Below are 112,847 nucleotides of genomic sequence, written 5' to 3' on the forward strand. Positions count from 1 at the left end.
GCGGTCCTGCTGATCCATCCGGGCCTTCGGTCGCTGGGTCGGAGTGCGGCGACCGGTCCGCCGGCCGGTGCGGCGGAGCGGATCGGGTGGGCGTGCGGTGCCGCGCTGAGTGCCGCGCTGCTGCACATCGGGGGTCAGCAGCGCGGCACCTCCGCCATCGTGTTGATCGTCATCGCCGTGGTCGGCCTGCTGGTCTGCGCCCCGCGCCTGCTGCCGGCCGGCTTCCTCACGGCGGCGCGCGGGCTGCCGACAGTCGTCGGTCTGCGCGGTCTGGCGTCGGCGGCGTTCGTCGGCGCCGAGGTCGTCATCCCGTTGATGCTCTCCCGGGAGCGGGGCTTCTCGCCGACTGCGGCCGGGCTGGTCCTCACGGTCGGCGCGTTGGCCTGGTCGGTGGGCTCCTGGTTGCAGGGTCGGATTCCGGTGCCGATCTCCCGGGCCAGCCTGCCGCGCGCCGGGCTGACCTGCATCACCGTCGGCACCGCCGCGGTGGCGCTGGCCGTCCGGCCGGAGCTGCCGGTGAGTGTCGCCGTGGTCGGCTGGGCGGTCGCCGGCCTCGGCATGGGCTTGCTCTACCCGTCGTTGTCGGTGCTCACCCTGGAGCTGTCCGCCCCGGGTGAGCAGGGTCGTAACAGTTCCTCGCTGCAACTGGGCGACTCTCTCTTCGCGGCGACCGTGCTGGCGCTGACCGGGGCCGTGCTGGCGGCGGGCGGCGCGCCCGGCCCGGCGAGTTACACGCTGACTCTGGTGGTGGCGGCGGCTCTCGCGCTGCTCGGGGCGTTGCTGGCCGGCCGGGTCGTGGTGGGTGGGAGCACGCGACCGCTCGGGTGATCCGGGGAAACGGCCGCATCCGAACCGGTCGGGACGGGAGGATGACGGGCGATGAACTTCCTGACCATCCTGCCGCTCGCCGTGGTGATGGTCGCCGGGTCCCAACTGGTCGTGGCGGTCTTCCTCGCCTCGTCGAACCGGCCCCGGGCGGCGTCGCTGGGCTTCCTCGTCGGCGCCGGGCTGGTGGTCGGGGCCGGAGTGACGGTGAGCTGGCTGTTGACCCGTTGGGTGGGCGGCCTGGCCGCCGACGCCAGTGCCGTCGCCGGCAAGGTCGATCGCGGTCCCGCCATCGACCTGGTGGTTCTCGCACTGCTGGTCAGTCTGGCCGTGGTGGTGTGGGTCAGGCGCAACCGGTCCGGGCCACCGAGATGGCTGGGAAGCATCGAACGTGCCGAACCCCGTCAGGCGGTGCGACTGGGCGCGTTGCTCTTCGTGGTGACACCGACGGACGACCTGACCATGGCCGCCGTCGGCGCGAGCGTGGCCCGGCACAACCTGCCGTGGTGGCACCTGGTGCCGTTCGTGCTGCTCACCGTTCTTCTGCTCGCGCTGCCCCTGCTCGCGTTGCTGCTGCTCGGGGACAGGGCGGCGCGGGCGCTGACCCGGATGCGGGAATGGGCCGAGGGGCACGCCTGGATCGTCAACGAGATCGTGATCGCGTTCTTCGCGTTGCTGACCGTGCTGGACCTGATCCGTTCCGGGTGAGCCGCCGCACTCCCGGTCACGGGGGCGCCGCCTGTGCCGTCGACACCGGTGGGCCCGACGGCTCATCGAACGGGCAGGTGTGCCGCGGTTCGCGGCCGGAGCAGGAGGATGGGATGAGGGTTCTGGTCACCGGAGCGGGCGGTCGCCTGGGGCGTGCAATGCTCGCCCGGCTGCGCGACGACGGTGTCACAGTCCGGGCCACCAGCCGACAGTGGCGTACCGACTCCGAGGTCGAGTGGGTGGTGGCGGACCTCGCGACGGGCGATGGGCTGGACGAGGCGGTGGCCGGGGTGGACGCCGTGCTGCACCTGGCGTCCGCCCCGCAGGGCGGGCAGACCTACCAGGTGGACGTGCTGGGTACCCGCCGGCTGGTGGTGGCCGCCGGTGCCGCCGGGGTGGGACACCTCGTCTACATCTCGATCGTCGGGGTGGACCGGGTGCCGATCCCGTACTACCGGCACAAGCTCTCCGCCGAACAGGTGGTGGCGGCCGGACCGGTGCCGTGGTCGGTGCTGCGGGCCACCCAGTTCCCGCAGTTCCTCGACGACCTGCTCACCACCAGCTCGCGGTTGGGGCCGGTGATCGGGGACCGGGCGGTGCTCGCCCAACCGGTCGATCCGGGCGAGGTGGCGGCGCGGTTGGCGGCTCGGCTGGTCGCTGGTCCGCTGGGCGGCATCGAGGAGTTCGGCGGGCCGCAGGTGCTCCGCTTCGACGAGGCGGTACGGGCGTGGCGGGAGGCCCGAGGCTCGCGCCGACCGCTGCTGCCGGTGCGGATCCCCGGCCGACTCGGTCGTGAGTTGCGCGCCGGGGGTCTCGTCACCGAGGCAGTGCCCCGGGGCGTCCGTACCTGGGCCGACCACCTCGCTGACACGTACGGGGGAACCGACCGGAGATGAGAGCAACAACGGTTCACGTTCGTCTTACGGTGGCGCCATGTTCGCTGTCGTCACCACGGTGATCCTCTACGTCTTCGGATTCGTCTTCCTCTATGGCGTGATCCGGCTGGGTGTCCGCCACGCGCTGGAGGACCTGGAGTTGCAACGGGCCAAGGCCAGGCGTGAGGAGGAGTTGGCGGCTGCCCGCGACCGCTCCTTCATGCGCGACAACGCGTTCCTCGCCGGCAGTTGAGTACTGGCGCGGTCCGGCCCGGGCCGGTGGTGTCGCGGGACGGCTCGGGAGCCGCCGGGCGATTCGGCAGCACGGATGCGAGGATCGCACCCGTGATGGGAACGCTGAAGACCGAACCGGCCCGCGCACGCCTCGACCTGCTCGCCCCGCCCGTGGCGGAGGCCATCGCGCAGTGGCCCGCCGACGCGCCGGTGGACGTCAACGACGTGCTGGTGGCGCCGATCGACGCCGACCTCGCCGACACGGCCGCATTCTGCGAGGCGTACGAGGTGGGGTTGGACGTGTCGGCCAACTGCGTCGTGGTGGCCGGCAAGCGGGACGGTGTGGTGCGTTACGCGGCCTGCATCGTCCTGGCCACCACTCGGGCCGACGTGAACGGGGTGGCCCGCCGGACGTTGGACGTCCGTAAGGCGAGCTTCGCGCCGATGGCCGACGCGGTCGAGCTGACCGGCATGGAGTACGGCGGCATCACCCCGATCGGGCTGCCGGCGCAGTGGCCGATCCTGGTCGACTCGCGGGTGATCGCCACCCCGCACGTGATCGTCGGATCGGGCGTACGGCACAGCAAGATCGCACTGCCGGGGCCGGCGTTGGGAGCGCTGCCCGGCGCTCAGGTGGTGGAAGGCCTGGCCAAGCCGGCCTGACCAGCAACCGACATCGATGTTGTTGCACGTGAAACATCGTGATCATCGATGTCGGTTGCCGTGTCGGCTCAGTGGGCCGCGGCTTCGCGTTGCTCGACCTCGGCGAACGCGGCGAGCAGCGTCTGCACCTCCTGCGCGCCGGATACCGCGTACTTTCCGGCCAGGACGAACGTCGGCACGCTGGTGATGCCGAGGCCCCGAGCGGTGGCGAGCTGGGCCTCGACGTCGGCGACGCGCTCGTCGGAGTCGAGGAATCGTCGTGCGTCGGCCGGATCGAGGCCGATGTCACCGGCCAGCGCGGCCAGCGCCTCCCGGGAGCCGACGTCGACGCCGTGGTTGAAGTGCGCCTGGTAGAGCGCCTCCACCATCTCGGCCGCCCGACCGTGGTCGGTGGCGTAGGAGACCAGCCGGTGCGCGTCGAAGGTGTTCGCGATCACCGCGCGGTCGTAGTCCAGTCGGAGACCGTCAGCCGCCGCGACCTGGGTCACGTGGTCGACCATCTGCCGGGCGCGCTCCGGGCCGCCGAACTTGCCAGCCAGCGCCTCCACCAGCGGAAGAGGCTCGGGGACCGGCGACGGGTCGAGCTGGAACGGCCGGTAGTGGACCGTCACCTCACCCTCGTAGCTGGCGAGGGCCTCGTCCAGGCGGCGCTTGCCGATGTAGCACCACGGGCAGATCACGTCCGCGTAGATCTCGATCTCCATGATCGTTGGCAACCTCGCGGTCAGTCGAGTTGTTCCCGGATCTGCCGCTTGAGACGCCCCAGGATCGCCGTGCCGCCGCGAATCCGCAGAGGGCTGATCGCCTGCGCCAGCCCCATCCGCTGATAGAGGTCGTCCGGCACGGCGAGCACCTGCTCGGCGCTCGCGCCCGCGAGCCCTTCGGCGAGGATCCCGGCGAACGCCCGGGTGGTCGGCGCTTCCGGTGGGCAGTCGAAGAGCGTCGCCACGGTGCCGTCCGGGGTCACCTTGGCACGCAGGAAGAACGATGTCTGACACTCGGGCACCTGCTCCATGCCCTCGCGTTCGACGGTGCCCTCCGGCAGCACCGGGATGACGTCCGCGTACTCCAGGAGCATCTCCAGCACCAAATCGCGCGGCGCGGCGGCGAACTCGTCAACGATCTCGGCCAGTCGGGCCGGCATGTCAGCCATGCGTCGAGGCTACCGCCGTCGTGCCGGGGCCCCGGTCACACGGTGGGTGACTGCTCGCTGATCTCGCTGAGCGCGCTGGTGGGGTCGAGCTGCATGGCCAGATCGCCGAGCGAGACGATCCCCACCAGCTTGCGATCGGTGTCACAGACCAGCACCCGCCGGATGCCCCGGTCCCGCATGAGCGCCGCCGCCTCACTCGCCGTGCAGTGCTGCTCGATCATGACGACCTCGCGGGTGACGATCGAGCCGATGGTGGTGGCCGCAGGGGAGCTGTTCTCCGCCACGGCCCGCACCACGATGTCCCGGTCGGTGAGCATGCCGGCGAGGCTGGCACCTTCGGTGACCACCACGTCGCCGATGTCGGCCTCCTTCATCACCCTGGCCGCCTCGTCCAGGGTGGTTTCGGCCGGCAGGTACACGACCTGTTTGGTCATCACGTCACTGACCCGGTACTCGGTCATGAGAGCCTCTCCGAAGATGTTTCCACCGATCCGACAGCACTACCCCGTGACGCGGTAGTTACACCAGGTTTCCCCGCTCCCGGCGCACCTCCTGGACGAGCCGCTCCACCAGACCTTCCAGCGGTAACTCGGAGCGCCCGTCGCCGGCCCGCTCGCGCAGCTCGACGTACCCGTCGGCGAGTCGGCGGCCGACCACGACGGCCCGGGGGATGCCGATCAGCTCGGCGTCGGTGAACTTCACCCCGGCCGAGACGTGCGTGCGGTCGTCGACCAGCACCCGCAGGCCGGCGGTGGCGAGACGCCCGCCGAGCTCCAGCGCCGCGTCGAGCTGCGGGCCCTTGCCCGCGACCACCAGGTGTACGTCGCACGGCGCGATCGCCGCCGGCCAGACCAGCCCGCGGTCGTCGTGGTGCTGCTCGGCGACCGCCGCCACCGCCCGGGACACCCCGATGCCGTAGCAACCCATGGTCGGCCGGACCGGCTTACCGGCGGGCCCGAGCACGTCGACCGCGAAGGCGTCGGTGAACCGGCGGCCGAGCTGGAAGATGTGCCCGATCTCGATGCCCCGCCGGATGGTCAGCTCACCGTCGCCGCAGTCCGGGCAGGGGTCACCGGCCCGCACCTCGGCCGCCTCGATCGTGCCGTCCGGGGTGAAGTCCCGCCCGCAGACCACAGCGGTCGCGTGGCGGCCCGGCTCGTTCGCCCCGGTCAACCAGGCCGAGCCGATCACCACCCGAGGATCGACCAGGTAACGGATGCCCAGCTTGTCGAGCAGTTGCGGCCCGATGTAGCCGCGGATCAACTCGGGATGCTCGGCCCACTCCTCGAAGACGGCCACCTGGGCGGGGTGCAGGGCGGCGCCGACCCGCTTGAGGTCGACCTCCCGGTCACCGGGCAGCCCGATCACCAGAGGCTCGGCCCGGTCCGCGCCCGGCTGACGGACGGACAACACGACGTTCTTCAGGGTGTCGGCGGCGGTCCAGCCGTCCCGACCGCCCAACCGGCGGGCGTTCGCCAGCTCCACCAGGCTGGCGATCGTCGGTGTCTCCGGTGTGTCGTGCACCTCGACGGGAGGCTGCCCGGTCGGGTCTCCGGCAGCCGGTGCCCGGGTGACCACCGCTTCGGTGTTGGCCGCGTAGTCGCAGGCGGTGCAGCCGACGTAGGTGTCCTCGCCGACCGGTGTCGCCGCCAGGAACTCCTCCGACGCGGAGCCACCCATCGCGCCGGACATCGCGTGCACCACCGTGTAGTCGAGACCCAACCGGTCGAAGATCCGCCGGTACGCCGCACGATGCCGCGCGTACGCGTCCCGCAGCCCCGCCTCGTCCAGGTCGAAGGAGTACGCGTCCTTCATCAGGAACTCCCGGCCGCGCAGCAGCCCGGCCCGGGGCCGCGCCTCGTCCCGGAACTTCGTCTGCACCTGGAACAGCGTCACCGGGAAGTCCCGGTACGACGTGAACAGGTCCTTGACCAGCAGCGCCGCCATCTCCTCGTGGGTGGGCGCCAACAGGTGCTCGGCACCGCGCCGGTCGGCGAGGGTGAAGATGTCGTCGCCGTACTCCGTCCACCGGCCGCTGGTCCGGTAGGGCTCGGCGGGCAGCAGCGCCGGGAAGTGCACCTCCTGGTCGCCGATCGCGATCAGCTCGTCGCGGACCACCTCGGTGATCCGGTCCAGCACCAACGTGCCCAGCGGCAGCCAGGTGTAGCCGCCCGGTGCGGCGCGTCGGACGTAGCCGGCACGCAGCAGCAGCCGATGGCTCGGCACCTCCGCGTCGGCCGGATCCTCGCGCAGGGTCCGCAGCAACAGGGTCGACATGCGTAGCAGCATGGGCGCAGCCTAGGACCGTGCCGGCCGACCGGGCGACCCAATTCGGGTGATTCCGGAGACGTGGGGCGGTGGATGCTGTGCGGGCATCGCGGCGGCAACCATCGCCGCGGCCGCTCGCGTCTGGGAAGGCAGCACCTCACCCCCCCCGCCTCACTACCCGAAGGATCGGCCCGTGTGGACCCTCTGCTGAGTGAGTTCGACTCGTTCGTCCGTACCCGCACGCCGGCGTTGCTGCGCTCGGCCTACCTGCTCACCGGTGACCAGCACCTGGCCGAGGACCTCGTCCAGTCGGCCCTGGCCCGAACCCACCGGTCCTGGAACCGGCTGCACCACAGCGGCAACGCCGAGGCGTACACCCGCAAGACCATGTACCACCTGCAGGTGTCCTGGTGGCGACGACGCCGGATACCCGAGTCGATGCCGGGCGACCTGCCCGAGCCACGCGGAGGCGGCTCGGCCCCGGACCACGCCCACCAGACCAGCCTGCGGCTCACTCTCCGGGCCGCGTTGGCGAAGCTCTCCCCGAAACAGCGTGCCGTGCTGGTGCTGCGGTTCTTCGAGGACCGCACCGAGGTGGAGACCGCCGACCTGCTCGGGGTCACCGTGGGCACGGTGAAGAGCCAGACGGCGAAGTCGCTGGCCAAGCTGCGCGTTGTCGCGCCCGAACTCGCCGAGCTGTACGTCCTGGAAGGAAGCGCCCGATGAACGACCAGCGCCTCCGGCTCGATCTGACCGAGCTGGCCGAGGAGGTCACCGTGGTCGACCTGCGGGACCGGACCCTGCGTACGTCCCGAAGGCTCGGTATCCAACGGGCGGTGGCCACGTCGGCCGCCGCGCTGGTGCTGATCGCGGCGGCGGCCGGCACCGCCCTGGCCGTTCGGCCCGATCAGTCCCCGCCCCCACTGCCCGCCGACACCCCGTCGGTCACGGCGACGCCGACGCCGTCAGCCGACCCGACGCCCTCCACCAGCACCAGCGGTGCACCCGGCTCGCCGCCCAGTAGCGGGTCCAGCACGAGCACGTCGACGGTGAACGTCGGCAAGCTTTTCTACGGGCCCGCCGGAATCACCGGCGCCCAGAAGGTGAACCTGCGGTCCTGGCGCCCCGGCGACAACCCGGTACGACTGCTGGCGCTGCCCGAACTCGCGTTGAAGGGCAATGTGAGCGTCTCACCGGACGGCGGCCGGGTGGCCTGGGTGGAGAGCGACGACAGCAGCGAACAGACTCTCTTCGTCGCCGACGTCGACGGCTCCGACAAGCAGCAGATGCGGCCGTACGTTGATGATCAGTGCCTCACCCCGGTGTGGTCACCGGACGGACGTCACCTGCTGTTCCGTGCGGTCGAGGCGATGGGTGGGGGCGGCCGGTCCGGCGTGCTGGACACCCGCAGCGCCAAGAAGACGGTCACCTGGTGGACCGAGCAGCCGGGCGGCTGCCACGCCCTCTGGTCGGCGGACGGTCGGACCATCGCCCTGACCAGCGACGGCGGCGTCACGCTCTATGGCACGGACGGCACGAAGAAACGAGTCGTTCCGGGCTTCTCCGCCGACGGCTGGCGTAGCAACGACATCGCCAGCCTGTCCCCGGACGGCTCCCGGATGGCGCTGCTCCGCAGGACGCCAGGCGAGGACGCCGGTGACGTCGGTCGTGAGCTGTGGGCCAACGCCGTAGTGGACACCCGCAGCGGGAAGGAGGTCGTGTTGCCGTTGGGTGGACGCGAGCTGCGGCAGGTGTACTTCCAGTCCGACGGGTCGATGGTCGTCCGGGTCAAGGCCGGCAGCGGGTACGCCGTCCTGTTGGTGGACGAGGACGGCAAGAAGCTCTCCGAGACCGCCGAGCCGGCGGCCCTGAAGGACATGCAGATCCTGGCCGTCGTGTCCTGACGACCAGCACGGCGAAGGGCGGGTCACCTCCGGGTGGCCCGCCCTTCCGCGGTCTCCGAACCGTCGTTGATCACGGTCGGTCACCTGCGGAAATGGTTGCCGGTGCGGCCGGATCTCACTGTCGGATAGCGGCATCCGGCGGCGGCAACTCACCGCGACCGGGGGCTCGTCTTGGGTGGTGTCCCGCTCGGCAGCGAACTCCATGAAGGAGTAACACCATGAACCTCGGCCCGTTCACCCAGCCCGCCCGTCTCACCGCCCCGGCCCGTCGCTACGGCGTCCTCGCCGGCACGGCAGCCCTGCTGTTCCTGACGGTCGGTGTCGCGGCCTGCGGCTCCGGCAGCCCGGACAGCGCGTCCGCTCCCGCCACGACCGGTGGTGCCTCCCCGACGGTCAGCAGCACCTCGGAGGCCGGGTCCGGCGGTTCCGGGTCCGGCGGGCAGCCGGTGGATGCGGCACCCGCCGTCGCGTCGGCCGGTCCGGCCGTCGGCTCGTCCCAGTGGCCGCAGCTGACCTGGTACACCGCCCAGGAGCACGGCGCGGCGAAGAACGCTCCGGCGCGGATCTCGCGGCGTACCTCGGATGGAAGCTGGCAGGTGGTGCGTGAGGGTCGCCCGGGCAACGGCACGGCCGCCGGGCAGATCGCCGTCGCGCCGGACGGCCGGCGGGCCGCGTGGGTCGAGGCGTCCGCCAAGCGGCTGGTGATCAGCGACTTCGCCGGCACGAACCAGCGTGCCGTCCCGACACAGGGCCAGCAGACCTGCGACCCGAGCTGGCTCGACTCTGACCGGGTGCTGTTCGGCCTGGGCCGGGAGAAGGACTGGACCGTGATCGTCGTCAATGCCGACGGCACCGGCCGGAAGGTGGTCGCCACCCGGCAGGCGAGCTGCCCGACGGTGTCCGGTGGGTGGATCGCCCAGTTCACCGACCGGGCGGTGGACGTCCGCGACGAGCGGGGCGGCCTGCGCACGATCAGTCCCCGTATCCCCTCCGACCTCGTCGTCGACGGGGTGGCCGGGGTTTCCCGTGACGGTCGGTCCCTGGTGATCAGCACCCACGTGCCCAACGCCGGTGAATGCGGATGCGGTTGGCGGTTCCGCACCTACCGGGTGGACGCCACCAGCGGGAAGGCCACCGAACTGACTCCGCTCGAGCGGGCCTGGAGCGAGCCGACCGGCCACGGCCAGGCCGTCGAGGCGGTCGCCCTGGCCGACGGCGGCCTGGTGGTCCAGGTCAACACCGCGACGCCGGCGGACGACGCCCCGGCGTACCGGTTGGTCCGCTACGGCGTGGACGGCCGGGTGCAGGCCAGCGCGACGGTTCCGGCTGGTCAGCCGTGGGGCGGCCTGCTGGGTTGAGCCATCAGGTGGACGTCCACCGGTACGACGAGGGACCGGCTGCTCACGGGGGCGGCCGGTCCCTCCTGTCGATCCGGCCGCCAACCGGCTCCGGTGAAGTCGCGTTCCCGTGCGGCGCGGTGGGGGCCGCGTGGCTGACCCATGACGTCCGCCACGTCCGCCGTTCGGGGCGGTGCCGGTGGTGCCTCCGGTGACAGACTGGTCGCCGCAGGCAACGAGTGGCGTAAGGGGGCGCAGGTGCGCTGGCGCAGTTTTGTCGCGGTCGGGGACAGCTTCACCGAGGGCATGGACGACGCCTACCCGGACGGCAGCTACCGGGGCTGGTCCGACCTGGTGGCGACCCGGCTGGCCGCCGAGGCGGGCCCGGACTTCCGGTACGCGAACCTGGCCATCCGGGGTCGGCTCTTCCCCTCGGTGGTCGCCGAGCAGGTGCCGGCGGCGGTGGCGATGAAGCCCGACCTGATCAGCTTCGCGGCCGGCGGCAACGACGTGCTGCGCCGCACCTTCGACCCGGACACGCTGGTCGCCCGCTTCGACGAGGTGGTCCGGCAACTGCGTTCGGGCGGCGCGGACGTGCTGCTGTTCCGGTTCGCCGACGTGATGGCCCGGCTGCCCGGCCAGCGGCTCGTCGCTCCCCGGGTGCAGTTGCTCAACCAGGCGGTCGGCGAGACCGCCGAGCGGCACGGCGCGATCATGGTCGACCTGTACGCCGACGACACCTTCCTCAACCCGATGCTCTGGAGCACCGACCGGCTGCACCTCTCCGCGGCCGGGCACCGGCGGGTCGCGGGGCAGGTGTTGAACGCACTGGGGGTGGGTTGCGACGAGGAGTGGCTGATGGTCCCGCCGCACCCGGCGCCGTCGCCGTGGCTGGCCGCTCGCGCCGCCGACCTGCGGTGGGCCGGTCAGCACCTCGCGCCGTGGGTGAAGCGGCGGCTCACCGGCCGGTCGTCCGGCGACACGGTGACGGCGAAGCGCCCGCTACTCGGGCCCATCGTCGACTGAGCATGCTCACCCTGCACACCGCGACGCTGCTGTGGCGCGACCGGGCCGGCGAGGCGGTGCCGGAGCACGCCGTACTCGTGAGCGGTGACCGGATCGAGGCCGTTGGGCCGCTGGCCGAGCTGACTGCGGCGTACCCGGGCGTTCGGCTGCGCCGTTGGCCCGGCACCTTGGGGCCGGGTCTGCGGCACGACGGCCCGCTGCCGGCGGCGCCCACCCCGCGCGAGCGGGTGCACGCGCTGTTGCGCAACGGGGTGACGGCGGTGCTGGCCGAGCACCTGACCGACCTGCCGCTGCGCGCCGCCGTCGACAGGAGCGACGTACTGGTGCTGCCCGGCGCGGTGTCGGCGGTGCTGCTTCCGGGCCGGCGCGCCGACTTCGCGGTCCACGGTGTCGACGGTGTCTGCCTGGTGACCGTGGTCGCCGGTCGGATCGTCCACCGCCGCGCCTGAACGGCACCGCCAACGTTCCCCGCGCCACATGTGTCGTTCCCGATGCTCGATGGCGGGCCGTCCGGCCGCGTTGCGGCGTAGTTTGGGGATCATGTCTGTGCCGAGCGATCCCGATCCCCGCCTCCAGTCGTACGCGGACCCGCAACGGCTGGTCACCACCGAGTGGCTGGCCGAGCACCTGGGCGACGAGGGCCTCGTCGTCGTCGAGTCCGACGAGGACGTGCTGCTCTACGAATCCGGTCACATCCCCGGTGCCGTGAAGGTCGACTGGCACCTGGAGCTGAACGACCAGGTGACCCGGGACTACCTGGACGCGAAGAGCTTCGCCGAGCTGTGTGCCGCGAAGGGCATCGGCCGGGGCGACACCGTCGTCTTCTACGGCGACAACTTCAACTGGTGGGCCGCGTACGCCCTCTGGGTGTTCTCGCTCTTCGGCCACGCCGACGTGCGGCTGCTCGACGGCGGTCGGCAGAAGTGGATCGCCGAGGGTCGCGAGGTGACCCGCGACAAGCCGACTCGACCGCGTGCCGACTACCCGGTGCCGCTGCGCGACGACGCGCCGCTGCGCGCCTACCGCGAGCAGGTCATGGCGCACATCGCCGCCGGCCGCCCGCTGGTCGACGTCCGATCGCCGGGTGAGTACACCGGCGAGACGCTGCACATGCCGGACTACCCGCAGGAGGGCGCGCTGCGTGGCGGGCACATCCCGGGTGCGGTGAGCAAGCCGTGGAAGTCCGCCGCCAACGACGACGGCACCTTCAAGTCCGCCGACGAGCTGAAGGCGATCTACGCCGACCAGCTCGGGCTCAGCCCGGACGACGACGTGATCGCGTACTGCCGGATCGGTGAGCGGTCCAGCCACACCTGGTTCGTGCTGCGGCACCTGCTGGGCTACCCGCAGGTGCGCAACTACGACGGGTCGTGGACCGAGTGGGGCAACCTGGTCCGGGCACCCGTGGTGAAGGGCGACCAGCCCGGCGGCCTCGCCGCCTGACTGGCACTGCGGCCTCGCCGCCTGAGCAGTTGTTCCCGTTCCCGCGCGACCTTGACGGGCCGCGCGGGGACGGTGTTCAGCCGGCCAGCGCCACCACGCCGGGCAGATCGCGGAGCACGCCGGTGACCTCGCCGGTCTCCGGGTGCCAACGTGCCACGCCGTTCGGTTGCAGGCGGAGCAGCACGGCACCCTTGTTGTCCCAACCCAGCACTTCGCAGCAACCCTTCCACCGGTCCCGGCCGACGTCGAGTACGTGCGCCACGGCACCGGTCCGGGCGTCCAGCACGACCACCCCCTCGGCGCCCTGCATCTCGCTGCTGGTGATCCACGCCGCGCGGGCGAGTCGCTCGCCGTGCAGCCAGCCCCGGCCGTAGAACTCGTGGACCTGGTACGGCACCGGCAGCGCGTCTCCGCTGATCCGCTGTTCGGAGCGGATCGTTCCCTCGCGGGCGGTCCGGCTGCGCAGCGTCAGGCCCCCCTGCTCGCCGATCACCTCGATCAGCGCCGCCTCTCGCCCGGCGGCCGGATCGGGTGCGATCATGTCCCAGGGCGACACGTCGATCTCGTTGGCCTTGCCGGTGTCCCGGTCCACCGCGTAGGTCCGGCGGTCACCGCCGACGAGTACCCGGTCACTCGCCCAGACCACCAGCTCCAGGTAGCCGTCGAGCGGAACCCGGCGCACGGCCGCCGTGGTGAGGTCGACCATGATCAGCTCGTTGGGCTGCGCGAACGCGGCCGACCTGCCGTCCGGCGACAGCACGCCCGGCTTCACGGCGGGCGCCTGGTTGCCGCCCACGTCCCGGGTGGGCGCGAGCGTCACCACGTCGAGACTGCGCACCACGCCGTCATTGCCGAGCACCCGGACCGGACCGTCCTCGTGATACTCCTCGTCCAAGGGCTGGAACAGCGCCAGCGCCCGCTGGACCGGTCGCTCGGAGAGCCGCACGGTCGCCGGGTTGGTGAGTCGGGCCAGCGGATCGGGTGGGAAGGGCAGGTCGGTGGGGACTCGCGCCACCGGCCCCGCGTGGGTGGGTTCGACGGTCGGCGCCACCGACTGGTCCGGTGGCGGATCTCCAGGCGGTCGTAGGGCGGCGACCGTGCCGCCGCCGACCAGTGCGACGGCCAGGGCGACAGCACCGACGGCCCGTCGGGTACGCCGGGTGCGCCGCGCGCGGTCCCAGCTGGCCGTCGCGGGCTGGCTGGGCAGCACGTCCTCGACACTGACGGTCAGCAGTCGACGCAGCTCCTGCTCGTTCACGGGTTCACCTCCACACCTGTGGTCGCCGCTCCGTCGCCCGGTCGGGTGTCCAGGGCGAGGTCCGGGGCCACTTCACGGAGCCGGCGCAGGGCGGCGTGGCACTGGCTCTTCACGGTGCCGACCGTCACTCCGAGCGCTTCCGCGGTGGCGACCTCGGTCAGGTCCTCGTAGTAGCGCAGCACCAGGACGGCCCGCTGCCGGGCCGGCAGCAGACCCAGCGCGTCGTGCAGCGTGAGTCGCAACGCGCCGTCCCGGTCGAGTGCCACCTGTTCCGGCGGGGCGGCGCTGAGCCATTCGCGGCGACGGCGACGCCACCACGACACCGAGTCCCGGTAGAGGATCGTCCGGACGTACGCGGAGGGGTCGGCGTTGCGGACCGAAGCCCATCGCAGCGCCAGCTTCAGCAGGGCGTCCTGGAGCAGGTCTTCGGCCTGGTGGCGGTTGCCGCAGATCAGGTACGCCGCGCGGAGCAGCCGGTGTTGGTGGCTCTCCACGAAGGCGAGGTAGCCGTCGCGCCCGTCGTCACCCTTGGGTGCCATCCGCCCTCCTCCCGGCCGTCCCGATGCGCGTCACCTGGCAGACGCACGGGAGTGGCGAAAAGGTTGGGTCAGCTTCCCGGCGTGCCGGTCAGGTAGCGCTGGAGGGTCGGTGCGATCCAGGAGACCAGGTCGTCGGCCGGCATGTCCACCATGGGTGGCAGGCGGACGACGTACCTGGTGAAGGCGAGGCCGAGGATCTGACTGGCCACCAGCCCCGCACGGCGGGCGGTCGTCGTCGGGTCGGTGCCGAAGGTGGCCACCGCCGCGGTGAGCTGGTTGGCGAAGATGTCGCGCATGCGTTCGGCGGCACCGGGGTTGGTGCTGGCGGCCCGCAGCAGCGCCACGAGCGTCTCGTCACCGCCCCACCGGTTGAGGAAGTGCCGGACGAGGGTCTCACCGAGGTGCTCGGGCGGGATCGGCGTCAGGTCGGGCAGGCGCAGGTCGAACTCGGCCGCCGCCGCGAAAAGACCCTCCTTGCTGCCGTAGTAGCGCATGACCATCGACGGGTCGATCCGGGCGTCGGCGGCGATGGCCCGGATGGTGGCGCGTTCGTACCCGTCCGCCGCGAACCGTTCACGGGCCGCTCGCAGGATCGCCGCCCGGGTGGCGTCCGAGCGGCGGGGTTGGGTCGGCGGGGCGGGCACTGTCATGTCAACGACCGTATGCCAACACCTGTTGACACACAATCGGCGCCCTCCTACTGTTGCCAACAAACGTTTGCCAACAGATGTTGGCAACGGTCGTTCCGGAGGTGGCCATGCTGCCCACGAGTACCGACGTCCTGGTGGTGGGCGCCGGCCCCACCGGCCTCGCCACCGCGCTGACACTGGCCCGGCGCGGGGCGGAGGTGACCGTCCTCGACCAGGTCGCCGACCCGCCGGTGACCTCCCGCGCCGCGGTCGTGCACGCGTACACCCTGGAGGTGCTGGACCGGATCGGCGTCGCGGCGCTGCTGGTCGCCCAGGGGGTGCGGGCGCCGCGCTTCACGGTCCGCGACCGGGACCGGGTGCTGCTGTCGGTGCCGTTCCACGAACTGCCGTCCCGCTTCCCCTACGCGCTGCTGGTCTCCCAGGCCGTTACCGAGAAGGTGCTCACCGACCAGTTGGCCGACCTGGGGGTGCGAGTGCGGCGGCCATGCCGCCTGAACGGCCTGAGCCGCACCGCCGACGGGGTGCGCGCCCAGGTCGACGGCACGGACCTGCGCGCCCGGTACGTGGTCGGCGCGGACGGCCTGCACAGCACCGTCCGGCAGTCGGCTGGCATCGGCTTCACCGGACCCGCCGACGAGGAGTCCTTCGTGCTCGCCGACGTCCGCGTGCGCAGCGCGCTGCCCCGCGACGAGGCGGCGCTCTTCCTCGCCCGCCCCGGGCCGCTGGTCTGGGCGCCGCTGCCGGACGGTGTGGTCCGGCTGGTCGCCGCCGTGGCGACGGCACCGGCCGAGCCGGACGCGGCGCACCTCCAGGCGCTGCTCGACGAGCGTGGCCCGACGCGGCGACCCGACCGGGTGATCGAGGTGCTCTGGGGGTCCCGGTTCCGGGTACGCCACCGGATCGCCGACACCTTCCGGTCCGGGCCGGTGCTGCTCGCCGGGGACGCCGGCCACGTGCACAGCCCCGCCGGCGGTCAGGGCATGAACCTCGGCATCTGCGACGCGGTGGCCCTCGGCACCGCCCTCGCCGACGTGCTGGACGGCGGCCCGGAGACGGCGCTCGACGACTACAACGCCCGGCAGCGGCCGATGGCCGAGGACGTGCTCAGCTTCGCCGCCGGGCTGACCCGGCTCGCCACCACTCCGCCGGCCCGCCGGCCGGCCCGCGACGTGCTGCTCCGGCTGCTCGGTGCCGTACCACCGGCCCGGCGGCGGATCGCGCTACGCCTGTCCGGGCTGTCCCACCGGGAACGGACCCCGGGCTAGGCTGCGCCGACCGTGCGGGAAGCAGGCCGCGCGGCCGGGCGCAGTGTCCGCCACGCCGCCACGGTGACCAGCGCGAACGTGCCCGCCGCCGCGCCCGTCACCGGCACCGTGCCGTACGCCGCGGCGGCCAGCCCGGCGAGCACCGCCCCGACCGGTGCGGTGAGCAGACCGACCATCCGCTGGGCCGCGCCCACCCGACCGAGCAGCCCGGCCGGCACGTGCCGCTGCCCGTACGACGCCCACAGGCTGTTCCACATCACAGTGCCGCCAGCGAAGACGGCAAGCGCGATTGCACCCGGCACCGGATGTCGGGCCAGCGCGAATCCGGTCAGCGCCACCGTCTGCGCGGTGAGCACCGCGCACAACGCGGGCACCGTACCGAGCCGGACGGCGAGACGACCCGCACCGAGCGCCCCGGCCACGCCGCCGAGGATCGCAGCCGCAGCGAACAGCCCGTACCCGGCCGGCGGCACCCGCAGGACGTCCAGCGCGTAGAGCACCTGCACCGCAATGATGCCGCTGATCGCCAGGTTGCTCGCGGCGGAGAGCAGCGTGACCCTCCACAGTGTTTTGTGCCCGCGCAACCACCGCACCCCCTCGACGATCTCGGCCCACACCGCGCCGCGCCGTGCTCCGGCTCCGGAATCCGCCCGCGCGGCGGGAGCCGGGGCGAGCGCCAGCACCAGTACGGCGGCCACGGCGAAGGTGACGGCGTCCACGGCGAACGGAAGGGCCGGGGCGGTGGCGAAGAGGACGCCGGCGGCGGGAGCGCCGATGAAACCACCGGCCACGGCCGTACCCGCCTGAAGTCGGCCGTTCGCCCGGGGCAACGCGTCCGGCGGCACCAGCGCGGGAAGCAGTGCGAACGAGGCGGAGTCGAACAGGGTGCCCAGCGCGGCGAGGAGGAACGCCGCCGCCAGCAGCACCAGCACGCTGGCCCGATGGAGGGCGACCGCCGCGGCCAGTGCCGCAACCACGACGGCGCGTACCCCGTCGACCATTGCCATCGTCCGACGACGGTCCCAGCGGTCCGCGTACACGCCGCCGAGCAGGCCGAAGAGCAGCGGTGGCAACTGACCCACCACGGTGACCGCCGCGATGACCCGGGGGTCGCGGGTAACGGTCGCGGCCAGCAGGGCCAGGGCGGGGGTACGCAGCGCGTCCCCGAACCGCGACGAGACGGCGGCGGACCAGAGCAGCCGGAAGTCCCGGCCCAGAGCTGTGGAGGTCATCCGGTGACCGTGCGGGATCGACCGGGTCGAGGGTCAAGCCGCCGGGCGAAAGGGGGACGCGCCTGTCGGTGATCATCGGTACGGTGGGCGCCGGCATGTCGGGACCGGGGGAGAAACACACGTGGACCACACCTTCCAGGTCGACCTCCGTGGCGTGGTCGACCTGCTCAGCCACCACCTCTACGGCAGTCCGCGGGTCTACGTGCGCGAGCTGCTGCAGAACGCTGTGGACGCGATCACCGCGCGGCGCTCGACCGAGCCGGACGCGCCGGCCCTGGTCCGCATCGAGACTCCGGAGACCACCGGTGACGGCACGCTGCGGGTGCACGACACCGGCATCGGCCTGACCGAGGCGCAGGTGCACGAGCTGCTGGCCACCATCGGCCGCAGCTCCAAGAGGGACGAACTCGGCTTCTCCCGGCACGAGTTCCTCGGCCAGTTCGGCATCGGCCTGCTCTCCTGCTTCCTGGTCGCCGACGAGATCCAGGTGTTCACCCGCAACGGCGAGAACCCCACGGTGCGTTGGACCGGGTACGCCGACGGCCGGTACGCGGTCAGCCTGGCGCCACCGGAAGCTTCCCGCGCCGAACCGGGCACCACCGTCACGCTGGTGCCCCGCCGCGACGCCGACCAGTGGTTCGCCACCCCGACCGTCACCGACCTGGCCCGGCTCTTCGGGTCACTGCTGCCGGTCACCGTCCGGGTCGGCGACGTGGTCACCACCACCGGCGAACCGCCCTGGCCGACAGTGCCCGGCGCGCCGGTCGACCGGGCGGCGCTGATCGCGTACGCCCGGGAGACGCTCGGCGTCGACCCGTTCGACGTGCTGCCGCTGAGCGTGCCGGAGGCCGGGCTGACCGGTGTCGCCGTCATCCTGCCCACCCCGGTGAACCCGGCGGCCCGTGCCGGGCACCGGGTCTACCTCAAGCGCATGCTGCTCACCGAGAACGCCGACGGGCTGCTGCCGGACTGGGCGTTCTTCGCGCACTGCGTGGTGGACGCCAGCGAGCTGCGCCCCACCGCCAGCCGGGAAGCCCTCTACGAGGACACCCTGCTGACCACGACCCGCGAGGCGCTCGGCGACCAGGTACGCGGCTGGCTGGTCCGGCTGGCCCGGCACGACCCGCACCGGCTGGCCGAGTTCCTCCAAGTGCACCACCTGGGCGTGAAGGCGTTGGCGCTGCACGACGACGAGATGCTCCGGCTGGTCGACCGGTGGTGGCCGATGGACACCAACGTCGGCACGCTCACTCTCGCCGAGTTCCGGGAGCGCCACGGCGTGCTCCGCTACGCGGCGAGCCTGGACGAGTTCCGTCAACTCGCCGCGGTGGCCGCCGCGCAGGACCTGGCGGTGGTCAACGGCGGCTACACGTACGACACCGAGCTGATCGAGCGGCTGCCGGCGGTGGACCGCTCGGTGCTGATCGAACGGCTGGAGCCGAGCGACCTGACCACCCGCTTCGAGGCGCTCGACCCGCAGGCGGAGTTGGCGCTGCGACCGTTCCTCGCCGCCGCGCAGCGGGCCGTCGAACGCTCCGGCTGCGAGGTGGTGATCCGGGCGTACGACCCGGTGTCGCTGCCCGCGCTCTACCTGGTCAGCAGGTCGGCGGCGTTCAACGACCAGCTGGCGGCAAGCCGGGAGCGTGCCGACGAGCTGTGGGGCGGGGTCCTCGACGCGCTCGCCGCCACCGCGCCGCCGGACCGCCCGCAGTTGGTGCTCAACCACCGCAACCCGTTGGTCCGCCGGGTCACCGCGCTGGCCGACCCGGAGCTGGTGGGGCTCGCCGTCGAGGCGCTGTACGGCCAGGCGCTGCTGCTCGGTCACCATCCGATCCGCGCCGCCGACGCGGCGCTGCTGAACGATTCCTTCCTCGGCCTGCTCGGCCGGGCCGTGCCGGGACAGGAGCGAGCATGAGTGACGAGGATCTGTGGCGGGTGCTGCGCGGCATCTCCGACATGCCGTACGGGGCGGGGCAGATCGCCGCGCTCGAGCAGTTGTTGCGCCGAGTGGACGCCGCCGACGACCGGCACCTGGCCTTCGTCACCCGGATGCAGGCCACCACCGGGTACATCTACGGTGGTGAGCCGGCGAAGTCCTTCGTGACCTTCTCCTGGTGCCTGTCCGAGTTCGACAGTGACCCGCAGCCCTATCACCAACGTCACCAGCACAACCTGCTGTGGCACTTCAAGTACATGGTCACCGGTCTGCTGAACTTCCCGGAGGTGCCGCTCGACCGCACCTACGCGGTGTTGGACGACATGGAACGCCGCTACCGGGCCGCCGGGCACAGCCTGCAGACCGTCCACAAGCACCGGTTCCGGGTCGCCGACCACGTGGGTGACGCCGAGGCGGCCGCGCACTGGTACCGGCTCTGGCAGACCACCCCGCGCGACGACCTCTCCGACTGCGCCGGCTGCGACCCCACCAGCCAGGTGAACTACCTCGCCGACACCGGGCGGGACGCGGAGGCGGTGGCGCTGTCCGAGCCGGTGCTGGCCGGCCGGCTCACCTGCACCGAGCAGCCGCAGGCGATCCTCACCGCACTGCTCCTGCCGTACCTGCGCACCGGGCGGGACGAGTCGGCGCGCGACGCGCACCGGGAGGCGTACCGCCGGTTGCGCGGCAACCTCGCCGACCTGTGGGACATCGGCGACCACGTCGAGTTCTGCACGTTGACCGGGAACGACGCACGGGCGGTGGAGCTGGTCGAACGGCACCTGGACTGGCTGGACCGGGCGCCGTCGCCGGCCGCCGCGATGCACTTCGCGGCGACGGCCGCCGCCGCGCTGCGCCAGGCCGGGCAGAGTGGCGCGGCGACCGTTTACCGCCGCGCTGGCGAGGGCCGACCGGCCGGCGAGGTGTCGGTGTCGGTGCTCGCCGACGAGCTGACGCGGACCGCGACCGGGCTGGCGGAGCGCTTCGACGCCCGCAACGGGAGCAGCCACCAGTCGGAGTGGATCGCCCGCCGGCTCGCGGTGCAGCCGCGCGGTGAGCACCTGCCGCTGTCCGCGAGCGTCCGCCGTCGCCCGCCACGCCGAAGCGGTGACGAGTCGACAACTCCGGTCCGTGAGGGCTCTCCGGCCGGTGGCGCGACGCGCGCCGCTGTCGTCGAGGCACCCGCACCGGCGGTGCCCGCCGACGCCGGGCCGGACGAACTGCTGGACCTCGCCGAGCAGAGCTGGGGTCGGCACGACCAGGTCACGTTCCGGGCGGCGCTGGCCGCCTACGACGAGCGGTTCGGCTCGGCCGACCTGCCCGCGCGTACGGTCGCCCACCGGACGGCGTTGCGGGCGGCCGAGCACGGCGACCAGGACGACCTGCCGGGCGCGATCGAGTCGAACCGAGCGGCACTGGACCTGTACCGGGCGGAGGGCGACGAGGTGTCCGCCCAGGTGGTCGCCGGGCGGCTCGGCGTGCTGCTGGCCCGGTCCGACGACGACGCCGACGAGGGGTTGGCGTTGGTCCGCCAGGCCGCTGAGCTGCTGGACCGGGACGGCGACGCCCGGCAGCGGGCCGCCGCCCACCATCGGGTGGCGTTGGCGCTGCTCCACCGGGAACGTCGGGCCGACGCGCTCGCGGCACTGGACCGGGTGCCGGCCGACGCGGGTGGCGACCCTTACCTGGCGGCCCGGATCGCGCTGCACCGGGCGCACCTGCTGGAGCAGTCGGAACGTGTCGACGAGGCGCGGGCCGCCGCCGCCGAGTCCCGCCGGATCGGTCGGGAAGTGGGCGTCGGCGAGCTGGTCACGGCGGCCTCCCTGGCGTACGCCAGGACGGTGGACGACCCCGCCGACGCGGTGGCCGCCTGTGACGAGGCGCTGGCGTCGGCATCGACGGACGCGGAGTTGCCGGTTCGCGTGGCCCGGGCCCGTGCGTTGCTCGCGGCCGGCCGGGCCGTCGACGCGGTGGACGACTTCGTCGAGGCGGTGACGCTCTGCGTGGAGCGGGGTGCCGAGGGGGACGCGTTCCTGCGCTGGGAGTTGGCGAACGCGTACCGGATGGTGGGTCGGCTGAGTGAGGCGGCCGAGGTCGCCGAGGAGGCCGTCCTCGGTCTCGACCGGCTGGGCGCCCAGGCCGAGGCGGACCGCTGCCGGCATCTGCTGGCCGGCGTGTACGCCGGGCTCGGCGAGATCGATCCGGCGCTGGCCCTGCTGGGGCAGTTGGCCGACAACCTGGATGGTCCGGACAACCTCCCGCATCGGGCGCAGGTGCTGGAGGAGGCCGGGGGCATCCTCTACGAAGCGGACCGGGACGCGGCCGGCGCGGAACGGTTCGCCGCAGCCGCCGAGGCTTACCGGCTCGGCGGCCTGCCGCTGGACGAGTTGCGGGCCCGCCGGCGGGAGGCGTACGCCTGGTTCTGGGCCGACGACCGGCCGGCGGCGACTCGTGCCGTCGAGCAGGCGGACGCGCTGGCGGTGACGCTGGCCGGGCAGTCGGAGCCACCCGTGACGTACGAGCTGGCGATGGTCGCCGAGGTCGGGGCACGGGTGCTGACGACCGAGAACCGACCGGACGAGGCGCTGGCACGGCTCGCCGGGGTGCCCGACCGGCTACGGTCGATCGAGGCTTTCGGTGAGGCCGCCCAGGTGGAGATCCTCGCCGGTGAGCTGCTGCTTCGACTGGACCGTCCGGCGGAGGCGGAGCCGCTCCTGCGACGGGTTCTCGGTGGGCTGCCGGCCGGCTCGCGGCCGGTCCGCCAGACGGCCTGGCTGCTGGCCCGTGCCCTGGATCTGCTGGACCGGCCCGCCGAGGCTGCCGCGCTGCGAACGGAGCACGACCTCGACCCGGACGACTGAGCATGCCGCCAGGCGCTGAGATGTGCTCAACCGCTCGGTAACCAGCGGCCCACCCTGGCCAGGTCGCGGTCTACGCTTGCCCGGTGACGGTGGAGCAGCAGGCACGGGGTGCGGCGGGCACGGGCCGACGCAGGTCCCGCAAGGACGAGATCCTGGAGATCGCGGTCGGTCTGTTCGCCGCGCGCGGCTACCACGGCGTGTCGATGGACGACATCGGCGCGGCGGCGGGGGTCACCGGACCGGCGCTCTACCACCACTTCGCCGGCAAGGAGGCGATGCTGGCCGCCGCGTTGATCCCGGTCAGTGAGGGCCTGCTGGCCGGTGGACGGGAACGTGCCGCCGGGCACCCGGACGACCCGCGCGCGGTGCTGGAGTCGCTGATCGATTTCCACGTCGAGTTCGCGCTGGCCAACCCGGCGGTGATCGCTCTACACCTGCACGAGTTGGACCGCCTGCCGGAGGAGCCGAGACGACGGATCCGTCGCCTGCAACGGCTCTACGTCGAGGAGTGGGTGACAGTGCTCACCGCCCTGCACCCCGGCATGCCCGACGGCGAGGCGCGGGTGCTCGCGCACGCCGCGTTCGGGTTGATGAACTCGACCCCGTTCCTCGGCGGTGAGGTTGACCGGCGTCGCCGGGCCGAGCTGCTGCGCGGCGCGACACTGGCCGCGTTGCTCGCCTGAGCCCGACTCGTCAGAGGTTCGTCGGTCATGATTCCCTAACCACCGTCCCACCATCCGGACGCCGGGAGGAAACATGATCGAGTCACTGCTGGTAGCCAATCGGGGTGAGATCGCCCGCCGGATCATCCGGACCGCCAAGCGGCTCGGCATCCGCGCGATCGCGGTCCACTCGGAAGCCGATGCCGACCTGCCGTTCGTCGCCGAGGCGGACGAGGCGGTCCTCATCGGCCCGGCGAACCCGGCGCTGAGCTACCGCAACACCGAGGCGATCCTCGCCGCCGCGAAGGCGACCGGTGCGCAGGCCATCCACCCCGGCTACGGCTTCCTGTCGGAGAACGCCGAGTTCGCCCGTACCGTCGAGGCGAGCGGCCTGATCTGGGTCGGCCCCGGCGCGGACGCGATCACCGCGATGGGCGACAAGATCAATGCCCGGAACCTGATGGCGGCGGCCGGTGTTCCGGTCGCGCCGGGCACCACCGACCCGGCAGCCGACCTGGACGCGGCGGTGACGGCCGCCGCCGAGATCGGCTATCCGGTGATGGTCAAGGCCGCGGCCGGCGGCGGCGGCATGGGCATGGGCGTCGCCGTCGACGAGGCCGCGCTGCGCACCGAGTACGACAAGGTGCGCGCGTTCGCCGAGCGGATGTTCGGCGACGGGTCGGTGTTGATCGAGCGGTACTTCCCCCGGGTGCGCCACGTCGAGGTGCAGATCCTCGGCCTGGCCGACGGTCGTGTGGTGGCGCTCGGCGAGCGGGAGTGCTCGGTGCAGCGACGCAACCAGAAGCTGGTCGAGGAGTCCCCGTCCCCGGCGGTCTCGCCGGAGCTGCGGGTTCGCCTTCTGGCGGCGGCGGTGCGGGCCGGCGAGGCGGTCGGTTACCGCAATGCGGGGACTGTGGAATGCCTGTTGGTCCCGCGTCAGCGGGACTCCAAGGGCGACGTCCCCGGCTCCGAAGAGTTCTTCTTCCTGGAGATGAACACGCGGCTCCAGGTGGAGCACCCGGTGACCGAGTACGTCTACGGGATCGACCTGGTCGAGGAGCAGCTGCGGGTGGCGTCCGGGCTGGCGCCGACGTTCGACCCGGACGCGTTGACCCCGCGTGGGCACGCCATCGAGATGCGGATCAACGCCGAGGACCCGAAGCGTTTCCTGCCCGGCCCGGGTGTGGTGAAGACCTGGGTGGAGCCCACGGGTGAGGGTGTCCGGGTGGACTCCGGCTACACCGAGGGCAACACGGTCACCCCGTTCTACGACAGCCTGCTGGCCAAGCTGATCGTCAGCGGCGCGACTCGCGACGAGGTGCTCGAACGCGCGAAGGCCGCGGTCGCCGCGTTCCAGGTCGAGGGCCCGAAGAACAACGTCCCCTTCTTCGCCGAGCTGCTGGAGAACGAGGAGTTCCGGTCCGGCGCCTACGACACGGGCATCGTCTCCCGCATGCGCTGACCACACCCTCCCTCACGCTGGTGATCAAGAGGTTTGCGTCACCAGAGGCCGAAATCCTGACGCAAACCTCTTGATCAACCCTACGGTCGGCGGGGTGGCATGCTGGGATGACCGCCACAGCACTACGTCACAGCGAGGTGACCCCTTATGACGGACCTGTCAGATTTCGTCACGATCCGTGAGGTCGGGCCACGGGACGGGTTGCAGAACGAGGAACCGATCCCGACCGACGCCAAGGTTCGTCTGCTCGACGCCCTCTCCGGCACCGGTGTGCGCCGGATCGAGGCGGTGTCGTTCGTGCACCCGAGGGCGATCCCGCAGATGGCCGACGCCGACGAGGTGTGGCAGCGGGCGGCCAAGGCCGACGGGGTGCGGTACTCGGCGCTGGTGCCGAACACCCGGGGTGCCCAGCGGGCCCTCGCCGCCGGGTTCACCGAGATCGAGGTGGTGGTCTCCGCCAGCGACACGCACAACCGCCGCAACGTCAACCGGTCGACCGAGGAGTCGCTGGACGACATCGCCGAGCTGATCGACCTGCTGCACGGCGCGTCCGCGCGGGTGGAGGTGATCGTGGCGACCAGCTTCGGCTGCCCGTACGAGGGTGACGTCGACCCGGCGCGGGTGGCCGGCATCGTCGACCGGGTGGTGCGGGACGGCGCGGACCGGGTCGCATTCGGCGACACCACCGGCATGGGCACCCCACGTCGGGTCCGTGAGCTGCTGACCGCGGTACGCGACCGGAACGCGAACGTGCCGGTGCTGCTGCACTTCCACAACACCCGGGGAACGGCGCTGGCGAATCTGTTGACCGCGTTGGAGCTGGGGGTGACCGAGTTCGACGCCAGCGTCGGCGGCCTGGGCGGCTGCCCGTACGCGCCGGGGGCGAGCGGCAACCTGGCGACCGAGGAGGCCGTGCACATGCTGCACGACATGGGCATCGACACCGGCATCGACCTGGCGGCCCTCATCGAGGCGGCCGAGTTGGCCGAGGAGTTGCTCGGCAAGACGTTGCCGTCGGGTGTGCTGCGGGCTGGTCCGCGGACCCGACTGACGCCGATGCCGAGCTGAGTGCTCCGCAGGCGCGGGGAGGGGCCGGCACGAGGCCGGCCCCTTCGACGTATCAGGTCAATGTCCCGGCCGAAGGGGCGTCGGTTGATCGCGGGTCGCCGGAGGGTGCGCGAATGCGATAGCCTAACGATCGTTCAGGTCGTTAGGTGAGGGAGTCGGCGTGACGCTCGACGGTGAGGCACTGGAGCAGCTGCGCAAGCGGGCCCGGTCCGGCGGCGCGGACAAGTACCACGCGGCCAACGCGGCAAAGGGCAAGCTCTTCGCCCGTGAACGCGTCGCCCTCCTGGTCGACGAGGGTTCGTTCGTCGAGGACGGCCTCTACGCCAACACGATGGCCGAAGGGTTGCCCGCCGACGGCGTGGTCACTGGCACCGCCACGATCGACGGCCGACAGGTCTGCCTGATGGCCAACGACTCCACCGTCAAGGCCGGCAGCTGGGGCGCCCGCACCGTCGAGAAGATCATTCGAATCATCGAGCGGGCGTACGGCGCCGGCGTGCCGATGGTCTACCTGGTCGACTCGGCCGGCGCGCGGATCACCGACCAGGTCGACCTCTTCCCCGGCCGCCGCGGCGCCGGAAAGATCTTCTGGAACCAGGTGCGCGCCTCGGGTTCGATCCCGCAGGTGTGCGCGCTGTTCGGCCCGAGCGCAGCCGGTGGGGCGTACATTCCGGCGTTCTGCGACGTGGTGGCCCTGGTCGACGGCAACGCGAGCATGTACCTGGGCTCCGACCGGATGGTCGAGATGGTCACCGGCGAGAAGACCACCCTGGAAGCGATGGGCGGGGCCAAGGTGCACACCGCCGAGTCCGGCGTGGGGCACTTCCTCTGCAAGACCGAGGCCGACGCGCTCGACGTCGTGAAGACCTACCTGTCGTACCTCCCGGCGAACTGGACCCAGACGCCGCCGGCCGCGCCGGCCGTCGCCGCGCCCGCGAAGGCCGACCTGGCCGCGCTGGTGCCGGCCAGCGAGCGGCAGGCGTTCGACATGCGGAGGTACGCCAAGGGCCTGCTCGACGAGGGTTCCTTCTTCGAGATCCAGGCCCTCTGGGCCAAGGAGCTGACCATCGGCTTCGGTCGCATCGAGGGGCAGGTCGTCGGCGTGGTCGGCAACAACTCGATGTTCAAGGGCGGCGTTCTCTTCGTCGACTCGGCCGACAAGGCCACCCGGTTCGTGCAGCTCTGCGACGCGTTCAACGTGCCGCTGCTGTTCCTCAGCGACGTGCCCGGCTTCATGGTCGGCAGCGCGGTGGAGAAGCAGGGCATCATCCGGCACGGCGCAAAGATGATCACCGCGATCTCCGAGGCGACGGTCCCGAAGATCTGCGTGGTGGTCCGCAAGGCGTACGGCGCCGGCCTCTACGCCATGGCGGGCCCCGGGTTCGAGCCGGACGCCACGATCGCCCTGCCGACCGCGAAGATCGCGGTGATGGGCGCCGAGGCCGCCGTGAACGCCGTCTACGCCAACAAGATCGCCGCCATCGAGGACGAGACCGAGCGGGCTGCCTTCGTGGCCGCCAAGCGGGCCGAGTACGAGCAGGACATCGACGTCGTCCGGCTCGCCAGCGAGCTGGTGGTGGACGCCATCGTCGAGCCCCACGACCTGCGTACCGAGCTGGTCCGTCGGTTCGCGGCGGCGCGTACCAAGGACCGGCACTTCTCCCGACGCCGGCACGGCGTGACCCCCGTCTGACCCGCAAGGAAGGGCCCCCGCTTAACGCCTGGTGTATAGGAGGGGGCCCTTCCTAACGCTTCAGCCGCTTCCGCGTCACGAGCGCCCGGCGGCCCGCCCTTTCCAGGAGGAACGACATGGACTTCCGGCTCACCGACGAGCAAGCGGCGCTGCGGTCCAGCGTGCGGGACTTCGCGCGCGAAGTGGTCGCCCCGGTCATCGCCGAGCACTACGAGCAGCACACCTTCCCGTACGAGGTGGTCCGGCAGATGGGCAAGATGGGCCTGTTCGGCCTGCCCTTCGCCGAGGAGCACGGTGGGATGGGCGGCGACTACTTCGCGCTCTGCCTGGCCCTGGAGGAGTTGGCCCGGGTCGACTCCAGCGTGGCCATCACGTTGGAGGCGGCGGTCTCCTTGGGCGCGATGCCGATCTACCGCTTCGGCACCGAGGAGCAGAAGGCGACCTGGCTGCCCAAGCTGCTCAGCGGCGAGGCGCTGGCCGGGTTCGGTCTCACCGAGCCGGGCACCGGCTCCGACGCCGCCGGCACCCAGACGCGCGCGGCGCTGGACGGCGACGAGTGGGTGATCAACGGGTCGAAGGCGTTCATCACCAACTCGGGCACCGACATCACGGCCATGGTGACCGTCACCGCGGTGACCGGCACGAACCCGGACGGCTCCAAGGAGTTGTCGACCATCATCGTGCCGACCGGCACGCCCGGGTTCACCGTCGCGCCGGGCTACTCCAAGGTGGGATGGACGGCCTCGGACACCCACGAGCTGACCTTCGACGACTGCCGCGTACCGGCGGCCAACCTGCTCGGTGCGCGGGGCCGGGGTTTCGCCCAGTTCCTGCGGATCCTCGACGAGGGTCGGATCGCCATCGCCGCGCTGGCCGTCGGCCTCGCCCAGGGCTGCGTCGACGAGTCGATCAAGTACGCGAAGGAGCGGCACGCCTTCGGCCAGCCGATCGGCGCCAACCAGGCGATCCAGTTCAAGATCGCAGACATGGAGCTGAAGGCGCACACCGCCCGGTTGGCCTACTACGACGCGGCGGCTCGGATGCTCGCCGGTGCGCCGTTCAAGCGGCAGGCCGCCATCGCCAAGCTGCACGCCAGCACCATCGCGGTGGACAACGCCCGGGAGGCGACCCAGATCCACGGCGGGTACGGCTTCATGAACGAGTACCCGGTCGCCCGCTTCTGGCGGGACTCCAAGATCCTGGAGATCGGTGAGGGCACCAGCGAGGTGCAGCGCATGATCATCGCTCGCGACCTGGGCCTCTAGAAGGCTTCCACCAGACCGTCCGTACCGGGCGGGCTGTCCGTACGGCTGTCGGATTTCGGCGGTTGGGCGTCAATAGCCCGACGTTCGACTGCCGACCGTCGGGGTCCATCCGTACTCTTCGTGCCCATGACTCCGGATCATGGAGGGTCGCGGAGCCCGGCCGGCCGTACCGCCCTGCCGGAGCTGCTCCGCGAGCATCGACGCGCCGCCGGCCTGACCCAGGCCGAGTTGGCGTCCCGGGCCGGGGTCGGTGTGCGGACGGTGCGTGATCTGGAGCGCGGTCGGGCGGTCCGGCCGCAGCGCACCACTGTGGATCTGCTCGCTGCGGCGTTGGCGTTGACCGGCGGCGACCGGACGGCGTTCCTGGCGGCGGCTCGCGGCTCCGGCACCGAGCCGACCCGACCCGACACCACCTCGACGGCGCTCGCGGTCGGCAGCGGAGCCATGTCCTCCGACCGACCGGTCGCCCTTCCGCCTCCGGTCACGCTGATCGGTCGGGACCGCGACATCACCGAGCTGACCGGCATGCTGACCACAGAGGGTGGCCCCCGGCTGGTGAGCCTGGTCGGACTGGCCGGGGTCGGCAAGACCGCCCTGGCGACATCGGTGGCGCACGCGGTGGCCCCCGCTCACCCGGCCGGGGTGACCGGGGTGCTGATCGGTGAGGGCTCGGACGGGCCGGACGTCCTCGCCGCCTCGACGTCCGTGCTCGGCTCGGCGCGGCTGGCGGAACTCGTGGCCCAGCTCGCCGGCCGTCCGGCGTTGCTGGTGATGGACGCGGTGGAACGCGCCCCGGGCCCGGTCGCCGCGACGCTGCACCGACTGATCGCCGCCCTGCCCTCGCTGCGGGTGCTGGTCACCGGGCGGCACCCGGTCGGCCTACCCGGCGAGCGGGTCTGGCCGGTCGCGCCGCTCGACGTGCCACCCCCGGACGTCGACCACGGCGGCCTGGCCACGCTCGAGTCGTGGCCGGCGGTGGCCCTGTTCACCGCCCGGCTGGCTCAGGTCCGCCGGGAGACGCCCACCCCAGACGAACTGCCGGCACTCGCCGCGCTGGTTCGCCGCCTGGGCGGTCTGCCGCTGGCCATCGAGCTGATGGCCGCCCGGGGCCGGCTCCTCGACCTCACCGAGTTGCTGGACCGGTACGGCGACCGGGTGCTCGACCTGGCCGCTCCCGCCGACGCCACGGTCCATCCCGGTTGGGACGCACCGGACGCGCTCACCCACCGGTCGAGCGGCCCTTCTGCGGTGGTCACTCTGCGCGACGCGGTGGCGACGAGTTACCGACTACTGGCACCCGACGAGCGAGCAGCGCTGCGACAGCTCGCCGTGTTCGGCAATCGCTGGTCGGTGGAGTTGGCCGAGGAGATGCTCGCCGACGAGGCCGACCAGGACGGCACGGTGGCGATCGACCCCGTTCCGTTGCTGGACCGGTTCGTCGAGTTGGGGCTGCTGAGCGTACGCGGTACCAATCCGTTCCGGTTCCGGCTGCTCGACGCGGTCCGGGAGTATGCCGTCGAGCAGGCGGCTGGCGGGGGTGAGTTGACCGGCATCCGGCGGCGGCACGCGGAGGTGATCGCGAGGTTGGTGGCGCGCACGGCAGTCGACCTGGTTGGTCCGCGATCGTCCGAGGCGGTGCACCGGCTGGACGAGATGACCAGTGACATCAGCTCGTCGCTGACCCATGCGGCCACTGACGACCCGTTGACCGCGCTGCGGCTGGCGGCCTGCCTGACCCGTTGGTGGCGGTTTCGTGGGCGCGACGTCGTCGGGAGGCAGTGGCTGCGCCGGCTGTTGGCGGACCCGCGTACCGCCGACGCCGATCCGATTCTGCGGGGCTGGGCCGCCCTCGGGGTTGCCCGGCTCGCGGCCGAGCACGGTGCGGGCGCCGACGAGCTGGCGACGGCACGTGCGGCGTTGGCGACCTTCCGGCAGGCCGGCGATGTCGCAGGTGAGCTGGAGGCGCGCAACGTGCTCGGCACGCTGCTGATCGCCGTCGGCCGGCAGGACGAGGCGCGCGAGCAGGCCGAGGCGGTGTTGCGGCTGGCCGCCCGTGATGGACGGACCCGGGACCTGGCGGTGGCCCAGAACAGTCTCGCCTGGCACGAGATCCGGATCGGTGACCTTGCTGCGGCCCGACGGCGGCTCGCTGCGGCGGACCGACTTGCCGCCGAGAGTGGGGAGCAGCGGCTGCGGGTGCTGGTCTGGGCCGGTCGAGCCGAGGTCGCCCGTCTGGAGGGTTGGTACGCCGACGCGGTCGACCGTGGTCGGCGGGCGATGGCGGCGTTGTCCGAGTTGGGTGACCAGGGGCGCCGCCGGCGAACACTCGGGACGGTCGGGTTGGCGCTCGCCCAGGACGGGCGTGCTGCGGAGGCGACCGAGGTGCTCGTCGAGTTACGCGCGGGGATGGCCGAGGCTGCGGCGGCGGGATCGGTGCGCGCACTATCTCGGCGGGCCGTGCCACGCCAGCGCTCCGATGACATGGCGCTGTCCGGGGACGGGCCGGATGTGGGTCTCTGCGCGCTGATCGAGGGCAACCTCGCGCTGCACCGGGGTGACCGGGAGTTGGCTGCCGAATGGTTCGCCGCCGCCGCCGACTCGGGCCAGGATCGCCGGGATGTGGTGGAGGCGCTCGTGGGGCTGGCCGCGAGCACCGCGGACCCGGCGGTCCTCGATCGGCTCGACCGGGTCTGCCGGGAGAGCGGTATCGCGCTGCTGCCTCAGGAGTCGGGACTGCTCTACGCGCTGACCGCCGATCGGGGCGGGCCGGCCGTCGGGTAGCGCCGTGGGGCAGACGCTCCCGGCGCGGTCGAGGACGACCGGGGTCGGGTGAGTGGCGCGGGCGAAGAGCCCCCTTGGTGCTACCCCTCGCTGATCGCCCGCGCCGTTACCCCCCGGTTGATCCCCGGTGCTCGAAGCCTGCCACCGCTACGGCGGCAGAAAGTCGACTTGGCCCGAATCATCCAGCTTGGCGGGGCCAGTTCTGCCGGTCTTTCTGCCGGTGCGATCACCGCGCCGGCATGAGGTGCTCAGGGCTGGGTGGTCTCGGTCTGCTCTGCGAAGCTGGTGTCGTCGCTGCCTGCGGTGGCGCACGGATGTGCGGCGTCGCGGACCCGCCGCAGCCCGTCGAGAAGGGCTGCCAACGCCTCGGGGTCGAGTTGGCCGGTGAACCACTGCTCGATCATCTGTAGGTGGCCGGGCAGCGTCTCGTTCAGTCGCTGCATGCCTGCGGCGGTGACCACCGCGTACGAGCTGCGCCGGTCGTTCGGGCAGGCGCGACGGGTGAGCAGGCCGTCGCGTTCCATCCGGTCCACCACGCGGGTGACCCCGCTGGTCGACAGTGAGGTCTGTGCGGCGAGGTCGGTCATGCGTAGCTGGTTGCCGGGTGAGCGGGCCAGTCGAGTGATGACCTCGAACTCGACCGCGGAGAGGCCGTGCTCCGCGAGTTGGGCGTCGAACCGGGCGGACAACCCGGCGTGTGCCTCGAAGAGCAGGCCGACGGCGGTGATCCGGGGATCGTCGAAGACGTTGGTCACTGGTTCATCCTAGCAGTACTTGACACAGGGAATGTTGTTGCAGTTATAGTTGCTCAAGCAGTCGTTGGGCTACTAAACAATTCTCCTGGAGGACAGCAGCATGACCAGCAGCATCGATGCGGTTACCCGCGACTGGGACGGCCTCACCATCCCGACGGCCGGCACCTACGCGCTCGACGTGGCGCACAAGCGGGTCGGCTTCGTTGCCCGGCACATGATGGTGAGCAAGGTCCGCGGTGAGTTCAACGAGGCGACCGCCACCATCACCGTCGCGGAGGACCCGCTGCAGTCGTCGGTCGTCGCGACCATCCAGGCCGCCAGCATCGACACCACCCAGGCCGACCGGGACGCGCACCTGCGCAGCCCCGAGTTCCTGGACTCCGAGAAGTTCCCGACGCTCGAGTTCCGCAGCACCGGGGTCAAGTCCCGCAGCGGCAACGAGTTCGTGCTCGCCGGTGAGCTGACCATCAAGGACGTGACCCGGCCGGTCGAGCTGGAGGTGGAGTTCGAGGGTGTCGGCCGCAGCCCGTTCGGCCAGGACATCTTCGGCTTCTCCGCGAGCACCGAGATCGACCGCGAGGAGTTCGGCCTGACCTGGAACGTCGCCCTGGAGACCGGGGGCGTGCTGGTCAGCCGCAAGATCAAGATCGAGATCGAGGGTGAGGCCGTCCGTCAGGCCTGATGCCTTCCGGATCACCGGTACGCAGGGCCCGCGCCGCACGTCGGCGCGGGCCCTGCGTCGTCTGCCACCCGAGGCGACGTCGTGGTAATTGTCACGAGTTGTTCGCACCGCATCGGGTCGTGTCGGCCCGTCACGGGGTACAGATGGCGCCACGAGTACGTCCGCTCGGGTCGATGACGGATCACCGCCGTCGGCCTCTGGCCCCGGTCAGGTGGGCGCTCTTACCGTGGATGGTTCACAATGCGCTTCCGGGACGGCAGGATCCCGACCGCGCCGGCTGTCGGGAGGACACATGGGCAGGGACGTCTCGCAGGGTGCCTTCACCCGGGACGATCGCGTCCGCTACCGGCAGAAGGTCCGGCGGTGCCTGGACGTCTTCGCTCTCATGCTCGACGACTTCGGGTTCGACGCCGACCGGCCGATGACCGGCTTGGAGATCGAGCTCAACCTGGTCGACTCGACGGCCGAGCCGGCGATGCGCAACGAGGAGATCCTCGCCGACATCGCCGATCCGCTCTTTCAGACGGAGTTGGGGCAGTTCAACCTCGAACTCAACGCCGAGCCCCGACTGATCGAGGGCACCGGCTTCGCTGACTACGAGCGTGACCTGCGCGGCAGCCTCTCCCGGGCCGACGAGCGGGCGGCCCGGTCCGACGCGAAGATCGTCCTGGTCGGCATCCTGCCCACCCTCACCGAGGGGCACCTGGTCGAGGACAATCTCTCCACCAACGAGCGCTACCGGGTGCTCAACGACCAGATCGTCGGTGCCCGCGGCGAGGACATCGAGCTGGACATCCGCGGCGTCGAGCAGTTGCGGACGCACACCGACTCGATCGCCCCCGAGGCCGCCTGCACCAGTCTCCAGTTCCACCTCCAGGTGGCACCCGACAGCTTCGCCGACTACTGGAACGCCTCCCAGGCCATCGCCGGTGTGCAGGTGGCGGTCGGAGCGAACAGCCCCTTCCTGTACGGCCGCCAACTGTGGGCGGAGACCCGGATCGCCCTGTTCCAGCAGGCCACCGACACGCGCCCGGACGAGCTCAAGGCCCAGGGGGTACGCCCCCGGGTGTGGTTCGGCGAGCGGTGGATCACCTCGATCTTCGACCTGTTCGAGGAGAACGTCCGGTATTTCCCGCCACTGCTGCCGATCTGCGAGGACGAGGACCCGGTGGAGGTGCTGCACGCCGGCGGCGTACCGCAGCTCGGGGAGTTGAGGCTGCACAACGGCACGGTCTACCGGTGGAACCGCCCGGTCTACGACATCATGAACGGCCGCCCGCACCTGCGGGTGGAGAACCGGGTGCTGCCGGCCGGTCCGACGGTGGTGGACATGCTCGCCAACGCGGCCTTCTACTTCGGGTTGGCTCGCGGTCTGGCCGAGGCGGATCGTCCGATCTGGAGCCAACTCACCTTCAGCTCCGCGGAGGAGAACTTCCACGCTGCCGCCCGACGTGGTCTCGACGCCGTGCTGCACTGGCCCGGGCTCGGTGACGTGCCGGTGACCAAGCTGGTCCTGGAGCAGTTGCTGCCCACCGCGGCGGCCGGCCTGGACGGGTTCGGTGTCGCGGCGGCCCAACGGGACCGGCTGCTCGGCATCATCGAGCAGCGCTGTCGGACCGGTCGCAACGGCGCCGTCTGGCAGACCGAGGCGGTCTGGGCGGCGGAGCGGCGGTACGGCATGGACCGGAAGGACGCGCTGCACCACATGGTCCAGCGTTACGCGGAACTCCAGCGCTCCAACGAACCCGTCCACACCTGGCCGGTCAACTAACTCTTTCCCACCCCCAGCCCCACCCCTGGTCACCCCCGCGTTGATCATGAAGTTATTGCCCCCGACGCGCCGCGGGATGGCAATAACTTCATGATCGACAGGGGTGAGCGGGGGTGGCCGGGGGTGGTTGGGTTCAGTCGGTGGTGGGGCGGGTGGCGCGGCGGGTCGGGCGGGCGCGCCGGATAGTTGGTGTCGGGTCCTCGTTGGCAGGATCGGCTGACCCGGAAAGATCTGGGTTCCCCCGTGGCGCAGGCACCCTGGGTAGCGCATCTTCGTCCGGTCGGGCACTCGCCCCGGCTGCCTCCGGCACGGCGGCTCTGCGGCGGCGACCCGCGGCGCCGGTCGACGGCTCGGAAGCCGACGGCTCCGAGTCGGCGCCGGCGGCCGAAGCGGGATCGACCCGAGGGGTCGGGATCGGCCCGCCAGCGGTGGAAGGGGCCAGCTCGGCCGGGGCGGCAGAGGCCGAGTCGGCAGCCGTCGCCGGCGCAGTCGACCCGAGCTGGGTGGTCAGGTTCCGGTCGGCTCGCTCCGCGAGAACGGCGGCCAGCACCGAGCCGGCGACGCCGGCGATCACCGCGTACGGGGCGACCAGTTGGGTGGACAGCTGCGCGGGGCCCAGCGTCGACCAGTGCGGCAGTGTGGTCAGGTAGGCGAGCGCGACGAGCACCGGACCGGCAGCGCCGGAGGCCGCCGCGCCGACCCGGTGTCCGGTCGAACGGGCTGCCCGCAGGGCGGCCAGAACGCCGATCAGCAGCGCGGGTACGAGTGCCAGCAGCGCACCGGGCCAGTAGAGCTGACCACCGATCCAGTACCGCGAATGGTCCGGGTCGAGCTGCCAGGTGCCCAGTTGAGCACCGGTCAACCCTCGTCCGACGCGTACTCCGTCTATCACCGAGACCACCGCGAGCAACCACAGCCAGGCGGCCGTCGCGGTCACGTTGACCGCGGCTGCCCGGGAGCGCAGCGCCCAGATCGCGACGACCACGCCCAGCAGGATGCCCAGCATCGCCTGGACGGCGGCCGTCCGTTGCGGTGCGCCGGTGTCCGCACCGGTGGCGACCCGCGCGGGTACGGCGATCAGCAGCACCGTCACCAGGCCGCCGATCCCGGCGCCGAGCGCGAGGGCCACCCGGCGCAGCAGACCGCCGGGCTCGGCGGGTGCGCTCGCCCGCTCCGTCTCCGGGCCGGGGACGTCGACCGCAGGGGGACGCCCGCCTGGCTGGGTGGCCTGCTCCGGCGCGGTGGTGGATTCGGAGGAATCCGTCGCCTCCGACACAACCGGCCGCGCCGCGCCGCGTTGGTGCAGTCGCTGCGCGCAGACCGCGCCGAGGACCGTTGAGCTGGCGGCGAGCCAGGTGGCCCAGGCGAGGCCGTCCGCCCAGGCGGTGTCGGTGGCCCCGGCCTCGGTGGGCGTCCAGGCGATGACGCCGAGCCCGTAGCCGAAGCCCAGTTGGGCGGCGCCCGCGCCGGCAGCGACCCCGATCGCCGTGACGATCGATACTCCCCAGCCCTGTCTGGCCATGCCGGGCAGCGTAACGTCCCGTCGTCGGCGCGGCGAGTCGCAACGACCCGCCGGTGCGGATGGCCGGCGCAACAGGGTGGGCGGCGGGCGGTACGGTCGCCGGTGATGAGGCGGTGGGCGGTATGACGGACACGAACACGGGCCGACAGGATGCCGTCGGTGGCCAGGGCGGTGCCGGCGCGGGCCGGGCCAGCGTGTTGCTGGGTGGCGGGTTGGCCGCTGTGCTGCTCGCTGCGGTCGGCGCGACCGGCGGTTGGCTTCTGGCCGGCGACGGCGAGCCGTCCTCGGAGGATCCCCTCGCCGTCGCGAGCCCGAGCGGTTCGCCGACCGTCCGGGTCACCGCGCCCCGGCCGAACACCGGGCGGGCCACCCCGTCGGCCGTCCGGACCTCCGCCGGTGCGACCAAGGGGACCGGCCTGACCGTGCCACCGGTGGTCGGCATCGACTTCGTCGAGGCCCGGGACATGGTGCGCAAGCAGCGGCTGGGCTGGCGGTTGGTCTTCGGTGGCGGTGCCGGTCGTACGGTCGAGAGCACCTCGCCCGCCGTGGGCACCGAGGTGAGCCGGGGTACGACTGTGCAGTTGCAGGTGACCGGGCCAGCACCGGCGGCCGAGGTGCCGGACGTGGTCGGGGAGAACTGCGACAAGGCCGTCAACGAGTTGATCGACGAGGGCCTCTACCCGCGTTACGTCAGTGGGCGCAGCGGAAAGGTCACCCGACAGGAGCCGGCCGAGGACGGCGCTGCCCGGTGGAACGACGAGGTCAGCATCTGGTGCGGGACGGACGGTGCCGAACAGCCGACCACGAAACCAACCTCCTGAGCTTTTTCCCGCACCGATCGGCGCGCTGTCTCCGGCGCGGCTCGGCACGCTGATCCCCGCCGATGGTGTTCCGGGCGACTAGGTTGACGGTCGAGGGCCATGACGCCCGTCCGGTTCGGGAAGGGACGTGCGATGAGCAACGACCGCCAGGAGCCTCCCGCCGACGAGAACGACGACGACCGGACCCGACCCCTCTCACCGGCCGCCGGCCGGCCGGAGTCACCGCCACCGGCCCGACCCACCGCCGGTGCGGACGAGACGGCACCGATCGACCGGACCGTCCCAGCGCGTCCTGCTCCGTCGCCCGACGAGACCATGCCGATCGACCGGTCCGCCGGCCCTCCGGGCGACCGGACGGCGCAGATACCGCCGGCGTGGTCCGGGCGAGCCGAGGTCCGGCCGTCCCGACCGGCCGATTCCGCCGGTGAGTGGTACGTCGAAGAGCAGGGCGGCCGGCGCTGGTGGCTGCCGATCCTCTGGGGCGTGCTCGCGCTGCTGCTCGCCGGCCTGCTCGGCGGAGCACTCTGGTTGGTGCTCGCCAACCAGGACGACGACCGGGACGATCCGGGGCCCACCCCCTCGCTCCCGCCGGCCAGTGCGACAAGCGCCGCGCCGACCAGCGAATCCCCGACCTCGGCCGCGCCGACCAGCGAGTCGCCGAGCAGCTCCCCGACCACCACGGCGCCGGACGAGGTGCCGGTCCCACCGCTCACCGGCCTGCCGCGGGCCACCGCCGAGGGGTTGCTGAACCGGCTCGGCCTCGCCTACCGCGTGGTGTACCGCCCGTCGGAACTACCGCCGGGCACCGTGGTGGCCACCGAGCCGGAGGCGGGGACGTCGGTGTCGACCGACGACGAGGTGTTGTTGGTGATCTCCCAGGACCGACCCTCCACCGGGGTGAGCCCGACGACGCCGACTCCCACGGTGACGAGCACGTCGTGACCGGTGGTCACCACATCCGGCGGCGGGTACCGACCAGACCGAGGCCGGCCAGCGAGATGGTGAGACCGAAGATCCCGGACCAGAACAGGGACCGGCGGATGTCGGTCGCGGTGTGCCTCGCCGGAGCTGCTTCGGTGAGTTCCTGACGGCCGCCGGCGCCGTGGCCGGCCACCGGCCCGGTCGGATCGGCGGCCTCGGTGTCCGGAGCGTCGGCACCGATCCAGCTGGGTTCGTCGTGCACCGACGGATCTTCGTCCGGCGGAGGGTCGGCGTCGACCACGGTGATCTCCGGTGCGGGCACCGGCGCGGTCAGCCGGGTGGACGACATCGCCGGGTCGCGGACGAGGACCAGCACTGTGGCCATCGCCCCGAGGAGGGCAAGTAGTCCGAATGCGTAGGCGATACGGGAGCGGTGGTGCCGCCGCAGGGCGGGCTGATTGACCATGACCATCCCAGGGTCAGGGTCCTGGACGCGCGGGTGGAGCTGTGCCGGGGTGGGCGTACCGATTCTATGGCGACGGCACGCCCACCGGCGGCGGTTCGGGCCGGTCAGCCCACCCGAACTGGGGTACGGGCAACCGGTCGGCGGGCCCGCACGGTGTGCGGACGGGGCTCGGGAGCGGCCTGCAGTTGCTGCAGCCCTTCCCGCTGGACGAAGATCGACCGTCGGTTCACCGCGTCGCCCGCGGCGTTCAACTCGTAGCCGTCGAGCCAGAGCCAGCCGTCATAGGTGGGCCAGTCGAGCACCCGGATCACCCGGAACTTGATCGGCCTGAGGAACTGGACACTCGCCGCGCGAGTCACGTGCAGTACGTCACCGGTGCGAGGAAGCACATGGGCTCCTGGGGAGGGTTGGCCGGCGGGCTGCCGGCGGTGCCTGAACGGGGGACGTCTCGGCCGGCGACGGGGTCGTGCCTCGTGAACCGGTGGTGCGGATCGTGGTGGTCGGGCCGTACTCCGTTGGTGACGTGCCGCCACCCGACCACCACCCGACTGCTTCCGGGAACCGCGCCCGCCGCCGCAGCTTGCCGGCTTGCAGCGGCGGGGTCATCACCCCGGAGCAGGTCTCGGTGTCGTCGGCCGGGCCCGCGTCGCGCCCGGCTTCCCCGGGTTGGTGGGGTCACCACTCCGAGGGAGCGGACGGAGACGCTGAGTGATCCGTGCCATACGGACAGAGTGCATCAGGGACGTGCTTCATGCAAGTTGCACGTCGACTTTTGCCGATACACGAGCGTGTCGCGCGAAAGGGCTATTGAAGGCATCCGCGTCCGGGCGGCACACTGAGGGCCGGTTTCGCCCGTCGCGGCCGGCCGAGGACCGGCACCACCCCCTTCGTCGCGAACGCTCGCCGGTCGACGGTCGCGCCCCCGGCGGGTGTCACCCAGTGGCGCGTTACCGGAGGTAGCCCGAGTGGGGTCGAGCAACCAGCGGCGGGGACCACTGACTCGTGGGTTGCGCCATGAGTGAGCGGCGCAGTCCGACCATCAGACGGCGGCGGCTCGGTGCCGAGCTGCGCCGCCAGCGGGAGTCCGCCGGCATCACCATCGAGGTGGTCGCCGAGCAGTTGGAGTGCTCGGCGTCGAAGGTCTCCCGGATCGAGACCGGGCACACCACGGCCACACCTCGCGACGTCCGGGACATGCTGCGGATCTACGGCGTGGTCGGCGCTGAGAGCGACGAGCTTGTGCAGATCGCCCGGGAGGCACGCCAGAAGGGTTGGTGGCACCCGTACAGCACGGTGCTCGTCGGCGCGTACGTCGGGCTGGAGGCGGCGGCGAGTTCGATCCGGGCGTACGAACAGCAGGTCGTGCCGGGCCTCCTGGAGACCGAGGAGTACGCCGGGGCCATGATCCGCGCCGCTCGGCCGGACTTCACCGCCGATCAGGTACACCAGAGGGTGCGTGTCCGTCTGGGCCGTCAGTCGTTACTGACCCAGGACGATCCGGTCGATCTGTGGGTGGTGCTCGATGAGGCGGTGGTAAGTCGGCCGGTGGGCGGGGACGAGGTGATGCGCGGCCAACTCAAGCGGTTGGTCGAGGTGGCCGAGTTGCCGAACGTGACGCTGCAGATCCTGCCCTTCGAGGTGGGTGCGCACGCCGGCATGGACGGCACTTTCACGATCCTCAGCTTCCCTGAGCCCGGTGATCCGGATGTTGTGTACGCGGAGAACGCCACGGGTGGGCTTTTCCTCGAGAAGAGCGACGAACTACAGAAGTACAGCTTCATCTTCGATCACATCCGCGCTGCGGCCATACGTCCGGAGGAGTCCGTCGCACACATCGCAAAACTGGCAGAGGAGCCGTTGTGGAAATGGCGACCAAGGGGTTCCCCGTGGACCTGACGCAGGCAGCATGGTTCAAGAGCTCGAAGAGCGGGCCGAACTGTGACAACTGCGTGGAGGTGGCGTACGTGACGGGGGCGGTCGGAGTGCGGGACTCGAAGGACAAGGCGGGCCCAGCCCTGGTCTTCGCCCCGGGTGACTGGCACGCCTTCGTCGCCGGCACCCGAGGCGGTGCGTTCGGCGCGGTCTGAGCGAATGGTCAACAGAGTCCCCGTCCGGCCCTGCCGGACGGGGACTCTGCCGTCCCCGGGGCCGGAGGAACACGGCGGTCGGTGAGGTTCCGTGGGTGATCCCGTCGCCACAACGCGCCCGTCTCGTTGAACCGGTCGGTACGGCGCGGTCGACGGCCCGCCGCACCGACCCGCAACCGAGCGAGTAGGCGAGACGGATGACGACGATCGGTTCAGACAACCTCACCAACGTTCCCGCGAAGCAGGAACGATTCGGTGGCAAGTACCGCGGGGCCCGTCGGGACACCGTACTCACCGAGGTGGTCTCGACCGACCAGGAGCTGAGCGGGCGGGAGGGAGCCTCCGAGTCGACGGATCCCCCGCTCTCGTTGCCCTCGCTGGACCCGAATCCGCTGATCGAGCCGTCGTTCCCGCCGACCGGGTGGCCGACGCAGCCGGCCGAGTCCTTTGCGGATCACCCGTTGCTGCGTGGCCTGCTGATGGAATTGCCGCCGAAGGGCAGCCTGCCCTCGCAGGACTGGCTGGACCGCTGGTTCGAGGCGACCAGGGCGATCCTGGAGCTGCTATACGTGCAGGGGGCTGGCCGCCCGCGTTGATCGGGCGGCGTCCGGCCGGGCCCGCTCGGCCAGGCGGCTGTGTCGGAGCGCGTGCCGGACCGCGATGGCGATCACCGCGAGCGCGCCCACCGTGATCGCGGGCCCGGTGACGCTGGGATCGGCTCCGAGGTCGGTGCCGATCGCCGCGATCACCGCAGGCGCCGTGGCCAGTGCGGCCGCCTGGAGGGGCAGCCCGACGAGCGGGTGGGCCGCGGCGGCGCGGAGCCCATGCGGCGCAGGTGTGGCGGGAGCGCTGACGAAGGCGCCCGCTCCGGCCCACAGCCGGCGGATCCGCCGTACCGAGCAGACCAGCGCCACGAGTGCCGGGCCGGCGGTCAGGGCGAGCCCGGCGGCGGCCCGGTCGACCGGCGCGGCGCCGGCGCTGAGCAGGCCGCCGCCGAGCACGGCCGCGGTGAGTGCCAGCCCGCTGAGGGTCAACACCAGCAACCATCCGGTACGCCGGCGAAGTGCGCGGGTGTTGCGGAGACGAGGGAGGCCGTCGGCAACGACGCCGGCGGTCAACCAGACGGCGGCGACCGGGATCAGGATGGTGAGCTGACTCTCCATGTTCGAGAGTCTTTCCCGGATCGGGACGGGGCGAATCCGGGCCGGTCCCCCGTTCACCCCGGACGTCGGGCCCGTAGGGGGTCATCACCCGAAGGTATGGCCGTTTCGACATGTTCAACTGCCCGACGGCTGACTTACCCTCAGCTAGATCGGCGAATGTCGATTGAGGTTGGGACCGGTGGTCTCGTTCCACTGCCGGTCAGAGGGAGGTAGGAGATGGGTCTTCCACGAAGGTCCGTACTGATCGGGGTGGCCACGGCGACCGTGCTGGCCGTCGGCACCCCGGCCCTGGCCGCCGAACCCGTCGGTGTGGTGCGGGCCGCGGGCGGCGCCACCGCCGTGCCGGACAGCTACATCGTCGTACTCAAGGACGGCGCGGTGGCCCGGGACCGGGTCGGCGACACCGCGAAGCGGCTCTCCGGCCGCCACGGCGGCACGGTGGCCCGCACCTACGGGGCGGCGCTGCGCGGCTTCGAGGTCAAGGTGAGCGCGAGCGCGGCGGCGCGGATCGCGGCCGACCCCGCGGTGGCGTACGTCGAGCAGAACCACACCGTCTCGATCTCCGGAACGCAGGCCAACCCGCCCTCCTGGGGCCTCGACCGGATCGACCAGCGCAACCTGCCGCTGGACAGCTCCTACACCTACCCCAACACGGCGAGCAACGTGCACGCCTACATCATCGACACCGGCATCCGGTTCTCCCACAACGACTTCGGTGGCCGGGCCACCTCCGGCTACGACGCCGTGGACGGCGGGTCGGCCGACGACTGCAACGGGCACGGCACGCACGTGGCCGGCACCGTCGGCGGGTCCGCGTACGGGGTGGCCAAGGCCGTCCAACTCGTCGGCGTACGGGTGCTGAACTGCTCCGGCAGTGGCACCAACGCCGGTGTGATCGCCGGTGTCGACTGGGTCACCGCGAACGCGATCAAGCCGGCGGTGGCGAACATGAGCCTCGGTGGCGGCGCGAACAGCTCGCTCGACAACGCCGTCCGCAACTCGATCGCCTCCGGTGTGACGTACGGCCTGGCGGCCGGCAACGACAACGGCGCGAACGCGTGCAACACCTCGCCGGCCCGTACCACGGAGGCCATCACGGTGGGCTCGACGACCAGCTCGGACGCCCGCTCGTCGTTCTCCAACGTCGGCACCTGCCTGGACATCTTCGCGCCCGGCTCGTCGATCACCTCGGCCTGGTACAACAGCAACACCGCGACCAACACGATCAGCGGCACCTCGATGGCCACGCCCCACGTGGTCGGAGCGGCTGCCCTGGTGGCCAGCGCCAACCCGAGTTGGACCCCGGCGCAGGTTCGCAACCAACTGGTGGCCAACGCGACCCCGAACGTCGTGTCCAATCCGGGCTCGGGCTCGCCGAACCTGCTGCTCTACGTGGGGAGCGGCGGGACCACCCCGCCGCCGCCCACCGGTTGCACCGGCACCAACGGCACCGACGTCTCGATCCCGGACGCCGGCTCGGCGGTGACCAGCTCGATCACCATCTCGGGCTGTGGCCGCAACGCCTCGTCGGCCTCCACCGTCGCGGTGAACATCGTGCACACCTACCGCGGTGACCTGGTCATCGACCTGCTCGCCCCGGACGGCAGCTCGTACCGGTTGAAGAACAGCAGCACCTCGGACAGCGCCGACAACGTGAACGCCACGTACACGGTCAACCTGTCCGGTGAGGCCGCCGACGGCATCTGGCGACTTCAGGTGCGGGACACCTACCGGGTCGACACCGGCTACATCAACACCTGGACCCTGACCGTCTGACCCCGTCCCGTCCCACACGACCGAGGCCCCACCCGTATTCCGGGTGGGGCCTCGTGCCGTACAGGTTCGGGATCAGACCGAGAAGGTCGCCGGCCGGTCGTGGGCCGGAGCGGGCGGGCGGGCCTTCCAGAGGCCGATCTTCTGCGCGGCCAGCCGGCCCAGGTAGGCCGGGTTGAGGATGACGTAGCGGCGCCAGAGTCTCTTCGGCTCCAGTCCGAGACGCCAGAACCACTCCAGGCCGGCACGCTGCATCCACGGTGGCGGCTTGCGGAGCAGCCCGGCGTGGTAGTCGAAGGCCGCACCGACCGCCATCAGCGGCATGTCGAGCAGCGGCCGCATGGCGTACGCGAAGACCTCCTGGCGGGGGCAGCCGAGCCCGACCAGGACGAGCCGGGCGCCACTGGAACGGATCCGGTCGGCGATCTCGGCGTCCTCACCGGGCTCGACGGCACGGAACTTGGACGGCTCCACCCCGGCGATCTTCAAGGCGGGGAACATCTGCTCCAGGGCCGGGATCAGCCTGGCGAGGGTCTCCTCGGTCGAGCCGTACAGGTAGACCGGCAGACCTTCGTCGGCGAAACGCGACAGCACGTGCAGGGTCAGCGTCGGCCCGTAGACCCGGTCGGTGAGCCCGGCGTGGTGCAGCAGGTTGAGTGCCCACCGCACCGGCTGCCCGTCCGGCGTGACCACGTCGAAGGAGTTGAGCCGCGCGTTGTGCGCCGGGTCCAGCACTCCGGTCATCACACCGTGCACGGCCAACGCGGTGAGCGCGAGCGGGCGACGCTCATGGGCCGCGGACACCACCGCGTCGGTCGCCGTGGCGTAGTCGGTGGCGTCGACCAGGACACCGAGGACGTTGCGTTTGGTCCGCGGCGTGGTCATGACTGGGGGACCCACTTGTCCACGTTGGCCTCGTAGATCTCCCGCAGGATCATCGGCACGTCGTAAGTGATCTTCCAGTCCGGGTACTGCGCCTCGAACCGGGCCATGCTGCTGACGTACCACTGGTGGTCGCCGGTGCGGTTCTGCTCGACGTAGTTGATCTGCGCCTCGCGACCGGTGATCTCCTCGGCGATCCGGAACGCCTCGATGTGGGAGGTGTTGGAGTGCCGGCCGCCGCCGAGGTTGTAGACCTCAGCGGATCGCGGGGCCCGGAAGAAAGCCTCGAACGCGCTCAGCACATCGCGGGAGTGGATCGCGTCGCGGACCATCTTGCCCTTGTAGCCGAACAGGTTGTACGTCCGGCCCTCCATGACGCAGCGCATCAGGTAGGCGAGGAACCCGTGCAGCTCGGCAGCGGAGTGCGCCGGGCCGGTCAGCGTGCCGCCTCGGAAGCAGGCCGTCTTCATGTCGAAGTAGCGCCCGTACTCCTGGACCATCACGTCCGCGGCGACCTTCGAGGCGCCGAAGACCGAGTGCAGCGAGTTGTCGATCGACATCTCTTCGGTGATGCCCCTGTACCACCGGTGGTCCTCGGGCAACTCGTAGCGTGTCTCGAGCTCGATCAGCGGCAGGCTGTTGGGCCGGTCGCCGTAGACCTTGTTGGTGGAGCAGTGGATGAACGGCGCGTCGATCGCGTGCAGGCGGGTGTTCTCCAGGACGTTGAGCGTGCCGCCCGCGTTCACGTCGAAGTCCGTGTACGGCTCCTTGGCCGCCCAGTCGTGACTCGGCTGCGCCGCGCTGTGGATCACCACGGCGATGTCCGAGCCGTACTTCTTGAAGACCTGCTCCAGGCCGTCGCGGTCTCGGATGTCCACCGCGAAATGCGTGTACGAGTTACCCAGGTCACGGCCGAGCCGTTCCAGACTCCACGAGGTGGAGCCGTCCTCGCCGAAGAAATACCGGCGCATGTCGTTGTCGATGCCGACCACGTCCAGGCCGAGGCCGGCGAAGTGCCGGACCGCCTCGGAACCGATCAGGCCACCCGACCCTGTCACCAACGCGACACTCACACGCCACTCCCGGTCCATCGGAGGCAGAATCCATCGCAGCATAGCGTGACGTCCGGCACGTCCCGATATGACGGAAGGGCCCCGCATCAAGCGGAGCCCTCGTCTGTGGTGGGGATGGGGGGAGTTGAACCCCCACGCCCTTTCGGGCACACGGACCTGAACCGTGCGCGTCTGCCATTCCGCCACATCCCCGTGGCACGACCCGGAACACTGTAGCCGCCCCGGTGCCGCTGTCTCCAGCGGGCCTCGGGAATATTACGCTGTCCCTGGCGCTCGCCACGAGCGATTACCGTTCGTGGCGGACGAAAGATTAGCACGACAGTCCCGGCCCTTCCGAACGGGCCGGGAGCAGCCGGCCGAGCGGCGTGTGAGCTGCGCGCGCGCCGGCCGGATACCATCATGTCCTCGGGACCCGAGGAGGAGCCGGTGAGCGTGCTGCAACGCTTCGAGAAGCGTCTGGAAGGCCTGGTCGAAGGGGCCTTCGCCAAGGTCTTCAAAGGGGTGGTCCACCCCGTGGAGATCCTCAACGCCATGCAGCGGGAGGCCGAGGCGCACAAGGCGATCCTGGCCGGTGGGCGCACGTTGGTGCCCAACCGCTACGTGATCGATCTCTCGCCGTTCGACCACAGTCGGCTGGCGCCGTACGCCGCCGCGCTGGCCCAGGAACTGGCCCAGTCGCAGGCGGAGTTCATCGGCGAGCAGGCGTGGACGGTCTACGGCGACGTGATCGTCGAGATCGAGCGAGGTGAGGGTCTGGACACGGGCATGTTCCGGGTCACGGCCGAGGTATACACCGGCGGCGAGGTCGCCCCGGTGTCGGCACCCGGCTACGACGCCGGTCCGCCCGCCTACCCCGCGTACGACCAGGGCGGTGGCTACGGCCCACCGCCGGGGCACGGTGGCGGTCGCAACGTGCGGCTGGTCTCCGGCGACGGCCGCACCTACCCGCTCCAGATGGGGTCCACGGTGATCGGTCGCGGCGACCAGGCCAACCTGCGTCTGCCCGACGTCGGCATCTCCCGGCGACACGCCCGGCTGGATTTCGACGGAGGCCAGGTCGTGCTGACCGATCTGGGCTCGACCAACGGCACCATGGTCAACGGGCAGCGGGTCTCCGCCGTCGCGCTGAACCCCGGTGACATGGTCCAGCTCGGCACGACGACGCTGACCTTCCGCGTGGACGGCTGATCCGCCTTGCCGGAACTGGTCATCACCGTTGCCCGGTTCGGTTTCCTGATCCTGCTGTGGATCTTCGTGTTCACGGTGGTCGGTGTGATCCGCCGGGATCTCTTCGCGGGCGCCCGATCGGGTCGCCTGGTGGCCGCGCCACGCGCGGTGGGAGCCTCGACCGGGCAGGCCGCGAAGCCGGCGAAGGTGAAACGGGGCAGGGCGGCACACCAGTTGGTGGTGACCGCCGGTCAACTGGCCGGCACCAGGATCACTCTTGGTGAAGCGCAGATCACCATCGGTCGAGCTGAGGACTCCACCCTGGTCATCACCGACGACTACGCCTCCGCGCGACACGCCCGGCTCGTGCCGCGCGACGGGCAGTGGTACGTCGAGGACCTCGGCTCGACTAACGGCACGTACCTCGATCGCGCTAAGGTCACCGGACCAACCCCCGTCCCCCTCGGCGTGCCGATCCGGATCGGCCGCACTTCCCTCGAATTACGGCCATGACTCTGACCCTGCGCTATGCGGCCCACAGCGACCGCGGTCTGATCCGAGACGGCAATCAAGACTCCGTCTACGCCGGGCCGCGGCTACTTGCCGTTGCCGACGGCATGGGCGGTATGGCCGCCGGTGACGTCGCCAGCAACATCGTCATCGGTGCCATGGCACCGCTCGACGAGGACGTCCCGGGGGACGCTCTCGTCGATGCGTTGCGTTCGGCCGTGGGCACCGCCAACCAACAACTCCGCGACACCGTGGACGCCAACCCGCAGTTGGAGGGGATGGGCACCACGCTGACGGCGACCCTCTTCACCGGCAGCAAGCTGGGCATGGTCCACATCGGCGACTCGCGGGCCTACCTGCTGCGCAACGGCGAGTTCGCGCAGATCACCAAGGACGACACGTACGTCCAGATGCTCGTCGACGAAGGCCGGATCAGCGCCGAGGAAGCGAGCAGTCACCCGCAGCGGTCGCTGCTCACCCGCGCTCTGGACGGTCGGGACATCGACCCGGAGTACTCGGTGCGTCAGGTCCTGCCCGGCGACCGTTACCTGATCTGCAGCGACGGTCTCTCGGGTGTGGTCAGCGCCGAGACCATCGGCGAGACGCTGCGGGAGTACGTCGATCCGCAGCAGTGCGTCGAGCGCCTCGTTCAGCTCGCGTTGCGTGGCGGTGGGCCGGACAACATCACGGTGATCATCGCCGACGCGACGGATCACGACATCGTCGAGGCGACCCCGATCGTCGGCGGTGCCGCCGCCCGCGACCGGGGCATGGCGACGTCCGCAGACGACTCCACCCCGGCCGCCCGGGCCTCGGCGCTCTCCGCGCCGCGCTCAGCCGCCCCCGAGGAGCCGGCAGCCTCCGACGACGAATCGGACCGGCCGAAGCGCCGCCCGGTGCGGACCGCCGCCATGGTGTTGGCCCTGTTGGTCATCGTCGGCGGAGCAGGCTTCGGTGGCTGGACGTACACCCAGCGGCAGTACTACGTGGGCGCCACCGAGGAGGGGCAGATCGCCGTCTTCCGTGGCGTCCAGGGTCAGATCGCCGGGATGGACCTCTCCACCGTGCACCGGCGCAGCGGCACCCGGCTGGACGACCTCACGGTCGCCGCTCAGGACACTGTCAAGGTCGGCATCCGGGCCAAGAACGAGCCGGACGCCGAGCGGCAGCTCGCCGAGCTGACCAGCGACACCCCGAGCAACCCCAACCTGAAACCGCTCTGCCCGCTCGACCCGACCAGCGCGGTGGGTGGCACTCCGTCACCCTCGCCGGTCGGGACGACGCCGACCCCGAACGGCAGCCCGAGTGCCGACCCGTCGGCGACCCCCAACGGGGTCGTCAGCGCAAACCCGACCGTCGGCGCCACCGACGTCGTCGGTACGACCGGCCCGACCACCACACCCGACGTCACGCCCTCCGACTCGGCCACGCCGGCGCTCGACCCGGCCGGTTGCCGGTCTCCTGAGTGAGCGTCGGCTGAGATAACGAGGACTCCACCTGTGACCGTAGCGGCCACACCGGCACCCTCGCCCGCCACCACGGGCGAGCAGTCCGGCGTACGCCTGGCGCGGTCGCGCCGCAACGCCGAGCTGTCCCTGCTGCTGCTCGCGATGGTGCTGGTGGCCGCGTACGGGGCGACCGTCGAAGCGAACCTGCTGGACACGGTCACCCCGGACTTCTGGATGCCCGCCGCCGCGCTCGGCGCGGTCTTCCTCGGACTGCACCTGGTCATCCGGTTCCTCGCCCCGTTCGCCGACCCGGCGCTGCTGCCGGCGGTGGCCCTGCTCAACGGGCTCGGCGTGGGCTTCCTGCGTCGGATCGACCTGGGCGAGGCCCCGGTCGCCGACCGGGCGGAGCTCGCGATCTTCGCCGGGATCGGTGGGCGGCAGTTGGCGTGGACGCTCGCCTCGGTGATCCTCGCCGCCGGCCTGCTCGCCCTCATGCGTGACCACCGGTCGATCTCCCGGTACGCGTACACCCTGGGGTTGGCGGGCATCGTGCTGGTGATGCTCCCGGCGGTCCTGCCGTCGAGCATCTCCGAGATCAACGGCGCGAAGCTGTGGATCCGGGTGGGCGGCTTCTCCATCCAGCCGGGTGAGTTCGCCAAGTTGGCGCTGCTGGTCTTCTTCGCCTACTACCTGGTCCGCAAGCGTGAGGTGCTGTCGCTGGCGAGTCGGCGTTTCCTCGGCATCGACTTCCCGCGCGGACGGGACCTCGGCCCGGTGGTCGGCGTCTGGGTGATCAGCCTCCTGGTGCTCGTGTTCGAGAAGGACCTGGGCACCTCGCTGCTCTACTTCGGCATGTTCGTGGTGACGCTCTACATCGCCACCGAACGGGTCAGCTGGCTGCTGATCGGTCTGGTGCTCTTCTTCGGCGGCGCCTACCTCGCGTACGTGCTCGGTTCGACGGTCGGTGGGCCGTTCGCCAACTTCTACCTGCGTGCGGAGATCTGGCTGGACCCGTTCGCCGACCCGACCGACAAGGGCTACCAGCTCGTCCAGGGGCTACTCGCCCTGGGCACCGGCGGGCTCTTCGGTGCGGGGCCAGGCGGCGGCCAACCGGACATCCTGCCCGAAGTGCAGAACGACTTCATCTTCGCCGGCCTCGGTGAGGAACTCGGCCTCTTCGGCCTCTCCGCGCTGCTGGTCGTCTACCTGCTGATCGTGGAGCGAGGGTTGCGGGCCGCGCTCGCGGTACGGGACTCGTTCGGCAAGCTCCTCGCGGGTGGTCTCGCGTTCACCCTCGGCCTGCAGGTCTTCGTGATCGTCGGCGGCATCAGCAAGCTCATCCCGCTGACCGGTCAGACCACCCCGTTCCTGTCCGCCGGTGGTTCGTCGCTGATGGCGAACTGGCTGCTCATCGCGGTGCTGCTGCGGGTCTCCGACGGAGCCCGCCGGCCGTTGGGAGCTGGCGCCAGCAAGGCTGCCCGACCCGCCGGTGGCCAGCCGGAGCAGATGCACGGTGCTCCCACGGAGGTGATCAAGCCGTGAACGCACCACTGCGCCGGGTCGGCGTCGTCGTCATGGTCCTGTTCGGCCTGCTCTTCGCCAACCTCAACTGGGTCCAGTTCCAGAAGGCCGACGAGTACCGCACCAGCGACTACAACGGTCGGGTCCAGGTTGCCGACTACAAGCGCAAGCGGGGCAACATCGAGGCTGGCGGCACGGCGCTGGCCACCAGCAAGGAGACCACCGGCAACCTGAAGTTCCTGCGCACCTACCCGGGCGGCGCCAAGTACGCGCACGTGCTCGGTTACAAGCCGGTCAACCTGGCCGACCAGGGCATCGAGCGGGCAGAGGACGACTTCCTGGCCGGCAACAGCGACCAGCTGCTCGGCGACCGGTTGAAGGACATGTTCACCGGGGACGACAGCGGTGGCGGCAACGTGTTGCTCACGCTCTCCAAGCAGGCCCAGGATGCGGCGTACGACCAGCTGCGCAACAACGAGGTGGGAGCGAAGAAGGGCGCGGCCATCGCCATCGACCCGCGTACCGGGGCGGTGCAGGCGCTGGTCTCCATGCCCAGCTTCGATCCGAACCCGTTGGCCAGCCACGACAGCACCGAAGCGGCTGCCGCGTACTCCAAGCTGGAGAAGGACCCGGGCGAACCGCTGAAGAACCGCGCGCTCTCCGAGACGCTGCCGCCGGGCTCCACCTTCAAGATCGTGGTGGCCGCCGCGGCGCTGGAGAACGGCGTCACCAAGACGACCCAGATCCCGGCCGGTTCCAGCTACACCCCGCCCACCTCCGGCACCCCGATCCGTAATGCCGCCCCGTCGATCTGCCCGGAGGCGAAGGTCACCCTGCTGGAGGCGGTCACCGAGTCGTGCAACACCGGCTTCGCCCAGCTCGGTGTGCAACTCGGTGCCGATGCCCTCAAGGAGAAGGCCCGGCAGTTCGGTTTCGAGCAGGAGGACCTCACCGTCGGCCAGCTCGGCGAGGGTGGTCTGCCCACCGCGGCCAGCCGGACCGGGGACATGCAGAACCCGGACGGCAGCACCGACCCGGCCGCACTGGCCCAGTCCTCGATCGGCCAGAACAACGTCCGGATGACCCCGCTCGAAGGTGCCATGATCGCTGGCTCGATCGCGAACAGTGGCAAGCAGATGCGGCCGTACCTGGTCCGGCAGTTGCTCGCGCCCGACCGGACCACCAGCTACTACACCGCCAGTGCGCGGGAGCTGCGTCAACCGGTCAGCTCGCAGGTCGCCACCGACCTGCGGGAGATGATGGTCAGCGTGGTCCAGAAGGGCACCGGTAAGAAGGCCGCGATCAGCGGTTACACGGTCGGTGGCAAGACGGGTACCGCGCAGTCCGCCCCGGACCGGCCCGACCACGGTTGGTTCATCGGCTTCGCCATGGACAAGAACGGCAACCCGGTCTCCGCGGTCTGCGTGATGCTCGAACAGGCCGGCCCCGGTGGCAGCGCCGAGGCGGCCCGGATCGCCGGCCAGATCATGCGCGCCGCCATCACCGATCCCGGGGGTCGCTGACATGCTCAGCCCCGGCGTCCAACTCGGCAACCGCTACCGTCTCGACGAGCGGATCGCCAGCGGCGGCATGGGCGACGTCTGGCGCGGCACCGACCAGGTGCTCGGCCGGACGGTCGCGGTGAAGAGCCTGCTCCCGGCACTGCTCGACGACCCGGACTTCGGCGAGCGGTTCCGCGGCGAGGCCCGCACCATGGCCACCATCAACCACCCCGGCGTGGTGGACGTCTACGACTTCGGCAACGACCAGCAGATCGCGTTCCTGGTCATGGAGTACGTCGAGGGCGACGCCCTGTCGTCCACGCTGAGCCGGGTCGGGCGGCTCACGCCGGCCCGGACGATGGCGCTCGTCGCGCAGGCCGCGGACGCGCTGCACGCCGCGCACGAAAAGGGCATCGTGCACCGCGACGTGAAGCCGGGCAACCTGCTCGTCCGGCCGAACGGCACGCTGGTGCTGACCGACTTCGGCATCGCCCGCTCCGACATGGTCGGCCAGCTCACCGCCGCCGGATCCGTGCTCGGCACCGCCTCCTACATCTCCCCCGAGCAGGCAACCGGCGGCGTGGCCACCCCCGCGTCCGACGTGTACGCGCTCGGCGTGGTCGCCTACCAGTGCCTTGCCGGTCGGCGGCCGTTCGAGGGTGACAATCCACTCGACATCGCGATGAAGCACGTGCGGGAGAAGCCCCGGCCGCTGCCGGCCGACATCCCGCCGCAGGTGCGCGCGGTGGTGGAACGGGCCCTCGCGAAGGACCCGGCAGCCCGTTGGCCGAGCGCAGCCGCCCTCGCCGGGGTCGCTCGTCAGCTCAAGGCAACGCTCTCGCAGCAGGCCAGGGCCGGTGCCAACTCCGGGCCGGTCTCCGCAGCGCCGGCCTCGCCCGCGGCACCCGGCCGGGCCCAGGTGCCGCAGGCGCACCACATGCGTCCGCCCGGTGCCCGCCCGCCGGTCGCCGGGCCGAGGCCGACCGCTGTCGCGCCGGCCCAGCAGCCGCGCCCCACCGCCGTCGCGCCGGCCGTCCAGCCCGCCCGGCCGCCGGTCGCACCGAACGGCTACCCGCGCGGTGCCGCCGCGGTGCCCGCCGGGCCACCCCGACAGGAACACCCGCCGGCGTACGTCCGGCAGGCCGGCCCGTCGATGCCGCCACCTGCTCCTCGCCGGTCCCGGCCTGGAATGGTGCTTCTCGCCATCCTGTTGGCGGTGCTGGTCCTGGTTTGCTCCGGCGTGATTTCCTACAACCTGCGGAAGCAGTCGCAGGCCGGTGAACCCGCCGGGCTGACTCCGCGCGCCGTGACGTCCGGCGCGCTACGACTCGACGGACGCGACGATCCGACACCGACGTCGTACCGTCGAGAGGTACGACTCCAGCCGGACGACGGCGGGACGACGACGAGCGAAGGACGACAGACGCGATGACAGCGCAGGCCCGCCTGCTCGGTGGCAGGTACCAGGTCGGCGAGCTGCTCGGCTATGGCGGCATGGCCGAGGTGCACCGCGGTCGCGACCTCCGGCTCGGTCGGGACGTCGCGATCAAGATGCTCCGTACCGACCTGGCCCGGGACGCGACATTCCAGATGCGGTTCCGCCGGGAGGCGCAGAACGCGGCGTCGCTCAACCACCCGGCGATCGTGGCGGTCTACGACACCGGCGAGGAGACCGCGCCGACCGGCGAGACGCTGCCGTTCATCGTCATGGAGTTCGTCAACGGGCGGACCTTGAAGGAGGTGCTCGGCGCCGAGGGTCGGCTGCAGCCGCGCCGGGCGTTGGAGATCTGCGCCGACATGTGCGCGGCGCTGGAGTTCAGCCACCGGCACGGCATCATCCACCGTGACATCAAGCCGGGCAACGTGATGCTCACCCAGACCGGCCAGGTCAAGGTGATGGACTTCGGCATCGCCCGCGCGCTGGCCAGCGGTGCGACCACCATGACGCAGACCAGCGCGGTGATCGGTACGGCGCAGTACCTGTCCCCGGAGCAGGCGCGCGGCGAGGCCGTCGACGCCCGTTCCGATGTGTACGCGGCCGGCTGTGTGCTCTTCGAGCTGGTGTGCGGCCACCCGCCGTTCGTCGGGGACAGCCCGGTCAGTGTCGCCTACCAGCACGTACGGGAGACGCCGCCGACGCCGAGCGACATCAACCCGGACGTCACCCCGGCCATCGACGCGATCGTCCTCAAGGCGCTGTCGAAGAACCCGCTCAACCGCTACCAGAGCGCCGGCGAGATGCGGGCCGACCTGCTCCGCGCCGCCGCCGGTCGGCCGGTGCTGGCCACCCCGGTGATGCGTGAGGCGGAGACGGTGGCGATGGCCCCGGCCGGCGGCGGGGGCGGCTACCCGGCTCCCACCCGTGGGCCGCAGACCGGGCAGATGGCTCGGGTCGGTGACCCGCGCCAGCGCAAGGCGTCCTCCTGGCTGATCGCGACGTTCAGTGCGGTAGGTGTGCTGGCGGTGATCGCCCTGGTCGCCGCCCTGCTCTGGAACCAGCAGCAGGGCAAGGCCAACAAGTCGGTGCCGAACCTGGTCGGCAAGAGTCAGGCCGCCGCGGTCGCCGAAATCCGTGGCGCCGATCTGCAACCGCAGGTGGGCGAATCCGTCCTGGACAACGAGTGCACCAAGGGCACCGTCGCTAAGCAGAATCCCGCGCCGGCCACCCGGTTGAAGCAGGCCGGCACGGTGACCATCCAGCTCTGCGGTGGCAAGCCGGACGTGACGATCCCACCTAGCCTGGTCAACTCTCAGTTCGACAACGTCAAGACCCAACTCGAGGACCTCGGGTTGGTGGTCGAGGAGAAGAAGGTCGACAACCCCGCGCAGGAGGGCATCGTCCTCAAGCTGACCCCACCCTCGGGGACCACCGTCGCGCAGGACACCAAGGTGGTCGTCGAGGTCTCCAAGGGCAACGTCAACAAGGTGCCCAACGTGATCAACTCGACGCGGGACGAGGCCGCCCAGGAGCTCCGCGACGCGGGCTACAAGGTCGAGTTCCGCGATGGCGACGAGGTGCCGGCCAACCAGGCCGGTCGGGTGCAGAAGCAGAGCCCGAACCCGGGCACCTCGCTGGCCAAGGACAAGACGGTGACCATCGAGATCGGCGTCCCGGAGAAGGTCGTCGACCCGACGCCCACCGTGACGCCCACCGTGACGCCGACAGCCACGCCGACCACTCCCGGTGGCGCGGGCGGGATCGGTCTGCCGTTCCCGCCTCCGCCGAGCCGCCTCTCCGAGGACTAGGCCCCGAGTTCGGGCATCCGGGATGACCGACGTGGAGGCTTCCGGCGCGCCGGTGCGGCGTCGCCTTCGACGGTTGGCCGTCCTGGGTGTCGCCGCGCTGGTGCTCGCCAGCATCCCGTGGCTGTGGACGACGCTCACCGCCCGTGGGCACGTGCACGCCGAGGCCGACGCGCCGTCCGCCGACGTGGTGATCGTCCTCGGCACCGCGGTGGCGGCTGACCGGCAGCGGCCATCCGACCGGCTCGCCGGCCGTCTGGAGACCGCCGCCGCGCTGGTGACCAGCGGACGCGCCACGGTGGTCCTGGTGTCCGGCGACGGTGGCGGCACGTCAGGTGACGAGCCGGCGGTGATGACCTCGTACCTCACCGAGCGCGGCGTCGATCCGCGTCGAATCGTGGCCGACCCCTTCGGCCTGGACACCTACGACAGTTGCGCCCGAGCGCGTCAGGTGTACGGCATCGAGCGGGCCCTGATCGTGACCCAGTCCTACCACCTGTCCCGGGCGGTGACCCTGTGCCGACATCTCGGCCTCGACGTCGACGGAGTGATCGCCAGGTGCGACGGCTGCGGTGCCGCCCTGCTCGCCGAGAAGTCGGTCCGGGACTACTTCGCCAGTGGCAAGGCGGCGTGGGACGCGGTCCGCAGCCGTGCGCCGGCGATCCACTCGCCGGCTGATCCGGCGGTCCAGAACGCGCTGCGGGGCTGAACCCGCCCGCCCGGAACCTGGGTGACAGGCTCGGAGGGCCCGGTCTCAGCTGGCGGCGAAGGCGGCGAGTCGGCGGGCGTCGACCTCGGCGGCGAGCGCGGGTGCGCGCTCCAGCGCCTCCTGGTGACCGCAACTGGCGAGCCAGTTCGCCAACATCAGGTGGCCGCCTTCGGTGAGCACCGACTCCGGGTGGAACTGGACGCCCTCGATGGGCAAGGTGCGGTGCCGCATCGCCATCACCACCCCGGAGCCGGTCCAGCCGGTGACCTCCAACTCGTCGGGAAGCGTCTCGGGAAGCACGGCGAGGGAGTGGTACCGGGTGGCGGTGAAGGGGTCCGGCAGACCGGCGAGTACGCCGACCGAGTGGTGCCGCACCTCGGAGGTCTTGCCGTGCAGCAGCTCGGGGGCCCGGGTCACGGTCGCTCCGAACGCCTCGCCGATCGCCTGGTGACCGAGGCAGACACCGAAGATCGGCAGCTCACCCGCGTACTTGCGGATGACGTCCAGGCAGATGCCGGCCCGGTCGGGGCTGCCCGGCCCCGGCGAGAGCAGGACGCCGTCCGCGCCGACCCGGCCCACCTCGGCGACGTCGATCTCGTCGTTGCGGCGGACCTCGCAGTCCACGCCGAGCTGGCCCAGATACTGCACGATGTTGAAGACGAACGAGTCGTAGTTGTCGATCACCAGAATGCGCATGGTCACCTGCTCGGCGAGGACGACGGCACCGGGTTGTTCCGGTCGGTGTCGTACGGCAGGTCGTGCTCGTCGCCGGCCGGGGTCTCGCCGGTCACCGGGGCGTCGTTGCCCGATTCCGCGGGGACTCCGGACTCGACCTGCACGTCGTCGAACGGCAGCAGGGGCTCGGCCCACGGGAAGGCGACATACCAGAGCAGGGCCACCGTGGCGGCTACCAGAAGCACCGAGCCGGTCAGCTTTCCGGCCAGGCCGAACGGCAGCTTGCGCCAGATGAACGCGTACATCGGTCAGCCTCCCAGCTCCGTCGGCCGTCCCGCCGACTTGGGTTGGGTGCGGTCCAGTTCGGCGTGGATGATCAGACGCTGGTAGTTGTCGAACTTGGGGTTGCACGTGGTCAGGGTGAGCATCCGCTTGGTCGGCTTCTTGTCCGGCTCGCCGGGCACCGGCGCGACCACTTCCACCTGCGTCGGCCGGACGATCCGCGACTGTGACACCCGGTAGACGTACCAGTCGGTCTTGCTCTCGACCACGATCGGGTCGCCGTCGTCGAGTTCGTCCAGCCGCCAGAAGGTGGCCCGGTTGCGGTGGCCGGCGACGGAGAAGTTGCCGACCTGGCCGGGCAACGCGCTGGCCGGGTAGTGGCCCGGGGCGTAGCGGATGTCCTCCTGGGTGACGCCCTCGACCACGACCCAGTTCTTGTCGAGCTTCGGGATGTAGAGGCCCGCGATCGGCTTGCCGCGTACGGGTGGTGACGGTTTGACGCTCGGGCCGGCCGACGGAGCCACGGTCGGGTCGTCGGTGGGCCCCCACTCCTGGGCCAGTTGGTTGTTGAGGTCGTTCTGGTGGGCGTCGACGATGGCCGACTTGCCCCAGACCTCGTAGCCGGCGAAGAGCAGCACCACGAGGCCGAAGGTGATCAGGACCTCGCCGCTGACGCGGATGCCGGTGCGTATCCGAGAACCGAGCGACGGCCGGGTCAGCTCGGAGTAGACGCTCTTGTAGCCCTCGCCGGTCTGGTGCGGCCGGAGTTGGACGACCCGTTCGCCGCGCCGGGGTCGGGGAGGCTCGCCGGGCTTGTCACCGTCACCGGTCGGCTCGTCCGGGACGGAAGCGCGGGGGACGGCGCCCATCAGCGCCGTCGAGTCCATGGCTGGCGGCCGGGTGGCGGGCGTGGTGGGCACGGCCGGAATCAGCGCGGTGGCGGCCGGGTCGACGGCGCGATCCGGGCCAGCCGGGAGGACTCGGCTCGGCCCGGCGGAAGGAACACGACCGGGACCGGTCGCCGGGACACGGTCGGACCCGCTCGCGGAGGAACCATGCTGGTCGGCTGCCGGGACGCGGTCGGGGGCGGCCGGTGAGACCGGCACTGCCGGAGAACCGGTGGGGCGCGCCGGTCTGGCCGTGACCTGGGGAATGAGCGCGGTCGGCGAGTCGGCCACCGACGGAGTCGAGGAACCGGACGGGACGGCCCGGCTCGGGCTGCCGGAGGCCGGGCTGGTGGGCGCCCCACCGGGCGCAGCCGAGCCGCTCGGACCCGGCGTCCCGCCGGTCGTCGCGGGCCGGGTCGCGTCGGCCCCGGGCGTAGCGGGTCGGCTGACAGCCGCTCCGGGCGTGGCCGGTCGGCCGGCCCCGGGCGTGACCGGGCCGGCGGGGATTGCTCCGGGTGTAGCGGGTCGGGTGGGTGCCGCTCCGGGCGTGGCCGGTCGGGTGGGTGCCGCTCCGGGCGTATTGGGTAGCCCGGTGGGGGCGGCACTGGACCAGGGGGGGCGGGTCGGGGCGTTGTCGGGGGTGGCCGGCCGAACCGGGCCCTGGTTCGCCGGTGCCGCCGGTACGCCGGGCGTGGGCGCGACGGGTGGACCGGAGCCGGCGTGCGGGCCGAGCCCCTGAGCCGTGCTGCCCGGCCACGGTGGCGGGGCGTCGGCACCTGGGCGGCCCGAGGCGCGGGAAGGTTCGGAGGCCCGGGGAGGCTCAACAGCGCGGGGAGGCTCAGGGCTGACCGGTGGGCGCGACGTGCCGGGCCGCGCGGGCAGCACGGGCTCCGGCCAGTTGCCTGCCGGAATCCCCCGTCCGGGTGCCGGCTCCGACCGGTCGACCCTCGGCAGGAAATCGGTCGGCTCGTCGGTCTGGTTCCGGTGTCGCCCGTCCCGGCGCTCCTCCGGCCCGCTCACTTGGGCACCGTCGCCGAGCGCAGGGAGGTCGAGTCCTCGAATGCCGGCACTCGCACCGTGGAAACCGTCTCCTTGTAACCGAGCTGGTAGTCGTCGACCGCGTCCTTGAACAACCGGACTCCCTCAGAGCTGGCGAGGGCCTGCTGGAGGGCAGCGGGATCGCCGATTGCTACGATCTTGAACGGTGGGGAGTACACCCGGCCATGAAGCAGCAGGGTGTTACCGACGCAGCGTACCGCGCTGGTGGTGAGCACGCGGACGTTCATGATTGACATGGCCTCCGCTCCGCCGGCCCAGAGCGCGTTGACCACCGCCTGGACGTCCCCCTGATGCACCACCAGGTCGTCGTTGCTGGCGTCCGACTGGGTCTGGTCGATCTGCGGCGCGTCGTTGAGCTCCACGGTGACGCCAGAGCCGGTGAGAGCGGTGAACCCGGCGGCCTGGAGGCTGCCCTGGGCACGATTCTGCTGGTTCTTGATCGGCGCATCGGAGCCGGCCAGGGTGTTGGTCCGCTGCTCGACCTCACCGCGCAGCGTGGCGGCCCGGCGTTCGCTCGCCGCGACCTGCTCGCGCCGTTCCTCGATGAGCTGGTTGAGTTGGGGCCGCCGGTCCTCGCGCAGGGCGGTGCCGTCGGCGGTGGTCGCGCTGGTGGTGAAGAGCAGCCCGGCCGCGGCGGCGATCAGGGGCACCCCGATCGACCAACCTGGTTGGCGTTGACGCGGTCGCCGGGGCAGCAGCCCGGCGGCGGCCCGTCGGAGGACCTTCTGCCAGGAGGTAGCGCCGGATGTGTACTCCACCGAGCGTTCCTTCCGTGTGTCGGGGATCGGTTCGCCCCGGCCGGGCCGGTGATGCGAACAGTCCCGCTCTTTTCGGTCACTCCGTGCACCGGCCTGACCCCATTCGTGGTCCGGACGGGCAATCGGGACTACGCTAGCTGTCGAACATTATTGGCCATGGACCGTCGCCCCCGCGCCCGGTTGTCAGGCCGGACGAGGTCGTCACCCCTCTGGAGAGCGTCGTGCCCAAGTCACAGGTCCGTAAGAAGAAGGTGTACACCCCGCCGACGGACGTCCGTCCGACGACGGCGGCGTCGTCGCGCAAGCCTAGCCCGGTGTGGTTGCCGGTCACCGCGGTCGCCTTGATCGTGGCTGGGATCGGCTGGCTGGTCGTGTACTACCTGTCCGAGCAGGAGTACCCGGTCATGGCCTGGGGCTACTGGAACCTCGCGGTCGGCTTCGGCGCGATGGTCGCCTCGCTGGCGTTGCTCTCTCGCTGGCGCTGAGCCCGGCCCGGCGTCGGCGCTTCCGCGTCACCTCGTCGAACCCCTGCCCGGCAGGATCGGGTGGGGCCCCCTATGGTGTCCGCAGGCAGCGTGGCCTACTGCGAGATGACTCACGTTACTGCTGGGTAACCTTCGCGTAGGCTGCATTGCATGACCGAGCGCAGCGAGGTCATCAGGCAGCAGACCGGGGAGGCCAACTCGATGGGCAGCGTCCAGATCGTCACCACGATCCTCGCGGCCGCCATCACCGCCGTGGCGGTGTGGCTTGCGGTGCGTGCGGTCCTGAAGATGACGGCCGTCATCCGGCTCGGGCAGCCCGCGCCGGAGCGGTTCAGCGACAAGGGCGCCCGCACGAAGACGATGCTGGTGGAGACCGCCGGCCACACCCGGATGCTCAAGTGGGGCGTGGTGGGAGCCGCGCACTGGTTCGTGATGGTCGGCTTCATCGTGCTGTCGCTGCTGGTGCTCGAGGCGTACTTCGAGGTGGTCACCCCGACCGGCGGGCTGCCGATCATCGGGCACTGGACGATCTTCGGCCTGGCCACCGAGGTCATCACCGTGCTGGGCCTGGTCGGCATCCTGGTGCTGATGGTCATCCGGCTCCGCAACCGGCCGACCCGCCCGGGCGGGCGGTCCCGGTTCACCGGCTCGACAATGTGGCAGGGCTACTTCGTCGAGTGGATCGTGCTGCTGGTCCTGATCTTCGGGTTGGTGATCCGCGGCTTCAAGGTCGCCACCGACCACTTCGAGTACCCGCTCTGGGCCACCCCGGTCAGCCACGCGGTCGGTGCGGTGCTGCCCGACTGGTCGGACGGGGCCAGCATCGCCGCGCTCATCAAGATCGCCATCTCGATGACCTGGCTGATCGTAATCTCCCTGAACGTCACCATGGGCGTCGCCTGGCACCGCTTCCTGGCGTTCCCCAACATCTTCTTCAAGCGCGAGCCGGCCAAGCCCGCCGGCTCCGGCCTCGGGGCGCTGCGCCCGATGACGAGCCAGGGCAAGCCGCTCGACTTCGAGGAGGCCGACCCGGAGAAGGACCAGTTCGGCGTCGCCCACGTCGAGCAGTTCAGCTGGAAGGGCCTTCTGGACTTCAGCACCTGCACCGAGTGCGGTCGCTGCCAGTCGCAGTGCCCGGCCTGGAACACCGGCAAGCCGCTGTCGCCCAAGCTGCTCGTGCTGAGCCTGCGCGACCACGCGTACGCCAAGGCGCCCTACCTGCTCGCCGGTGGCGGCAAGGACCTGACCGGCGAGGAGAAGGCCACCCAGGCCCAGCTCGCCCACCTGGACGTGCTCTCGCTGGCCGAGGGCGACAAGCCGTTGATCGGCGACGCCGAGTCCGGTGGCGTCATCGACCCGGATGTGCTCTGGTCCTGCACCACCTGCGGCGCCTGCGTCGAACAGTGCCCGGTGGACATCGAGCACGTGGACCACATCGTCGACATGCGCCGCTACCAGGTGCTGATCGAGTCGAGCTTCCCCTCCGAGGCCGGCGTGATGCTGCGCAACCTGGAGAACAAGGGCAACCCGTGGGGCGCCCCGCAGAACACCCGCGAGGACTGGACCAAGGGCCTGGACTTCGAGGTGCCGCGGGTCGGCGAGGTGGACGACTTCGAGTACCTGTTCTGGGTCGGCTGCGCCGGTGCGTTCGAGGACCGGGCCAAGAAGACCACCCGCGCGGTCGCCACGCTGCTCAACGAGGCCGGGGTGAAGTTCGCGATCCTGGGCGAGGGCGAGACCTGCTCCGGCGACCCGGCGCGGCGGATCGGCAACGAGTTCGTATTCCAGATGCTCGCCCAGCAGAACGTGGAGACGCTGAACGAGGCGTTCGAGGGCCGGGACAAGGCCAAGCGCAAGATCGTGGCGACCTGCCCGCACTGCTTCAACACCCTGGGCAACGAGTACGGCCAGCTCGGTGGCGAGTTCGAAGTGGTCCACCACACCCAGCTGCTGGCCCACCTGGTCGCCGCCGGCAAGCTCACCCCGGTGCAGCCGGTCGACGGCGGTGTCACCTACCACGACCCCTGCTACCTGGGCCGGCACAACCGGATCTTCGCGGCCCCTCGGGAGGTCCTCGGCGACGCCATCGAGGGCGACCTCACCGAGATGCCGCGTAACAGCGAGCGCTCCTTCTGCTGCGGCGCCGGCGGTGCCCGGATGTGGATGGAGGAGAAGATCGGCAAGCGCATCAACGTGGACCGGGTCGAGGAGGCCATGGCCACCGGTGCGAAGACGGTCGCCGTCGGCTGCCCGTTCTGCTCGACCATGCTCAACGACGGGGTCAACGGCAAGGGCGCCGGCGAGCAGGTCGAAGTGATCGACGTGGCGAGCGTGCTGCTCCGTTCGGTCAAGCCGGAGCAGCCGCAGGGCGGCAGGGACACCGCGCCGATCGGCGGCTGAGACGCGTACACCCGGGATCTGTTCATCGACGACGGCGGCCTCCTGCGGGCCGCCGTCGTCGTGCAAGAATCTCGCCGAGGTGAGGCGACATCGACAGCCTGCTCTGGACGATGCTGTTACCCCTGGTCGGCTTCGTCGCGCTGACCGCGGGCAACGCGTTCTTCGTCGCGGCCGAGTTCGCCCTGGTCACGGTCGACCGCGCGGAGATCGACAGGCGGGCCGCCGCGGGCGACCAGGCCGCCCTGACGGTACGCACGGCGCTACGCGAACTCTCCTTCCAGCTCTCCGGCGCGCAGCTCGGCATCACCATCACCGCGCTGCTCACCGGTTACCTGGCCGAACCGGCCCTGGCCCGGATCTTCACCCCGCTGCTACGCCCGATGGCCGGGGAGAACACCGAGCGGTTCACCCCGTTCCTCGCGCTGGCCCTGGCGACCCTGATCTCCATGCTCTTCGGTGAGTTGGTGCCGAAGAACGCCGCGCTGGCCCGGCCCATGCCGGCGGCACTGGCCACGGCCGGCCCGATGCACGCCTTCTCCCGGGCGTTCGGCTGGCTGATCCGCGGGTTGAACGGCTCGGCGAACCGGCTCGTCCGGGCGCTCGGCGTGGAACCACAGGAGGAGCTGGCCAGCGCCCGCTCGCCGGAGGAACTGGGACTGCTGGCGGCCATCTCGGCCCGGGCCGGCGCGTTGCCGTCGGACACCGCGATGCTGCTGCGCCGCACCATCCGGTTCGGCGACAAGCGGGCCGCCGAGGCGATGACCCCCCGGGTGGACGTCGTCGCGCTGCGCGCCACCGCCACCGTGGCCGAGCTGCTGGAGGCGTCCCGGCGGACCGGACGGACGCGCTTCCCGGTGTACGAGGAGACCCTCGATCTGGTCACCGGGGTGGCCGGAGTGCCCGACGCGCTGGGCGTGCCGCTGGCCGCCCGGGCGTCGACCATGGTCGGCGCGGTGGCCCGCGAGCCGGTGTACGTGCCGGAGAGTCTCAATCTGAACGGCGTGCTGGCCGCGTTGAAGGCCGCCGGCGCCGACCTGGCCATCGTGGTGGACGAGTACGGCGGCACCGACGGGGTGGTCACCGTCGAGGACCTGGTCGAGGAGTTGGTGGGGGAGATCGCCGACGAGTTCGACCCGGCGAGCGTGGACGACCCCGGTGCGACCGAGCTGACCGTGCCCGGCGGTGAGCGCACCGTGCTGGTCGACGGGGTCCTCCGCTCCGACGAGCTGGCCGAGCAGACCGGCTTCCGGCTTCCCGAGGGGCCGTACGAGACGTTGGCCGGGTTCCTGATGGCCCGGCTCGGGCACATCCCGCTGGCCGGTGAGACGGTCGAGGCCGGTGGCTGGGAGTTCACCGTGGTGGAGGTGGAACGGCACCGGATCGAGCAGGCCCGGGTGTTGCGCCCGGCGGATCCGGACGACGATGACTGAGCTGCTGGTGACCATGCTGCTGCTGCTCGGCAACGGGTTCTTCGTGGGCAGTGAGTTCGCGCTCATCGCCTCCCGCCGGACGGTGATCGAGCCGTTGGCCGCACTGTCGAAACGCGCCCGCTGGGCGTTGTCGGCGATGAACCAGATCCCGTTGATGATCGCCGGCGCGCAGCTCGGCATCACGGTCTGCTCGCTGGGGCTGGGCGCGATCGCCGAGCCGGCCCTGGCGCACCTGCTGGAGCCGCCGTTCCACGCGGCCGGGCTGCCCGAGAGTGCGGTACACCCGGTGGCGTTCGTGCTGGCCCTGGGCGTCGTGGTCTTCCTGCACACGGTCGTCGGCGAGATGGTGCCGAAGAACATCACGCTGGCCGGTCCGGAGGTCTCCGCGCTCTGGCTCGGCCCGGCGATGCTGGCGTTCTGCGTGGCCACCAAGCCGCTGCTGCTCGCGATGAAGTGGGCGGCCCGCCGGGTGCTCGCGTTCTGGCGCATCGAAGCGTCCGAGGCGGTGAAGACCGTCTTCACCGCCGAGGAGTTGGCCGGGCTCGTCTCGCAGGCGCGCACCGAGGGTCTGCTCGACGAGGAGCAGCACGTACGGATCACCGGCGCGCTGGCCCTGCACAGCCGAACGGCGGCGGACGCGCTACAACCGTGGTCGACGGTGGTCACGGTGGCCGAGGACGTCTCACCGGCCTCGCTGGAGGTGCTGGCGACGCGGACCGGCCGGTCCCGGTTCCCGGTGGTGCAGCGGTCGACCCGCCGGGTGCTCGGCTTCGTGCACGTCAAGGACGTGCTCGGGTACGCCGGGCAGGGTCGCCGGTCGCCCGTGCCGGCCCGGGTCTACCGACCGCTGGCGGTGGTGCCGCCGGAGCGCACGCTGGCCGACCTGCTGCTGGCCATGCGCCGCGAGCGGCGGCACATGGTGCTGGTCAGCGACGGCCGGCGCCCTCTAGGTGTGGTCACCCTCGATGACGTATTGACCGCAATCGTTGGGTGAATGACCAATACCCTTGGTGTGCAAGCAGTTGCACGACAGTGATGGTTCCTTCGCCCGCCTTGATTACCGCTCCGAGCTTCCCTAATGTGAGGCACCGACCGCTGTGGGTCGTCTGCCTCGGCCCTTCCCTCACGCGAGGCGCCCGGCGGTCGGTTGCAAAGGAGTCGGTGCCGGTGGCAACCATGCCCCCTCATCGTCACGACCTGAAAATGTCTGCTCGGCCAGGGCGCCTCCGCCGCGGCGCCCACCGCCTGCTGGTCCTGGTCGCCGCCGCCGCAGTCGGCGCCGGTCTGCTCGCCGCGCCGGCGCACGCCGAGCCCACGGTCGACGAGATCGAGGCGCAGATCGACAAGAAGTGGGAGCAGTTGGAGCCCACCATCGAGCAGTACAACAAGGTTCGGGCGCAGCTGAAGGTCAACCGGCAGAAGTCGGCAGACCTGCAGAAGAAGATCGAGCCGCTGGCGTTGCAGAGTGAACTGGCGCTCAACCGGGTCGGCGACCTCGCGTCCCGTTACTACATCTCCGGCCCGTCGCACGACATCGGATCGCTGCTGGTCAGCGTCAAGCCGGACACGCTCACCGAGCAGCTCACCGTCCTCGACCGGCTGGCCGCGCAGGAGCGCAAGGAGGTCGAAAGTGTGCTGGCCGTGCGGGCCAAGTACGACGGCGAGAAGCAGAAGTTGGACGCGCTGATCGCCACCCAGACCACGCAGCAGAACGAGCTGGCGGCCAAGAAGAAGCAGATCGACGCCGAGATCAAGCAGCTTGAGGCGTCGATGCCCAAGACCACGGTCAAGACCGCCGGCTGCCCGACAATCAACGGTGTGACCAGCACGGCTGCCCAGAAGGCCATCAAGACCGCCTGCCAGCAGGTCGGTGATCCGTACGTCTGGGGCGCCACCGGGCCGAACTCGTTCGACTGCTCGGGCTTGACCCAGTACGCCTACAAGTCGGCCGGGATCTACCTCACTCACCACACCGGTGACCAGTGGAATGAGGGCAAGGCGGTCGCGCGAGCCGATGCCCGCCCCGGTGACCTGGTCTTCTTCTTCTCCGGCCTGAGTCATGTGGGGCTGTATCTGGGTAACAACCAGATGGTGCACGCGCCGCGGGCCGGCAAACCGGTGCAGGTGGCCAGCATCAACACCATGCCCGTGGCCGGTTTCCGCAGACCCGGCTGATCCACGAGCGTGACGAGGGCCCCGGTCGGACGACCGGGGCCCTCTGTCGTCACTGGACCCGTCCGCACCCTCGGTAACCCTGCCCGACCGGTACGGAGTGTCACGGCCGCACGGGTTGCGGATCGGTAACAGGCGTCTCTACTCTGGTCATTTGTCGGCCCGACAGCAGCTCCGCCCAGCCCGGGCGGTAACGGACCGACACCGCCGAGTCGTTTCCGAGCGAACCGGGGACCCAGGTCCCTCGGGGTGAATCCGCAGCCACTGCGGTAGGGCGCCGACTTCCCGCCCGAACCCGTCAGCTAACCCGGTAGGCGGTCAGGAAGAAGGAGTACGGAACCCCGGTGGCACTCCATGCCCCGCGGCCGTCGTCCGAGCGGTCGGCAGCAGCCGGCCCGACGTCGATCGTGCCGCGCCCACGCTGGTCCCGCTTCACCGCCGCTCTCGCCGCGCTGGTCGGCGTCGCCGTCGTCCTGACCGGCAGCGCCGCTGTGGCCCACGCCGACCCGTCGGTCGCCGAGATCGAGCGCCAGATCGACGAGGACTGGAACAAGCTCGAACCGATCATCGAACGGCACAACGCCACCCGGGCCGACCTCGCCGTCAAGCGCAAGCAGGCGGACGCCCTGGCCACCCGGATCGCCCCGCTCGAACAGCAGGTCGACGCCGCGATGGACAAGGTCAGCGCGCTGGCCGTGCGGGCGTACAAGGGCGAGACCGTCTCGACCGTCAACGCGATGTTGGGCAGCTCGTCACCCAGCGAGGTGGTCAGTCAGCTCGAAATGCTCGACCGGTTCGCGCACAACCAGCAGCAGGACGTACGCGAGGTGGCCGACCTGCGGGACGAGTTGGCCGCGCAGAAGGCGCCGCTGGACGAGATGGTGGCCCAACTGACCCGTACCGAGGCCCAGTTGGCGGCGAAGAAGAAGCAGATCAACGAAGAGATCGACCGGCTGCAGAAGCTGCGCCTCAAGGTGTACGGCAACGGCGGCGGCGGCCCGCTGCGTCCGGCGCCCTGCCCCGCCAGCTATCCCGGCGGCGCTGCGGGCACGGCGGTCAAGTTCGCCTGCGCGCAGATCGGCAAGCCGTACGTGTGGGGCGCCGAGGGCCCGAACTCGTACGACTGCTCCGGGCTCATGCTGGCCGCCTGGGCGAAGGCCGGTGTGTCGTTGCCGCACAACGCCGCCCAGCAGAGCCGAGTCACCAAGGACGTCAGCAAGGCCGACCTGCGCCCTGGCGACCTGGTCTTCTACTACAGCGACATCCACCACGTCGGCATGTACGTCGGCGACGGCTGGGTGGTGCACGCCTCACAGGCCGGCCAACCGGTCAAGATGAAGAAGGTCGACGACGGCCCGATCCACAGCTACGGCCGTCCAGGCTGATCGAGAGTGACCGAAGGGCCCGTCGCGATCCCGTCGCGGCGGGCCCTCGCCGTCAGGCGGTCAGCGGGTCGGCCAGGTGCGCCAGTGCTGCCAGGCGCGACTCGGTGTCGGGCCCCGCTGGCCCTGGTAGCGGGATCCGTAGACCACCGAGCCGTACGGGTGCTCGGCCGGCGAGGAGAGCCGGAAGATGCAGAGCTGCCCGATCTTCATGCCCGGCCAGAGGGTGATCGGCAGGTTCGCCACGTTGGAGAGCTCAAGCGTCACGTGACCGGAGAAGCCCGGGTCGATGAACCCGGCGGTGGAGTGCGTGAGCAGCCCGAGCCGGCCCAGTGAGCTCTTGCCTTCGAGTCGGCCGGCGAGCTGGTCGCCCAGCGAGATGACCTCAAGCGTCGACGCCAGCACGAACTCGCCCGGGTGCAGCACGAACGGCTCGCCGTCGGGCACCTCGACCGCCGAGGTCAGGTCGTCCTGTTGCATCGCCGGATCGATGTGCGTGTAGAGGTGGTTGTTGAACACCCGGAACAGCCGGTCGAGTCGGACGTCGATGCTGGAGGGTTGGACCAGCGTGGGCTCGAATGGTTCCAGACCCAGCGTGCCGGCCTTGATCTCGGAGACCAGGTCGCGGTCGGAGAGCAGCATCGGACCACCATAGCGAGGCACGCGATGACCAGCGTGTCGAGGTCGCTGATCGTACATTTGTTCGATAGAATGCTCGCATGGCTTCCTGGTCCGATTTCGCCGCCGACGAGCCCCGCCTCGCCGACGGGATCCGCGTTCTCCTTCAGCAGTACGGGCCGGGCTTCGGCTATCTGGCCACGGTCCGCGCCGACGGCGGGCCCCGCGTTCATCCGGTCTCCCCGGTCATCACGGACGAGGGTCTGTTCTGCTTCATCATCGACTCTCCGAAACGCCGTGACCTCGAACGCGACGGCCGTTACGCGCTGCACTCGTTCCCTCCGGAGGAGAGCGACGACGAGGCTTACGTGGCGGGGCGTGCTCGTCCGGTGACCGATCCGGTCCGGGTGGCGCAACTGGCGCAGAGCGCCCGGGCAGAGCCGCAGGTCGACTGGCGGCTCTTCGAGTTCACCGTCGACGTGGCCATGTTGACCCGCCGTGAGCAGCAGGTCACCGGCGTTCCGGGCGTCGCGCCGGGCCGGCCGGCTGTTCGGGTCTGGCTCGACCCGCACGCCTCGTCGGCGGCGGCTGCCCCCGTCTCCGTACCGCCGGCTCGCCCGACCCGCCTCAGCCGTGACGTCCAGTGCACGGCCGCCTGACCGCGGCCCGAAAGACGTCGGTGCCGGCTCCGTCGTGGCGGAGCCGACACCGGGTGTACGCCCGCCCCGCCCCGGCGCCTCCCATGATCGACTACGCGTCAATGACGTCGCGGTGTCCCGCCAGCTCGGATACCCCGATTTTCAGCAAGCCGAGTGGATCAGCGGCGGGCTGGGGAGCCTGGGTGCACAGGCTCGACGTCTCGGGTACAGTGGTGCCGCTTGCGGGTGTAGTTCAATGGCAGAACATCAGCTTCCCAAGCTGACAGTGCGGGTTCGATTCCCGTCACCCGCTCCACCACGAAGGCCCGGCCAGGATTCAAATCTTGGGCGGGCCTTCGGTCTTGCAAGGTCACCTCGTCGAGCTTCCGGCCATCGGCTGCCGCGGCGGCCTCGCCCGTGCATCAGCGCCGGCCCGAGTGGTTGTCGGGCACCGCAGGCACACCCCTGCCATGAGCTACGACTCAGAACGCTCGCACGCGGGGTGTCGTGCGGCGGCCGGTGACCCGCGGGCCTCTGCCACGTCGGCAAAGCGGGGGCTCTTCATATTCGTGGCAAGATCTGCGGGGTGCAGGTCGGGTTACTTGGTCCATTCGAGGTCCGCACGGACGACGGCACCGTCATCGACGTGCCCGGTGCACGGCTCCGTGGGCTGTTGACCGCCCTCGCGCTCAGCCCGGCTCACGTGGTCTCGAAGGCGACTCTCGTGGACTGGATCTGGGGTGAGAGCCCGCCCACCGATGCGGCGAACGCCCTGCACCGCCTGGTGTCCCGGCTGCGAAAACTGCTGCCGGACGGTGCGATCGAGGGGCAGACCGACGGCTATCAGTTGACGGTGGCACCGGAGTTCGTCGACGCCGTACGGTTCGAACGCCTCGTCGGCCAGGCGCGTGACGACGAGGGTCCGCAGCGGGTCCGGCGGCTCCGCGAGGCCCTCGCCCTGTGGCGGGGTGCGGCCATGCAGGACGTCGGTGTGATCGACAGCGCGACGTTCGAGGCGGCGGTCACCCGACTGGAGAGGCTGCGCCTGACCGCTGTGGAGGATCGCTTCGACGTGGAGATCAGCCTCGGGCGCGGTCCCGAGCTGGTCGAGGAGTTGACCGACCTGGTGGCCGCGCACCCGGTGCGGGAACGGCTCGTCATGTTGTTGATGCGTGCGCTCGCCGCGAGCGGTCGGGACAACGAGGCGCTGCTGGTGTACCAGCGCACGAGCGAGGCTCTGGCCGACGCGTTGGGTGTCGATCCCTCGCCGGAGCTTTCGGCGTTGCACGTCGCGTTGCTGCGGGGCGAGTTGGGCCGGCGGGAGGAGAACCGCAAGACCAACCTCCGGGCCGAGTTGAGCAGCTTCGTTGGCAAGGACGACGCTGTCGCCCGGGTGGGTGCGCTCGTCGCCGCACATCGGCTCACGACACTGATCGGACCGGGTGGCTCGGGGAAGACCAGGCTGGCCACGGAAACCGCGCGCCTGATGCTCGATGACCTGCCGGACGGGGTCTGGCTGGTCGAGCTTGCCGCGATCGGCGCGGACGGTGACGTGGTGCAGGCGACGCTCGCCGGGCTCGGGCTTCGGGACGCTCTGCTCGGCGAGGCACCGAACCTGGAGCTGATCGATCGACTCGTCGCCGCGATCCGTGAGCGGGAGGCGCTGCTGATCCTGGACAACTGCGAGCACGTGATCGAGTCGGCGGCGGTGGTCGCCCATCGACTTCTCGGAGAGTGTCGGCGGTTGCGGATCCTGGCGACGAGCAGGGAGCCGTTGGGCATCACCGGCGAGGCGCTGTGGCCGGTCGCTCCGTTGGCCCTGCCGGCCCTCGACGCCGACCCCGCTGAGATCGAATCCTCTCCCGCAGTCCGGTTGCTGCGGGATCGAGCGGGCGCTGTACGCAGGGATCTGGCGCTCGACGCCCACACGTCGTCGACGATGGCGCGGGTGTGTCGGGCGCTGGACGGGATGCCGCTGGCGATCGAACTGGCTGCGGCCCGGCTGCGCACCATGTCCGTCGACCAGCTCGCCAGGCGGCTCGACGACCGCTTCCGCCTGCTGACCGGCGGCAGCCGTACCGCGTTGCCCCGGCATCGGACGCTGCGTGCCGTGGTCGACTGGAGCTGGGAGCTGCTGACCGACGCCGAACGAGCGGTCCTGCGCCGGCTCTCGGTGTTTTCCGGCGGGATCAGTCTGGAAGCTGCCGAACGGGTGTGCGCCGACGACGTGGTCGAGCGGGAGGAGATGCTCGAACTGCTCACCGCGCTCGCCGAGAAGTCGCTGCTGGTCGCCGAGGGCGACGAGGCGCCGCGCTACCGCATGCTCGGCACGATCAAGGAGTACGCCGCGCAGCGGCTCGCCGAGGCGGGCGAGTCGGATCTCGCGCGCCACGCACACCTGGCCTACTTCACCGACCTCACCGAGACGGCGGAGCCGCACCTTCGCCGCGCGGACCAGCTGCGGTGGCTCGCCACCCTCGAACTCGAACACGACAACATCGGTGCCGCGATGCGCGGTGCGCTCGCCGCCGGCGAGGCGGAAGCGGCGATGCGGCTGGCGGCCGGTGGCGGCTGGTACTGGTGGCTCGGCGGCCATCGGACCGAAGGGATGGAGCTGATCACCGCGGCCACCGAGACGCCCGGCGAGGTGACCGACGAGATCCGGGCCACGGTGTACGCACTGGTCGTGCTCTTCATCAACTCCGGGCCGGGTGACGAGCGCCAGGCGGCGGAGTGGATCCACAAGGCGTACGAGGTCAGCCAACGCAGTCACGGCAGCCACCCGGGCGTGGCGCTCGTGGTCCCGCTGGAACGCATGCTGCGGGCTCCGGACGCGATCCTGGCCGCGTGGGAGCCACTGTTGGACGACGAGGATCCCTGGGTGCGTGCGCTGGCCCGGCTGCAACTCGGCAAGATGCGGATCATTCTCGGCCAGCACGGGCCGGAGGTGGACGCGTACTTCGAGTCGGCGCTCACCGAGTTCCGGGCTCTCGGCGAGCGGTTCGGGATCTCGTTCGCCCTGACCGAGTTGTCGGAGCTGATCGCCGTACGCGGCGAGTTCGCGCGTGCCTGCGGGTACTACGACGAGGCGGTCGCGGTGGTGACCGAGGTCGGCACCGTCGAGGACATCATCCGGATGCGCTCGCGACAGGCTCAGCTGTACTGGTTGTTGGGCGACGAGGAGTCCAGCGCGTCGGCGCTGGCCGAGGCGCGGCGGTACGCGCGACGGGTCACGTGGCCGGGAGCGCTGGCCGTGTTGGCGCTGTCGCAGGCGGAACTCGCCCGCTGGCGTGGCGACGCGGAGGAGGTGGCGCGGCAGATCGATGTCGTGGCCGGCCTGTTGCGCGACGAGGCCGAACAGGCGCACATCCGCGCGGTGACCCACGACCTGCTCGGGTACCTCGCCGACGATCTCGACGAGGTCCGTCGGCACCGCGCCGCGGCCTGCGAGGCGGCTGCCGAGACGGGTCACGCGCCGTCGATCTCGCAGGCGCTCGTCGGAGTTGCGGACCTCGCCCTACGGCAGGACCAGTACGAGCAGGCCGCGCGCCTGCTCGCGGCGAGCAACTCCGTCCGCGGACGGCCAGATCGTTCCCACCCGGACGTGGCCCGGATCGAGCAGACAGTGCGGCGCCGCCTCGGCGATGTGGGAATCGCAGAGGCGGCGCTGGAGGGCACTCGGACGAACTGGAGGGAGTTGGTCGCGGTCACGCTCGCTTCGTGAACGTGGACCGCGCCCACAGGTAGCCGACGAGTGCGATGGCGACGCACCAGGCGAGGGCGGGGATCACGTCGCCGGCGGACGGCGTGCCGTTGAGGAATCCGCGCAGGGTCTCGATGATCGGCGTGAAGGGCTGGTATTCCGCGAACTCGCGGAGCCCTGGCCCCATCTTGTCCGCCGGCACGATCGCGCTACTGAAGAACGGCAGCATGACCAGCGGTACGGAGGCCAGCCCGGCGGTCTCCGGTGACTTCGCCGACAGGCCCAGCGCGACGGTGAGCCAGCCTGCGGCGAAACCGAGCAGCACGACGATGCCGATCGCGCCGAGCCAACCGAGGAGGGTCGCCGAGGGGCTGAATCCGAGCAGGAACGCCACCCCGACGAGGGCCGCGATGGCGACCAGGTTGGTCAGCACACTGGCGACGACGTGACCGGTCAGTACCGCGCCACGGGAGACGTGCATGACTTTGAACCGGTTGATGATGCCCTTCGTCATGTCGGAGTTCACCGCGGTCGCGGTGGCCCCCAGGCCATAGCAGACCGCCAGCAGCATCAGGCCGGGAGTCGCGTAGTCGACGTAGTCGACACCGACGTTGAAGGCGTCGCCGAACATGTACACGAACATCAACATGATCACGATCGGCATCAGCACCGCGTTGAACACCGAGGTCGGGTTGCGGGCGATGTGCTTGAAGTTGCGGCGCAACATGACGATCGAGTGGGACTTGGCGCTCATTTCGCGGATACCTCCTGGGTGCGGTTGCCCGTCAGGGCGAGGAAGACGTCATCGAGGTCCGGCGTCTGCACGGAGAACCCCTCGGCGCTGATCGCGTACTCATCGAGCCGGTCCAGCAGGGCGCGCAGGGAGGCCGTCCCGCCGTCGCTCGGCACCCGCAGGGCGAGTGCCTCGTCGTCTCGCGTGGAGTCGCTGAGCACCCGGGCGGCCGCGTCGAGTTCCGCGACGGTGGCGAACCGGAGCCGGACGTGTGTGCCGGGGATCTGGCGCTTGAGCTCGTCGGGGGTGCCCTGGGCGACCAGGCGGCCCTGGTCGAGGACGGCGATCCGGTCGGCGAGCTGGTCGGCCTCCTCGAGGTACTGCGTGGTGAGGAAGATCGTCACACCGTCGGCCACCAGGTCCCGGATGATCGACCACATCGTGCGTCGGCTGCGCGGGTCCAGGCCCGTCGTCGGCTCGTCGAGGAAGATGATCCGCGGATCGCCGACGAGGGTCATCGCCAGATCCAGCTTGCGGCGCATCCCCCCGGAGTAGGTCGACACCGGCTTCTGCGCCGACTCCGTCAGGTCGAACCGTTCCAGCAGCTCCGTGACGATCCGTTTGCCGTCCTTGGCCGGTATCGGGCTGAGGTCCACCATCAGCTGGAGGTTCTCCCGACCGGTCAGCAGCTCGTCCACCGCCGCGAACTGGCCGGTGACTCCGATCGCCGCGCGGACGGCCTTGGCCTGGGTAGCGACGTCGTGTCCGGCGACGCGTACGGTCCCGCCGTCGGCTTTCACCAACGTGGTCAGCACGTTCACCGTGGTCGTCTTGCCGGCCCCGTTCGGGCCGAGTAGGGAGAAGATCGTGCCTGCGGGGACGTCCAGGTCGATGCCGTCGAGCACGACCTTGTCCTTGTAGGCCTTGCGCAGTCCGGAGACCGCGATCGCTGAACTCGTCATGCGGTCTACCATCGGCGGCCGGCCTGTCATCCCCCTGACGCGGCTCTGACACGACCCCTGACACGGGGTCCCTACCCGGCGACGACACCGCCGGTATCGACAGTGGTAGTTCCAGCTGGCCCCGGCACCGGCTAGTGTCCGGCTCGGAGGTGGTCCGTGTTCACCGAAGCCTTTCCGATCGTGACGACACCTGACCTGCCACGACTGATCGGGTTCTACCGGGATGTGGTCGGCTTCGAGCTGACCTACCGGTTCCCGGACGAGGGTGTTCCGGAGTTCGTCGCGCTCCGGCTGGGCAGCAGCGAGCTCGGCCTGGCCGCCAACCCGGAGGCCGGCGACCCGGCCGAGTCGCACCGCTGGGAGCTGTGCGTCTACGCCGACGACTGCGACGTCGCGGTGCACGCCCTGCGCTCGGGCGGTGCCACGGTCGTCGAGGAGCCGGTCGACCAGCCGTGGGGGGAACGGTCCGCGCGGGTCACGGATCCCGACGGCAACCGCATGCTGGTGCTGTCCCGCCTCGCTTAGCAGGCACGGATCCCGGACGGTCTCCGTTCAGGCGTAACGGAGACCGTCCACGGTCTGCGACCCGCGGTCATCGTCGCCAGAACAGGAGATGGGTGATCCCGCTGGGGCTGGGCACCGATTCCAGGTGGAAGCGGTCGAGAAGTTCGGCGGGGCTGTCCCACAACCGCTCACCCCGGTCGAGGTCGACGGGCGCGACGGCGATGTGCATCGTGTCGACCAGATCGGCTTCGAGGAACTCGCGGATGGTGGCGACTCCACCACCGAGGCGTACGTCCCGGCCGTCGGCCGCCTGCTTCGCCTGGGCCAGTGCCTCGGCCGGACTGGCGTCGAGGAAGTGGAACGTGGTGTCGGCCAGTGTGAACGACGGACGTACGTGGTGGGTGAGCACGAAGACCGGCGTGTGGAACGGCGGGTTCTCCCCCCACCAGCCCTGCCAGTCATGGTTCTCCCAGGGGCCACGCTGTGGGCCGAACTTGTTGCGGCCCATGATCTCGGCGCCGATGTTGCACTCGGCGTCGCGGGTCAGGTAGTCGTCCAGACCCCGGCTGCCGCCGGGCTCGGTGCGGTACACGAAGCTGGCGGTGGCGGCCCGCCAGGAGAACAGCGGGGTGGGGTCGGCGTGGCCGAAGGGCCGTTCCAGGCTCTGCCCCTCTCCGGTGCCGAACCCGTCGCGCGAAACGTTGAAGCACTGCACTCGCAACAGTTGCGGCATCCTCGTCTCCTCCCGGATCGACCGTGTCACCTGGTCACCGTCGGGCCGCCGCCGCTGCCCCGATCGTCGAGCACCAGCGGGGCTCGACCGTTGACGGCGTACCGGATGTGGGTGACCTGTGGTGTGTGGATGACGCGGGTCGGCGTCAGCTCGATCGCCTCCTTCTCGGCGAGGTCGAGGTCCGCGTTGAACAGTCGCAGGCCGGTGCCGAGCACGACCGGTACGACGTGCAGCTCCAACTCGTCGAGCAGACCTGCCTTGATGACCTGCCGCACCAGGCTGCCGCCCCCGGCCACCGCGACGTTCTTGCCGCCGGCCACGGCACGGGCCTGCTCGACGGCGCTGGCCACCCCGTCCGTGACGAAGGTGAAGCTGGTTCCCCCCTGCCGCAGCAGACGCTCGCGGGGGCGGTGGGTGACGACGAAGACCGGTGCGCGAAACGGTGGCTCGTCACCCCACGGCACCTCACCGCCGTCGGCCATCCGGCGTCCCATCACGTACGCGCCGGCCGCCTCGAAAGTCTCGGCGATCACCTCGGAGTTGGTGTCCTGCTCGCCACCGGCGAAGCCCTGTCGTTCACGCCAGGCCGACGCCTCGGTCACCCAGCGGGTGACCCGGAAGAATCCGGCGCTCTCGGCCGAGTCCATCCAGTCGCCGTCGCCGTCGAACAGCGGGCCGGCGTAGAACCCGTCCGCCGACACCGACAGCTGTGCGGTCACCTTCGTCATCGCGCTGGTCCTCTCCCTGGTCACACCCCCGGACGGGGTGCGGCTCGCCAAGGGGTCGGAGCCGAACGCCGCACCCCTACCCGAGAGCAGTGTGACGTGGGTCACTTACTGGCGCAGGCTAGCGGCCGGGTGCAACCGAACGACGTCGTACGGCGACCTGGCCCGGGTGGTGCCCCGGTCTAGGCTGGCGATCATGCGGATTGGCATCGTGATCCTGCCGGACCAGCGGTGGGCGGAGGCGCAGCGTCGGTGGCGGCAGGTCGACGAGTGGGGATTCGACCACGCCTGGACGTACGACCACCTGGGTTGGCGGGACCTGGTCGACGGCCCGTGGTTCGACTCGATGGCCACGTTGACCGCCGCCGCGACGGTCACCTCCCGGATCCGGCTGGGCACCCTCGTGGCGTCGCCGAACTTCCGGCACCCGGCCGCGTTCGCCCGGCAGATCACCACTGTGGACGACGTCTCTGCCGGTCGGCTGCTGCTCGGCCTGGGCGCGGGCGGCATCGGTTTCGACTCGGCCGTGCTGGGCGGTGAGACGCTGCCGCCGCGTCAGCGCGTCGACCGGTTCGCCGAGTTCGCCGAGCTGCTCGATCTGATCCTGCGCGAGGACGGCACGACCTGGCGCGGTGACTGGTTCGCCGCGGTCGACGCCCGCAACAATCCGGGCTGCGTCCAGCAGCCCCGGGTGCCCTTCGTGATGGCCGCCAACGGGCCGCGGTCGATGCGGCTGGTGACCCGGTTCGGCCAGGGCTGGGTGACCACCGGCACCGGCGACGACAACGACCTGGAGAGCTGGTGGGGCAGCGTGTCGGCGCTGTCCGCGCGGATGGACCGCGCGCTGGACGAGGCCGGCCGCGACCCGGCCACCCTGGACCGTTATCTCTCGCTGGACGCCGCGCCGGTGTTCTCGCTCAGCAGCGCCCAGTTCTTCGCCGACCAGGTCGGCCGGGCCGCCGACCTGGGCTTCACCGACGTGGTGACGCACTGGCCACGGGCCAGCAGCTGGTACGCCGGCGACGAGAACGTGCTGTCGGACGTGGCGACCGGACTGCTGCCGGAGCTGCGTGGCTGAGGTCTGTCAGGTGCCCAGGTCGCCGCTGGCCACCCCACCCTCGCCCCCGGAGACCAGCCGCAGGCGTAGGCAGACGATCGGGCTGTCGTCGTCGACAGGTGTGCCGAGCCGCGCCCAGTAGGTCGCGTGCCCGGTCCGCCACTCCTCGATCGACCGATCCCCCTCGCCCTCGGCGCGGGCGAACTCCCACGGCACGTCGGCGAAACGGACCACCTCCACCCCGGTGATCTCCACGACGCCGGCCAGCGCATCGTCGTCGTCGACCAGGGCCAACCGTTCGCCGACGTGCTCCAGCTCCTCGCCCTCCTCCGCGTACTCGGCGAGGCGACCGGCCGTCGCGGTCTTCACGCCGGCCAGCACGAGGGTGTTGAGGGTCGCCCGCAGTTCGCCGGGGGTGCCGAGGGCGAGGGTGCGCAGTTCACCGATCCGAGGCCACATCCTGCCGAGGCTAGGCCAGTGCGCCTGACACCGCCGCCGCATTGTGCTCGGATCGGTCAGATCATCTGCCCGGCGTAGCCGGGGGCGGCGAGGAGTCGGTGGTCGCCACTGACCGCGTGCGCGTCGAGCACCGCGTCGGCCAGCTTGACCACGTGCTCGTCGCCGTGCCGAGCCGCTCGGGCGAAGACCTCCGCCGGGGTCGCGGCGGTCACGGTCGGCGGCGCGATGCCGTCGGCTGGGGCGTACACCGAGGTCACGGCCGCCGTCGCGGCCCAGGCCGCGGCGAGGCTCGGCGCCCACAGCGCCCGGTCCAGAGCCGGCAGGGTACGCAGCACAGCGGTCGGCGCGGTGACCGCGTGCACCAGCATGACCGGCGCGGTGTGCCCGAAGCGCAGGTAGTCCAGACCGGCGCGGTGCACCAACGCGGTGAGGCCGCTCTCCGCCTCGGCCGGGCTCCGCGCCGGGCGCAGCGCCGCGAGCGCCGGCTCCCATCGGGGTACGCCAGGCAGCCGCCCCAGCCGATCGAGGATGCCCCCGGTCTGGTCCTCGATCCGGGGTAGCCCGGCCAGCGCCGCGTCCACGTCCAACGGCCTCGCAGCGGCGGAGGGGTCGTCCGGCACCCGGTCCGCGCCCGGGACCGGCTGCCAACGCGCCGCCCAGTAGCCGAGGGCCTGGGCCAGTTCGGTGCGCCGGTGCGGGGTCGTGTCGTCGGTTTCGAGCGCGCGTACGGCGTGCCCGACCCGGATCACTCCGTGGGTGGCGCCGGCGGCGATGCCCGGCAGTAGTCGGGGCCACCAGGTGCCGAGCACGTCGCGCCAGGGGTGTTCGCGCAGTTGTCGGTCGAAGTACGCCAGCCAGTCCCCGGACCGCTTCGCGTCGCCCAGTGCCCCTCGCCAGTCGGTGATCGGGTGCAGCCCTCGGGGCAGCTCGTCGAGCCGGCCGAGGTAGTCGTCCAGCCAGCGGTGCACCTGCTGCTGGTGCCCGTGTCGGGTCAACGCCTCGACGGCCATCGGCCCGTGGTTGGAGAGCCAGCCCTCGAATTCGGGGCCGGTGCGGTGCAGTCGTTCGTACGCCTCGTCGAGGATTCCGTCACTCATCCATCGATCGTCGAAGGTGAAGGGCGGTTCAGGTCAAGCCGGTAGATCAGCGGCGTTGATCAGGCCGGTGATCCGTAGGTCGGCCGCGACCTCGGGCGGGCAGTCGACGGCCACCACTGCGGTGCCCAGCACCTCGGCGCCGCGCGTGGCACAGATGTCGTAGAGGGCGCGGAGTTGCGCGCCCGTGCGCACCCAGTCGTCCACCACCAGCACCCGGTCGCCGGTGCCGAGGTGCCGGTCCCGCACGGCCAGGTCGACCTGCCGGCCCCGGTAGTCCGGTGCGCTCTGCGCCCAGGTGAGCGGCCCGGCCGGCAGCCGTCCGTCGCCGGGTTTGTGTGCGGCCACGAAACCGACCCCGAGTGCGGTGGCGGCCAGTGGCCCGAGCAGCAGCCCGGTGACCGCCGGGGCGAGCACCACCGTCGGCCGGGCGGCCCGATGCGGCGCCACCAGGGCTGGTCCCAGCTCGGCCAGGACCTCCGGGTCCCGCCACCAACCGGAGATGTCGCTGACCAGGTGACTCGTGCCCGGGCCGGGGTCGACCCACCGGAACAGGGCGGCCAGGCGGTCGGTGAGCTCAGCGGGCATCCACTCATCCTCCGGCACGTTCGGTCGACGTGCCGGCACCCGGGCCAGCCGGCCCACCCCGGGTCGGATGATCGGCTACACGTACCAGTGCAAATACGGTCATACCACGATGATCACGTTGACTTCGGAAGTACTTCTCTCGTTACGGTCCGACCCGGTTTGTTCAGTCGACGAAAGGACCGGGCCGGTGGCAGGCAGGCACTCCCGTACCCGCATCTTCTCCTCTCCGGCGGGCGTCGTGGCCACCGCGGCGGTCGGCGTCGCCCTCGCCGTCGGGGGCACGTTCGGTGCCGTGCAGCTGACCTCCAACTCCGCCCAGTCCGGGCAGACGGCTCTCGACCTCACCCCGACCACCGCCGCCAGCAGCATCGCCCCCACTACGCCGGCCGCCTCTCCAAGTGCCAGCGCCTCCCCGAGCGCGTCCGCCAGCCCGTCGGCCACCCGGTCGCAGCAGGCCGCCTCCCGAGGCAGGGCCCGCACCGCGTCACCCAAGCCGAGCCCGACCGCCAAGAAGACCACGGCGGCGGCGAAGGTCCTGGACAGCGGCTCGTGTGGGGCCTCGTTCTACTCCGACGGGCAGCTCACCGCCAACGGTGAGTCGTTCAACCCGAACGCCCTGACCGCCGCGCACAAGACGCTGCCGTTCAACACCAAGGTCCGGGTGACCAACCCGGCCAACGGAAAGTCGGTCGTGGTCCGGATCAACGACCGTGGTCCCTTCATCGACGGCCGGTGCCTGGACCTCTCCCGGGCCGCGTTCGCCACCATCGCCTCCGTCGACGTCGGCGCGCTCACCGTCCGCTACGAGGTCCTCGGCTGAGCGGGGCGGGTGACGTCGATCTGGTCGCCCGATTGGCCCGGCCGGTCAGAACCTCCTCGGACGAGGGGTCAGGTTCATTCACCGTTTCACGAGGATCAGGCAAACTGTCCCTCGTATCCACGCGATTCCTCCAGCCGGGCCGTCGCCCGCTGAGCCCCGGATCCCGCGCCGGCCTCGGCGCGGCCCTCGTTCTGCTCGCGATCGTGTCGGCGGTGGAGGCGGCGGACGGACGCTGGGCGCACTACGTCGCGCTGTTGGCGGCCGTACCCGTTCTCGCCGCCGCGCTGGCCTCCTGGCCGGTGGTGCTGGGCGTGGGCGTCGCGGCGACAGTGGTCGGAGCCGCCTTCGCCCTGGTCGAGCCGAAGATGTCGCTGGACACCTCGGTCGACGTGGTCGGGATCGCGCTCGCCACCGGGCTGGCGGCGGCGGTGACCTCGGTCCGCCAGCGGCAGGCGGAGCGGATCGTCGAGTTGACCAGGCTCGCCTCGGTCGCCCAGCAGGCGGTGCTGCGCCCCCTCGGGCCGCAGATCGGCACGCTGTCGGTCGCCGGTCGGTACATCTCCTCCACGGCGACCGCCGAGATCGGCGGTGACCTGTACGAGGCGATCGACACGCCATACGGCGTGCGCATGATCATCGGTGACGTACGCGGCAAGGGCCTGGACGCGGTCCGGCTGGCCAGCATCGTGCTCGGCTCCTACCGGCACGTGGCGTACGAGCGGGCCGACCTGCGTGCCATCGTCGCCGACCTGGACCGTGCGGTGGCCCGCAATGTCGGTGACGAGGATTTCGTGACCGCGGCGCTGGTCGAGGAGCGCGGCGGCACACTCACCATCGTCAATTGCGGCCACCCGCCGCCGCTGCTGCTGCGCCGCGGCGCGGTGATCCCGCTGGAACCGCCGGCACCGGCACCTCCGCTCGGGTTCATGCCGGTGGTCCGCCCCCGGGTCGAACGCCTGGAGCCCGGTGACCGGCTACTGCTGTTCACCGACGGGCTCGGCGAGGCGCGCCGGGACGGCGAGTTCTTCCCCACCGCCGACCGGGCCTGGCGGCTGCTCGGCCACGGCACGGTCGCCAACGGGTTGGCCTCGCTGGAGACGGCTCTGATCGAGTGGGTCCACGGGCGTCTGGACGACGACATCGCGCTGGTCCTCATGGAGTACGTCGGTGCCCGTACCGGCGCGGCTGCGGCCGTTCCGAGCTGGGAGGTCGGTGCCACCGAGAGCTGATCCCGCTCGGGGGCACGAAGGTGTGTAATCGCCGTCACTTGGGTGATCCGCTTGTCGCTGGCTACCCGCGAGTAATACAGTTGGGGTTACTGATCGGTAACACCTGTCCGGAAGCGGGGCCAGCGAGCATGACCCACTACAAGAGCAACCTGCGGGACCTTGAGTTCAACCTGTTCGAGGTCTTTGGGGCGGACCGGGCGTTCGGCCAGGAGCCGTACTCGGATCTCGACGCCGACACCGCCCGCAGCTTCCTCGCCGAGCTCGACCGCCTCGCCCGCGAGGATCTTGCCGCCAGCTACACGGACAGTGACCGCAACCCGCCGGTGTTCGACCCGGCCACGCACACCGCGCCGTTGCCGGCGTCGTTCAAGAAGTCCTACCAGGCATTCATGGACTCCGAGTTCTGGCGCCTGGACCTGCCGCCAGAGCTGGGTGGCACCAACGCGCCCCGTGCCCTCTGGTGGGCGCTCGCCGAGCTGGTGCTCGGCTCGAACGCCCCCATCTGGATGTACGCCTCCGGCCCGTCCTTCGCGCACGTACTGCACGTCGAGGGCACCGACCGGCAGAAGCAGTGGGCCAAGCTCTTCATCGACAAGCAGTGGGGCTCCACGATGGTGCTCACCGAGCCGGACGCCGGCTCGGACGTTGGTGCCGGCCGCGCCCGCGCGACCCAGCAGCCCGACGGTTCCTGGCACATCGAGGGCGTGAAGCGCTTCATCACCTCGGGCGAGCACGACCTGAGCGACAACATCGTGCACTACGTGCTGGCCCGCCCGGTCGGCGTGGAGGGCGTCGGTGGCCCCGGCACCAAGGGCCTGTCGCTCTTCGTGGTGCCGAAGTTCCACTTCGACGAGACCACCGGCGAGTTGGGTGAGCGCAACGGCGTCTACACCACGAACGTCGAACACAAGATGGGCCTGAAGGTCTCCAACACCTGCGAGCTGACCTTCGGCGAGCATGGCGTGCCGGCCAAGGGCTGGCTGCTCGGTGACAAGCACGACGGCATCCGGCAGATGTTCATGATCATCGAGTACGCCCGGATGCTGGTCGGCACCAAGGCGATCGCGACCCTCTCCACCGGCTACCTCAACGCCCTGGAGTACGCGAAGAGCCGGGTGCAGGGCGCCGACCTGATCCAGCAGGCGGACAAGGCGGCCCCGCGGGTCACCATCACCCACCACCCGGACGTGCGTCGTTCGCTGCTGCTGCAGAAGTCGTACGCCGAGGGTCTTCGTGCTCTGGTCCTCTACACCGCCTCCTGGCAGGACAAGGTCGCGATTGCCGAGGCGGCCGGCGACGAGAAGGCCACCAAGCTGGCCAAGCGGGTCAACGACCTGCTGCTGCCGCTGGTCAAGGGCGTCGGGTCGGAGCGGGCCTACGAGCTGCTCGGGCACGAGTCGCTGCAGACCTTCGGCGGTTCCGGGTTCCTCCAGGACTACCCGCTGGAGCAGTACGTCCGCGACGCCAAGATCGACACTCTGTACGAGGGCACCACCGCCATCCAGAGCCTGGACCTGATCTTCCGCAAGATCGTCCGGGACAACGGCAAGGCACTGATGGCGGTAGCCGGCGAGATCCAGGAGTTCATCTCCTCCGAGGCGGGCAACGGTCAGCTCAAGGAGGAGCGGCAGGCGCTCGGTAAGGCGCTGGCCGAGGTCCAGAACATCCTCGGCGTGATGACCGGCTGGCTGGGCGAGGCGCAGGGTGGCGACACCCGGGCGCTCTACAAGGTCGGGCTCAGCAGCCGGCGCTTCCTGCTGGCGATCGGCGACCTGGTCGTCGGCTGGCTGCTCCAGCGGCAGGCCGACGTGGCGCTGAAGGCGCTGGCCGGCGACGTCTCCACCAGCGACAAGGCGTTCTACACCGGCAAGGTGGCCGCCGCCCGCTTCTTCGCCCGCGAGGTGCTGCCCCGCATCGGCGCCGACCGGCGGATCATCGAGGGTGCCGACCTCGACATCATGGACCTCCCGGAGGAGGCCTTCTGACCGTGCCACGGCACGGCTGACGGTTCCGGTCGCACCACCCCGTACCGACACCGACGGCCGGCGAGGGCGACATGCCCCGCCGGCCGTCGCTGCGTCCGGATGGATGCCCCTGCCGAACCGGCGAGATCACGCCCCCGGGCGGTCCGGCCTCCTCGCGCGAGAGGCGTCTGGCCGCCGGGGCGGGCACGCATTGGGCCAGCCCGGCCGGGTATGCCGGCGTCGTGACGGGTAACCGTCGCGTGACCTCGAAAGGGAACGCCCAGAGCCACCGCACGGGGGAGTGCAGCGCATATGGGTGTAGGAAGCGGCATCTTTCTCATCGCGATCGGCGCGATCCTGACCTTCGCGCTGAGAGCCAACGTCTGGTGGATCGACGTACGGGCCGTCGGCTGGGTCTTCATCCTGGCCGGCCTGGCCGTACTGCTGACCACGCTCTGGTTCTGGCAGGACCGGCGTAAGCGGGCCCGAACCCTCATCGTGGAGGAGAACCGGCTCTCTCATCCCACCGCGATGATGCCGCCGCCGCCAGACCCGCCGCCACCAACCGCTCCGCCGTCCTGAGGACGACCTGGGCGCGTACCTCTGAGCCACCCGCCGGAACCGGCGGGTGGCTCAGTCGCGTGCGATGTGCCCTGCCGTGATCGGGGCCCCAGCCCGACCCAACTCCGCCCAGCCGAATCGGCCACGATGCACCGCCAGTTCGGCGGTACGCAGACCCTCCTCTGCCGCGCCGTCCGGGTCGAGGAGCGCGGAGAGCAGGGAAATGCCTGGATTGTGGGCAATGAGTAAGGCGGTCTGGGCGGCCGGGTCGACCGCCCGGACCAGCGCCAACAATTCCTCGGGGTGGGCGTCGTACGCGCCGGGCTCATAACGGACGGTCGGTAGAGGACCGCTCGGACCTCCCTCCGGCGGTGCACCGGCCATCCCCATCGCCACCCCGTGCCAGGTCTGCCGGGTACGCCTGGCTGGCGAGCAGATCACCACGTCAGGTAGCAGGCCCTGCCGCGCCAGCCACGCGCCGGCCGCTGCCGCGTCGGCTTCCCCGCGTGCGCTGAGCGGCCGGTCGGCGTCGTCCGCCGCGTCGCTACCCTGCTCGGCCTTGGCGTGCCGTAGCAGGACCAGTGTCCGTGTCTCGGAGTCGGCGTCCGTCATGCCCCCAGCTTGCCCGATTGGCGATCTCCGTGCCTGGGTAAGTCAATGCCTGCCGCACCCCTACCGACGGCCGCGGCGCGTCGTACGCCAGGTTAGAGCCGAGGAGCGAGACATGGGCATTGGTGGCAGCATTTTCTTGATCGCGCTTGGCGCGATCCTCGCATTTGCCGTGGAAGCCGACCTGGGCTGGCTTGACCTGTCCGTGGTCGGCTGGGTGCTGATGCTGGCCGGCGTCGCCGGCCTGCTCGCCACCCTCTACTTCTGGAACAGCCGCCGCCGCAGGGTGGTCGCCGCTCCGGTCCGCGAGGAGCGCGTGGTGGCCGACCGGGTCGTGCCGGTCCAGGACGACCAGGTCATGCGGGAGTACCGCGAGGTTCGTCGGCCGGGCCGCCCGGTCTGATCCTCGCCCGCGCACTCCGGGGTCCCGCAGCGTCGCGGGGCCCCGGCTCGCATGTCGACCAAGCTCGCGCCCCGGCTGTTCGGGTGAGGCGAACAGGCTCCGGCCGATCGGGTGACCGGCTCCGACCGTCTGGATCAGGCGAACAGCGCGAAGTAGATCGCGATGTGGTGGCAGAGCGCCGCCAGCAGCGTGCAGGCGTGGAAGAACTCGTGGTGACCGAAGACGGTCGGCCACGGATTGGGCCGCCGCAACGCGTAGAAGATCGCGCCCACGCTGTAGATCGCGCCGCCGACGATCAGCAGCACCAGCGCCGCGACACCGCCGCCGTGCAGGATCTCCGGCAGCATGGCCACCGCCACCCAGCCCAGCGCCAGGTAGAGCGGCGCGGACACCCAGCGCGGCGCGTGCGGCCAGACCAGCTTGAGCGCCACGCCGGCCAGTGCGCCAGCCCAGACCAGGGCCAGCATCACGGTGGCCGGCCGGGGCGCGAGCAGCATCACGCAGAGCGGTGTGTACGTGCCGGCGATGAACACGAAGATCATCGAGTGGTCCATCCGGCGCATCACCTGGTAGCCGCGCTCCGACCACACCCGACGGTGGTACAACGCGCTCGTGCCGAAGAGCCCGCAGACGGTCAGGCTGTAGATGAGGCAGCTCACCAGGGGCGCCCACCCCGGCCGGGTAGCGGCGATCGAGCAGAGCACGATGCCGCACGCCACCGCGACGAAGAAGGCGTACGTGTGCAGCCAGCCGCGCATCCGGGGCTTACCGATGTCGACCGGCTTCAGGCGAAGCGGGGCGGAGGTGGTCACGACAATCAGGTTACGGCACCGTAGGTTACTTTCAAGTAGTCGCCCCGGTGACGACCGGCACCGTCGGCGTGAACACCGCGGCCCCAGTCGATCGGCGAAGATGAGCCGATGCGGATCCGGCCCGTCGGGGTGAACGCCCTGTTGCTCGACTGCACCACCGGCGACGACGTGCCCGAGGTCGACCTGGTCGAAGCGTGGCGGGCCGAGCTGTGGCGCCGTCGGGAGCAGGGCGACCTGCTCGCCGTCGAGATCGTGCCGGCGGCCAGCACCGTCCTGCTCGACGGTCTGCCCGACCCGACCGCCACTGCCGAACAGTTGACCCGATGGGCGCCCGCCGTCGTCGCCGCGACAATCCGCTCCCCCACAGCCGACGTCGACCCCACAGCCGCCGACCCGGACGCTGTCGCCGCAGCCGCCGACGAGGACGCTGCCGCCGCACCCGCCGACCTGGACGCTCTCGCCACAACCACCGGACGCGACGCTAGGGAAGTCGTCGTCCCGGTCTCCTTCGACGGACCGGACCTGCCGGTGGTGGCGGAGCACTGGAACGTGGACGTGCCCGCCGTGCTGCGCCGGCTGACCGGCACCCGGTTCCGGGTCGCGTTCTGCGGCTTCGCCCCCGGCTTCCCCTACCTGACCGGGCTGCCCGCCGAGCTGGCGCTGCCCCGACTGGCCACACCCCGCCCCCGGGTGCCGGCCGGCTCGGTCGCCCTCGCCGGCCCGTACGCCGGCATCTACCCGGGCGCGTCCCCCGGTGGCTGGCACCTGGTCGGCCACACCGACCTGGTCCTCTTCGACGTGCACGCCGATCCGCCGGCCCGGCTCGGCCCGGGCACCTCGGTCCGGATGGTGGCGACGTGACCAAACAGGCCACCATCGAGGTGCTGCGCGCCGGCGCGCTCACCACCGTGCAGGACCTCGGTCGGCCGGGCTGGGCGCACCTGGGCGTACCCCGTTCCGGTGCCCTCGACCCGGCGGCCCTGCGGCTGGCCAATCGGCTGGTCGGCAACCCCGAGCACGCCGCCGGGCTGGAGATCACCCTGACCGGTTGCACGCTGCGGCTGACCCGGGCCACCACGGTGGCGCTCACCGGCGCCGAGGTCACGGTCCAGGCGGGCACACGGCCCGCCGACACCGGGCGCCCACTCACAGTGCCGGCCGGGACGGTGCTGCGGATCGGCCCCGCCCGACAGGGCGTACGGAGCTGGTTGGCGGTGGCCGGTGGCATCGACGTGTCGCCGGTGCTCGGCAGTCGAGCCACCGACACTCTCTCCGGGCTCGGCCCGCCCCCGCTGCGCGACGGCGACCGGCTGCCGCTCGGCGACCCGCTCGGCGCACCCGCGCCGGTGGACCTGACCGTGTGCCCCACGCCCCTGCCCGAGCTGCGGTTGACACTGCGCCTCGGCCCCCGCGACGACTGGTTCACGCCGACCGCGCTCGACCTGCTGTTCGGCACCGCGTACACCATCAGCCCGGTGAGCAACCGGGTCGGCGCGCGACTCGCCGGCGCGCCGCTGCCCCGCTCGGTCGCCGGCGAACTGCCCAGCGAGGGCATCGTGCTCGGCGCGGTACAGGTGCCCGCGGACGGACAGCCCCTGATCTTCCTGGCGGACCACCCGACCACCGGCGGATACCCCGTCATCGGGGTGGTCACCGACGTGACCCCGCTCGCGCAGGCCCGGCCAGGGACTACCGTCAGATTCCATGGACCTCAACGCTGACCTGGGCGAGGGATTCGGCATCTGGCGACTCGGCGACGACGAGGCGCTGCTGAGCCTCGTCACCTCCGCCAACGTCGCCTGCGGCTTCCACGGCGGCGACCCGTCCACCATGCGACGGGTCTGCGAAGGCGCCGCGCGGCGCGGGGTCGCGGTGGGCGCGCAGGTCGGCTACCGGGACCTGGCCGGCTTCGGCCGGCGGAGCATCGCGTACGACTTCGCCGAGCTACGTGACGAGGTGACCTACCAACTCGGGGCGCTGAACGCGTTCTGCCGGCTGTTCGGCACCCGGGTCCGTTACCTCAAGCCGCACGGGGCGCTGTACCACGCGACCAGCACCGACGAGTCCCAGGCGGCGGCGGTGGTCGCCGCGGTCACCGGCTACGACCCCGAGTTGCCAGTGCTCTGCCTACCCGGCTCGACGCTCGCCCAGCTCGCCGTCGGCGCGGGCCTCCCGGTCGTCGCCGAGGCCTTCGCCGACCGCGCGTACCTGCCCAACGGGGCGCTGGTGCCCCGAGGCACCCCCGGCGCGGTAATCACCGACCCGGAGCAGGTGGCCGAACGGGCGGTGCGGATGGCCGTCGAACGGAGCGTGGTGGCGGTCGACGGCACCGTCATCCCCTGCTCGGTCGACTCGATCTGCCTGCACGGCGACACCCCGGGTGCGGTCTCCGCCGCCGAACTGGTCCGCGCCACCCTGATCGACGCCGACGTGTCCCTGGCACCGTTCGCGTGAAAGGAAGGGCCCCTTGTTATGCGAAATCCGATAACAAGGGGCCCTTCCTTTCAGCTGGGCGGCGGGCCGGGCGGCTAGGCGTCCAGGCCGCGGAGCACCAGCGGGAGCCGGGTCACCGCGCCGTCGACCACCCGGACCGGTACGCCCCAGTCCTGCCGGGTCAGGTGGCACGCCGCGTGTTCGACGTCCGCGTCACAGGTCGCCGCCTGGGCGGTCACCTGCAACACCCCGGCGGTGACCTCGCCGTTCAGCACCAGTCGACGGGACAGCTCGGTGCCTGCGCCGGCACCCTCCACGAGCAGCTCCGGCGGAGACGCGGAGACCACCAACCGGGTCGACGGCCCGTACGTCTCGTCCAGCTTCTGCCCCGGCGCCGGGCTGAAGACGATGTCCAGGGTGACCTCACCGGCCGAGACGTCGGTCGGCTTGCGTTCGGTGCGGTGCCGGGGCCCGTCCACAGTGCTGGCACCCGCAGCCGACAGGGCACCCGGAGCGAGCCGGGTCAGCCGGTGCGCGGCCGACTCCACCACCAGCACCTCACCGGTCGGGGTGAGCACCAGGTCGCTGGGCTCCGCCAACCCGTCGGCGACGGTGGAGACCTGGTTGCTGTCCGGGTCGAAGCGGCGCACCGCCCCGTTGTACGTGTCCGCGATCAGCACCGAGCCGTCCGGCAGCGCGCACACACCCAGCGGATGCTGGAGCAACGCCGACTCCGCCGGGCCGTCGACATGCCCGAAGTCGAACAGGCCCTGCCCGACGGCGGTGCCCAGCACACCGTTCTCCACGTAGCGGATGGCGCTGGTCTCGCTGTCGGCGACCCAGAGCCGGCTGCCGTCGGCGGAGACGGAGAGCCCGGACGGCTGCGCCATCCACGCCTCGGCCAGCGGGCCGTCGCGCAGCGCCTCCACGGTGGTCCCCGCGTACATGCCGGCGGTCCGCTTGATCGGGTCGAACCACCAGAGCTGGTGGATGCCAGCCATCGCGACGATCAGCTTGTCGTCGTACCAGGCCAGGTCCCACGGCGACGAGAGATCCACGGAGAGCGCGTCGTGGGCGTGGTCGTCGACCTCGGCACGCCACTGCCGGCCACTGCCGGCCGCGGTCACCACCTCGCCGGACTCCAGCCGTACGCCGCGCAGCAGGTGGTTGACCGTGTCGGCCACCACGAGGTCGTAGCCGGCGATCTCGGCGACATGCGTGGGTAGCAGGCACACCCCCTGCGGTTCGGAGAACGTCGCCGCGGCAGCCGGTCCATCGGCGCGGCCCCGCTCGCCCGAGCCGATCCGGCGCACCGGCGTCTCGCCGTCCGGAGCCACCTCGACCAGGGAGTGCCGGGCCGAGTCCGACACCAGCAGGTTGCCGCTCGGCAACTGCGTCGCCTTGCCCGGGAAGCGCAGCGCGGTCTCCGGCGCCGGGGGCGGAACGTACGGCCCGTCGCCCCGGTGCAGGGTGCCCTTGGCCTCGTGGGTGGCGATCAGCTCGTCGATCAACCGGGCCAGCCCTTCGGCGTGCCCCTCGCCGGCCATGGTGGCGACGACGTACCCCTCGGGGTCGATCACCGACAGCGTCGGCCAGGCCCGAGCCGCGTACTGCTGCCACATGTCCATCTCGGGATCGTCGAGTACGGGGTGGTGCACCCCGTAGCGCTCGACGGCGGCGGCGAGCGCGTCGGGGTCCTTCTCGTGCTCGAACTTCGGCGAGTGCACACCGATCACGACGAGCACGTCGCCGTACTTCTCTTCCAGCGGGCGCAGCTCGTCGAGGACGTGCAGGCAGTTGATACAGCAGAAGGTCCAGAAGTCCGCAATCACGATCTTGCCGCGAAGGTCCTGCAAGGTCAGATTCCGGCCGCCGGTGTTGAGCCACTGCCGACCCCGCAGTTCCGGTGCCCGTACACGCGCTGTCGTTCCCATGCCCTCAGCCTGCCACGCGCCACAGGCAGGATCGCCGTGACCCGGACGACAACAGGTGTCGAGACGTCCGGCCGCGGCGATCGGTGGCGGCTCAGCAGTGCGGTGCTCAGCGTGTCGAGTTGCCCAGCTGCCAACGATCAAGGAGTTGACGCGCCGGGTACGACGACGGCGAGGGTACGGTCGCCCGTGCCCCCGCCGTCGGTGGAGTTACTTCGTGGCCGGCTTGAGGCAGAGCACCCGGTTGGTGCCGTCACCCGGCAGCACCACGTGCGGCTGCGTCGGGTCGGTGCACTTCTCCTTCGCGTCCACCTTCGACACGATCGTGAAAGCGTCCGCCTCGCCGCAGTCCGCTGCCGAAGCGCCACCCTGACCGGACTGCTTCACGCAGGTGCCGACGGCCGGGTCGAAGGCCGGCGCGTCGTCCTTGCCAACCTTGCCGAGCAGCAGCAACAGGCCGAGCGGCACCGCCAGGATCAGCACCGCGGCGATCAGCACCGCGGCCAGCACCCGACCGTTGCGTACCTTCGGGGTCGGCGGCTCGACCTTCGGGTCGTCGACGTCCGGCTTGAACGCGTCGAACCGACCCTGGTCCGACTGGCCGGCTTCCTGGTCCCAGGACGACGGGGGCTGCTGGGCAGGCGGGAACGATGGCGGGAAGTTGCCGCCCGGCACCGGCTCGGTTGCCGGCCCGGCACCGAAGCCCGGCCCGCCGAAGCCACCGGAGTTCGGTCCACCGAAGTCCGGCCCGCCGAAGGCGGTGGTTCCGTTGACCGCGGCGGCGCCGGCGGCCGGCGACCCGGGGCCGCCGAACTGGTCGGCCGGGCGTTCGGCACCGGCGTGCGGTCGGTTGCCGTTGACCGGCCGGCTGTTGCCGGGGCTGTCGACGAAGGACGGCACACCGGGCGGGAACGCCGGCGGCGCCTCACCGAACGCGTTCGGTGCGGGCTGCTGCCGGTCGTCGAAGCGCGGATCGGCTGCGGGCTCGCCGCCCCAGCCGGGGCCGGCCTGCCGCTGCGAGTCGTCCTGCCAGTCGGGCACGACCGGGCGTTGCGAGTCGTTCTGCCACTCTGGCGCGGCCGGCCGCTGCGAGTCGTGCTGCCAGTCGGGCACGACCGGGCGTGGCGAGTCGTTCTGCCACTCCGGTGCGGCCTGCCGTTCGGCTGGCGGGTCGGCCTGGAACGCCTCCGGCTCCGGCTCGTTCTCCGGCTCGGGCCGAGCCGGGCGGCCGTACACCCGAGGTTGTGGCGAGGCCGTGCCGGACGGTCGAACGGCCTGGTCGGTCGGGGGCATCACACGGCTGGCCAGCGGCACCGAGGCGCTCGCCGTGGCCCGGGCGACCGCGCCGGCTGCCGATTCGGCCTCCGACGTCGGTACGACGGCACGGCCTGCCCCGGACTCCGGAGAGGTACGCGGGGCAGGCACCACCGCACCACTCACGGAAGCGTCCTCGGCGCGGCCCCAGCCGGCCGGTTCCGCCTCGTACTGTGCGGCGGTCTCCGGTGCCTCCCGCTCGGCGTACGCGTGCGGCTCGGGGCTCGGGGTGAACTGGGCCTGGGGTGCCGCGTAGTCGGCCGGCGGGAGGGCAGCCAGGCTGGCGCCCGGCACGCGCTGCTCCTGCGGCGGCAGCGGCACCGCGTTTGCCGGCGAGATGCCCGGCGCGGGCCCGGGCTGGTAGGCGGGTGCCTCGTCGCCGCGGTTCGCTTCCCAGCCACCGCGGGACTGGGCGGAAGCCTCCGCCTCGGCGCGACCCCACACCTCACCGGGTGCCCACGGTTCGGCCTCCGGCACGGCGGGGGTGTGCGGTGGCGCGTTGTCCGGGTTGGCAGGCCAGCCGGGCGTGCCGTCGTTGCCGGGCACGCTGGCGCTGGCGCGAGCGGGGAGGCCGCTCTGCTCCGGCGGGGTCCACCCCGACGGCTCCGGCCGATCGGTCGGCTGGTCCTGGGGTGAGAGCACCCAGTCGGGCTGCTGCGGGCGGCCCTCGGCGCCCTGCCAGGCGGCGGGCTGCGCGGGCTGGTCCTGTCGTGCGTCGCCGCCGTCATTCCAGGCTGCGGGCTGCGCCTGCTGCTGTGCGGCCCACCCGCCGGACTGCGCCGGGTCGTCCTGGCCGGGCCGGTTCGGCCCCGGCACCTGGGCTGCCCCGCGGGCGGCGTTCGGCTGGGCGGCCTGTCCCCACGCGGGGGCGGGCTGCTCCGTCGGCTCGGCGGGCTGGCCCCAGGTCGGCGGTGACTGTTCGGCCGGCGTCCACACCGGCTGCTCGGCGCGCGCGGCGGCACTGGCGGGCCAGCCGCCGTTGCCGGGCGCGTCGTCCTGCTGGGTACTGCCGGACCAACCACCGGCCTGCGGCGGCTCGGGATGCTGCGGCTCGGCCCCGCGCCAGTCACCAGCGGGCGGCTTGGCCTGTGCGGCGCCACCCCAGCCGCCGGACTGGGCCGGGTCGTCCTGGGCAGGCCAGGCAGCGGTGGCCGGGGGCACCTGCGCGGCACCTCTCGCGGCTGGCTGGGCCTGCGCCCACTCGGGCTGCTCAGGGGCGCTCGAGGTCCAGTTGGGTGCCGGTGCGCTCTGCTCGGCCGGCGTCCAGCCCTGCTGCTGGGCGGCCCACGGGCCAGGCTGGGCCGGGGCCGGTGCGCCATCGTTGCCGGGCCAGCTGCCGGGCTGCTGCTGCGGTGGCTCGCTCGTGCCACCGCCGGCGGCCCAGGCGGGCTGCGCCGGGTCGTTGGGTTGCGGGGCAGCACCCCAGGCGGGGGCGGGCGGCTGCTCAGGTTGGGTCGCCCAGGCCGGCGTCGACGGGTTGGGCCGTGTCGGCGGCGGGGGCGCCCAGCCCAGGTCGGGGCCAGCGGCGTTGTGGCCGTTGTCCGGCTGCGCCGGGCGGTCGCCGTACGGCGCCGGTCCGCCGGCGCCCGGTGACACCTCGTCCGGCTCTTGGCCGGGACGGTGCGGGCCCTCGGACGTCATGGGTGCGCCTCCTCCATCACATGTCGGCTCGCCGGTGCCGATCGGTCTCCTCGGCGTGGCTGCCGGCGTCACCGGCGTACCGCTGTGCCGGCTCCCCGCACGGTATCGGGTAGCGGCACGGCGCGTCCAAGGAGCACTGGTCGTCACTGCGCGTGGCCGGTCGGTGTCGAGCAGCTTCTGTCAGCTCGGCCTCTGCCGGGTCGGCGGGCGGCGACCGAAGCCCACCGTACCGGGCGCTGCGGCAGGGCGGAATCCCGGTGGTGGGTGGTGGGAAACGCCGATGGCCCACCCGGCGGGCCGGGTGGGCCATCGATCTGGAGGAGGTGCGGAATGTCGTGGAGCGTCAGCTCATGTGACGCTGGGCGATGACGAGGATCTCCTCGCGAACTGCCGGCGAGTTCGCCGAGCGCAGCGCGTGCTCGATGGCACGGGCGCGGCGGCTGGCGTCGCGGTGGTTGCGGATTCGCTCGATCATGCTCATTGGTGGGTCCCCCTAGCTATTCGGTTGTCAGCCCCTGATGCATCTATTCAACAGCAGAAGCCGGCGAACTTCCATCGATTATTAGGTGAGCTGGGACACTTGCCTAACAATCAAAGGTCAACAAGCTGTCTGGCTGACGGTTTCGTCGCCCAAACGACACGGCCGGTGTGCCGGGTGTTAACCCGTGGCACACCGGCCGTGGCTGGTGTTACGAACGATCAGGTCCAGGCGAGCAGCGCCGCCTCCGGATCGGCGAGGAAGTCGCCGATGTCGCGCAGGAACTTCGAGCCGAGCTCACCGTCGATGATCCGGTGGTCGAAGCTCAGCCCCAGCGTGGTCACCTGACGTACCTTGACCTTGCCCTTGTGCACCCAGGGCATCTCCCGCACCGCACCGAAGGCCAGGATCGCGGACTCACCCGGCGGCAGGATCGGCGTGCCGGTGTCCACCCCGAACACGCCGACGTTGGTGATGGTCAACGTGCCACCGGACATGTCCGCCGGCGAGGTGCGGCCGGACTTGGCCGTCTGCACCAGGTCGGTCAGCGAGTCCGCCAACTCCCGCAGCGAAAGTCGGCCGGCGTCCTTGACGTTCGGCACGATCAGGCCACGCTCGGTGGCTGCCGCGATACCGAGGTTGACGTACTCCTTGACCACGATCTCGTCGCCGGCCCAGGTCGAGTTGACCATCGGGTGCCGCTGCACCGCCAGCAGCACGGCCTTCGCCACCAGCAGCAGCGGCGAGACCCGTACGTCACGCCACTCCCGTCGGTTGCGCAGCCGCTCCAGAGCCTTCATCGCCCGGGTCACGTCGACGGTCAGGAACTCCGTCACGTGCGGAGCGGTGAACGCCGAGCGCGACATGTTCTCGGCGGTGAGCTTGCGTACCCCCTTGACCGGGATGCGCTGCTCGCGGTCCGCGCCGAAGCTCGCGGCGCTCGTCGCCGTCGCCGTGATCGGCTCGGCCACCACGGTGGCGCCGCTCGCCGCCCGCTGCACGTCCTCGCGGGTGATCGAGCCCAGCGGGCCCGAACCGGTCAGGGCAGCCAGGTCGACCCCGAGATCCTTGGCGAGCTTGCGCACCGGCGGCTTGGCGAGCACGCCCGCCGCTCCGGGTCGATCATGGACTTGTGGTGCCGGAGTTGCCCGGGTTGGAGCAGGTTTGTCACCCGCCACAACTCCATGATCGACCGGCGCGGGGGCCGGCGCGGGGGCCGCGGGGGGCGGTGCGGGGGCTGCGGGGGCGGTGTTCTTGCGTGGGCGGCGCTTCGCGGTCGTGGTACGCGGGCCGTAGCCGACCAGCACCGCGGTCCGCCCACCAGGGGCCGGACCGCCGATCAGGCCGGGCTCCACCATGCCCTCGGCCGGCGCCACCTCCACCGCCGCCAGCGAAGCCGCCGACGGGGTGGGTAGGTCGCCGCTGGAGGTGGCCGTGGTCGACGGGGCCTCCAGCGGACCGGCACCCGGGTCGGTGTCGATCGCGATGATCGGCGCACCGACCTCCACCGTGGTGCCCTCCGGGTGGAAGATCGTCTGCACCTGTCCGGCCCACTTCGCCGGAATCTCCACCGCCGCCTTGGCCGTCTCCACCTCGACGATCGGCTGGTTCAGCTCGATGGTGTCGCCGACCTTGACCAGCCAGGACAGGATCTCGCCCTCGGTCAGGCCCTCGCCCAGGTCGGGCAGGTTGAACGTCTTGATCCGGGACATGTCGCTCACCAGCCGAAGGTGCGGTCGACGGCGTCGAGCACCCGGTCGAGGTCGGGCAGATATTCCTCCTCCACCCGGGCGGCCGGGTAGGGGGTGTCGAAGCCGGTCACCCGCAGCACGGGCGACTCCAGGGAGTAGAAGCACTCCTCGGTGATCCGGGCGGCCAACTCGGCGCCGAGACCGATGTTCGACGGCGCCTCGTGCACCACTACCGCGCGGCCGGTGCGCTTCACCGACTCGTACGCGGCGCTCAGGTCCAGCGGGGAGAGCGAGCGCAGGTCGATGACCTCCAGCTCCCGGCCGTCCTCGGCGGCGGCGGTCGCCGCCTCCAGGCAGGTGCGCACCATCGGCCCGTAGGCCAGCAGGGTGACGTCGGTGCCGGGCCGCACGACCCGGGCCGAGTGCAGGGGGTACGCCTCGGACAGCGGCGCGTCCAGGTCGACCGGACCCTTCTCCCAGTAGCGCCGCTTGGGCTCCAGGAAGACGATCGGGTCGTCCGAGGCGATGGCCTGCTGGATCATCACGTACGCGTCCTGCGGGTTGGCGCAGGACACCACCTTGAGACCGGCGGTGTGCGCGAAGTACGCCTCCGGCGACTCGGAGTGGTGCTCGACCGCGCCGATGCCGCCGCCGAACGGAATCCGGATCACCATGGGGATGCTGAGCTTGCCGCGCGAGCGGTAGTGCATCTTCGCCACCTGCGACACGATCTGGTCGTACGCGGGGTAGACGAAACCGTCGAACTGGATCTCGCAGACCGGCCGGTAGCCACGGATGGCCAGGCCGACCGCGGTGCCGATGATGCCGGACTCGGCCAACGGGGTGTCGATCACCCGCTGGTCGCCGAAGTCCTTCTGGAGCCCGTCGGTGATCCGGAAGACGCCGCCGAGCTTGCCGACGTCCTCGCCCATGATGATGACCTTGGGGTCGGTCTCCAGGGCGCGGCGCAGGCCGGTGTTGAGGGCCTTGCCGAGGGTGAGCGTCTCCGTGGCCATCAGTGTGCGCTCCCCTCGAACGACTCCATGTAGCGGCTGAACTGCGCGCGCTGCTCGTCGAGCAGCGGAGATCCGTTGGGGTAGACATGGTCGAACATCGTCACCGGCTCCGGGTTGGGCATGGCGAGCACCCGCTCACGCAGGTGCACCGACTCGCGCCGGGCCTGCTCGTCGACCTCGGCGAAGAAGTCCGCGTCCGCGATCTTCTGCTTCTCCAGGAAGGCCCTGACCCGGCTGATCGGATCCTTGGCCTGCCACGCCTCGACCTCACTGGCGATCCGGTAGCGGGTCGGGTCGTCGGAGGTGGTGTGCGCGCCCATCCGGTAGGTGTACGCCTCGATCAGGCTCGGGCCCTGCCCGTGCCGGGCGTTGTCCAGCGCGGTGCGGGTGACCGCGTACGTGGCCAGCACGTCGTTGCCGTCCACCCGTACGCCCGGGAAACCGAAGCCGGCGGCCCGCTGGTAGAGCGGGATGCGGGTCTGCCGCTCCAGCGGCTCGGAGATGGCGTACTGGTTGTTCTGGCAGAAGAAGACCATCGGCGCGTTGAACACGCCCGCCCAGACGAACGCCTCGTTGACGTCGCCCTGGCTGGTGGCCCCGTCGCCGAAGTACGCGATCACGGCTTCGCCGTCGTCGGTGCCGGTCTTGCCGTCCATGGTGATGCCCATGGCGTAACCGGTGGCGTGCAGGGTCTGCGCCCCGATCACGATCGTGTACATGTTGAACTTGAACTCGTTGGGGTCCCAGCCGCCCTGGTCGACGCCGCGGAACAGGCCGAGCGGCATGATCGGGTCGATGCCCCGGCAGTAGAGGACGCCATGCTCCCGGTAGGTCGGGAAGGCCATGTCCTGGGTGCGCAGCGCCCTCCCGGAGCCGACCTGAGCGGCCTCCTGGCCGAGCAGGCTGGCCCAGATGCCCAGCTCGCCCTGACGCTGGAGAGCGGTCGCCTCGGCGTCCAGCTTCCGGACCAGCACCAGATCGCGGTAGAGACCGCGATATTCCTCGTCGGTGAAGTCGACGCGGTACTCGGTGCCGTCCGGCCCGGTGACGCTGTCGATCCGTTCGCCTTCGGGGGTGAGTAGCTGCACCAGCTCAGGGTCGCCGGCCGCGCCCTTCCTGGAGCGGGGTGCAGCCCGCCTGCTGCGGGTGGTGCCCCCGGGGTCGCCCTTTGCCATCGGTCTCTCCCTGTCGTGTCTGCGTCGGCACCGGGGGGTCACCCGGCCGCGCAACTCGTGCGCCTGCCCGGCTGCTGCCGGACCGGTTCCTGGCGGCCGCGCCTAGCCCCGGTGGGGGTTGCCGCACGGCGTGAGCCGGGTTCTGGCCGAACCCGGATCGGGAGCGCCGGCGTTCAACCGCGCCTGCCGCGAGGTGCGCGGAGGTCACGGCTGCGTTGCCGTCGTGCTCCATATTCGCAGAGCAGGTGAGCGCGCCCACAGTACGCCCGCCCCGCATCCCGACCGGCCATGCTTTGCCGGTGTTTGTCGCCATCATCCCGGCCTGCGTTTCCAGGGTGATCCGGCGATGATTCGTCACCGTTCGGTCAGCCCCGCGTGTCGACACGCGGTGGAGGTTGGCTGACGCAGGGTGACTGCGTAAGGCTGATTCCCGCAGGATCGCGCCTATCGGTTTATTTGCCAGCTTTGGCGGGGCGTCTCTTCATCTCGTCCGATGGCTACGACAAGGGGTGTGCGGTGCACGAGCCAGGTGACGGTCCCGGCACACCGGCGCTCGGCCGGCACCGGTCCGCAGGCGGTTACCGCCGCCTGGTCGGCGCGCACCGCGCCCCCGGCGCCGGCGGCCCCACCCGGGGCTACCTGCTCACCGTCGCCCTGCTGGCCGGGACCGCGTCGATGCCGATCCTCGCCGCGATCAGCGCCGGGTCGGCGACTCCGGGCAGCACCGCACTGCCGGACAGCAGCACCCCGTTCATTCCGACCCCGTCGGTCGGGCCGGTGTTGATCCCACCGCCGATGACCAGTCAGCCGGGGCTCCCGCCGCCCGGAACACCCAGCGTCGTCCCGACCAGCGGCTGGCTGCCCGCCGCTCCGCGACATTCGCCGGAAGACCCGGTCACGGCCGACCGGGGCCCCGCCGTGCGGGTGACACCCCGGCCGCTGGCGCCGAGACCCACCCGGGGCACCTCTCCGGCCGCACCCCCACCGGTCGCTCCGCCACCGACCGACCCCGGCCCGACCGGTTCACCCGACCCGGACCCGACCGACCCTGACCCCACCGGTTCGTCAGACCCCCACCCGACCGACCCGCCGGACCCGGACCCGAGCGGCTCCACCGGACCTGACCCGACCCCGACCCCGACCCTGACGTTGGACCCGACGCCCACGTTCGACCCGACCCCCACGTTCGACCCGACGCCCACGCTGGGTCCGACCGCCACGCCGACGCACCCTTCGACCGCCACCGCCGTGCCGACCAGCACCCGGTCCGGGCCGCCCACGACGCCCGCGCCGCCGTCCACCACACCCGCGCCATCCGCGGCCACTGCCGCACCGACCAGCCGCCCCGGCCCGGCAGTGCCGTCGCCGACCGCTTCCGCGACTCCCACGTTCAGCCCGGTGCCGCTGGCCCGACCGACACACTCCGCGGTGCCCCCGGCGGTACGGTGACGAACAGGCGCGGCCCATCCGGTGCCGGCGGCGTTCGACGGTAGGAACGTACCGGAGGGGGTGGCGTGGGCGGCGGTGCGGAACTCCGCCCGGTCACCACCCGACCCGGCCCGGGGCAGCGAGTCGCCCGGCTGGTCACCGAGGTGACCGCACCGGCCGTGCTCGTGTCGTTGCTCATCCTCACGGTGAGCTGGCACAGCGCGAGCCGCCCCGGCCAGGGGCTCGTCTGGGGTCTGCTCGCCACGGTCTTCGTCACCGGCATCCCGTTCGCCTACATCGTCGGTGGGGTACGCCGTGGCCGGTTGACGGACCATCACATCGGCAGGCGGGAGCAGCGCCGGGCACCGCTGCTGGTCGGCCTCGGCTCGGTCGCGGGGGGGCTCGCCCTGCTCAGCGTGCTCGATGCACCCCGCCCGGTGCTGGCGCTGGCGGTGGCCGGACTGGTCGGCCTGGTGGTCTCCGTGTCGGTCAGCCACTGGTGGAAGATGTCGATCCACTCGGCGGTGGCCGCCGGCGCTCTGGTCATCCTGACGCTGACCTTCGGGACGCGCGTGGTCACCGCCGCCCCGCTGCTGGCGCTGGTCGGCTGGTCCCGGGTGCGGTTGGGGGACCACACGGTGCCGCAGGTGGTCGCCGGCGGCGTGCTCGGCGCGCTGATCGCCGCGGCGGTCTTCGGCCCGCTGCGCTGAACGGTCCCGGTCCCGGTCCGGATCGAGGTGCGGGGGCCGAGGTGCGGGGGGCCGGGCCGGGGTCGGGTCGGGGTGCGGGGGCCAGGTCGGGGCGGGCGGCATCACCCGCCCGCCCCGGATGTCGTCAGGCGCCGTCGTCGGCGAGGCGGTGTCGGTTCGCCTCGATCCACGCGTCCAGCGCGGCCGGGTCGTCCGGGTCCACGCCGTCGGCCATCAGTTGCGCCACCGCGGCGGTGGCGGCGCTGCGCCGCTCGCCCGTCGAGTAGAGGCGCGCGAACTCCGGCACCATCTCCTCGATCGCCTCGTCGGTGCGCGTCGTCGCCGCCTCGGGTAGGCCGCGCTGGCGGGACGCGTACCGCGCCCAGGCGCGCAGCACCCGGGGCAGCATCGCCGCGTCGTCCATGTCGAGCACGGCCCGACGGTGCACCCAGTCCAGCAGGAAGAGCCCGGACACCGCCGGGCTCCAGCGCATCGGATCGGCGTCCGGGAAGGAGGCCGAGTGGTCCAGCAGCAGGCTCAGGCAGAAGTGCAGCGAGGCCAGCTCCGGGCCGTCGACGGAGTCCAGGCCGAAACGGGTGGCTTCCGGCGCGGCGAGGAACCGCCGGACCAGGTCGGTGCGTTCGGCGGCGGAGAGCGGCTCCACCTCCGCCGGACCGGTCGGGTCGGCCGCCGTGGGCAGCATCGCCAGTCGGGCGCCGACCAGCGCCCGGTCGGTGGCGAGTGAACCCTCCCCGGGCAGCTCGCTCAGCTCGTCGGTCACCGCGAGGTGGCGGGCCACCTCGCCCCGGAGCCGGGCCGGGTTCTCGGTGCGGAACCAGGTCAGCTCGTCGTCCGCGCACATCTGCCGGACCTGGTCCAGGATCCGTTCCGCCGGCCCGCCCACGAAGATGTCCTTGGTGATCCCGATGTTGTGGTCCACCAGAGCCACCAGCGCGTGCTCGGAGCCGCCGGACGCGTCGTCGTACGCGAAGGTGGCGAGGTAGGAGGTCTGGTCGCCGTACACGTCTCCGTACGCCCAGGCGCCGGTGAGGTGCACCCGGCCGAGCTGACCGGTCCAGCTCGGCGCCTGGCTGCCCGGGCGGACCCGCTCGGTGCCGTCGGCGTCCGGGACGAGCGTGGCGAAGATCTGGCGGATGGTGGTCGCCGACGCGATCCGCCGACGGGCGGTGGCGGCGAGGAACCCGGTGACGAATTCCCGTACGGCGGTGTCGCGGTCGGTCTCCGCGATCGCGTAGACACTGCCCAGCAGCGCGCTGCCGAGCATCTCGGCGTCGAGGGCGGACTCCAGCTTGGTCACGTCGCGTGCGGCGTGCAGCACCGCGTCGTAGGGGGTCTGAGGCGTGGCCATGCTTCGACCCTACGCCGCTCAGGGCGTACGCAGAGCGGTAGCGAGTCGCGTCGAACGTCAGCGGCGGGCGGCGTCCCGCAGTGAGTCGCGTGCCTGCGCGTACGAGCCGAGCACGATGCGCACCGGTGCGAGCACGTACTCCTCGCCCACCTCGGCGACCCGGACCGTCAGCCGTTGCCGAGCCCGGGCCCGCGCCCGTCGGGCTGCCCAGCGCACCACCGGTCGGGTCAGCGCGGCCACCAGCAGCCCGGCCAGCAGGCCGCCCAGCAGCAGCACGGTGGGCAGTGGCACCTGCCCGACCATCGGGTTGTCCAGCGCGGGCAGGCCGAGCGCCCGTAGCGCGTAGCCGAGCACCAGCCAGCCCAGGCCGACCACGGCGGCCAGTGTGACCAGCCACTGCACACCGCCGACGACCCGCCACCACACCGGCTGGCGGTCCAGACCGAGGTCGGTGCCGGCGATCGCGCGGTCCAACGCGTCCGGCATGTCGTCGAGGCGGGACCGGGCCGCGGAGGTCACCGCCGTCGGCCAGGCGGCGGGCAGGCCGCTGGCGGCCCGGTCGGCGACCGCGCGGACGGCCAGGCCCACGGCGGAGCGCTGCGCGACCGTCGCATCCGGTACGGAGGTCGCGGCCACCAGGCTCTCCGCCGGGTCGGCGTCCGCGCCGGCCGGGCCGGGCAGGTGCAGCCGACGCAGCGGGTCGGGTCGCAACCGCCGCCAGCCCCGGACCACCGGCCAGCCGGTGATCGCGCCGGCCCGATGCCGGTACGCCCGCTCCACCGCCTCGCTCACCGCCGGGACCCCGGCAGCACCGGCCAACGCCCGGTTCAACCCGGCGACGGCCGCGTCGTCCGGCCCACCTGCGGGCCGGGCCGAGCCGACCATTTCGTCCAGGGCGACGACGACGGTGTCGACGTCACCGGCGAGCCGACGTAGCGCGGCCTGCCGCTCGGCGACGGTCCGCTCCAGCGCGCCGCGCAGCCCGACCATCCCGGCCGGGTCGATGGCGGTGGTGGACAGCAGGGGCACCCCGGTCAGCCCGTCGCTGTCGAGTAGCCGGCGTAGGTCGTCCAGGACCCGGGGCAACTCGGCCGGGGGCAGCCGGTCGGCCTGGTTGAGCACGACGACCGTGACGTCTCGGTGCCGGTGGAACTCGCGCAGGTAGTTGTCGTGGATGACCCGGTCGGCGTACTTCTGTGGATCGACCACCCAGACCACCTGGTCGACCAGGCCGAGAAGGCGGTCCACCTCGAGCCGGTGGGACCGTTGCACCGAGTCGAAGTCGGGCAGGTCGAGCAGGATCAGCCCGTGCAGCGCGGTCTCGTCGTCCGCGTCGAGGGCGCTCTCCCGGACGAAGCGGTGTCGGGGCAGCACGCCGATCCAGTCGAGCAGCCGGTTGGCGCCTTCCAGTGGCCCCCACACGCAGGCGTGGGTGACGCCGGTGGTCGGCCGGCGGACCCCGACCGGCGAGAGCTGGAGTTGGGCCAACGCGTTGAAGAGGCTCGACTTGCCGCTGCCGGTGGCACCGGCCAGGGCGACCACGGTGTGGTCGCGGGACAGGGCGAGGCGGGTGCCGGCCCGTTCGACCAGGGTGTGCGCGGGCACGAGTTCGGCGTCCGGCAGCAGGCCGTCCACCGCGGCCAGGAACCGGCTTACCGCGTCCAGTCGGGCGATCAGCGCGTCGGCGTCGACCCGCTGGTCTCCGCGGAACGCCTCGCGTACCCGGCCGGTGATGTTCGTCACCGGGAGCCCTCCTCGTCGGCGACCGGCCGGGTGCCGCCAGCGGCGGACAGGCCGCTGCGGTGGCGGGCCAACTCGACCCGACCTGCGGCCCGGCGTAGGCCGTCGGCGCTGTCCGCGGCGGGGCGGGCGTCCGCGGTGCGACTCAGGAAACGCTCGGCCTCCGCGTCGAGCAGCGTCCGCACCCGGCTCAGCAGGTCGGTGCGGGCCTTCGCGGCGAGGGTACGCACCGCCTGGTCGCCGAAGATCGCCTGGAGAACGGCCTGCGCGGCGACTGTGGTGCCGGCCCCGGTGGCCACCTCCAACCCGGTGGGGATGAACGCGGTGGAGGCGAAGACGGCGATCATCACGGCCAACCCGGTGGCGTTGACCGCGTACGCGGCGGTGCGGGCCACGAACCGTTTGTCACCGCCCTCGACCCGGACCAGCTCCAGCACCCCGCGCTGCCAGTCCCGGACCATCCGTTCGGCACGTTCCGGCAGGTCGTCGCTCGGGTGGGCGAGCGCGGGGTCGAGCAGCCCGGCACCGGCCGGGTGCGCCTTCCACCCGGTGTACGCGGATTCGGCGGCCTCCGAGGCCACCCCGCGCAGCAGTGTCACCAGCTGCGACTCGATGGCGTTGCGAAGTTCGGCGGCGGGTGCCGGCCGTCCGGTGACAGCGGCCACGACCCGGTCCCGTAGGCGGCCGATCCGTGCCTCCAGGGTGCGGAACAGCTCACCGGTGCCGACGAACTCCTGCCAGCGGGCGAGCACCTCACCCCGCAGCAGCCGACCATCCTGGAGCCCCTGCTCGGCGGTGCGCTCGGCACCCCGGTACGCGGCCCGGACCCGTTCGTCCAGCGCGTCGGCGGCGGCGACCTGCTCGTCGGCGGCGTCGGCCAACTCCTCGGCGGCGGGGTGCAGCGCGGCCAGCGCCCCGTCGAGCGTCTGGCGGACCACCGCCGCGCGGGCGTCCGCGTCGGCGGCCAGCCGCGCGAACCAGTCGGCCAGCGACGCGGTCACCCCCTCGGGCAGCAGCCCCTGCCCGTCGACCCAGGTCTCCGGCAGCACGAACAGCGGCGCCTGGCCGAGGTCCTGCTCGGCGAGCATCTCGGCCAGATGCGCGGCGATCTCGTCGGTGGCCTCGGCGGGCACCCGGTCCAGCACCATGGCGATCACCGCACCGCGCGCCCGGGCGCTGCGCAGCAGCTCCCAGGGCACCGCGTCGGCGTACCGGGCGGCGGTGGTGACGAAGAGCCAGAGATCGGCGGCGGCCAGCAGTTGGGTGGCGAGCGCCCGGTTGGCGTCGACCACCGAGTCGATGTCGGGCGCGTCGAGGAAGGCCAGCCCGGGGGGCAGGGCCGGCGCGGTGACCAGGTGCAGGGCGCGTGGGTCTTCGCTCGGCTCGGTGGTGCGGGTCAACCCGGGCAGCAGGTCACCCTGTCGGAACCAGGCCGCGTCGGACGGGTTGCAGACCAGCACCGGTGAGCGGGTGGTCGGTCGGAGCACGCCGGCGGCGCTGACCCGGGCCTTTACCAGGCTGTTGACCAGTGTCGACTTGCCCGCTCCGGTGGAGCCGCCGACCACCACGAGCAGGGGGGCGTCCAACCGGGCGAGTCGGGGCAGGAGATAGTCGTCGAGTTGATCGGTGAGGGCTGTCGCGGTGTGCCGGGCGGCACCTGCGGAGGGCAGCGCGAGAGGGTACCGGGTCGCACCGATCGCCTCCCGGAGGCCCGACAGTGCACCGGGGAGGCTGTCGTCGTCGCCGGTGGTGGCGGACGGCTCCTCCGCGGCGTCCGGCGGGCCGGTGCGGGTGGCGACGGCGGGCGCGCCGGAACGGGTGGCGGGATCGCCATGCGTCGTCACCGCTAAAGCGTGCCCGACCGATGCAAGGGAAGACAACCAAGACGGTAATAACGGGTAGGTTGCGTCGGGTTGACTCAACTCAACTTGACGATTCGCTGGCGCGTGGCACTATTGAGTCAAGTTCACTCAACTTGTGGTGGGGCCCGCTGCGGGCGGTGCTCGCCAGGCAGCCGCGGGCAGCGCCCGCACCTGCACAACCTTACGAAGCGAGGAAGCGAAGATGGCACGTGCGGTCGGTATCGACCTCGGCACGACGAACTCCTGCGTCAGCGTTCTCGAGGGCGGTGAGCCCACCGTCATCGCCAACGCTGAGGGCTCGCGGACGACCCCGTCGATCGTCGCGTTCGCCCGCAACGGCGAGGTGCTCGTCGGTGAGGTCGCCAAGCGGCAGGCGGTGACCAACCCGGACCGGACGATCCGGTCGGTCAAGCGCGAGGTCGGCACGAACTGGTCCGTCGACATCGACGGCAAGAAGTACACCCCGCAGGAGATCTCGGCCCGGACCCTGATGAAGCTCAAGCGGGACGCCGAGGCGTACCTGGGTGAGCAGATCACCGACGCGGTGATCACCGTCCCGGCCTACTTCAACGACAGCCAGCGCCAGGCCACCAAGGAGGCCGGTGAGATCGCCGGCTTCAACGTGCTGCGGATCGTCAACGAGCCGACCGCGGCCGCCCTGGCGTACGGGCTGGACAAGGGCTCCAAGGAGCAGACCGTCCTGGTCTTCGACCTCGGTGGTGGCACCTTCGACGTGTCGCTGCTGGAGCTGGCCGAGGGTGTCATCGAGGTCAAGTCGACCAGCGGTGACAACCACCTCGGTGGCGACGACTGGGACCAGCGGATCATCGACCACCTGGTCAAGACGTTCCGCGGTGAGCACGGCATCGACCTCGGTCAGGACAAGATGGCCCTCCAGCGCCTCCGTGAGGCCGCCGAGAAGGCCAAGATCGAGCTGTCCGCCGCCACCACCACCAACATCAACCTGCCGTACATCACGGCCGGCGCGGCCGGCCCGCTGCACCTCGACGTGACGCTCAGCCGTGCCGAGTTCCAGCGGATGACGCAGGACCTGCTGGACCGCTGCAAGGGCCCGTTCGAGCAGGCCGTCAAGGACGCCGGGATCAAGATCTCCGACGTCGAGCACGTCATCCTGGTCGGCGGTTCGACCCGGATGCCCGCCGTGACCGACCTGGTCAAGCAGCTCACCGGTCGGGACCCCAACAAGGGCGTCAACCCGGACGAGGTCGTCGCCGTCGGCGCCGCCCTCCAGGCCGGTGTGCTCAAGGGTGAGGTCAAGGACGTCCTGCTGCTCGACGTGACCCCGCTGAGCCTGGGCATCGAGACCAAGGGCGGCATCTTCACCAAGCTGATCGAGCGCAACACCACCATCCCGACCAAGCGCTCCGAGGTCTTCACCACGGCGGACGACAACCAGCCGTCGGTGCTGATCCAGGTCTTCCAGGGTGAGCGTGAGATCGCGGCCTACAACAAGAAGCTCGGCACCTTCGAGCTGACCGGTCTCCCGCCGGCGCCGCGCGGCGTGCCGCAGATCGAGGTCGCCTTCGACATCGACGCCAACGGCATCGTCAACGTGCACGCCAAGGACCTGGGCACCGGCAAGGAACAGAAGATGACGATCACCGGTGGCTCGTCGCTGCCGAAGGACGACATCGAGCGGATGCGCCGGGACGCCGAGGAGCACGCGGAGGAGGACAAGCGCCGCCGCGACGACGCCGAGACCCGCAACGTGGCCGAGGCGCTCCAGTGGCAGACCGAGAAGTTCCTCGCCGAGAGCGGTGACAAGCTGCCCGGCGAGAACCGGGAGCAGCTCAACGAGGCGCTCGGCGAGCTGCGTGGCGCCCTCGGCGGTCAGGACATCGAGAAGATCAAGTCCGCGCACGAGAAGCTCGCGCAGGTCTCCCAGCAGGCCGGTTCGCTGCTCTACTCGCAGCAGGCCGAGCAGGGTCAGCAGCCGGGTGGCGAGCCCGGCCCGGGTGCGACCGGCGCGACCGGTGCGACCGGCGGCACGCAGGCCGGTGCGGCCGACGACGTGGTCGACGCGGAGATCGTGGACGAGGACGGCAAGAAGTGACCGTCGGCCTCCGACACGTATCCACGGCGAAGGGATGAGGTAACCGCATGACGCAGAAGCCACGAGCCGCCGACCCGGTCGACGCCGGGTCGACGCCGGGTGGCTCCGCGCCCACGGAGCCGACCACCGGCGACGGGGAAGGGGTCGTCATCCGCAACAACCGCAAGCTCATCGACACGTCGGAGCCGGAAGGCACCGCCGCGGACGCGGAGACCGGCGTGCCGGCCGAGGGTCTGGTCGAGGACGCCGAGGTCGTGGTCGACGAGATCGAGGTCGAGGTCAACGCCACCGACGGTCCGGAACCCTCCGGTCCGCCGGTGGTGGACGCCCCGGCGCAGCCGGTCGACGGCGGCGGCACCGGCAGCCCGCTCGGCGCCGAACTGGAGGCGCTCCGGGCCGAGCTGGACGAGCGGACCAGGGATCTGCAGCGGGTGTCGGCGGAGTACGCCAACTACCGCAAGCGGGTCGACCGGGACCGCAGCCTGGTGCAGGAGCAGGCCACCGGCTCGGTGTTGGCCGCGCTGTTGCCGATCCTCGACGACCTGGACAGGGCTCGGGAACACGGCGACCTGGTCGGGCCGTTCGGCACGGTGGCGGAACAGCTCACCACAGCGCTGGGCAAGTTCGGCCTGAACGCCTTCGGCGAGCAGGGCGACCCGTTCGACCCGACCCGCCACGAGGCGGTCGCGCACCAGACCTCGGCCGACGTCAGCGAGCCGACCTGTGTGCAGGTCATGCGGCGCGGCTACCAGCTCGGTGAGCGGCTGCTGCGCCCCGCGCTGGTAGCGGTCGCGGATCCGGAATAGTGCGAGACAGTGACCGGGCCGTCCCGCCCACCACCCAACGGTGGGCGGGACGGCCGGGCCACGAGGGTCGAGAGGAGGTGGACCGGTGAGTTCCAAGGACTGGATCGAGAAGGACTTCTACGCCGTGCTCGGCGTGGACAAGGCCGCCTCCGCCGATGACATCAAGAAGGCGTACCGCAAGCTGGCCCGCGAGTCGCACCCGGACCACAACCCGGGCGACGCCAAGGCCGAGGAGCGGTTCAAGGCCGCGTCCGAGGCGTACAACGTGCTGTCCGACGCGGGGCGTCGTCGTGAGTACGACGAGATGCGGTCGCTGTTCGGCTCGGGAGCCTTCCGCCGCAACGCCCGGGGTGGGGGCCAGCCGGGCGGTATGCCGTTCGACGTCTCCGACATGTTCGGCGGTGCTGGTGGTGGCGACCGTCGTTTCGGAGGCGCCGGCTTCCAGGACCTGTTCAGCTCGATCTTCACCGGTGGTCAGGGCGGTGGTCAGGCCGCACCGCGCGGTCCGGCCCGTGGCCGGGACGTGGAGACCGAGGTGGCACTCGACTTCGGTGACGCCGTACGCGGGGTGACACTGCCCCTGACGCTGCGCGCGCCGGGAGTCTGCGAAACCTGCCACGGCAACGGGGCGAAGCCGGGCACGCAGCCGCGTACCTGCCCGGTCTGCCACGGCGCCGGGGTGACCACCCGTGACCAGGGGGCGTTCAGCTTCTCCGAGCCGTGCCGCAACTGTCAGGGCGTTGGCACGGTGGTCGAGGAGAAGTGCCCGGAGTGCCACGGCAGCGGCGGGGTCACCAAGACCCGCACCATGAACGTGCGGTTCCCGGCCGGGGTGGCCGACGGTCAGCGCATCCGGTTGGCCGGGCGCGGTGAGCCGGGCGAGCGCGGCGGCCCGGCCGGCGACCTCTTCGTGCACGTCAAGGTTCGACCGGACGAGCTGTTCGGGCGTACCGGTGACGACCTGACGTTGACCGTGCCGGTCACCTTCGCCGAGGCCGTGCTCGGCACGGACCTGCGGGTACCCACGCTCGACGGCGCGGTGACCCTGCGGGTCCCGCCCGGTACGCCGAGCGGGCGGGTGCTGCGGGCGCGTGGCAAGGGTGTGGTCCGCCGCGACGGCCAGGCCGGTGACCTGCTGGTCACGTTGGACGTGGTGGTTCCGGCTCGGCTGTCGGACGAGGCGCGCGCGGCGCTGGAGGCGTTCGCCGAGCAGAGCCCGCCGGCGGCCCGGGAACATCTCGACGCGCGGGTGCGTCGGGTCGGTTAGTCCGATGGAATGGACGCGGAGGTGAGCGGGATGTCGGGCGAGTTCCTCGGTTCGGGTGACCCTGCCTACGAGGCCAAGGTGCTGATGATCTCGGTTGCGGCTCGGATGGCGGGGATGCACCCGCAAACCCTGCGGCAGTACGACCGACTCGGGCTGGTGCAGCCCGGCCGGGCCGCCGGTGGGGGGCGCCGGTACAGCGTCCGGGACGTGGTGCTGCTGCGCGAGGTGCAGCGGCTCAGCCAGGACGACGGGATCAACCTGGCCGGCGTCAAGCGCATCATCGGGCTGGAGCGACTGTTGGAGCAGGCTCAGCAGCGGGTGGCCCGACTGGAGGCGGAGCTCGACGCCGCGTACCGCCGGATCGCCGAGCTGGAGTCGCTGGCCCGCTTCCCGGGCAGTGACCTGGTGCCCACCAACCGCACGTCCACCGCGCTGGTGGTCTGGCGACCTCGCCGCACACCGGGTCGCTGACCCGCCGCTCACCCGGATCTGCTTCCTCGGCCCGGGCCGTACCGGATTCCCCGGCGCGGTCCGGGCCGCTTCGGTTAGCCTGTCAATAAGGGTCCAATCGGATTAATCCGGACCTACCGGCATGGCGAGGGGGAGCGATGGCGGAGCCGGCGAAGAACGTGGCCCAACAGACGGAAGACCGGTTGGAAGACCTGGCCGAGACCGTCCGCGAGAAGTTCGACAAGGTGACCAAGGGGACCTACCGGGACCGGGTCACCGGCGGCAGGTTCGCCGAACCGGGCGACCGGGGCGCACCCGAGACGGAACGAAAGCAGGACTGACCGGCAACCGACGTGCGGGCCGGGACTCACGGGGGGTCCCGGCCTGTTCGTCGTTGATGGGTACGGGCCGGGACGCCGGAGGTCTCAGCGCGGGGTCGCGGCCCGCTCGTCGTGCGGGTGCCGACCGCGCCTGGTCTCAGCCGAGGCGGCGGTTCTCGCGGACCAGGCCGCCCTCGCACCAGTCGCGGTAGACGAAGAGATCCGGTCGGGCCAGCAGCACCCGGCCGTTGTGTGCCCAGATCCTCATCAGCTCGTCACCGTCCCGCTCGGCCTGTTCGACGAGCTTGCGGAAGCGGCGTTTCGGGTGGGCGCGGAAGTTCGTCCGGATGCCGTCGGCCGCGTAGATGTAGAGGCAGTGCAACGCGAAACGGCGCGCCGGGCAGGTCGGATCCATGGCTAACTCGAAGAGCGTCAGGATCAGCCGGTCACCGGAGACCAGCAGATCCCAGTCGGGTGGCATCGAGGCCAACGGCACCGAATCGGGCTTGTACGCCCACGCTCGCAACTCCGCCGGAGTCGGGTCGACGGGGTTGGCGAAGCCGTGGAACGTCGATTCCTGCACGCTCACCGGCCAACCTTCCGCTCTGGCCCGCGGGTGGCAACGCTGCCTGCGGACCCTGGCTGCTGCGGCGAAACGGTAACCCGCCGCCGGGTGCTGCGGTAGTCCCCGTGGGGAGCAATTCCGCAACCGTTGGCTTGGGCGGCTGCACCGCATCGACAGCGCGGCCGAAGATGCTCCTATGACAATCCATGTTCGGCGGTTCCAGAGGGGTGCCGAGGCTCAGTTCGTCGCGGGGCTGGAATGGCTTTTCGCCCCTCCCGGTAACCGTCCCGTGGAGTGGGACAACGACCGAGCCCGTCGAGCGGACCACGCAATTGCTCGACAGTGGCCGACACCCCGAGTGGCGCTCCCGGGGTGTCGGCGCGACCCTCCTGGCTGCGGCCAGGGGGGTCGTCCAGGTCAGTGCAGGGGGTCGGCGACCGGAGTGCGCTCCTGTCGTTGGGCCACCGCACGGTTGCGCAGCCACCGCTTGAACCACGGGAAGTCCGGCAGCCGAGCCAGGATCGGCCCGGTCACCACGGTGATCAGGACGTACGTCGCGGCCAACGCCGCCAAGCTCGGCTCGACGCTTCCGGCGGCCACCGCGAGACCGGCGATGACGATGGAGAACTCACCGCGGGGTACGAGGGCCAGACCGGCCCGCCATCGACCGGGTTCCGCGATGCCGACCCGGCGGGCCGCGAGGTAGCCGGTGAGCGTCTTCGTCGCCATGGTGACCACGGCCAGGGCGAGCGCCGGCAGCAGCACCGGCGGGATGTCCCGGGGGTCGGTGACCAGGCCGAAGAAGACGAAGAACACCGCGGCGAACAGGTCCCGCAGCGGGGAGAGTAGCTCCGTGGCGTGGTGCGCCACCGGGCCGGACAGCGCGATGCCGACCAGGAACGCGCCGACCGCCGCCGACACCTGGAGCTTCGCCGCGATGCCCGCGATCAGCACCGTCAGACCGAGTACGCCGAGCAGTAGCGCCTCCGGGTCCTTCGCCGACAGCGCGGACGAGATGAGGTGGCCGTATCGGATGGCGACCACCAGCACGATCAGCACCGTACCCACCGCGACGGTGAGCGCGATGCCACCGCCGAGCAGGCCGCTGCCGAGCAGCACGGCGGTGACCAACGGCAGGTAGAGCGCCATCGCCAGATCCTCGATGACCAGTACCGAGAGGATCACCGGGGTCTCCCGGTTACCGAGCCGGCCCAGGTCGGCGAGGACCTTCGCGATCACCCCTGAGGAGGAGACCCAGGTGATGCCGCCGAGCACTAGGGCGGCGACCCAGTCCCAGCCGAGCAGCAGGGCGAACCCCGCGCCGGGTAGCGCGTTGAGGACGCCGTCGATCAGCCCTGCCGGGGCCGCCGAGCGGAGGTTGCCGACCAACTCGTTGGCCGAGTACTCCAGGCCCAGCATCACCAGCAGCAGGATGACGCCGATCTCGGCGCCGATCGCGAAGAACTCCTCGCTGGCACCGAGCGGCAGCAGGCCGCCGTGCCCGAACGCGAGCCCGGCGAGCAGGTACAGCGGGATGGGCGAGAGGCCCACCCGGCGGCTGAGCCGGCTGAGGAGCCCGAGCAGCAGCAGCAGCGCGCCGACTTCGACGAGCAGCGTGGTGACGTCGTGCATCCGCCTCAGCCGTCCGGGTCACTGTCGGCGAGGATGGCGGACACACCGTCGAGACCCCGTCGGGTCCCGACGACGACCACCACGTCGCCGGCTGCGAAGCGGAAGGAGGGGAGTGGTGAGACGATCACTTCGCCTTCGCGCAGGACCGCCACGATGGAGGCGCTGGTGCGGGTACGCGCCTTGGTGTCGCCGAGTTTCCGGTTGACGTACGGCGACCCCGCCGGGATGGCGATCTGCTCGGTGAGCAGACCGGCGGCCTGCTCGCGCAGCCCGGAGAGCTGACCGAGCATCAGCGACGCGCCGAGGATGTCGGCCAGAGCCTCGGCCTCGTCGTCGGTCAGCGGGATGTCCGCCTGGCAGGCGTCGGGATCGTCGGGATCGTAGAGGACGAGATCACGGCGGCCGTTGCGGTGGGAAACGACGCCCAGGCGGCGTCCGGACTCCGTCACCAGATCGTGACGTACCCCGATCCCGGGTAAGGCGGTCTGCTCGACACGTACTCGCACCTCGCCAAGGCTACCGCTAAGTGAACAGAACGCAGATCTTGGAAGGAAAGCGCCCTTCCAGGGGCAGTTTCCTTCCAAGGTCTATGGCTCGGAGCCCGGCGGTCAGCTCAGGCTGGCGAAGAACTCGCGGATGTCGGCGACCAGCACCTCGGTGGCCTGGTGGGCGGCGTAGTGGCCGCCGACGTCGCCGCGCCCCTCGACGTCGGTCTCGTACGCCGTCCACCGGACGATGTTGGCGTGGTCCCGTTCGGCGAAGCGGCGGATGGACTGGAAGTCACCGGGGAACATGGCCAACGCGGTCGGCGCGGTGGTCGGCTCGGCGGGTTGCTGGTCGGCGTGGGCGTCCTCCCAGTAGAACCGGATCGCCGACGCGGCCGTGCCGGTGAACCAGTAGAGCGCCACGTTGCCGAGGACGAAGTCCACGTCCAGGCTCTCGTCGAAGAGTTGGGCGTTCCAGGCGAGCAGGCCGACCGGCGAGTCCGCCAGGCCGAACGCCAGGGTCTGCGGCTGCTGGCTGTGCACCTGGTTGAAGGAGAACTTGTTCTCGTAGAACCACTGGAGGTGCCCGAGCGCAGCCTGGTCCGCTTCGGTCAGCTCGGCGAACTCGGCCGGGTCGCCGGAGGGGAACGAGAAGAGTTGGGTGACGTGGACACCGAGCACGTGCTTCCGGTCGGCCCGGCCCAACTCCGGAGCCACCATCGAGCCGGCGTCGTTGCCGACCGCGCCGTAGCTGTCGTACCCCAGGCGATTCATCAGCTCGGCCCAGGCGCGGGCGGTGCGGAACCGGTTCCAGCCGGCGCTGCGGGTCGGGCCGGAGAAGCCGAAGCCGGGCAGTGACGGGATGACCACGTGGAAGGCCGGCGAGTCCGGGTCGGTCGGCTCGGTGAGCGGCGTGATCACGTCGAGGTATTCCAGCACCGAGCCGGGCCAGCCGTGGGTGAGCACCAGCGCGGTGGCGTCCGGCCGGGACGACCGGACGTGCAGGAAGTGGATCTGCTCGCCGTCGATCTCGGTGACGAACTGCGGGTGGGTGTTCAGGCGGGACTCGACCGCACGCCAGTCGAAGCCGTTGCGCCACCGGTCGGCGAGGGCGCGGACGCGGTCGTTGCTCATCCCGTAGGTGTTGCCGGCTCCCGGCATGTCGGCGGGCCAGACCGTGCGGTCCAGGCGGGCGGCCAGGTCGTCGAGGGCGGTCTGCGGGATCTCGACGCGGAACGGGCGGATCGCGGTGCCGGTCATCTCGGAACTCCTTCGGAACGGAATGTTTCGTTCCGCATTACGATAGCAGACCGGAATGATCCGTTCCACTGATAGTCTGGCGTCATGTCGACCTCTTCCGAGAAGACGCTGGGTGGCCGCCGCGCCCAGGCCGCCCGCAACGACGAGGCGATCCTCGAAGCTGCCCGCGCGGTCTTCCTGGACGACCCGAAGGCACCCATCGCCGCCGTCGCCGAGCGTGCGGGGGTCGGGATCAGCGCCCTCTACCGGAGGTACGCGAGCAAGGAGGACCTGCTGCGTCAGCTCTGCCACGACGGGTTGCGCCGGTACGTCGCCGAGGCCGAGGCGGCGCTCGCCGAGCCGGACGACTGGGCGG

General features: G+C 71.4%; 105 protein-coding genes, 2 tRNA genes and 1 riboswitch (2 of these 108 cut by a window edge). Of the genes, 64 read left to right on the plus strand and 43 right to left on the minus strand.

Translation table 11 applies throughout. The features are described 5' to 3' along the window. The 5 genes from O7614_RS01605 to O7614_RS01625 all read left to right on the plus strand — a co-directional run. A protein-coding gene (locus O7614_RS01605; RefSeq protein WP_278136726.1) for an MFS transporter crosses the window boundary here: on the plus strand, window positions 1–828 show its 3' portion. The gene continues 561 nt to the left of window position 1, outside the view; only the last 828 of its 1,389 coding nucleotides appear in the window; its start codon lies off the left edge, out of view; its stop codon occupies window positions 826–828. A 51-nt stretch (window positions 829–879) separates the two neighbouring features. Further along, window positions 880–1,533, plus strand: a complete 654-nt coding sequence (locus tag O7614_RS01610; RefSeq protein WP_278136727.1) for a GAP family protein — start codon at window positions 880–882, stop codon at window positions 1,531–1,533. Between the two features lie 113 nt (window positions 1,534–1,646). Further along, window positions 1,647–2,429 carry an NAD(P)H-binding protein gene (locus O7614_RS01615; protein WP_278136728.1) on the plus strand — a complete coding sequence of 261 codons (783 nt, stop codon included), beginning with the start codon at window positions 1,647–1,649 and terminating at the stop codon, window positions 2,427–2,429. 37 nt (window positions 2,430–2,466) lie between these two features. Next, the gene (locus tag O7614_RS01620) at window positions 2,467–2,661 is read left to right on the plus strand and encodes a hypothetical protein (RefSeq protein WP_278136729.1); all 195 of its coding nucleotides are present in this window, start codon (window positions 2,467–2,469) and stop codon (window positions 2,659–2,661) included. 95 nt (window positions 2,662–2,756) lie between these two features. Beyond that, window positions 2,757–3,305, plus strand: coding sequence for a YbaK/EbsC family protein (locus tag O7614_RS01625; protein ID WP_278136730.1), 549 nt, complete (start codon window positions 2,757–2,759; stop codon window positions 3,303–3,305). Between the two features lie 68 nt (window positions 3,306–3,373). On the opposite strand, the gene O7614_RS01630 is transcribed toward O7614_RS01625, so the two are convergent. The 4 genes from O7614_RS01630 to O7614_RS01645 are packed head-to-tail and all read right to left on the minus strand — an operon-like array spanning window position 3,374 to window position 6,747. Continuing rightward, complete coding sequence (locus O7614_RS01630; protein ID WP_278136731.1) at window positions 3,374–4,009, minus strand: DsbA family oxidoreductase; 636 nt, start codon at window positions 4,007–4,009, stop codon at window positions 3,374–3,376. Window positions 4,010–4,029: 20 nt separating this feature from the next. Continuing rightward, complete coding sequence (locus O7614_RS01635; protein WP_278136732.1) at window positions 4,030–4,458, minus strand: SufE family protein; 429 nt, start codon at window positions 4,456–4,458, stop codon at window positions 4,030–4,032. Between the two features lie 35 nt (window positions 4,459–4,493). Continuing rightward, window positions 4,494–4,919 (minus strand): CBS domain-containing protein, encoded by a 426-nt coding sequence (locus tag O7614_RS01640; protein WP_278136733.1) that lies wholly within the window; start codon window positions 4,917–4,919, stop codon window positions 4,494–4,496. Window positions 4,920–4,977: 58 nt separating this feature from the next. Further along, window positions 4,978–6,747 carry a proline--tRNA ligase gene (locus O7614_RS01645; protein ID WP_278136734.1) on the minus strand — a complete coding sequence of 590 codons (1,770 nt, stop codon included), beginning with the start codon at window positions 6,745–6,747 and terminating at the stop codon, window positions 4,978–4,980. 174 nt (window positions 6,748–6,921) lie between these two features. On the opposite strand from O7614_RS01645, the gene O7614_RS01650 reads away from it, so the two are divergent. The 6 genes from O7614_RS01650 (at window position 6,922) to O7614_RS01675 (ending at window position 12,436) form a co-directional block, all read left to right on the plus strand. Further along, the gene (locus O7614_RS01650) at window positions 6,922–7,452 is read left to right on the plus strand and encodes a SigE family RNA polymerase sigma factor (RefSeq protein ID WP_278136735.1); all 531 of its coding nucleotides are present in this window, start codon (window positions 6,922–6,924) and stop codon (window positions 7,450–7,452) included. Continuing rightward, window positions 7,449–8,630, plus strand: a complete 1,182-nt coding sequence (locus tag O7614_RS01655) for a hypothetical protein (protein WP_278136736.1) — start codon at window positions 7,449–7,451, stop codon at window positions 8,628–8,630. Before O7614_RS01650 ends, O7614_RS01655 begins: the two co-directional genes overlap by 4 nt. A gap of 218 nt (window positions 8,631–8,848) precedes the next feature. Beyond that, window positions 8,849–9,988, plus strand: coding sequence for a hypothetical protein (locus O7614_RS01660; protein ID WP_278136737.1), 1,140 nt, complete (start codon window positions 8,849–8,851; stop codon window positions 9,986–9,988). Window positions 9,989–10,225: 237 nt separating this feature from the next. Beyond that, window positions 10,226–10,993: an SGNH/GDSL hydrolase family protein gene (locus O7614_RS01665; protein WP_278142111.1), complete on the plus strand. Its 768-nt coding sequence runs from the start codon at window positions 10,226–10,228 to the stop codon at window positions 10,991–10,993. Between the two features lie 2 nt (window positions 10,994–10,995). Next, on the plus strand, window positions 10,996–11,442 hold the full coding sequence (locus tag O7614_RS01670; protein WP_278136738.1) for a hypothetical protein: 447 nt from the start codon (window positions 10,996–10,998) through the stop codon (window positions 11,440–11,442). A gap of 91 nt (window positions 11,443–11,533) precedes the next feature. Then, window positions 11,534–12,436: a sulfurtransferase gene (locus O7614_RS01675; protein WP_278136739.1), complete on the plus strand. Its 903-nt coding sequence runs from the start codon at window positions 11,534–11,536 to the stop codon at window positions 12,434–12,436. 76 nt (window positions 12,437–12,512) lie between these two features. Here O7614_RS01675 and O7614_RS01680 read toward each other — a convergent pair whose 3' ends face one another. From O7614_RS01680 to O7614_RS01690, 3 genes are all read right to left on the minus strand, one after another. After that, window positions 12,513–13,694 (minus strand): hypothetical protein, encoded by a 1,182-nt coding sequence (locus tag O7614_RS01680; RefSeq protein WP_278136740.1) that lies wholly within the window; start codon window positions 13,692–13,694, stop codon window positions 12,513–12,515. Continuing rightward, on the minus strand, window positions 13,691–14,233 hold the full coding sequence (locus O7614_RS01685) for a SigE family RNA polymerase sigma factor (RefSeq protein WP_278136741.1): 543 nt from the start codon (window positions 14,231–14,233) through the stop codon (window positions 13,691–13,693). Before O7614_RS01685 ends, O7614_RS01680 begins: the two co-directional genes overlap by 4 nt. Before the next feature lie 68 nt (window positions 14,234–14,301). Beyond that, the gene (locus tag O7614_RS01690; protein ID WP_278136742.1) at window positions 14,302–14,883 is read right to left on the minus strand and encodes a TetR family transcriptional regulator; all 582 of its coding nucleotides are present in this window, start codon (window positions 14,881–14,883) and stop codon (window positions 14,302–14,304) included. 107 nt (window positions 14,884–14,990) lie between these two features. Here O7614_RS01690 and O7614_RS01695 point away from each other — a divergent pair, with 107 nt between their 5' ends. Then, window positions 14,991–16,148: an FAD-dependent oxidoreductase gene (locus O7614_RS01695; RefSeq protein WP_278136743.1), complete on the plus strand. Its 1,158-nt coding sequence runs from the start codon at window positions 14,991–14,993 to the stop codon at window positions 16,146–16,148. Here O7614_RS01695 and O7614_RS01700 read toward each other — a convergent pair. Next, entirely contained in the window at window positions 16,145–17,380 is a 1,236-nt protein-coding gene (locus O7614_RS01700; RefSeq protein ID WP_278136744.1) for an MFS transporter, read from the minus strand. The two genes, O7614_RS01695 and O7614_RS01700, sit on opposite strands and share 4 nt — an antisense overlap. A gap of 121 nt (window positions 17,381–17,501) precedes the next feature. Between O7614_RS01700 and O7614_RS01705 the strand changes: the two genes are divergently transcribed. The 8 genes from O7614_RS01705 to O7614_RS01740 all read left to right on the plus strand — a co-directional run bounded on the left by O7614_RS01705 (window position 17,502) and on the right by O7614_RS01740 (window position 31,108). Then, the gene (locus O7614_RS01705) at window positions 17,502–19,295 is read left to right on the plus strand and encodes an HSP90 family protein (protein ID WP_278136745.1); all 1,794 of its coding nucleotides are present in this window, start codon (window positions 17,502–17,504) and stop codon (window positions 19,293–19,295) included. Continuing rightward, window positions 19,292–22,177, plus strand: coding sequence for a hypothetical protein (locus tag O7614_RS01710; RefSeq protein WP_278136746.1), 2,886 nt, complete (start codon window positions 19,292–19,294; stop codon window positions 22,175–22,177). Before O7614_RS01705 ends, O7614_RS01710 begins: the two co-directional genes overlap by 4 nt. An 83-nt stretch (window positions 22,178–22,260) precedes the next feature. Next, window positions 22,261–22,860 (plus strand): TetR/AcrR family transcriptional regulator, encoded by a 600-nt coding sequence (locus O7614_RS01715; protein WP_278136747.1) that lies wholly within the window; start codon window positions 22,261–22,263, stop codon window positions 22,858–22,860. Window positions 22,861–22,933: 73 nt separating this feature from the next. Further along, window positions 22,934–24,301, plus strand: a complete 1,368-nt coding sequence (locus tag O7614_RS01720) for a biotin carboxylase N-terminal domain-containing protein (protein WP_278136748.1) — start codon at window positions 22,934–22,936, stop codon at window positions 24,299–24,301. A gap of 147 nt (window positions 24,302–24,448) precedes the next feature. Continuing rightward, a complete protein-coding gene (locus O7614_RS01725; RefSeq protein WP_278136750.1) occupies window positions 24,449–25,369 on the plus strand; it encodes a hydroxymethylglutaryl-CoA lyase in 921 nt (306 codons plus the stop codon). Between the two features lie 160 nt (window positions 25,370–25,529). After that, window positions 25,530–27,062 carry an acyl-CoA carboxylase subunit beta gene (locus O7614_RS01730; RefSeq protein ID WP_278136751.1) on the plus strand — a complete coding sequence of 511 codons (1,533 nt, stop codon included), beginning with the start codon at window positions 25,530–25,532 and terminating at the stop codon, window positions 27,060–27,062. Between the two features lie 116 nt (window positions 27,063–27,178). After that, window positions 27,179–28,327 (plus strand): acyl-CoA dehydrogenase family protein, encoded by a 1,149-nt coding sequence (locus O7614_RS01735; RefSeq protein ID WP_278136752.1) that lies wholly within the window; start codon window positions 27,179–27,181, stop codon window positions 28,325–28,327. 126 nt (window positions 28,328–28,453) lie between these two features. After that, on the plus strand, window positions 28,454–31,108 hold the full coding sequence (locus O7614_RS01740) for a helix-turn-helix domain-containing protein (protein WP_278136753.1): 2,655 nt from the start codon (window positions 28,454–28,456) through the stop codon (window positions 31,106–31,108). A 248-nt stretch (window positions 31,109–31,356) separates the two neighbouring features. Here the strand turns inward: O7614_RS01740 and O7614_RS01745 are convergent, their stop codons facing one another. Beyond that, complete coding sequence (locus O7614_RS01745) at window positions 31,357–31,863, minus strand: MarR family transcriptional regulator (protein ID WP_278136754.1); 507 nt, start codon at window positions 31,861–31,863, stop codon at window positions 31,357–31,359. Window positions 31,864–31,963: 100 nt separating this feature from the next. Here O7614_RS01745 and O7614_RS01750 point away from each other — a divergent pair, with 100 nt between their 5' ends. Then, window positions 31,964–32,545 (plus strand): YceI family protein, encoded by a 582-nt coding sequence (locus O7614_RS01750; protein ID WP_278136755.1) that lies wholly within the window; start codon window positions 31,964–31,966, stop codon window positions 32,543–32,545. Window positions 32,546–32,837: 292 nt separating this feature from the next. After that, a complete protein-coding gene (locus tag O7614_RS01755) occupies window positions 32,838–34,316 on the plus strand; it encodes a glutamate--cysteine ligase (protein WP_278136756.1) in 1,479 nt (492 codons plus the stop codon). A 133-nt stretch (window positions 34,317–34,449) separates the two neighbouring features. Here the strand turns inward: O7614_RS01755 and O7614_RS01760 are convergent, their stop codons facing one another. Continuing rightward, complete coding sequence (locus O7614_RS01760; RefSeq protein ID WP_278136757.1) at window positions 34,450–35,838, minus strand: hypothetical protein; 1,389 nt, start codon at window positions 35,836–35,838, stop codon at window positions 34,450–34,452. Window positions 35,839–35,960: 122 nt separating this feature from the next. Here O7614_RS01760 and O7614_RS01765 point away from each other — a divergent pair, with 122 nt between their 5' ends. Next, on the plus strand, window positions 35,961–36,659 hold the full coding sequence (locus O7614_RS01765; RefSeq protein ID WP_278136758.1) for a PASTA domain-containing protein: 699 nt from the start codon (window positions 35,961–35,963) through the stop codon (window positions 36,657–36,659). Between the two features lie 132 nt (window positions 36,660–36,791). After that, window positions 36,792–37,601: a PASTA domain-containing protein gene (locus O7614_RS01770; protein WP_278136759.1), complete on the plus strand. Its 810-nt coding sequence runs from the start codon at window positions 36,792–36,794 to the stop codon at window positions 37,599–37,601. 7 nt (window positions 37,602–37,608) lie between these two features. Here the strand turns inward: O7614_RS01770 and O7614_RS01775 are convergent, their stop codons facing one another. Both O7614_RS01775 and O7614_RS01780 read right to left on the minus strand, forming a co-directional pair. Continuing rightward, the gene (locus O7614_RS01775; RefSeq protein WP_278136760.1) at window positions 37,609–38,052 is read right to left on the minus strand and encodes a hypothetical protein; all 444 of its coding nucleotides are present in this window, start codon (window positions 38,050–38,052) and stop codon (window positions 37,609–37,611) included. A gap of 98 nt (window positions 38,053–38,150) precedes the next feature. Further along, the gene (locus O7614_RS01780; RefSeq protein ID WP_088986988.1) at window positions 38,151–38,435 is read right to left on the minus strand and encodes a hypothetical protein; all 285 of its coding nucleotides are present in this window, start codon (window positions 38,433–38,435) and stop codon (window positions 38,151–38,153) included. A 625-nt stretch (window positions 38,436–39,060) separates the two neighbouring features. Here O7614_RS01780 and O7614_RS01785 point away from each other — a divergent pair. The 3 genes from O7614_RS01785 (at window position 39,061) to O7614_RS01795 (ending at window position 40,729) form a co-directional block, all read left to right on the plus strand. After that, window positions 39,061–39,942 (plus strand): helix-turn-helix transcriptional regulator, encoded by an 882-nt coding sequence (locus O7614_RS01785; protein WP_030487606.1) that lies wholly within the window; start codon window positions 39,061–39,063, stop codon window positions 39,940–39,942. Then, the gene (locus O7614_RS01790; protein WP_278136761.1) at window positions 39,912–40,133 is read left to right on the plus strand and encodes a DUF397 domain-containing protein; all 222 of its coding nucleotides are present in this window, start codon (window positions 39,912–39,914) and stop codon (window positions 40,131–40,133) included. Before O7614_RS01785 ends, O7614_RS01790 begins: the two co-directional genes overlap by 31 nt. A gap of 197 nt (window positions 40,134–40,330) precedes the next feature. Further along, the gene (locus O7614_RS01795) at window positions 40,331–40,729 is read left to right on the plus strand and encodes a hypothetical protein (protein ID WP_278136762.1); all 399 of its coding nucleotides are present in this window, start codon (window positions 40,331–40,333) and stop codon (window positions 40,727–40,729) included. Here O7614_RS01795 and O7614_RS01800 read toward each other — a convergent pair. Continuing rightward, a complete protein-coding gene (locus O7614_RS01800) occupies window positions 40,697–41,296 on the minus strand; it encodes a hypothetical protein (protein WP_278136763.1) in 600 nt (199 codons plus the stop codon). The genes O7614_RS01795 and O7614_RS01800 overlap by 33 nt on opposite strands. Before the next feature lie 216 nt (window positions 41,297–41,512). On the opposite strand from O7614_RS01800, the gene O7614_RS01805 reads away from it, so the two are divergent. Continuing rightward, the gene (locus O7614_RS01805) at window positions 41,513–43,072 is read left to right on the plus strand and encodes a S8 family serine peptidase (protein ID WP_278136764.1); all 1,560 of its coding nucleotides are present in this window, start codon (window positions 41,513–41,515) and stop codon (window positions 43,070–43,072) included. Window positions 43,073–43,144: 72 nt separating this feature from the next. On the opposite strand, the gene O7614_RS01810 is transcribed toward O7614_RS01805, so the two are convergent. The 3 genes from O7614_RS01810 to O7614_RS01820 form a co-directional block, all read right to left on the minus strand. Further along, on the minus strand, window positions 43,145–43,954 hold the full coding sequence (locus tag O7614_RS01810; RefSeq protein ID WP_278136765.1) for a WecB/TagA/CpsF family glycosyltransferase: 810 nt from the start codon (window positions 43,952–43,954) through the stop codon (window positions 43,145–43,147). Continuing rightward, window positions 43,951–45,066, minus strand: a complete 1,116-nt coding sequence (locus tag O7614_RS01815; protein ID WP_278136766.1) for an NAD-dependent epimerase/dehydratase family protein — start codon at window positions 45,064–45,066, stop codon at window positions 43,951–43,953. Before O7614_RS01815 ends, O7614_RS01810 begins: the two co-directional genes overlap by 4 nt. Window positions 45,067–45,130: 64 nt before the next feature. Beyond that, window positions 45,131–45,216, minus strand: a tRNA-Leu gene (locus O7614_RS01820). A 207-nt stretch (window positions 45,217–45,423) separates the two neighbouring features. On the opposite strand from O7614_RS01820, the gene O7614_RS01825 reads away from it, so the two are divergent. Genes O7614_RS01825 through O7614_RS01860 form a run of 8 tightly spaced genes read left to right on the plus strand, consistent with a single transcriptional unit; the run spans window position 45,424 to window position 55,124 of the window. After that, a complete protein-coding gene (locus O7614_RS01825) occupies window positions 45,424–46,212 on the plus strand; it encodes a DUF3662 and FHA domain-containing protein (RefSeq protein WP_007454122.1) in 789 nt (262 codons plus the stop codon). Window positions 46,213–46,218: 6 nt separating this feature from the next. Continuing rightward, complete coding sequence (locus O7614_RS01830; RefSeq protein ID WP_088986981.1) at window positions 46,219–46,704, plus strand: FHA domain-containing protein; 486 nt, start codon at window positions 46,219–46,221, stop codon at window positions 46,702–46,704. After that, window positions 46,701–48,170, plus strand: a complete 1,470-nt coding sequence (locus tag O7614_RS01835; protein ID WP_278136767.1) for a protein phosphatase 2C domain-containing protein — start codon at window positions 46,701–46,703, stop codon at window positions 48,168–48,170. Before O7614_RS01830 ends, O7614_RS01835 begins: the two co-directional genes overlap by 4 nt. Window positions 48,171–48,200: 30 nt before the next feature. Further along, complete coding sequence (locus O7614_RS01840; protein ID WP_278136768.1) at window positions 48,201–49,691, plus strand: FtsW/RodA/SpoVE family cell cycle protein; 1,491 nt, start codon at window positions 48,201–48,203, stop codon at window positions 49,689–49,691. Then, window positions 49,688–51,193 (plus strand): penicillin-binding protein 2, encoded by a 1,506-nt coding sequence (locus tag O7614_RS01845; RefSeq protein WP_278136769.1) that lies wholly within the window; start codon window positions 49,688–49,690, stop codon window positions 51,191–51,193. Before O7614_RS01840 ends, O7614_RS01845 begins: the two co-directional genes overlap by 4 nt. A gap of 1 nt (window position 51,194) precedes the next feature. After that, window positions 51,195–52,604 carry a serine/threonine-protein kinase gene (locus tag O7614_RS01850; protein WP_278136770.1) on the plus strand — a complete coding sequence of 470 codons (1,410 nt, stop codon included), beginning with the start codon at window positions 51,195–51,197 and terminating at the stop codon, window positions 52,602–52,604. Beyond that, window positions 52,601–54,418: a Stk1 family PASTA domain-containing Ser/Thr kinase gene (gene pknB, locus O7614_RS01855; protein ID WP_278136771.1), complete on the plus strand. Its 1,818-nt coding sequence runs from the start codon at window positions 52,601–52,603 to the stop codon at window positions 54,416–54,418. Before O7614_RS01850 ends, pknB begins: the two co-directional genes overlap by 4 nt. Window positions 54,419–54,440: 22 nt before the next feature. Then, window positions 54,441–55,124, plus strand: coding sequence for an ElyC/SanA/YdcF family protein (locus O7614_RS01860; protein ID WP_278136772.1), 684 nt, complete (start codon window positions 54,441–54,443; stop codon window positions 55,122–55,124). A 45-nt stretch (window positions 55,125–55,169) separates the two neighbouring features. On the opposite strand, the gene O7614_RS01865 is transcribed toward O7614_RS01860, so the two are convergent. From O7614_RS01865 to O7614_RS01875, 3 genes are read right to left on the minus strand one after another with little or no spacing between them, the layout of a single operon-like run. Continuing rightward, window positions 55,170–55,820, minus strand: a complete 651-nt coding sequence (locus tag O7614_RS01865; protein ID WP_278136773.1) for an aminodeoxychorismate/anthranilate synthase component II — start codon at window positions 55,818–55,820, stop codon at window positions 55,170–55,172. Between the two features lie 2 nt (window positions 55,821–55,822). Next, window positions 55,823–56,104: a hypothetical protein gene (locus O7614_RS01870; RefSeq protein ID WP_278136774.1), complete on the minus strand. Its 282-nt coding sequence runs from the start codon at window positions 56,102–56,104 to the stop codon at window positions 55,823–55,825. Between the two features lie 3 nt (window positions 56,105–56,107). Next, the gene (locus tag O7614_RS01875) at window positions 56,108–57,001 is read right to left on the minus strand and encodes a class E sortase (RefSeq protein ID WP_278136775.1); all 894 of its coding nucleotides are present in this window, start codon (window positions 56,999–57,001) and stop codon (window positions 56,108–56,110) included. A 199-nt stretch (window positions 57,002–57,200) separates the two neighbouring features. Between O7614_RS01875 and O7614_RS01880 the strand changes: the two genes are divergently transcribed. Continuing rightward, the gene (locus O7614_RS01880; RefSeq protein WP_278136776.1) at window positions 57,201–57,707 is read left to right on the plus strand and encodes a hypothetical protein; all 507 of its coding nucleotides are present in this window, start codon (window positions 57,201–57,203) and stop codon (window positions 57,705–57,707) included. Between the two features lie 277 nt (window positions 57,708–57,984). Here the strand turns inward: O7614_RS01880 and O7614_RS01885 are convergent, their stop codons facing one another. Then, window positions 57,985–58,785: a DUF881 domain-containing protein gene (locus O7614_RS01885; protein ID WP_278136777.1), complete on the minus strand. Its 801-nt coding sequence runs from the start codon at window positions 58,783–58,785 to the stop codon at window positions 57,985–57,987. Window positions 58,786–59,006: 221 nt separating this feature from the next. On the opposite strand from O7614_RS01885, the gene O7614_RS01890 reads away from it, so the two are divergent. The 6 genes from O7614_RS01890 to O7614_RS01915 all read left to right on the plus strand — a co-directional run bounded on the left by O7614_RS01890 (window position 59,007) and on the right by O7614_RS01915 (window position 66,657). After that, entirely contained in the window at window positions 59,007–59,270 is a 264-nt protein-coding gene (locus O7614_RS01890) for a cell division protein CrgA (protein WP_278136778.1), read from the plus strand. A 201-nt stretch (window positions 59,271–59,471) separates the two neighbouring features. Next, window positions 59,472–61,670 carry a (Fe-S)-binding protein gene (locus O7614_RS01895; protein ID WP_278142112.1) on the plus strand — a complete coding sequence of 733 codons (2,199 nt, stop codon included), beginning with the start codon at window positions 59,472–59,474 and terminating at the stop codon, window positions 61,668–61,670. 110 nt (window positions 61,671–61,780) lie between these two features. Continuing rightward, window positions 61,781–63,100, plus strand: a complete 1,320-nt coding sequence (locus O7614_RS01900; RefSeq protein ID WP_278136779.1) for a hemolysin family protein — start codon at window positions 61,781–61,783, stop codon at window positions 63,098–63,100. Further along, window positions 63,093–64,094: a hemolysin family protein gene (locus O7614_RS01905; RefSeq protein WP_278136780.1), complete on the plus strand. Its 1,002-nt coding sequence runs from the start codon at window positions 63,093–63,095 to the stop codon at window positions 64,092–64,094. The genes O7614_RS01900 and O7614_RS01905 overlap by 8 nt, the downstream gene beginning before the upstream one ends. 167 nt (window positions 64,095–64,261) lie before the next feature. Next, complete coding sequence (locus O7614_RS01910) at window positions 64,262–65,275, plus strand: C40 family peptidase (protein ID WP_278136781.1); 1,014 nt, start codon at window positions 64,262–64,264, stop codon at window positions 65,273–65,275. A 192-nt stretch (window positions 65,276–65,467) separates the two neighbouring features. Further along, a riboswitch (cyclic di-AMP (ydaO/yuaA leader) is annotated at window positions 65,468–65,603 on the plus strand. Window positions 65,604–65,616: 13 nt separating this feature from the next. Continuing rightward, on the plus strand, window positions 65,617–66,657 hold the full coding sequence (locus O7614_RS01915; protein ID WP_278136782.1) for an NlpC/P60 family protein: 1,041 nt from the start codon (window positions 65,617–65,619) through the stop codon (window positions 66,655–66,657). 60 nt (window positions 66,658–66,717) lie between these two features. Here O7614_RS01915 and dcd read toward each other — a convergent pair whose 3' ends face one another. Further along, entirely contained in the window at window positions 66,718–67,296 is a 579-nt protein-coding gene (dcd, locus tag O7614_RS01920; RefSeq protein WP_030332009.1) for a dCTP deaminase, read from the minus strand. A gap of 77 nt (window positions 67,297–67,373) precedes the next feature. Here dcd and O7614_RS01925 point away from each other — a divergent pair, with 77 nt between their 5' ends. The 3 genes from O7614_RS01925 to O7614_RS01935 all read left to right on the plus strand — a co-directional run bounded on the left by O7614_RS01925 (window position 67,374) and on the right by O7614_RS01935 (window position 71,634). Continuing rightward, window positions 67,374–67,931: a pyridoxamine 5'-phosphate oxidase family protein gene (locus tag O7614_RS01925; protein ID WP_278136783.1), complete on the plus strand. Its 558-nt coding sequence runs from the start codon at window positions 67,374–67,376 to the stop codon at window positions 67,929–67,931. Between the two features lie 221 nt (window positions 67,932–68,152). Then, window positions 68,153–68,226, plus strand: a tRNA-Gly gene (locus tag O7614_RS01930). A gap of 270 nt (window positions 68,227–68,496) precedes the next feature. After that, a complete protein-coding gene (locus tag O7614_RS01935; RefSeq protein WP_278136784.1) occupies window positions 68,497–71,634 on the plus strand; it encodes a BTAD domain-containing putative transcriptional regulator in 3,138 nt (1,045 codons plus the stop codon). On the opposite strand, the gene O7614_RS01940 is transcribed toward O7614_RS01935, so the two are convergent. After that, on the minus strand, window positions 71,618–72,367 hold the full coding sequence (locus O7614_RS01940) for an ABC transporter permease (protein ID WP_278136785.1): 750 nt from the start codon (window positions 72,365–72,367) through the stop codon (window positions 71,618–71,620). The genes O7614_RS01935 and O7614_RS01940 overlap by 17 nt on opposite strands. Further along, complete coding sequence (locus O7614_RS01945; protein WP_278136786.1) at window positions 72,364–73,308, minus strand: ATP-binding cassette domain-containing protein; 945 nt, start codon at window positions 73,306–73,308, stop codon at window positions 72,364–72,366. The genes O7614_RS01940 and O7614_RS01945 overlap by 4 nt, the downstream gene beginning before the upstream one ends. A gap of 180 nt (window positions 73,309–73,488) precedes the next feature. On the opposite strand from O7614_RS01945, the gene O7614_RS01950 reads away from it, so the two are divergent. Further along, entirely contained in the window at window positions 73,489–73,833 is a 345-nt protein-coding gene (locus tag O7614_RS01950; protein ID WP_278136787.1) for a VOC family protein, read from the plus strand. A gap of 67 nt (window positions 73,834–73,900) precedes the next feature. Here O7614_RS01950 and O7614_RS01955 read toward each other — a convergent pair whose 3' ends face one another. Beyond that, window positions 73,901–74,545 (minus strand): dihydrofolate reductase family protein, encoded by a 645-nt coding sequence (locus O7614_RS01955; protein ID WP_278136788.1) that lies wholly within the window; start codon window positions 74,543–74,545, stop codon window positions 73,901–73,903. Window positions 74,546–74,571: 26 nt separating this feature from the next. Further along, entirely contained in the window at window positions 74,572–75,273 is a 702-nt protein-coding gene (locus O7614_RS01960) for a dihydrofolate reductase family protein (protein WP_278136789.1), read from the minus strand. Window positions 75,274–75,466: 193 nt separating this feature from the next. Between O7614_RS01960 and O7614_RS01965 the strand changes: the two genes are divergently transcribed. Further along, window positions 75,467–76,348, plus strand: a complete 882-nt coding sequence (locus tag O7614_RS01965; RefSeq protein ID WP_278136790.1) for an LLM class flavin-dependent oxidoreductase — start codon at window positions 75,467–75,469, stop codon at window positions 76,346–76,348. A gap of 6 nt (window positions 76,349–76,354) precedes the next feature. On the opposite strand, the gene O7614_RS01970 is transcribed toward O7614_RS01965, so the two are convergent. From O7614_RS01970 to O7614_RS01980, 3 genes are read right to left on the minus strand one after another with little or no spacing between them, the layout of a single operon-like run. Continuing rightward, complete coding sequence (locus O7614_RS01970) at window positions 76,355–76,786, minus strand: ASCH domain-containing protein (RefSeq protein ID WP_278136791.1); 432 nt, start codon at window positions 76,784–76,786, stop codon at window positions 76,355–76,357. A gap of 56 nt (window positions 76,787–76,842) precedes the next feature. Beyond that, a complete protein-coding gene (locus O7614_RS01975; RefSeq protein ID WP_278136792.1) occupies window positions 76,843–77,883 on the minus strand; it encodes a questin oxidase family protein in 1,041 nt (346 codons plus the stop codon). A 33-nt stretch (window positions 77,884–77,916) separates the two neighbouring features. Further along, entirely contained in the window at window positions 77,917–78,468 is a 552-nt protein-coding gene (locus O7614_RS01980) for a phosphoribosyltransferase family protein (RefSeq protein WP_278136793.1), read from the minus strand. Window positions 78,469–78,655: 187 nt separating this feature from the next. Between O7614_RS01980 and O7614_RS01985 the strand changes: the two genes are divergently transcribed. From O7614_RS01985 to O7614_RS02000, 4 genes are all read left to right on the plus strand, one after another. Beyond that, window positions 78,656–79,288, plus strand: coding sequence for a septal ring lytic transglycosylase RlpA family protein (locus tag O7614_RS01985; RefSeq protein ID WP_278136794.1), 633 nt, complete (start codon window positions 78,656–78,658; stop codon window positions 79,286–79,288). Window positions 79,289–79,392: 104 nt separating this feature from the next. Beyond that, complete coding sequence (locus O7614_RS01990; protein WP_278142113.1) at window positions 79,393–80,517, plus strand: PP2C family protein-serine/threonine phosphatase; 1,125 nt, start codon at window positions 79,393–79,395, stop codon at window positions 80,515–80,517. A 128-nt stretch (window positions 80,518–80,645) separates the two neighbouring features. Beyond that, window positions 80,646–82,502, plus strand: a complete 1,857-nt coding sequence (locus O7614_RS01995; protein WP_278136795.1) for an acyl-CoA dehydrogenase — start codon at window positions 80,646–80,648, stop codon at window positions 82,500–82,502. A 291-nt stretch (window positions 82,503–82,793) separates the two neighbouring features. Continuing rightward, window positions 82,794–83,063, plus strand: a complete 270-nt coding sequence (locus O7614_RS02000) for a DUF6458 family protein (protein ID WP_030332052.1) — start codon at window positions 82,794–82,796, stop codon at window positions 83,061–83,063. Between the two features lie 51 nt (window positions 83,064–83,114). Here the strand turns inward: O7614_RS02000 and O7614_RS02005 are convergent, their stop codons facing one another. Then, complete coding sequence (locus tag O7614_RS02005) at window positions 83,115–83,654, minus strand: histidine phosphatase family protein (protein ID WP_278136796.1); 540 nt, start codon at window positions 83,652–83,654, stop codon at window positions 83,115–83,117. Between the two features lie 112 nt (window positions 83,655–83,766). On the opposite strand from O7614_RS02005, the gene O7614_RS02010 reads away from it, so the two are divergent. After that, the gene (locus O7614_RS02010; RefSeq protein ID WP_278136797.1) at window positions 83,767–84,054 is read left to right on the plus strand and encodes a DUF6458 family protein; all 288 of its coding nucleotides are present in this window, start codon (window positions 83,767–83,769) and stop codon (window positions 84,052–84,054) included. Between the two features lie 134 nt (window positions 84,055–84,188). Here O7614_RS02010 and O7614_RS02015 read toward each other — a convergent pair whose 3' ends face one another. After that, window positions 84,189–84,866, minus strand: coding sequence for a hemolysin III family protein (locus O7614_RS02015; protein WP_278136798.1), 678 nt, complete (start codon window positions 84,864–84,866; stop codon window positions 84,189–84,191). A 108-nt stretch (window positions 84,867–84,974) separates the two neighbouring features. Between O7614_RS02015 and O7614_RS02020 the strand changes: the two genes are divergently transcribed. Genes O7614_RS02020 through O7614_RS02030 form a run of 3 tightly spaced genes read left to right on the plus strand, consistent with a single transcriptional unit; the run spans window position 84,975 to window position 87,320 of the window. After that, on the plus strand, window positions 84,975–85,727 hold the full coding sequence (locus tag O7614_RS02020; RefSeq protein ID WP_278136799.1) for an allophanate hydrolase subunit 1: 753 nt from the start codon (window positions 84,975–84,977) through the stop codon (window positions 85,725–85,727). Then, window positions 85,724–86,587 carry a biotin-dependent carboxyltransferase family protein gene (locus O7614_RS02025; protein ID WP_278136800.1) on the plus strand — a complete coding sequence of 288 codons (864 nt, stop codon included), beginning with the start codon at window positions 85,724–85,726 and terminating at the stop codon, window positions 86,585–86,587. The genes O7614_RS02020 and O7614_RS02025 overlap by 4 nt, the downstream gene beginning before the upstream one ends. Further along, window positions 86,571–87,320, plus strand: a complete 750-nt coding sequence (locus tag O7614_RS02030; protein WP_278136801.1) for a 5-oxoprolinase subunit PxpA — start codon at window positions 86,571–86,573, stop codon at window positions 87,318–87,320. The genes O7614_RS02025 and O7614_RS02030 overlap by 17 nt, the downstream gene beginning before the upstream one ends. A gap of 74 nt (window positions 87,321–87,394) precedes the next feature. Here the strand turns inward: O7614_RS02030 and O7614_RS02035 are convergent, their stop codons facing one another. The 6 genes from O7614_RS02035 to pdhA all read right to left on the minus strand — a co-directional run bounded on the left by O7614_RS02035 (window position 87,395) and on the right by pdhA (window position 96,545). After that, the gene (locus tag O7614_RS02035; RefSeq protein ID WP_278136802.1) at window positions 87,395–89,233 is read right to left on the minus strand and encodes an NHL domain-containing thioredoxin family protein; all 1,839 of its coding nucleotides are present in this window, start codon (window positions 89,231–89,233) and stop codon (window positions 87,395–87,397) included. A 207-nt stretch (window positions 89,234–89,440) separates the two neighbouring features. After that, window positions 89,441–92,185 carry a hypothetical protein gene (locus tag O7614_RS02040; RefSeq protein WP_278136803.1) on the minus strand — a complete coding sequence of 915 codons (2,745 nt, stop codon included), beginning with the start codon at window positions 92,183–92,185 and terminating at the stop codon, window positions 89,441–89,443. Between the two features lie 343 nt (window positions 92,186–92,528). Then, the gene (locus O7614_RS02045; protein ID WP_278136804.1) at window positions 92,529–92,666 is read right to left on the minus strand and encodes a hypothetical protein; all 138 of its coding nucleotides are present in this window, start codon (window positions 92,664–92,666) and stop codon (window positions 92,529–92,531) included. Window positions 92,667–92,884: 218 nt separating this feature from the next. Next, window positions 92,885–94,375: a dihydrolipoamide acetyltransferase family protein gene (locus O7614_RS02050; protein WP_278142114.1), complete on the minus strand. Its 1,491-nt coding sequence runs from the start codon at window positions 94,373–94,375 to the stop codon at window positions 92,885–92,887. Window positions 94,376–94,380: 5 nt separating this feature from the next. Then, window positions 94,381–95,370 carry an alpha-ketoacid dehydrogenase subunit beta gene (locus O7614_RS02055; protein WP_278136805.1) on the minus strand — a complete coding sequence of 330 codons (990 nt, stop codon included), beginning with the start codon at window positions 95,368–95,370 and terminating at the stop codon, window positions 94,381–94,383. Beyond that, window positions 95,370–96,545, minus strand: coding sequence for a pyruvate dehydrogenase (acetyl-transferring) E1 component subunit alpha (pdhA, locus tag O7614_RS02060; RefSeq protein WP_278136806.1), 1,176 nt, complete (start codon window positions 96,543–96,545; stop codon window positions 95,370–95,372). Before pdhA ends, O7614_RS02055 begins: the two co-directional genes overlap by 1 nt. Before the next feature lie 516 nt (window positions 96,546–97,061). Between pdhA and O7614_RS02065 the strand changes: the two genes are divergently transcribed. Further along, window positions 97,062–97,994 (plus strand): hypothetical protein, encoded by a 933-nt coding sequence (locus O7614_RS02065; RefSeq protein ID WP_278136807.1) that lies wholly within the window; start codon window positions 97,062–97,064, stop codon window positions 97,992–97,994. A 65-nt stretch (window positions 97,995–98,059) separates the two neighbouring features. After that, window positions 98,060–98,683 (plus strand): phosphatase PAP2 family protein, encoded by a 624-nt coding sequence (locus O7614_RS02070; protein ID WP_278136808.1) that lies wholly within the window; start codon window positions 98,060–98,062, stop codon window positions 98,681–98,683. Window positions 98,684–98,807: 124 nt separating this feature from the next. On the opposite strand, the gene O7614_RS02075 is transcribed toward O7614_RS02070, so the two are convergent. Genes O7614_RS02075 through O7614_RS02085 form a run of 3 tightly spaced genes read right to left on the minus strand, consistent with a single transcriptional unit; the run spans window position 98,808 to window position 103,615 of the window. Next, a complete protein-coding gene (locus O7614_RS02075) occupies window positions 98,808–100,031 on the minus strand; it encodes a hypothetical protein (RefSeq protein ID WP_278136809.1) in 1,224 nt (407 codons plus the stop codon). Between the two features lie 57 nt (window positions 100,032–100,088). Further along, entirely contained in the window at window positions 100,089–101,774 is a 1,686-nt protein-coding gene (locus O7614_RS02080; protein ID WP_278136810.1) for a GTPase, read from the minus strand. Then, window positions 101,771–103,615: an ABC transporter gene (locus tag O7614_RS02085; RefSeq protein WP_278136811.1), complete on the minus strand. Its 1,845-nt coding sequence runs from the start codon at window positions 103,613–103,615 to the stop codon at window positions 101,771–101,773. The genes O7614_RS02080 and O7614_RS02085 overlap by 4 nt, the downstream gene beginning before the upstream one ends. Window positions 103,616–103,835: 220 nt before the next feature. Here O7614_RS02085 and dnaK point away from each other — a divergent pair, with 220 nt between their 5' ends. The 5 genes from dnaK to O7614_RS02110 all read left to right on the plus strand — a co-directional run bounded on the left by dnaK (window position 103,836) and on the right by O7614_RS02110 (window position 108,571). After that, a complete protein-coding gene (gene dnaK, locus O7614_RS02090; RefSeq protein ID WP_278136812.1) occupies window positions 103,836–105,707 on the plus strand; it encodes a molecular chaperone DnaK in 1,872 nt (623 codons plus the stop codon). Between the two features lie 47 nt (window positions 105,708–105,754). Beyond that, window positions 105,755–106,513 carry a nucleotide exchange factor GrpE gene (grpE, locus tag O7614_RS02095; protein WP_278136813.1) on the plus strand — a complete coding sequence of 253 codons (759 nt, stop codon included), beginning with the start codon at window positions 105,755–105,757 and terminating at the stop codon, window positions 106,511–106,513. A gap of 85 nt (window positions 106,514–106,598) precedes the next feature. Beyond that, complete coding sequence (gene dnaJ, locus O7614_RS02100; RefSeq protein WP_278136814.1) at window positions 106,599–107,780, plus strand: molecular chaperone DnaJ; 1,182 nt, start codon at window positions 106,599–106,601, stop codon at window positions 107,778–107,780. A gap of 30 nt (window positions 107,781–107,810) precedes the next feature. Continuing rightward, window positions 107,811–108,251, plus strand: coding sequence for a helix-turn-helix transcriptional regulator (locus tag O7614_RS02105; protein ID WP_088991285.1), 441 nt, complete (start codon window positions 107,811–107,813; stop codon window positions 108,249–108,251). A gap of 137 nt (window positions 108,252–108,388) precedes the next feature. Further along, window positions 108,389–108,571, plus strand: coding sequence for a hypothetical protein (locus O7614_RS02110; RefSeq protein ID WP_278136815.1), 183 nt, complete (start codon window positions 108,389–108,391; stop codon window positions 108,569–108,571). Between the two features lie 136 nt (window positions 108,572–108,707). On the opposite strand, the gene O7614_RS02115 is transcribed toward O7614_RS02110, so the two are convergent. From O7614_RS02115 to O7614_RS02130, 4 genes are all read right to left on the minus strand, one after another. After that, a complete protein-coding gene (locus O7614_RS02115) occupies window positions 108,708–109,139 on the minus strand; it encodes a hypothetical protein (protein WP_278136816.1) in 432 nt (143 codons plus the stop codon). 393 nt (window positions 109,140–109,532) lie between these two features. Beyond that, window positions 109,533–110,747 carry a cation:proton antiporter gene (locus tag O7614_RS02120; RefSeq protein ID WP_278136817.1) on the minus strand — a complete coding sequence of 405 codons (1,215 nt, stop codon included), beginning with the start codon at window positions 110,745–110,747 and terminating at the stop codon, window positions 109,533–109,535. Window positions 110,748–110,752: 5 nt separating this feature from the next. Beyond that, window positions 110,753–111,253, minus strand: a complete 501-nt coding sequence (locus O7614_RS02125; protein WP_278136818.1) for a TrkA C-terminal domain-containing protein — start codon at window positions 111,251–111,253, stop codon at window positions 110,753–110,755. Window positions 111,254–111,355: 102 nt separating this feature from the next. After that, window positions 111,356–112,492, minus strand: coding sequence for an epoxide hydrolase (locus O7614_RS02130; protein ID WP_278136819.1), 1,137 nt, complete (start codon window positions 112,490–112,492; stop codon window positions 111,356–111,358). An 84-nt stretch (window positions 112,493–112,576) separates the two neighbouring features. On the opposite strand from O7614_RS02130, the gene O7614_RS02135 reads away from it, so the two are divergent. After that, window positions 112,577–112,847: the 5' portion of a TetR/AcrR family transcriptional regulator gene (locus tag O7614_RS02135; protein ID WP_278136820.1), read on the plus strand. The gene runs 374 nt beyond the window's last position; only the first 271 of its 645 coding nucleotides appear in the window; the start codon lies at window positions 112,577–112,579; its stop codon lies off the right edge, out of view.

This window comes from Micromonospora sp. WMMD961 (genome assembly GCF_029626145.1).
Classification (GTDB): Bacteria; Actinomycetota; Actinomycetes; order Mycobacteriales; family Micromonosporaceae; genus Micromonospora.

What these genes read in the sequence shown, in the direction of transcription:
- O7614_RS01960 (WP_278136789.1), bottom strand. Translation starts at nt 75,273, where the DNA reads ATGACGAAGGTGACCGCACAGCTGTCGGTGTCGGCGGACGGGTTCTAC.
- dcd (WP_030332009.1), bottom strand. Translation starts at nt 67,296, where the DNA reads ATGCTGCTCTCCGACCGCGACCTGGTCTCCGAGATCAAGGCCGGCACG.
- O7614_RS01940 (WP_278136785.1), bottom strand. Translation starts at nt 72,367, where the DNA reads ATGAGCGCCAAGTCCCACTCGATCGTCATGTTGCGCCGCAACTTCAAG.
- O7614_RS01970 (WP_278136791.1), bottom strand. Translation starts at nt 76,786, where the DNA reads ATGTGGCCTCGGATCGGTGAACTGCGCACCCTCGCCCTCGGCACCCCC.
- O7614_RS02040 (WP_278136803.1), bottom strand. Translation starts at nt 92,185, where the DNA reads ATGACGTCCGAGGGCCCGCACCGTCCCGGCCAAGAGCCGGACGAGGTG.
- O7614_RS01770 (WP_278136759.1), top strand. Translation starts at nt 36,792, where the DNA reads ATGAGCAACGACCGCCAGGAGCCTCCCGCCGACGAGAACGACGACGAC.
- O7614_RS01700 (WP_278136744.1), bottom strand. Translation starts at nt 17,380, where the DNA reads ATGACCTCCACAGCTCTGGGCCGGGACTTCCGGCTGCTCTGGTCCGCC.
- O7614_RS01895 (WP_278142112.1), top strand. Translation starts at nt 59,472, where the DNA reads ATGGGCAGCGTCCAGATCGTCACCACGATCCTCGCGGCCGCCATCACC.
- O7614_RS01710 (WP_278136746.1), top strand. Translation starts at nt 19,292, where the DNA reads ATGAGTGACGAGGATCTGTGGCGGGTGCTGCGCGGCATCTCCGACATG.
- O7614_RS01645 (WP_278136734.1), bottom strand. Translation starts at nt 6,747, where the DNA reads ATGCTGCTACGCATGTCGACCCTGTTGCTGCGGACCCTGCGCGAGGAT.
- O7614_RS01815 (WP_278136766.1), bottom strand. Translation starts at nt 45,066, where the DNA reads ATGCTGCGATGGATTCTGCCTCCGATGGACCGGGAGTGGCGTGTGAGT.
- O7614_RS01670 (WP_278136738.1), top strand. Translation starts at nt 10,996, where the DNA reads ATGCTCACCCTGCACACCGCGACGCTGCTGTGGCGCGACCGGGCCGGC.
- O7614_RS01625 (WP_278136730.1), top strand. Translation starts at nt 2,757, where the DNA reads ATGGGAACGCTGAAGACCGAACCGGCCCGCGCACGCCTCGACCTGCTC.
- O7614_RS01750 (WP_278136755.1), top strand. Translation starts at nt 31,964, where the DNA reads ATGACCAGCAGCATCGATGCGGTTACCCGCGACTGGGACGGCCTCACC.
- O7614_RS01805 (WP_278136764.1), top strand. Translation starts at nt 41,513, where the DNA reads ATGGGTCTTCCACGAAGGTCCGTACTGATCGGGGTGGCCACGGCGACC.
- O7614_RS02110 (WP_278136815.1), top strand. Translation starts at nt 108,389, where the DNA reads ATGGCGGAGCCGGCGAAGAACGTGGCCCAACAGACGGAAGACCGGTTG.
- O7614_RS01640 (WP_278136733.1), bottom strand. Translation starts at nt 4,919, where the DNA reads ATGACCGAGTACCGGGTCAGTGACGTGATGACCAAACAGGTCGTGTAC.
- O7614_RS02120 (WP_278136817.1), bottom strand. Translation starts at nt 110,747, where the DNA reads ATGCACGACGTCACCACGCTGCTCGTCGAAGTCGGCGCGCTGCTGCTG.
- O7614_RS01850 (WP_278136770.1), top strand. Translation starts at nt 51,195, where the DNA reads ATGCTCAGCCCCGGCGTCCAACTCGGCAACCGCTACCGTCTCGACGAG.
- O7614_RS01615 (WP_278136728.1), top strand. Translation starts at nt 1,647, where the DNA reads ATGAGGGTTCTGGTCACCGGAGCGGGCGGTCGCCTGGGGCGTGCAATG.
- O7614_RS01755 (WP_278136756.1), top strand. Translation starts at nt 32,838, where the DNA reads ATGGGCAGGGACGTCTCGCAGGGTGCCTTCACCCGGGACGATCGCGTC.
- O7614_RS01620 (WP_278136729.1), top strand. Translation starts at nt 2,467, where the DNA reads ATGTTCGCTGTCGTCACCACGGTGATCCTCTACGTCTTCGGATTCGTC.
- O7614_RS01740 (WP_278136753.1), top strand. Translation starts at nt 28,454, where the DNA reads ATGACTCCGGATCATGGAGGGTCGCGGAGCCCGGCCGGCCGTACCGCC.
- O7614_RS01635 (WP_278136732.1), bottom strand. Translation starts at nt 4,458, where the DNA reads ATGGCTGACATGCCGGCCCGACTGGCCGAGATCGTTGACGAGTTCGCC.
- O7614_RS01825 (WP_007454122.1), top strand. Translation starts at nt 45,424, where the DNA reads ATGTCCTCGGGACCCGAGGAGGAGCCGGTGAGCGTGCTGCAACGCTTC.
- O7614_RS01660 (WP_278136737.1), top strand. Translation starts at nt 8,849, where the DNA reads ATGAACCTCGGCCCGTTCACCCAGCCCGCCCGTCTCACCGCCCCGGCC.
- O7614_RS02130 (WP_278136819.1), bottom strand. Translation starts at nt 112,492, where the DNA reads ATGACCGGCACCGCGATCCGCCCGTTCCGCGTCGAGATCCCGCAGACC.
- O7614_RS02010 (WP_278136797.1), top strand. Translation starts at nt 83,767, where the DNA reads ATGGGCATTGGTGGCAGCATTTTCTTGATCGCGCTTGGCGCGATCCTC.
- O7614_RS02030 (WP_278136801.1), top strand. Translation starts at nt 86,571, where the DNA reads ATGGACCTCAACGCTGACCTGGGCGAGGGATTCGGCATCTGGCGACTC.
- O7614_RS01955 (WP_278136788.1), bottom strand. Translation starts at nt 74,545, where the DNA reads ATGCCGCAACTGTTGCGAGTGCAGTGCTTCAACGTTTCGCGCGACGGG.
- O7614_RS01610 (WP_278136727.1), top strand. Translation starts at nt 880, where the DNA reads ATGAACTTCCTGACCATCCTGCCGCTCGCCGTGGTGATGGTCGCCGGG.
- O7614_RS01995 (WP_278136795.1), top strand. Translation starts at nt 80,646, where the DNA reads ATGACCCACTACAAGAGCAACCTGCGGGACCTTGAGTTCAACCTGTTC.
- O7614_RS01900 (WP_278136779.1), top strand. Translation starts at nt 61,781, where the DNA reads ATGCTGTTACCCCTGGTCGGCTTCGTCGCGCTGACCGCGGGCAACGCG.
- pknB (WP_278136771.1), top strand. Translation starts at nt 52,601, where the DNA reads ATGACAGCGCAGGCCCGCCTGCTCGGTGGCAGGTACCAGGTCGGCGAG.
- O7614_RS02055 (WP_278136805.1), bottom strand. Translation starts at nt 95,370, where the DNA reads ATGGCCACGGAGACGCTCACCCTCGGCAAGGCCCTCAACACCGGCCTG.
- O7614_RS02105 (WP_088991285.1), top strand. Translation starts at nt 107,811, where the DNA reads ATGTCGGGCGAGTTCCTCGGTTCGGGTGACCCTGCCTACGAGGCCAAG.
- O7614_RS01810 (WP_278136765.1), bottom strand. Translation starts at nt 43,954, where the DNA reads ATGACCACGCCGCGGACCAAACGCAACGTCCTCGGTGTCCTGGTCGAC.
- O7614_RS01720 (WP_278136748.1), top strand. Translation starts at nt 22,934, where the DNA reads ATGATCGAGTCACTGCTGGTAGCCAATCGGGGTGAGATCGCCCGCCGG.
- O7614_RS02075 (WP_278136809.1), bottom strand. Translation starts at nt 100,031, where the DNA reads ATGGCCACGCCTCAGACCCCCTACGACGCGGTGCTGCACGCCGCACGC.
- O7614_RS01905 (WP_278136780.1), top strand. Translation starts at nt 63,093, where the DNA reads ATGACTGAGCTGCTGGTGACCATGCTGCTGCTGCTCGGCAACGGGTTC.
- O7614_RS02005 (WP_278136796.1), bottom strand. Translation starts at nt 83,654, where the DNA reads ATGACGGACGCCGACTCCGAGACACGGACACTGGTCCTGCTACGGCAC.
- O7614_RS01760 (WP_278136757.1), bottom strand. Translation starts at nt 35,838, where the DNA reads ATGGCCAGACAGGGCTGGGGAGTATCGATCGTCACGGCGATCGGGGTC.
- O7614_RS01695 (WP_278136743.1), top strand. Translation starts at nt 14,991, where the DNA reads ATGCTGCCCACGAGTACCGACGTCCTGGTGGTGGGCGCCGGCCCCACC.
- pdhA (WP_278136806.1), bottom strand. Translation starts at nt 96,545, where the DNA reads ATGGCAAAGGGCGACCCCGGGGGCACCACCCGCAGCAGGCGGGCTGCA.
- O7614_RS01975 (WP_278136792.1), bottom strand. Translation starts at nt 77,883, where the DNA reads ATGAGTGACGGAATCCTCGACGAGGCGTACGAACGACTGCACCGCACC.
- O7614_RS01765 (WP_278136758.1), top strand. Translation starts at nt 35,961, where the DNA reads ATGACGGACACGAACACGGGCCGACAGGATGCCGTCGGTGGCCAGGGC.
- O7614_RS01725 (WP_278136750.1), top strand. Translation starts at nt 24,449, where the DNA reads ATGACGGACCTGTCAGATTTCGTCACGATCCGTGAGGTCGGGCCACGG.
- O7614_RS01925 (WP_278136783.1), top strand. Translation starts at nt 67,374, where the DNA reads ATGGCTTCCTGGTCCGATTTCGCCGCCGACGAGCCCCGCCTCGCCGAC.
- O7614_RS01735 (WP_278136752.1), top strand. Translation starts at nt 27,179, where the DNA reads ATGGACTTCCGGCTCACCGACGAGCAAGCGGCGCTGCGGTCCAGCGTG.
- O7614_RS02045 (WP_278136804.1), bottom strand. Translation starts at nt 92,666, where the DNA reads ATGAGCATGATCGAGCGAATCCGCAACCACCGCGACGCCAGCCGCCGC.
- O7614_RS01785 (WP_030487606.1), top strand. Translation starts at nt 39,061, where the DNA reads ATGAGTGAGCGGCGCAGTCCGACCATCAGACGGCGGCGGCTCGGTGCC.
- O7614_RS01945 (WP_278136786.1), bottom strand. Translation starts at nt 73,308, where the DNA reads ATGACGAGTTCAGCGATCGCGGTCTCCGGACTGCGCAAGGCCTACAAG.
- O7614_RS01775 (WP_278136760.1), bottom strand. Translation starts at nt 38,052, where the DNA reads ATGGTCATGGTCAATCAGCCCGCCCTGCGGCGGCACCACCGCTCCCGT.
- O7614_RS02020 (WP_278136799.1), top strand. Translation starts at nt 84,975, where the DNA reads ATGCGGATCCGGCCCGTCGGGGTGAACGCCCTGTTGCTCGACTGCACC.
- O7614_RS02000 (WP_030332052.1), top strand. Translation starts at nt 82,794, where the DNA reads ATGGGTGTAGGAAGCGGCATCTTTCTCATCGCGATCGGCGCGATCCTG.
- O7614_RS01630 (WP_278136731.1), bottom strand. Translation starts at nt 4,009, where the DNA reads ATGGAGATCGAGATCTACGCGGACGTGATCTGCCCGTGGTGCTACATC.
- O7614_RS01690 (WP_278136742.1), bottom strand. Translation starts at nt 14,883, where the DNA reads ATGACAGTGCCCGCCCCGCCGACCCAACCCCGCCGCTCGGACGCCACC.
- O7614_RS01675 (WP_278136739.1), top strand. Translation starts at nt 11,534, where the DNA reads ATGTCTGTGCCGAGCGATCCCGATCCCCGCCTCCAGTCGTACGCGGAC.
- O7614_RS01800 (WP_278136763.1), bottom strand. Translation starts at nt 41,296, where the DNA reads ATGGAGAGTCAGCTCACCATCCTGATCCCGGTCGCCGCCGTCTGGTTG.
- O7614_RS02050 (WP_278142114.1), bottom strand. Translation starts at nt 94,375, where the DNA reads ATGTCCCGGATCAAGACGTTCAACCTGCCCGACCTGGGCGAGGGCCTG.
- O7614_RS01870 (WP_278136774.1), bottom strand. Translation starts at nt 56,104, where the DNA reads ATGTACGCGTTCATCTGGCGCAAGCTGCCGTTCGGCCTGGCCGGAAAG.
- grpE (WP_278136813.1), top strand. Translation starts at nt 105,755, where the DNA reads ATGACGCAGAAGCCACGAGCCGCCGACCCGGTCGACGCCGGGTCGACG.
- O7614_RS01655 (WP_278136736.1), top strand. Translation starts at nt 7,449, where the DNA reads ATGAACGACCAGCGCCTCCGGCTCGATCTGACCGAGCTGGCCGAGGAG.
- O7614_RS01865 (WP_278136773.1), bottom strand. Translation starts at nt 55,820, where the DNA reads ATGCGCATTCTGGTGATCGACAACTACGACTCGTTCGTCTTCAACATC.
- O7614_RS01835 (WP_278136767.1), top strand. Translation starts at nt 46,701, where the DNA reads ATGACTCTGACCCTGCGCTATGCGGCCCACAGCGACCGCGGTCTGATC.
- O7614_RS01860 (WP_278136772.1), top strand. Translation starts at nt 54,441, where the DNA reads ATGACCGACGTGGAGGCTTCCGGCGCGCCGGTGCGGCGTCGCCTTCGA.
- O7614_RS01685 (WP_278136741.1), bottom strand. Translation starts at nt 14,233, where the DNA reads ATGGCACCCAAGGGTGACGACGGGCGCGACGGCTACCTCGCCTTCGTG.
- O7614_RS01965 (WP_278136790.1), top strand. Translation starts at nt 75,467, where the DNA reads ATGCGGATTGGCATCGTGATCCTGCCGGACCAGCGGTGGGCGGAGGCG.
- O7614_RS01980 (WP_278136793.1), bottom strand. Translation starts at nt 78,468, where the DNA reads ATGCCCGCTGAGCTCACCGACCGCCTGGCCGCCCTGTTCCGGTGGGTC.
- O7614_RS01790 (WP_278136761.1), top strand. Translation starts at nt 39,912, where the DNA reads ATGGCGACCAAGGGGTTCCCCGTGGACCTGACGCAGGCAGCATGGTTC.
- O7614_RS02035 (WP_278136802.1), bottom strand. Translation starts at nt 89,233, where the DNA reads ATGGGAACGACAGCGCGTGTACGGGCACCGGAACTGCGGGGTCGGCAG.
- O7614_RS01795 (WP_278136762.1), top strand. Translation starts at nt 40,331, where the DNA reads ATGACGACGATCGGTTCAGACAACCTCACCAACGTTCCCGCGAAGCAG.
- dnaK (WP_278136812.1), top strand. Translation starts at nt 103,836, where the DNA reads ATGGCACGTGCGGTCGGTATCGACCTCGGCACGACGAACTCCTGCGTC.